Origin of the sequence: Rhizobium sp. RM (genome assembly GCF_013390595.1) — a bacterium.
Lineage (GTDB): Bacteria > Pseudomonadota > Alphaproteobacteria > Rhizobiales > Rhizobiaceae > Agrobacterium.
Genome location: NZ_JACAWV010000008.1, coordinates 169772 through 282292 on the forward strand (window position 1 = coordinate 169772; position 112521 = coordinate 282292).

General features: G+C 57.1%; 116 protein-coding genes and 2 pseudogenes (2 of these 118 only partly in view). 60 read left to right on the forward strand and 58 right to left on the reverse strand.

The annotated features are described in order from the left end of the window. Positions 1-405 carry the beginning of a DMT family transporter gene (locus HWX89_RS09685; protein WP_138794279.1) on the reverse strand. Its footprint begins 471 nt before the window's first position, so only the first 405 of its 876 coding nucleotides appear in the window; the start codon lies at positions 403-405; its stop codon lies beyond the left edge, outside the window. A 106-nt stretch (positions 406-511) separates the two neighbouring features. Here HWX89_RS09685 and HWX89_RS09690 point away from each other — a divergent pair, with 106 nt between their 5' ends. Then, positions 512-1915, forward strand: a complete 1404-nt coding sequence (locus tag HWX89_RS09690) for an aminotransferase-like domain-containing protein (RefSeq protein ID WP_138794280.1) — start codon at positions 512-514, stop codon at positions 1913-1915. Between the two features lie 101 nt (positions 1916-2016). Beyond that, a complete protein-coding gene (locus tag HWX89_RS09695; protein ID WP_138794281.1) occupies positions 2017-2334 on the forward strand; it encodes a hypothetical protein in 318 nt (105 codons plus the stop codon). A 53-nt stretch (positions 2335-2387) separates the two neighbouring features. Here the strand turns inward: HWX89_RS09695 and HWX89_RS09700 are convergent, their stop codons facing one another. Further along, entirely contained in the window at positions 2388-2846 is a 459-nt protein-coding gene (locus tag HWX89_RS09700; protein WP_138794282.1) for an Rrf2 family transcriptional regulator, read from the reverse strand. Between the two features lie 159 nt (positions 2847-3005). Between HWX89_RS09700 and HWX89_RS09705 the strand changes: the two genes are divergently transcribed. Next, positions 3006-3896 (forward strand): NAD(P)/FAD-dependent oxidoreductase, encoded by an 891-nt coding sequence (locus HWX89_RS09705; RefSeq protein ID WP_138794283.1) that lies wholly within the window; start codon positions 3006-3008, stop codon positions 3894-3896. A 7-nt stretch (positions 3897-3903) separates the two neighbouring features. Here HWX89_RS09705 and HWX89_RS09710 read toward each other — a convergent pair whose 3' ends face one another. Beyond that, positions 3904-4782, reverse strand: a complete 879-nt coding sequence (locus tag HWX89_RS09710) for an AraC family transcriptional regulator (protein ID WP_138794284.1) — start codon at positions 4780-4782, stop codon at positions 3904-3906. On the opposite strand from HWX89_RS09710, the gene HWX89_RS09715 reads away from it, so the two are divergent. Beyond that, the gene (locus HWX89_RS09715; protein WP_138794285.1) at positions 4781-5188 is read left to right on the forward strand and encodes a DUF2000 family protein; all 408 of its coding nucleotides are present in this window, start codon (positions 4781-4783) and stop codon (positions 5186-5188) included. The genes HWX89_RS09710 and HWX89_RS09715 overlap by 2 nt on opposite strands. A gap of 74 nt (positions 5189-5262) precedes the next feature. On the opposite strand, the gene lepA is transcribed toward HWX89_RS09715, so the two are convergent. The 3 genes from lepA to HWX89_RS09730 all read right to left on the reverse strand — a co-directional run bounded on the left by lepA (position 5263) and on the right by HWX89_RS09730 (position 8625). Further along, a complete protein-coding gene (lepA, locus tag HWX89_RS09720; protein WP_138794286.1) occupies positions 5263-7089 on the reverse strand; it encodes a translation elongation factor 4 in 1827 nt (608 codons plus the stop codon). A 73-nt stretch (positions 7090-7162) separates the two neighbouring features. Further along, the gene (locus HWX89_RS09725; RefSeq protein ID WP_138794287.1) at positions 7163-8032 is read right to left on the reverse strand and encodes a carbon-nitrogen hydrolase family protein; all 870 of its coding nucleotides are present in this window, start codon (positions 8030-8032) and stop codon (positions 7163-7165) included. Next, on the reverse strand, positions 8029-8625 hold the full coding sequence (locus HWX89_RS09730) for a GNAT family N-acetyltransferase (RefSeq protein ID WP_178340690.1): 597 nt from the start codon (positions 8623-8625) through the stop codon (positions 8029-8031). The genes HWX89_RS09725 and HWX89_RS09730 overlap by 4 nt, the downstream gene beginning before the upstream one ends. A 73-nt stretch (positions 8626-8698) precedes the next feature. On the opposite strand from HWX89_RS09730, the gene HWX89_RS09735 reads away from it, so the two are divergent. Genes HWX89_RS09735 through HWX89_RS09745 form a run of 3 tightly spaced genes read left to right on the forward strand, consistent with a single transcriptional unit; the run spans position 8699 to position 10302 of the window. Continuing rightward, positions 8699-9100: a ketosteroid isomerase-related protein gene (locus HWX89_RS09735; RefSeq protein WP_138794289.1), complete on the forward strand. Its 402-nt coding sequence runs from the start codon at positions 8699-8701 to the stop codon at positions 9098-9100. A gap of 58 nt (positions 9101-9158) precedes the next feature. Then, positions 9159-9737: a helix-turn-helix domain-containing protein gene (locus tag HWX89_RS09740; protein ID WP_178340691.1), complete on the forward strand. Its 579-nt coding sequence runs from the start codon at positions 9159-9161 to the stop codon at positions 9735-9737. A gap of 16 nt (positions 9738-9753) precedes the next feature. Continuing rightward, complete coding sequence (locus HWX89_RS09745; RefSeq protein WP_138794291.1) at positions 9754-10302, forward strand: GNAT family N-acetyltransferase; 549 nt, start codon at positions 9754-9756, stop codon at positions 10300-10302. Here HWX89_RS09745 and HWX89_RS09750 read toward each other — a convergent pair. Beyond that, a complete protein-coding gene (locus HWX89_RS09750) occupies positions 10274-11350 on the reverse strand; it encodes an alpha/beta hydrolase family protein (RefSeq protein WP_138794292.1) in 1077 nt (358 codons plus the stop codon). The two genes, HWX89_RS09745 and HWX89_RS09750, sit on opposite strands and share 29 nt — an antisense overlap. Positions 11351-11487: 137 nt before the next feature. On the opposite strand from HWX89_RS09750, the pseudogene HWX89_RS09755 reads away from it, so the two are divergent. Continuing rightward, a pseudogene (locus HWX89_RS09755) lies at positions 11488-12622 on the forward strand (helix-turn-helix domain-containing protein). Here the strand turns inward: HWX89_RS09755 and HWX89_RS09760 are convergent. Next, positions 12586-13689 (reverse strand): TRAP transporter substrate-binding protein, encoded by a 1104-nt coding sequence (locus tag HWX89_RS09760; protein ID WP_138794293.1) that lies wholly within the window; start codon positions 13687-13689, stop codon positions 12586-12588. The pseudogene HWX89_RS09755 and the gene HWX89_RS09760 sit on opposite strands and share 37 nt — an antisense overlap. A 173-nt stretch (positions 13690-13862) precedes the next feature. After that, complete coding sequence (locus tag HWX89_RS09765) at positions 13863-14336, reverse strand: group III truncated hemoglobin (RefSeq protein ID WP_138794294.1); 474 nt, start codon at positions 14334-14336, stop codon at positions 13863-13865. A 140-nt stretch (positions 14337-14476) separates the two neighbouring features. Between HWX89_RS09765 and mbfA the strand changes: the two genes are divergently transcribed. After that, positions 14477-15460 carry an iron exporter MbfA gene (gene mbfA / locus HWX89_RS09770; protein WP_138794295.1) on the forward strand — a complete coding sequence of 328 codons (984 nt, stop codon included), beginning with the start codon at positions 14477-14479 and terminating at the stop codon, positions 15458-15460. A gap of 71 nt (positions 15461-15531) precedes the next feature. On the opposite strand, the gene HWX89_RS09775 is transcribed toward mbfA, so the two are convergent. Both HWX89_RS09775 and HWX89_RS09780 read right to left on the reverse strand, forming a co-directional pair. Further along, positions 15532-16146, reverse strand: coding sequence for a transglutaminase-like cysteine peptidase (locus HWX89_RS09775; RefSeq protein ID WP_138794296.1), 615 nt, complete (start codon positions 16144-16146; stop codon positions 15532-15534). 121 nt (positions 16147-16267) lie between these two features. Continuing rightward, positions 16268-17053 (reverse strand): alpha/beta hydrolase, encoded by a 786-nt coding sequence (locus tag HWX89_RS09780; protein WP_138794297.1) that lies wholly within the window; start codon positions 17051-17053, stop codon positions 16268-16270. Positions 17054-17241: 188 nt separating this feature from the next. On the opposite strand from HWX89_RS09780, the gene infC reads away from it, so the two are divergent. From infC to pheT, 6 genes are all read left to right on the forward strand, one after another. Continuing rightward, the gene (infC, locus tag HWX89_RS09785; protein ID WP_138794298.1) at positions 17242-17778 is read left to right on the forward strand and encodes a translation initiation factor IF-3; all 537 of its coding nucleotides are present in this window, start codon (positions 17242-17244) and stop codon (positions 17776-17778) included. Positions 17779-17940: 162 nt separating this feature from the next. Beyond that, positions 17941-18144: a 50S ribosomal protein L35 gene (rpmI, locus tag HWX89_RS09790; protein ID WP_003493355.1), complete on the forward strand. Its 204-nt coding sequence runs from the start codon at positions 17941-17943 to the stop codon at positions 18142-18144. Positions 18145-18184: 40 nt separating this feature from the next. Next, entirely contained in the window at positions 18185-18589 is a 405-nt protein-coding gene (gene rplT, locus HWX89_RS09795; RefSeq protein ID WP_138794299.1) for a 50S ribosomal protein L20, read from the forward strand. A gap of 90 nt (positions 18590-18679) precedes the next feature. Further along, complete coding sequence (locus tag HWX89_RS09800; RefSeq protein ID WP_138794300.1) at positions 18680-19558, forward strand: phosphotransferase; 879 nt, start codon at positions 18680-18682, stop codon at positions 19556-19558. Beyond that, a complete protein-coding gene (gene pheS / locus HWX89_RS09805; RefSeq protein ID WP_138794301.1) occupies positions 19551-20633 on the forward strand; it encodes a phenylalanine--tRNA ligase subunit alpha in 1083 nt (360 codons plus the stop codon). Before HWX89_RS09800 ends, pheS begins: the two co-directional genes overlap by 8 nt. Positions 20634-20658: 25 nt before the next feature. Beyond that, positions 20659-23082 carry a phenylalanine--tRNA ligase subunit beta gene (pheT, locus tag HWX89_RS09810; protein ID WP_138794302.1) on the forward strand — a complete coding sequence of 808 codons (2424 nt, stop codon included), beginning with the start codon at positions 20659-20661 and terminating at the stop codon, positions 23080-23082. Between the two features lie 82 nt (positions 23083-23164). On the opposite strand, the gene HWX89_RS09815 is transcribed toward pheT, so the two are convergent. After that, positions 23165-24166, reverse strand: coding sequence for an aldo/keto reductase (locus HWX89_RS09815; protein WP_138794303.1), 1002 nt, complete (start codon positions 24164-24166; stop codon positions 23165-23167). A 118-nt stretch (positions 24167-24284) separates the two neighbouring features. Between HWX89_RS09815 and HWX89_RS09820 the strand changes: the two genes are divergently transcribed. Continuing rightward, a complete protein-coding gene (locus HWX89_RS09820) occupies positions 24285-25175 on the forward strand; it encodes a LysR family transcriptional regulator (protein ID WP_138794304.1) in 891 nt (296 codons plus the stop codon). Position 25176: 1 nt separating this feature from the next. Here HWX89_RS09820 and HWX89_RS09825 read toward each other — a convergent pair whose 3' ends face one another. The 4 genes from HWX89_RS09825 to HWX89_RS09840 form a co-directional block, all read right to left on the reverse strand. After that, complete coding sequence (locus HWX89_RS09825; protein WP_138794305.1) at positions 25177-25620, reverse strand: GNAT family N-acetyltransferase; 444 nt, start codon at positions 25618-25620, stop codon at positions 25177-25179. Position 25621: 1 nt separating this feature from the next. Continuing rightward, a complete protein-coding gene (locus tag HWX89_RS09830; protein ID WP_138794306.1) occupies positions 25622-26572 on the reverse strand; it encodes an aldo/keto reductase in 951 nt (316 codons plus the stop codon). Positions 26573-26685: 113 nt separating this feature from the next. Continuing rightward, on the reverse strand, positions 26686-27669 hold the full coding sequence (locus HWX89_RS09835) for a GlxA family transcriptional regulator (RefSeq protein ID WP_138794928.1): 984 nt from the start codon (positions 27667-27669) through the stop codon (positions 26686-26688). After that, complete coding sequence (locus HWX89_RS09840) at positions 27669-28229, reverse strand: cysteine hydrolase family protein (protein ID WP_138794307.1); 561 nt, start codon at positions 28227-28229, stop codon at positions 27669-27671. Before HWX89_RS09840 ends, HWX89_RS09835 begins: the two co-directional genes overlap by 1 nt. Before the next feature lie 182 nt (positions 28230-28411). Between HWX89_RS09840 and HWX89_RS09845 the strand changes: the two genes are divergently transcribed. Next, positions 28412-29395, forward strand: a complete 984-nt coding sequence (locus HWX89_RS09845; RefSeq protein WP_138794308.1) for a Gfo/Idh/MocA family protein — start codon at positions 28412-28414, stop codon at positions 29393-29395. Here the strand turns inward: HWX89_RS09845 and HWX89_RS09850 are convergent. Next, the gene (locus tag HWX89_RS09850) at positions 29392-29763 is read right to left on the reverse strand and encodes a GtrA domain-containing protein (RefSeq protein WP_138794309.1); all 372 of its coding nucleotides are present in this window, start codon (positions 29761-29763) and stop codon (positions 29392-29394) included. The genes HWX89_RS09845 and HWX89_RS09850 overlap by 4 nt on opposite strands. A 22-nt stretch (positions 29764-29785) precedes the next feature. After that, complete coding sequence (locus HWX89_RS09855) at positions 29786-30028, reverse strand: hypothetical protein (protein ID WP_138794310.1); 243 nt, start codon at positions 30026-30028, stop codon at positions 29786-29788. A gap of 185 nt (positions 30029-30213) precedes the next feature. On the opposite strand from HWX89_RS09855, the gene xseA reads away from it, so the two are divergent. Continuing rightward, on the forward strand, positions 30214-31812 hold the full coding sequence (gene xseA / locus HWX89_RS09860; RefSeq protein ID WP_138794311.1) for an exodeoxyribonuclease VII large subunit: 1599 nt from the start codon (positions 30214-30216) through the stop codon (positions 31810-31812). Here the strand turns inward: xseA and HWX89_RS09865 are convergent, their stop codons facing one another. From HWX89_RS09865 to HWX89_RS09875, 3 genes are all read right to left on the reverse strand, one after another. Continuing rightward, entirely contained in the window at positions 31813-33015 is a 1203-nt protein-coding gene (locus HWX89_RS09865) for a mandelate racemase/muconate lactonizing enzyme family protein (protein WP_138794312.1), read from the reverse strand. Positions 33016-33032: 17 nt separating this feature from the next. After that, positions 33033-33740 carry a FadR/GntR family transcriptional regulator gene (locus HWX89_RS09870; RefSeq protein ID WP_138794313.1) on the reverse strand — a complete coding sequence of 236 codons (708 nt, stop codon included), beginning with the start codon at positions 33738-33740 and terminating at the stop codon, positions 33033-33035. A gap of 117 nt (positions 33741-33857) precedes the next feature. Continuing rightward, entirely contained in the window at positions 33858-34355 is a 498-nt protein-coding gene (locus HWX89_RS09875) for a MarR family winged helix-turn-helix transcriptional regulator (protein WP_138794314.1), read from the reverse strand. An 81-nt stretch (positions 34356-34436) separates the two neighbouring features. On the opposite strand from HWX89_RS09875, the gene HWX89_RS09880 reads away from it, so the two are divergent. Continuing rightward, positions 34437-35339: an EamA family transporter gene (locus HWX89_RS09880; protein ID WP_138794315.1), complete on the forward strand. Its 903-nt coding sequence runs from the start codon at positions 34437-34439 to the stop codon at positions 35337-35339. On the opposite strand, the gene HWX89_RS09885 is transcribed toward HWX89_RS09880, so the two are convergent. From HWX89_RS09885 to HWX89_RS09895, 3 genes are all read right to left on the reverse strand, one after another. Continuing rightward, positions 35314-36552 carry an aminopeptidase gene (locus HWX89_RS09885; RefSeq protein WP_138794316.1) on the reverse strand — a complete coding sequence of 413 codons (1239 nt, stop codon included), beginning with the start codon at positions 36550-36552 and terminating at the stop codon, positions 35314-35316. The genes HWX89_RS09880 and HWX89_RS09885 overlap by 26 nt on opposite strands. Before the next feature lie 95 nt (positions 36553-36647). Beyond that, the gene (ybaK, locus tag HWX89_RS09890; RefSeq protein WP_138794317.1) at positions 36648-37124 is read right to left on the reverse strand and encodes a Cys-tRNA(Pro) deacylase; all 477 of its coding nucleotides are present in this window, start codon (positions 37122-37124) and stop codon (positions 36648-36650) included. A gap of 11 nt (positions 37125-37135) precedes the next feature. Further along, positions 37136-37483 carry an ArsC family reductase gene (locus HWX89_RS09895; RefSeq protein WP_138794318.1) on the reverse strand — a complete coding sequence of 116 codons (348 nt, stop codon included), beginning with the start codon at positions 37481-37483 and terminating at the stop codon, positions 37136-37138. Between the two features lie 198 nt (positions 37484-37681). Here HWX89_RS09895 and HWX89_RS09900 point away from each other — a divergent pair, with 198 nt between their 5' ends. Next, positions 37682-37849, forward strand: coding sequence for a hypothetical protein (locus tag HWX89_RS09900; protein WP_178340692.1), 168 nt, complete (start codon positions 37682-37684; stop codon positions 37847-37849). Between the two features lie 136 nt (positions 37850-37985). Here the strand turns inward: HWX89_RS09900 and HWX89_RS09905 are convergent, their stop codons facing one another. The 14 genes from HWX89_RS09905 to HWX89_RS09970 all read right to left on the reverse strand — a co-directional run bounded on the left by HWX89_RS09905 (position 37986) and on the right by HWX89_RS09970 (position 52278). Further along, complete coding sequence (locus HWX89_RS09905; protein ID WP_178340693.1) at positions 37986-38687, reverse strand: 2'-5' RNA ligase family protein; 702 nt, start codon at positions 38685-38687, stop codon at positions 37986-37988. 104 nt (positions 38688-38791) lie between these two features. After that, positions 38792-40369, reverse strand: coding sequence for a glutamine-hydrolyzing GMP synthase (gene guaA, locus HWX89_RS09910; protein WP_138794320.1), 1578 nt, complete (start codon positions 40367-40369; stop codon positions 38792-38794). Between the two features lie 83 nt (positions 40370-40452). Then, a complete protein-coding gene (locus HWX89_RS09915) occupies positions 40453-41091 on the reverse strand; it encodes a 5'-methylthioadenosine/S-adenosylhomocysteine nucleosidase (RefSeq protein WP_138794321.1) in 639 nt (212 codons plus the stop codon). Then, positions 41088-41537 carry a PaaI family thioesterase gene (locus tag HWX89_RS09920; protein WP_138794322.1) on the reverse strand — a complete coding sequence of 150 codons (450 nt, stop codon included), beginning with the start codon at positions 41535-41537 and terminating at the stop codon, positions 41088-41090. Before HWX89_RS09920 ends, HWX89_RS09915 begins: the two co-directional genes overlap by 4 nt. A 78-nt stretch (positions 41538-41615) precedes the next feature. Beyond that, positions 41616-42068: a TspO/MBR family protein gene (locus tag HWX89_RS09925; protein ID WP_138794323.1), complete on the reverse strand. Its 453-nt coding sequence runs from the start codon at positions 42066-42068 to the stop codon at positions 41616-41618. A 51-nt stretch (positions 42069-42119) separates the two neighbouring features. Further along, positions 42120-43214: a DUF1513 domain-containing protein gene (locus HWX89_RS09930; RefSeq protein WP_138794324.1), complete on the reverse strand. Its 1095-nt coding sequence runs from the start codon at positions 43212-43214 to the stop codon at positions 42120-42122. Beyond that, positions 43214-44335: an imelysin family protein gene (locus HWX89_RS09935; RefSeq protein ID WP_138794325.1), complete on the reverse strand. Its 1122-nt coding sequence runs from the start codon at positions 44333-44335 to the stop codon at positions 43214-43216. The genes HWX89_RS09930 and HWX89_RS09935 overlap by 1 nt, the downstream gene beginning before the upstream one ends. Beyond that, positions 44335-45858, reverse strand: coding sequence for a di-heme oxidoreductase family protein (locus tag HWX89_RS09940; RefSeq protein ID WP_138794929.1), 1524 nt, complete (start codon positions 45856-45858; stop codon positions 44335-44337). Before HWX89_RS09940 ends, HWX89_RS09935 begins: the two co-directional genes overlap by 1 nt. 43 nt (positions 45859-45901) lie before the next feature. Beyond that, positions 45902-47179, reverse strand: coding sequence for an imelysin family protein (locus HWX89_RS09945; protein ID WP_138794326.1), 1278 nt, complete (start codon positions 47177-47179; stop codon positions 45902-45904). Positions 47180-47334: 155 nt separating this feature from the next. After that, complete coding sequence (locus HWX89_RS09950; RefSeq protein WP_138794327.1) at positions 47335-48624, reverse strand: RsmB/NOP family class I SAM-dependent RNA methyltransferase; 1290 nt, start codon at positions 48622-48624, stop codon at positions 47335-47337. 60 nt (positions 48625-48684) lie between these two features. Beyond that, complete coding sequence (locus HWX89_RS09955; RefSeq protein ID WP_138794328.1) at positions 48685-49053, reverse strand: septal ring lytic transglycosylase RlpA family protein; 369 nt, start codon at positions 49051-49053, stop codon at positions 48685-48687. A 425-nt stretch (positions 49054-49478) separates the two neighbouring features. Next, entirely contained in the window at positions 49479-50351 is an 873-nt protein-coding gene (locus HWX89_RS09960) for an SDR family oxidoreductase (protein WP_138794329.1), read from the reverse strand. A gap of 3 nt (positions 50352-50354) precedes the next feature. Continuing rightward, positions 50355-51506, reverse strand: a complete 1152-nt coding sequence (gene queG / locus HWX89_RS09965; protein ID WP_502707597.1) for a tRNA epoxyqueuosine(34) reductase QueG — start codon at positions 51504-51506, stop codon at positions 50355-50357. 79 nt (positions 51507-51585) lie between these two features. Then, a complete protein-coding gene (locus HWX89_RS09970; protein ID WP_138794331.1) occupies positions 51586-52278 on the reverse strand; it encodes a glutathione S-transferase family protein in 693 nt (230 codons plus the stop codon). Between the two features lie 157 nt (positions 52279-52435). On the opposite strand from HWX89_RS09970, the gene HWX89_RS09975 reads away from it, so the two are divergent. Then, a complete protein-coding gene (locus tag HWX89_RS09975) occupies positions 52436-53242 on the forward strand; it encodes an undecaprenyl-diphosphate phosphatase (protein WP_138794332.1) in 807 nt (268 codons plus the stop codon). A gap of 528 nt (positions 53243-53770) precedes the next feature. On the opposite strand, the gene HWX89_RS09980 is transcribed toward HWX89_RS09975, so the two are convergent. From HWX89_RS09980 to dnaN, 6 genes are all read right to left on the reverse strand, one after another. After that, the gene (locus tag HWX89_RS09980; RefSeq protein WP_138794334.1) at positions 53771-54751 is read right to left on the reverse strand and encodes a complex I NDUFA9 subunit family protein; all 981 of its coding nucleotides are present in this window, start codon (positions 54749-54751) and stop codon (positions 53771-53773) included. A 122-nt stretch (positions 54752-54873) separates the two neighbouring features. Then, the gene (locus HWX89_RS09985) at positions 54874-55161 is read right to left on the reverse strand and encodes a DUF1330 domain-containing protein (RefSeq protein WP_138794335.1); all 288 of its coding nucleotides are present in this window, start codon (positions 55159-55161) and stop codon (positions 54874-54876) included. A 23-nt stretch (positions 55162-55184) separates the two neighbouring features. After that, entirely contained in the window at positions 55185-55892 is a 708-nt protein-coding gene (gene pyrF, locus HWX89_RS09990; protein WP_138794336.1) for an orotidine-5'-phosphate decarboxylase, read from the reverse strand. 4 nt (positions 55893-55896) lie between these two features. Continuing rightward, positions 55897-56478 carry a histidine phosphatase family protein gene (locus tag HWX89_RS09995; RefSeq protein WP_138794337.1) on the reverse strand — a complete coding sequence of 194 codons (582 nt, stop codon included), beginning with the start codon at positions 56476-56478 and terminating at the stop codon, positions 55897-55899. 15 nt (positions 56479-56493) lie between these two features. Beyond that, positions 56494-57087 carry a phospholipid N-methyltransferase PmtA gene (gene pmtA, locus HWX89_RS10000; protein WP_138794338.1) on the reverse strand — a complete coding sequence of 198 codons (594 nt, stop codon included), beginning with the start codon at positions 57085-57087 and terminating at the stop codon, positions 56494-56496. Positions 57088-57278: 191 nt separating this feature from the next. Further along, entirely contained in the window at positions 57279-58397 is a 1119-nt protein-coding gene (gene dnaN / locus HWX89_RS10005; protein WP_138794339.1) for a DNA polymerase III subunit beta, read from the reverse strand. Positions 58398-58708: 311 nt separating this feature from the next. Here dnaN and rsmI point away from each other — a divergent pair, with 311 nt between their 5' ends. The 10 genes from rsmI (at position 58709) to HWX89_RS10055 (ending at position 68391) form a co-directional block, all read left to right on the forward strand. Continuing rightward, a complete protein-coding gene (gene rsmI, locus HWX89_RS10010) occupies positions 58709-59581 on the forward strand; it encodes a 16S rRNA (cytidine(1402)-2'-O)-methyltransferase (RefSeq protein ID WP_353505677.1) in 873 nt (290 codons plus the stop codon). Beyond that, positions 59571-59939: a YraN family protein gene (locus tag HWX89_RS10015; protein WP_138794341.1), complete on the forward strand. Its 369-nt coding sequence runs from the start codon at positions 59571-59573 to the stop codon at positions 59937-59939. The genes rsmI and HWX89_RS10015 overlap by 11 nt, the downstream gene beginning before the upstream one ends. Before the next feature lie 11 nt (positions 59940-59950). Next, on the forward strand, positions 59951-60511 hold the full coding sequence (locus HWX89_RS10020; RefSeq protein WP_138794342.1) for a sugar O-acetyltransferase: 561 nt from the start codon (positions 59951-59953) through the stop codon (positions 60509-60511). 144 nt (positions 60512-60655) lie between these two features. Further along, positions 60656-61954: an extracellular solute-binding protein gene (locus HWX89_RS10025; protein ID WP_138794343.1), complete on the forward strand. Its 1299-nt coding sequence runs from the start codon at positions 60656-60658 to the stop codon at positions 61952-61954. A 77-nt stretch (positions 61955-62031) separates the two neighbouring features. Next, positions 62032-63003, forward strand: coding sequence for an ABC transporter permease subunit (locus HWX89_RS10030; protein WP_178340694.1), 972 nt, complete (start codon positions 62032-62034; stop codon positions 63001-63003). Between the two features lie 18 nt (positions 63004-63021). Then, a complete protein-coding gene (gene ugpE, locus HWX89_RS10035) occupies positions 63022-63864 on the forward strand; it encodes a sn-glycerol-3-phosphate ABC transporter permease UgpE (protein ID WP_138794344.1) in 843 nt (280 codons plus the stop codon). Positions 63865-63875: 11 nt separating this feature from the next. Next, positions 63876-64976, forward strand: coding sequence for a sn-glycerol-3-phosphate import ATP-binding protein UgpC (locus HWX89_RS10040; RefSeq protein ID WP_138794345.1), 1101 nt, complete (start codon positions 63876-63878; stop codon positions 64974-64976). 108 nt (positions 64977-65084) lie between these two features. Further along, positions 65085-65597, forward strand: coding sequence for a cupin domain-containing protein (locus tag HWX89_RS10045; protein ID WP_138794346.1), 513 nt, complete (start codon positions 65085-65087; stop codon positions 65595-65597). A 111-nt stretch (positions 65598-65708) separates the two neighbouring features. Continuing rightward, the gene (gene gshB, locus HWX89_RS10050; RefSeq protein WP_138794347.1) at positions 65709-66668 is read left to right on the forward strand and encodes a glutathione synthase; all 960 of its coding nucleotides are present in this window, start codon (positions 65709-65711) and stop codon (positions 66666-66668) included. A 190-nt stretch (positions 66669-66858) separates the two neighbouring features. Beyond that, on the forward strand, positions 66859-68391 hold the full coding sequence (locus tag HWX89_RS10055) for a YifB family Mg chelatase-like AAA ATPase (protein ID WP_138794348.1): 1533 nt from the start codon (positions 66859-66861) through the stop codon (positions 68389-68391). A 123-nt stretch (positions 68392-68514) separates the two neighbouring features. On the opposite strand, the gene cysK is transcribed toward HWX89_RS10055, so the two are convergent. The 3 genes from cysK to dut form a co-directional block, all read right to left on the reverse strand. Further along, positions 68515-69483, reverse strand: coding sequence for a cysteine synthase A (gene cysK, locus HWX89_RS10060; RefSeq protein WP_138794349.1), 969 nt, complete (start codon positions 69481-69483; stop codon positions 68515-68517). Positions 69484-69627: 144 nt separating this feature from the next. Further along, positions 69628-70245 (reverse strand): LysE family translocator, encoded by a 618-nt coding sequence (locus HWX89_RS10065; protein ID WP_138794350.1) that lies wholly within the window; start codon positions 70243-70245, stop codon positions 69628-69630. Positions 70246-70325: 80 nt separating this feature from the next. Beyond that, entirely contained in the window at positions 70326-70796 is a 471-nt protein-coding gene (gene dut, locus HWX89_RS10070; RefSeq protein ID WP_138794351.1) for a dUTP diphosphatase, read from the reverse strand. Positions 70797-70886: 90 nt separating this feature from the next. Here dut and HWX89_RS10075 point away from each other — a divergent pair, with 90 nt between their 5' ends. The 3 genes from HWX89_RS10075 (at position 70887) to HWX89_RS10085 (ending at position 74189) form a co-directional block, all read left to right on the forward strand. Further along, positions 70887-72470, forward strand: coding sequence for a peptide chain release factor 3 (locus HWX89_RS10075; RefSeq protein ID WP_138794352.1), 1584 nt, complete (start codon positions 70887-70889; stop codon positions 72468-72470). A 157-nt stretch (positions 72471-72627) separates the two neighbouring features. After that, a complete protein-coding gene (coaBC, locus tag HWX89_RS10080; RefSeq protein WP_138794353.1) occupies positions 72628-73833 on the forward strand; it encodes a bifunctional phosphopantothenoylcysteine decarboxylase/phosphopantothenate--cysteine ligase CoaBC in 1206 nt (401 codons plus the stop codon). Then, entirely contained in the window at positions 73830-74189 is a 360-nt protein-coding gene (locus HWX89_RS10085; protein WP_138794354.1) for an MmcQ/YjbR family DNA-binding protein, read from the forward strand. The genes coaBC and HWX89_RS10085 overlap by 4 nt, the downstream gene beginning before the upstream one ends. Here HWX89_RS10085 and ubiB read toward each other — a convergent pair. Beyond that, the gene (ubiB, locus tag HWX89_RS10090) at positions 74182-75756 is read right to left on the reverse strand and encodes a 2-polyprenylphenol 6-hydroxylase (RefSeq protein WP_138794355.1); all 1575 of its coding nucleotides are present in this window, start codon (positions 75754-75756) and stop codon (positions 74182-74184) included. The two genes, HWX89_RS10085 and ubiB, sit on opposite strands and share 8 nt — an antisense overlap. Before the next feature lie 37 nt (positions 75757-75793). Beyond that, positions 75794-76570 (reverse strand): bifunctional demethylmenaquinone methyltransferase/2-methoxy-6-polyprenyl-1,4-benzoquinol methylase UbiE, encoded by a 777-nt coding sequence (gene ubiE, locus HWX89_RS10095; RefSeq protein WP_138794356.1) that lies wholly within the window; start codon positions 76568-76570, stop codon positions 75794-75796. 144 nt (positions 76571-76714) lie between these two features. Between ubiE and mutM the strand changes: the two genes are divergently transcribed. From mutM to dnaA, 4 genes are all read left to right on the forward strand, one after another. Further along, positions 76715-77611 carry a bifunctional DNA-formamidopyrimidine glycosylase/DNA-(apurinic or apyrimidinic site) lyase gene (mutM, locus tag HWX89_RS10100; RefSeq protein ID WP_138794357.1) on the forward strand — a complete coding sequence of 299 codons (897 nt, stop codon included), beginning with the start codon at positions 76715-76717 and terminating at the stop codon, positions 77609-77611. Between the two features lie 34 nt (positions 77612-77645). Further along, entirely contained in the window at positions 77646-78419 is a 774-nt protein-coding gene (locus HWX89_RS10105; RefSeq protein WP_138794358.1) for an enoyl-CoA hydratase, read from the forward strand. A 227-nt stretch (positions 78420-78646) separates the two neighbouring features. After that, positions 78647-78913 (forward strand): 30S ribosomal protein S20, encoded by a 267-nt coding sequence (gene rpsT / locus HWX89_RS10110; protein ID WP_138794359.1) that lies wholly within the window; start codon positions 78647-78649, stop codon positions 78911-78913. Between the two features lie 868 nt (positions 78914-79781). Continuing rightward, the gene (gene dnaA, locus HWX89_RS10115) at positions 79782-81245 is read left to right on the forward strand and encodes a chromosomal replication initiator protein DnaA (protein ID WP_262523990.1); all 1464 of its coding nucleotides are present in this window, start codon (positions 79782-79784) and stop codon (positions 81243-81245) included. 55 nt (positions 81246-81300) lie between these two features. On the opposite strand, the gene hemW is transcribed toward dnaA, so the two are convergent. Genes hemW through rph form a run of 3 tightly spaced genes read right to left on the reverse strand, consistent with a single transcriptional unit; the run spans position 81301 to position 83883 of the window. Further along, positions 81301-82500, reverse strand: coding sequence for a radical SAM family heme chaperone HemW (hemW, locus tag HWX89_RS10120; protein WP_138794361.1), 1200 nt, complete (start codon positions 82498-82500; stop codon positions 81301-81303). Positions 82501-82505: 5 nt separating this feature from the next. Continuing rightward, a complete protein-coding gene (gene rdgB / locus HWX89_RS10125) occupies positions 82506-83150 on the reverse strand; it encodes an RdgB/HAM1 family non-canonical purine NTP pyrophosphatase (RefSeq protein ID WP_138794362.1) in 645 nt (214 codons plus the stop codon). 16 nt (positions 83151-83166) lie between these two features. Further along, positions 83167-83883: a ribonuclease PH gene (gene rph / locus HWX89_RS10130; protein WP_138794363.1), complete on the reverse strand. Its 717-nt coding sequence runs from the start codon at positions 83881-83883 to the stop codon at positions 83167-83169. A gap of 274 nt (positions 83884-84157) precedes the next feature. On the opposite strand from rph, the gene hrcA reads away from it, so the two are divergent. Next, positions 84158-85249 (forward strand): heat-inducible transcriptional repressor HrcA, encoded by a 1092-nt coding sequence (gene hrcA / locus HWX89_RS10135; RefSeq protein WP_138794364.1) that lies wholly within the window; start codon positions 84158-84160, stop codon positions 85247-85249. 120 nt (positions 85250-85369) lie between these two features. Continuing rightward, the gene (grpE, locus tag HWX89_RS10140) at positions 85370-86020 is read left to right on the forward strand and encodes a nucleotide exchange factor GrpE (protein WP_138794365.1); all 651 of its coding nucleotides are present in this window, start codon (positions 85370-85372) and stop codon (positions 86018-86020) included. A 103-nt stretch (positions 86021-86123) separates the two neighbouring features. Here grpE and ptsN read toward each other — a convergent pair whose 3' ends face one another. From ptsN to lptC, 6 genes are all read right to left on the reverse strand, one after another. Beyond that, positions 86124-86585, reverse strand: a complete 462-nt coding sequence (gene ptsN, locus HWX89_RS10145; protein WP_138794366.1) for a PTS IIA-like nitrogen regulatory protein PtsN — start codon at positions 86583-86585, stop codon at positions 86124-86126. 82 nt (positions 86586-86667) lie between these two features. Further along, positions 86668-87246 carry a ribosome hibernation-promoting factor, HPF/YfiA family gene (gene hpf, locus HWX89_RS10150; RefSeq protein ID WP_138794931.1) on the reverse strand — a complete coding sequence of 193 codons (579 nt, stop codon included), beginning with the start codon at positions 87244-87246 and terminating at the stop codon, positions 86668-86670. 233 nt (positions 87247-87479) lie between these two features. Beyond that, on the reverse strand, positions 87480-89033 hold the full coding sequence (gene rpoN, locus HWX89_RS10155; RefSeq protein ID WP_138794367.1) for an RNA polymerase factor sigma-54: 1554 nt from the start codon (positions 89031-89033) through the stop codon (positions 87480-87482). A gap of 153 nt (positions 89034-89186) precedes the next feature. Then, positions 89187-89972 (reverse strand): LPS export ABC transporter ATP-binding protein, encoded by a 786-nt coding sequence (gene lptB / locus HWX89_RS10160; protein WP_178340741.1) that lies wholly within the window; start codon positions 89970-89972, stop codon positions 89187-89189. Between the two features lie 33 nt (positions 89973-90005). Beyond that, complete coding sequence (locus tag HWX89_RS10165) at positions 90006-90560, reverse strand: LptA/OstA family protein (protein ID WP_138794369.1); 555 nt, start codon at positions 90558-90560, stop codon at positions 90006-90008. A gap of 13 nt (positions 90561-90573) precedes the next feature. Next, positions 90574-91239 (reverse strand): LPS export ABC transporter periplasmic protein LptC, encoded by a 666-nt coding sequence (gene lptC / locus HWX89_RS10170; protein ID WP_138794370.1) that lies wholly within the window; start codon positions 91237-91239, stop codon positions 90574-90576. A gap of 249 nt (positions 91240-91488) precedes the next feature. Between lptC and sppA the strand changes: the two genes are divergently transcribed. The 20 genes and pseudogenes from sppA to miaB all read left to right on the forward strand — a co-directional run. Beyond that, on the forward strand, positions 91489-92442 hold the full coding sequence (gene sppA, locus HWX89_RS10175; RefSeq protein ID WP_138794371.1) for a signal peptide peptidase SppA: 954 nt from the start codon (positions 91489-91491) through the stop codon (positions 92440-92442). 11 nt (positions 92443-92453) lie between these two features. Next, a pseudogene (locus HWX89_RS10180) lies at positions 92454-92771 on the forward strand (integration host factor subunit beta); the annotation flags it as partial. Positions 92772-92827: 56 nt separating this feature from the next. Further along, a complete protein-coding gene (locus HWX89_RS10185; RefSeq protein ID WP_138794372.1) occupies positions 92828-93160 on the forward strand; it encodes a LapA family protein in 333 nt (110 codons plus the stop codon). Positions 93161-93253: 93 nt separating this feature from the next. After that, complete coding sequence (locus HWX89_RS10190) at positions 93254-94387, forward strand: RsmD family RNA methyltransferase (protein ID WP_138794373.1); 1134 nt, start codon at positions 93254-93256, stop codon at positions 94385-94387. Next, positions 94384-95244 (forward strand): TrmH family RNA methyltransferase, encoded by an 861-nt coding sequence (locus HWX89_RS10195; protein ID WP_138794374.1) that lies wholly within the window; start codon positions 94384-94386, stop codon positions 95242-95244. The genes HWX89_RS10190 and HWX89_RS10195 overlap by 4 nt, the downstream gene beginning before the upstream one ends. Then, positions 95244-95732, forward strand: coding sequence for a signal peptidase II (gene lspA / locus HWX89_RS10200; RefSeq protein WP_138794375.1), 489 nt, complete (start codon positions 95244-95246; stop codon positions 95730-95732). Before HWX89_RS10195 ends, lspA begins: the two co-directional genes overlap by 1 nt. 55 nt (positions 95733-95787) lie before the next feature. Next, positions 95788-98052: a hybrid sensor histidine kinase/response regulator gene (locus HWX89_RS10205; protein WP_138794376.1), complete on the forward strand. Its 2265-nt coding sequence runs from the start codon at positions 95788-95790 to the stop codon at positions 98050-98052. Between the two features lie 128 nt (positions 98053-98180). After that, positions 98181-99065, forward strand: coding sequence for a l-ornithine N(alpha)-acyltransferase (gene olsB / locus HWX89_RS10210; RefSeq protein WP_138794377.1), 885 nt, complete (start codon positions 98181-98183; stop codon positions 99063-99065). Between the two features lie 180 nt (positions 99066-99245). Further along, the gene (gene mutS / locus HWX89_RS10215) at positions 99246-101897 is read left to right on the forward strand and encodes a DNA mismatch repair protein MutS (RefSeq protein WP_138794932.1); all 2652 of its coding nucleotides are present in this window, start codon (positions 99246-99248) and stop codon (positions 101895-101897) included. Positions 101898-101990: 93 nt separating this feature from the next. After that, a complete protein-coding gene (locus tag HWX89_RS10220; protein ID WP_138794378.1) occupies positions 101991-104819 on the forward strand; it encodes a [protein-PII] uridylyltransferase in 2829 nt (942 codons plus the stop codon). A 4-nt stretch (positions 104820-104823) separates the two neighbouring features. Continuing rightward, entirely contained in the window at positions 104824-106413 is a 1590-nt protein-coding gene (murJ, locus tag HWX89_RS10225) for a murein biosynthesis integral membrane protein MurJ (RefSeq protein WP_138794379.1), read from the forward strand. Beyond that, positions 106413-106817, forward strand: a complete 405-nt coding sequence (locus HWX89_RS10230; RefSeq protein WP_138794380.1) for a VOC family protein — start codon at positions 106413-106415, stop codon at positions 106815-106817. Before murJ ends, HWX89_RS10230 begins: the two co-directional genes overlap by 1 nt. Positions 106818-106921: 104 nt before the next feature. Then, entirely contained in the window at positions 106922-107986 is a 1065-nt protein-coding gene (gene trpS / locus HWX89_RS10235) for a tryptophan--tRNA ligase (RefSeq protein ID WP_138794381.1), read from the forward strand. A gap of 115 nt (positions 107987-108101) precedes the next feature. Further along, complete coding sequence (locus tag HWX89_RS10240; RefSeq protein ID WP_138794382.1) at positions 108102-108593, forward strand: universal stress protein; 492 nt, start codon at positions 108102-108104, stop codon at positions 108591-108593. Between the two features lie 177 nt (positions 108594-108770). Beyond that, a complete protein-coding gene (locus HWX89_RS10245; RefSeq protein WP_138794383.1) occupies positions 108771-109334 on the forward strand; it encodes a NifU family protein in 564 nt (187 codons plus the stop codon). Between the two features lie 15 nt (positions 109335-109349). After that, positions 109350-110018 (forward strand): tRNA (adenosine(37)-N6)-threonylcarbamoyltransferase complex dimerization subunit type 1 TsaB, encoded by a 669-nt coding sequence (gene tsaB / locus HWX89_RS10250; RefSeq protein ID WP_138794384.1) that lies wholly within the window; start codon positions 109350-109352, stop codon positions 110016-110018. A 39-nt stretch (positions 110019-110057) separates the two neighbouring features. Then, positions 110058-110552, forward strand: coding sequence for a GNAT family N-acetyltransferase (locus tag HWX89_RS10255; protein ID WP_138794385.1), 495 nt, complete (start codon positions 110058-110060; stop codon positions 110550-110552). 69 nt (positions 110553-110621) lie between these two features. Next, on the forward strand, positions 110622-111050 hold the full coding sequence (locus HWX89_RS10260) for a Fur family transcriptional regulator (protein WP_138794386.1): 429 nt from the start codon (positions 110622-110624) through the stop codon (positions 111048-111050). Between the two features lie 30 nt (positions 111051-111080). Further along, on the forward strand, positions 111081-111875 hold the full coding sequence (olsA, locus tag HWX89_RS10265; RefSeq protein WP_138794387.1) for a lyso-ornithine lipid O-acyltransferase: 795 nt from the start codon (positions 111081-111083) through the stop codon (positions 111873-111875). A 135-nt stretch (positions 111876-112010) separates the two neighbouring features. After that, positions 112011-112521, forward strand: partial view of a tRNA (N6-isopentenyl adenosine(37)-C2)-methylthiotransferase MiaB gene (gene miaB / locus HWX89_RS10270; RefSeq protein WP_138794388.1) — the 5' portion only. 893 nt of this gene lie beyond the right edge of the window; only the first 511 of its 1404 coding nucleotides appear in the window; its start codon is at positions 112011-112013; the stop codon falls past the right edge of the window.

The following is a 112521-nucleotide window of genomic DNA, read 5'->3' on the forward strand; positions in this document are numbered from 1 at the left end:
TGCCACCAGCGCGCTCCCCACGCAGGAAAACAGCCAGAATGCCGGGCGCGGGCGTTCGCCGCCGCGCAGAACCGCAAAGATAGCCGTTGCCAGCGGTAGAAGTCCGACGAATACGATGGAATGCGCCGCCGTGACGTGACGCAATGCAAGAGCCGTAAGCAGCGGAAATCCAACCACGACGCCAAGGGACACGACTGCAAGCGAGAGCATATTGCTGCGCGACGGGCGCTTTTCCCGAAACAATAAAAGAAGCATGAGCGCCAGAATGCCGGCAATGCTGGCGCGGACGACCGTCAGAAACACCGGATCGAAATCCATGATGGCCAATCGGGTCGCCGGCAGTGAGCCGCTGAAAATAACCACACCGATAAAACCGCTTAGCCAACCGCTCGTTACTCTGTTCATCTGTCGTCTCCTGTCCGTCGTTTTTCCTTGCTCTGGAATGAGCGGAAGATACAGTGACGGTCGTATACAGTTTGATGAAACTGTTATGGTTATTGGGGCAATACAGATGGAACAGAATGCAGGCAAAGCGGCTAATTCAGGTACGCTGATCGATGCGGTCATGGCCAATATCCGGCAGCGCATTGCGGCGAGAAATCTTGTACCCGGCGCCAAACTGCCGTCCGTCAGGGCTCTGGCAAAATCCATGCAGGTTTCAACCTCCACCGTTATCGAGGCATATGATCGTCTGGTTGCCGATGGCACCCTTCGCTCGCGACCTGGCTCCGGATTTTATGTGGCAGGTGCGCTCGCACCCCTTTCTCTTGCCGCGATTGAGCCGCGTCCGGACAGGGCCGTCGACCCTCTTTGGGTCTCCAGGCAGGCGCTTGATGATACTCCCGGTTTTGCCAAGCCCGGTTGCGGCTGGCTGCCACCGTCCTGGTTACCGCAGGCCGCGTTGAGGCGAGCCGCCAGGGGAATTGCGCGCGCCGATGCCGCAATGTTGACGGACTATGCCAGCCCTATGGGGCTGGCGCCCTTGCGCCAGCTTCTGTCGCGCAGGCTTGAAAATCATGGCGTTCAGGCCGGTGCGCACCATATCATTCTGACGGAGTCCGGAACACAGGCGATCGATCTTCTCTGCCGCTTTTTGCTTCAGCCCGGTGATACGGTCATTGTTGATGACCCTTGCTATTTCAATTTTCATGCTTTGCTGAAAGCGCACCGTGTTAAAACCGTTTCGGTCCCCTACACCCCTTCGGGACCGGATCTCGTGTTGTTCGAACAGGCCCTGCTGGAACATCAGCCACGCCTCTACATAACCAATTCTGCAGTTCATAATCCAACCGGCGCCTCGCTTTCACCGGTTACGGCGCACCGGGTTCTCCTGTTGGCAGAGAGAGCCGGGTTGACGATTATCGAAGACGATATTTTCGCGGATTTTGAAACACAGCCGTCACCTCGCCTTGCTGCGTTTGATGGGCTGAACCGTGTTGTCCAGATCGGCAGTTTCTCGAAAACACTGTCTGCCTCGGTTCGATGCGGGTTTATCGCCGCTCCAGAAGTATGGGTGGAGCCATTGATCGATCTCAAGATCGCCACGTCGTTTGGCGGCGGGCATTTTTCCGAGGCGCTGGTTCTCTCGCTTTTGAAGGATGGTAGTTATCGCAAGCATGTGGAAGCGCTTCGGCAACGTCTCGCCGTAACGATGGCCGAAGTGACAACCAGTCTCAAAGCATTGGGCTGCACGCCCTGGATCGAACCAAATGCGGGAATGTTCTTGTGGTGTCGGCTGCCGGACGGCATCGATGCTGCAGAGCTGGCAAAACGGGCTTTGACTCAACAGGTGGTGCTGGCACCCGGCAATGTCTTCAGCTCGTCTGAAAACGCTGCCGGTTTTATGCGTTTCAACGTGGCGCAGATGTCCGATCCGAAGACCATGCCGGTGCTTCAGCAGGCATTACAGGGTTAACGGACTGCCGATTTTTCTACCTCTTGCGAGTGCAGGGAAACGAAATGGAACAAAATCTTGTGAACGCCGTTTCCTTCTCAGAGTGAAGAGGAGGAAATGCCATGACTTTTGATCCCGGCAACCCACGTCCGGAGCGTGATCTTCGCCCGGAAGTGAATATTACCAATGAACCACGCGCCCGTTCGTCTTGGACGCCGTGGTTGGCTGTTATCGTTGTTGTGCTTGTGGGTATTTTCGCCTGGTCGCAGATGAGCGGCCCGACGACTGACCCATCGACCACATCTTCGACAACACCGCCAGCCGTCAGCGATCAGGCACCTGCGCCGGCTCCGATGACCCCGACAACGCCTGCCACGCCGCCGGCAAACAATGCTGCGCCGACGACGCCAGGCACGGGTGGCACACAGACCCAGCCTTAACAGGCGGGACGTCATGAGAGCAGCCGCTCGCCCTATGGGCGGGCGGTTGTTTTTTATAACGTATCCATGGCTGCAGGATTGTGTGACAGCATCGCCCAATGGCTGATCGATTGTTTTGCCAGTTCAGCAAGCGTAATGCGTTCGAAACGCGTCAAGAGGATTGATTGGGCTTCGCTCATGGCGTCTGATAGCGCCTCATTGACAGCCTGCTCGATAACGCAGTTGGGATTGTCGCCAGCAAGGCCAATTGAAAAAAGCTCCGGTTTTCCAAGTGCGCGGTAGATATCGAGCAACGTGATTTCGGCCAGCGGGCGGGCGAGAACCCAACCTCCACCGTGGCCTTTTTCAGATGTGACGTAACCCTCATCGCGCAATCCCGCCATCGTTCTGCGTATGACGACAGGGTTGGTCTGCAACATTGTGGCAATCGCCTCCGATGTCGCAGGTCGCTCATGTTTCTCCATATGGATCAGAATATGCAGCACCCGTGAAAGGCGCGTGTCGTGTCTCATGGTCGCATCCGTTGTTTTGTTGGACCCTACCAACCGATTGGTGACGTAACAATATAAGTTGCATGATTGTTGACACGGAATTTCAAGTAACAATATAAGTTACGAAAGCGGGACTTGTCTTCCTGCTCGTTGAAGATCAACAAACAACAGGTGTTACCCATGAAATTCGATGCCATCATCATTGGCGGCAGCTATGCCGGGTTGTCGGCCGCCTTGCAGCTTGGCCGCGCCCGACGAAACATTCTCGTGGTGGATGCGGGCGAAAGGCGAAATCGCTTTGCTAGCCACTCGCACGGATTTCTCGGGCAGGATGGCAAGACGCCAGGAGAGATCATTGCCGAAGCAAGGCGTCAGATCGAGACATACCCGACAATACAATGGGCAAGCGGTCGGGTGACGGATGCAGACGGTTCGTTCGATGACTTCAGGGTGGAGATTGATGGCGAACGCCGCGAGACTGCATCCCGTCTCATCCTCTCAATGGGTGTTACGGATGAGCTGCCAGAAATTCCGGGCTTGAAGGAACGTTGGGGCCAGACAATTTTTCATTGCCCTTACTGCCATGGTTATGAACTCGACAGGGGTCGGATCGGTGTGATTGCGGCGTCTTCGCTTGCCATGCACCACGCGTTGATGTTGCCGGACTGGGGGGAGACGACGCTGTTTACCAATGGTGTTTTCACGCCCGACATGGACCAGCGGGCTCATCTTGCCAGCAGGGGAACCGCGCTGGACGAAACCAGGATTGCCGAAATTGCAGGTGCTGCGGATATCCTGCTTGCAGACGGCCGGCGCATCGTCATGGACGGGCTTTTCACACAGCCGATCATGCGTATTAGCGCGCGTTGGATCGCCAAACTCGGTTGTGCCCTTGAGGATGGACCCATGGGCGCATCGATTGCAACGGATGCCATGAAGCAGACCACAGCGCCGGGCATCTTTGCCTGCGGAGACATTGCCCGCGCGGCGAGTTCTGTTGCGCTTTCCGTTGGCGATGGCGCAATGGCCGGTGCATCCACCCACCGTTCCCTGATGTTCCCGAATGTGTGACGACGGTTCAGTGTGAGGTAAGGCTCAGCCAGCGACCCGGCGTGATGCCAAAAGCGCTTTTGAAGTGACGGGTGAAATGGGCCTGGTCTGCGAAACCGCATGAAAATGCCGTTTCCGCCAGGCCAGCCCCCGTCGCCATGATCGTTTTGCTCTTCTCCAGTCGCCGCATGATGAGATAGCGGTGCGGGCTTGTCGAAAACAGCGCCCGGAACTGGCGCGACAGCGTGAAGCGATCCAGACCGCTGATTGTCTCAAGGTCTTCGGAACTGACGATACGATGGCTGTTTTCGAAGAGATAATCGCGGCAGCGCAACATCGCTGCATGATCAACCCGTTTGCTTCTTTTGACCTTTGCGTCAGCGTGTTTCCAGAGGTGGTCTGCGAGGCGAGACTGCCAATCGCTAAGCTGCAGGTCAGTCGGTTCGAGATCGAGATTGCCCAGTGCGTCGACAAGGCAGTGACGGAAATCCTCATCCTCGATGACCGGGCTTCTTGCAAAGGGAAGGGCGCGATAGTCGTCACAAGCCGCGATCATCCATTCCGGCGGCAGATACAGCATCCGGTAGTGCAGACCTTCCTCTGTGCCGGCAGCGCCATCATGAATCTCGTCCGGATGCAGGACAATGATGTTGCCGGGTGCACTGAAGCGCGACGCCCCACGATAGGAAAAGGTTTGAATACCGGAAATCGTCACACCCAGCGCGTAGGTGTCGTGACGATGCGGAGAGTATGCGTTGCCATGGAACCGGGCATCGATGCGCTCGATCCCTTCGCTGGTCGGCGCACGAACAATGCCCTCGAAACTGCACGAACGTTCAAGATCGGCATCGTCTTGCGGTTCTAGGATCGGTTCTCTTTGATAACCGCAACCGGATTGAATTCGCATGTTTGACACCAAGATCGCCATTGTCCTTCGAGATGACCTTGCCGCGTGGCAAAAACTGAATGTTACCGCATTTCTGATGTCTGGAATTGTCGCCCAGACGCCCGAGGTCATCGGTGAACCATATCGCGATGGCGCGGGCAACGTCTATAATCCCTTGTCCGTACAGCCTGTCGTGGTCACCGCAGCGGATCAGGAAACGCTGCGAAAAATCCACGGCCGTTCGCTTGAGCGTGAGGTCACGACCTCGCTCTATATCGAGGAAATGTTTTCCACCGGCCACGACGCAGCCAATCGGCAAGTATTTTCGGAGTTCTCTCCGGATACCGCCAAGGTGGTTGGCTTAGCGGTACGTGCGGATAAAAAGATCGTCGACAAGATTACGAAGGGTGCAAAGTTGCACGCGTGAGACCGAACCCAGCGGAAACGATAAGGGGAGGCTACAAGCCTCCCCGAATGACGTTCCGATGAGAGCTTCCGCTCTTATTCGTCGTTCATCTTCAGTGCGGCGATAAAGGCTTCCTGCGGAATTTCGACCTTGCCGAACTGGCGCATGCGCTTCTTGCCTTCCTTCTGCTTGTCCAGAAGTTTGCGCTTGCGGGTGGCGTCGCCGCCGTAGCACTTGGCCGTCACGTCCTTGCGCAGCGCGCGAACGGTTTCACGCGCAATTACCTTACCGCCGATGGCGGCCTGGATCGGGATCTGGAACATGTGCGGCGGGATCAGCTCTTTCAGCTTCTCGCACATGCCGCGTCCGCGACGGTCGGCAGCCGAGCGGTGAACGAGCATGGAAAGGGCATCGACCGGATCGCCGTTGACGAGGATCGACATCTTGACGAGATCGCCCGGACGGTAATCCATGATGTTGTAATCGAAGGAGGCATAACCCTTCGAGATGGATTTCAGGCGGTCGTAGAAGTCGAACACCACTTCGTTGAGCGGCAGTTCATAGGTCAGCATCGCACGGGTGCCGACATAGGTCAGCTCCGTCTGAATGCCACGACGGTCCTGACACAGCTTCAGAATGCCACCGAGATAGTCATCTGGTGTCAGGATGGTCGCCTTGATCCACGGCTCGCGGATTTCATCGATCTTCACTACATCCGGCATATCCGCCGGGTTGTGAAGTTCCTTCTCGCTGCCGTCCGTCAGGCTCATCTGGTAGACGACCGACGGTGCTGTTGCGACGAGATCGAGGTTGAACTCGCGCTCGAGACGTTCCTGAATGATTTCCAGATGCAGAAGCCCCAGGAAACCGCAGCGGAAACCGAAGCCGAGGGCTGCCGAGCTTTCCATTTCGAACGAGAACGACGCATCGTTGAGACGCAGCTTGCCCACGGCCGAACGCAGATCTTCGAAATCCGCAGCGTCAACCGGGAACAGGCCGCAGAAAACAACCGGCTGTGCGGGCTTGAAGCCTGGCAGAGCCTTTTCCGTCGGGCGACGGTCGTCGGTGATGGTGTCACCAACGCGCGTATCGGCGACCTCCTTGATCGATGCGGTGATGAAGCCAATCTCGCCAGGGCCGAGTGAATCGACATTCACCATCTTCGGTGTCAGCACGCCAACGCGCTCGACGCTGTATTTTGCGCCCGTACCCATCATGCGAATCTGCTGGCCCTTGGCCAGTACGCCGTCGATGACGCGCACCAGAACCATAACGCCGAGATAGGTGTCGTACCAGCTATCTACCAGCAGCGCCTTGAGCGGGCCTTTTTCGCCTTCCGCGCTTTTCGGCGCAGGCAATTTCTGGACGATGGCTTCCAGGACATCGGGAATGCCAAGACCGGTCTTGGCGGAGATGAGCACCGCATCGGAGGCGTCGATGCCGATGACTTCCTCGATCTGCTCCTTGATGCGGTCCGGTTCGGCCGCAGGCAGGTCGATCTTGTTGAGGACTGTCACCAGCTCATGATTGTTGTCGATGGCCTGATATACGTTGGCCAGGGTCTGCGCTTCCACACCCTGGCTGGCGTCGACGACGAGCAGCGAACCTTCACAGGCCGACAGCGAGCGCGAGACTTCATAGGCGAAGTCGACGTGACCGGGGGTGTCAATGAGGTTCAGCACATAGGTTTCGCCGTCGTTCGCCTTGTAGTGCAGGCGCACGGTCTGGGCCTTGATGGTAATGCCGCGCTCGCGCTCGATATCCATCGAGTCGAGAACCTGTTCCGACATATCACGTTCGGCAAGGCCGCCCGTCGACTGGATCAACCGGTCGGCCAGCGTCGATTTGCCGTGATCGATGTGGGCAACGATCGAGAAGTTGCGGATATGGTCCAGGGGCGTGCGGGTCGAATTTGTGCTCATGTTCCGCGCTATAGCAGGGGCTTGTGATGCCGCAAAGCGGGAATTTGGTTAAAAGCCTTTTAAAATGGGCTTTTCATCCCTGGAATTGCTCTGGCCAGTCGCGGCGGGTGGCGACCTGCCCCTCGGTTCGGAGTTTTGCCACTGTGGCAAGGTCGATATCGACCACGAGCAATGAACTTTCCATCACCGTATCGCTCTCGCTTTCCGCCACGATGCCTGACGGCGGCATACCGTAATCCGAGGGCACATAAAGCGCCGCACGACCGCGATTTTCATCGACGGCCGGCGACCAGGGTGCTTCTCCTGCTGTAGGGGAGGAGAGTACGGCATACTGGTTTTCCAGCGCCCGCGCTTGAGCGCCAATACGCACCCGGTAAGCCCCCGCCAGCGTATCGGTGCAACTCGGCGCCAGCACAAGTTCCACACCGAGTTCGGCCAGCTTGCGGCCTAGCATCGGGAACTCGTTGTCGTAGCAGATCAGGATGCCAAGCTTACCGAGCGCCGTGTCAAAAGCCTTGAGCCCATCGGTACCAGCATGGATGTTCCATTGCTCGCGCTCGAAGCGCGTCATGATCTGCTTGTCCTGATATCCGATCAGGCCATCTGGTCCGAACAGCCAGGCGCGGTTGCGGAATTTTCCATCGTTGTCCTTGATCGGAGCGCTGCCCGGTTGAAAGAGAATCTGATGTTGCCGGGCCAGTTCCTCGCAAAGCTCGACCCATGAAGGGATCAGCGGCTGTATCTCCTCGATGGAGCGGTGCAGATCCGAGCGTGCCTCAGGCGGCAACTGTCCGGTCAGCGTCATCGCGGAATATTCCGGCAGAAGCAGAAGTTCAGCTCCCTTGTCCTTGGCCTCCCGCACAATTGCCGAAAGATGCGCGGCATAGGCGTCCCATGTCTCAATCAGTTCAATGGCATACTGGCTGGCGGCAAGTCTGGTCATGGAGCAATTCTCTTCATCCAGAAGGACAGCGGTTTTGAACTTTTGCTCGTCTCGTCCAGGTCCTGCCAGGTAAATGTGGTGTGCAGTTCGGGGTGATGGCGATAACCGCGCTTTTCCCAGAAAGCGTTGAGCGGCACATAATCTGCAGGCCGGCGTGGATGGTTGTCCGGGCGCTCGACAGCACAGAACGTGCACCATTCGATACCACCAAGCCGTTTTGCGTGGCCTTCCCGCTCTTCGAAGAAACGCACGCCGGCACCCTGGCCACGATACGTGTCCAGAAGCACGCTTTCGCCAAAATAGAAAATGCGCTCGGGATCGTATCCGGCGGCAATGAAGGGAGCCTTGACCTCTTCGGTTTCGACAGCCATGGGCATGCCTGTGGACATGCCCACCACCTTGTCGCCGTCCAGTGCCAGCACGAAAACGGCACCGTCGGCCTGCGCGTAGGTCGCCAGATATTCGCGTTCGTGTTCCAGCGTCCCGTCGTAAAGATAGGGGAAGGCGCGGAACACTGTAATGCGCAGATGCGCAAGGTCATCAAAATAGGGAACGGCATCAATGCCGGAAAGAGACTTGATTTCGACGGTCATGGGCATTTTCACTTTCGTTTCCGGTGGTTATACCGTCATGGAAAACCTGCGCAAGCATTGAACGGAGAAGATGATGACCGCTAGTGAGACCATTCGCGCCTACTACGATGCCTTCAACCGTCAGGACATGGAGGCGTTTCTGGCGCTGCTCACTGACGATGTCGTGCATGATATCAATCAGGGTGAGCGACAGGCGGGCAAGGCAGCCTTTGCCTCCTTCATGGATCACATGAACCGTTGCTACAAGGAAACCCTCACAGACATGGTCATCATGGCTGCAGAGGACGGCAAGCGCGCGTCGGCCGAATTCGTTGTGAACGGCGAATACCTTGTAACGGATGAAGGCTTGCCGGAAGCCAACGGCCAAAAATACGTCCTGCCAGCCGGAGCCTTCTTCGAACTGAAGGATGGAAAAGTGGCCCGTGTCACCAACTACTACAACCTGAATGACTGGATTGCTCAGGTCGGGGCCTGAGCCATTTTCTATTATGATGGATGTTGACTCCATTATGTGAGAGTGCAATTCTCACATAATGGAAAACGAAGACGACATCCTTGAACGGTCTATCGGTGAGCGCATCAAATTGCTGCGCTCGCGGAACAGCCTGACGCTGGACCAGCTTGCTTCTGCATCCGGCGTCAGCCGCGCGATGATTTCGCGTATAGAACGCGGTGAGGCGAGCCCGACCGCCTCACTCCTTGCCCGCATCTGTTCGGCGCTTGGACTGTCCCTTTCCGGCTTTTTCGCTGAAGACGAAGACGTGGTGTCCCCTCTGGTGCGACGGTGTGAACAGCCGCTCTGGAAAGACCCTGAAACGGGGTATGTCCGCCGCGCGATTTCGCCGCCGCGCGTCGGCTCGGACGTCGACATTGTCGAGGTCGAGTTTCCGGCCGGTGCGCGTGTCAGCTTTCCGCCGCACGCGGCAAGCCGCGGCATGACGCAATATGTCTGGGTGTTCGAGGGCACGTTGGAGATGACGACGGGCGGAGAGACCCACCGCCTGGAGCCCGGTGACTGCCTTTTCATGCCTGTTGGCGAGGGACACATATTTCATAATTCATCCAGCATCGCCGCACGTTATGCAGTGGTGCTGGATCGCAAATCCCGCTGATTTTTTGGGAGTTTTTATGGTCAGCATTCGTGTTTTGAACGCGCGGGAAACGATCGCCGCGTTGCCCGATCTGTGTGAAGTTCTTTCGGACTGTGTGAATGGCGGGGCATCCGTCGGCTTCATGCTGCCATTTGCACCGGTGGATGCGGAACCCTTCTGGCGTTCTGTGGCGGATGCCGTCGCCAATGGCGACACGATTCATGTGGTGGCGGAAGTCGAAGGCAAGGTGGTTGGAACGGTCCAGATCGGGCTCGCATCGAAGCCGAACCAGCCCCATCGCGGCGATCTGATGAAATTGCTCGTACATCGCTCTGCGCGTGGGCTTGGCCTGTCGCGCCAGCTCATGGAGGCCGTGGAAAAAGAGGCAGCCGATCTTGGTCGCAGCCTTCTTGTTCTCGATACCGCCACCGGCAGCGATGCCGAAGCGATTTATCCTCGCTTCGGCTGGGAGCGCGTTGGGGTTATTCCCGATTACGCGCTGTTTCCAGACGGCAGCTACTGCGGCACAACCCTTTTTTACAAGCGGATCGGTTCAATCACTGACCCGGCTTCAGTGTCCGGTTGAATGCTGCCACGATCATTGTTTCCAGCTCTGCGTGAAGATCCTTGCGATCACGCGAGCCGGCCGGTTCGCAGATAGGGTCGCGTTCACCGACAGATTTCAGGAACGCTGCCGCGCCCGGCTTGCACACGGGCAGGAAGCTGAAATGATCGGCCTCGTCGACCTGTTCATAGACGGAGCCGGGCACCCTGGCTGCGAGCTCATCGGCAAGCACGGCAGGTGGAATCTTCCCCTTGCTGCCGAGATTGATGAAGGTCAGCGGAATGTCGATCTTTTCAAGGCTTTCCGGTTGGAACGCCAGTGCCAGACCAGGATCGACAAGCACGGCCGAACGAATGCGAGGGTCGCGGTTCTGCTGTTCGAAACGGGTTTTATCGATGCTGCCGAGATCGAGCTTAGGGACATCGATCTGCTCTTCATTCTTGTAGCCACGCCCGCCCGCAAACCATTGGCAATCCATGGAGGTGGCAAAGGTGTCGCAATAGTTGATGTAGGATTGGAGATCGGCGCGCGCGCCGGCGATTTCCATTGCTGCGCTGCCGCCGAGCGAAAAGCCGAGGACGCCGACCTTGTCGGCATCGATGGTACCGGTCCAATCCTTGCTGGATGTCAGTGCTGTTACGAGTGTCGAAAGATCATCAGTCCGTTCCCAGATTCTTGGGGTTTCGGCCGGGGTGGAATCGCCGCTGGTGGTGCCGGGATGGTTCGTGCCCGCCACGATGAAGCCTTCGCTTGCAAGTCTGGCTGCAATCCATGCCATGCCCTCCGCACGCGAGCCGGAGCCGTGAGAGATCAATACCAGAGGGAACTGTCCTATTTTGATTTCGGCACCTTCCAGAACCGATGCGCCTTCAAAAATGCGATTGTCGCCGGACATCGTCTGCGTGCCGTTCTTGCCTGTCGTTGGGTACCAGACGGTGACTGCCAGATCCGTTGCCCGCGCTTTCGACGGCACGGATATGGTTTTCAGCCCAACCGCATCGGCGGCAAAAGCCGGACCGCAAAAAAGAGAACCGGCGAAAACGGCCGCAAGAATGTTTTTCGGTGTCATGAGAGCCTCTCTGTTTGACAAAGTAATGCTCCCGTTTTCTCTTTTGCGCGGATAAATGCGTCCTCGATCGTGTTCAAGGTCGTCCTCAAACGCGATCTGGTTCAAGAAGGATGTTATGGTCGTTTGCGGATGTTGCTGTGCTTTTCATTCCTTTACCCTTCGTTGTTGCGCTCCTTCTTGTCCTGATTTTCATTTCCTTCCTGCGAAGCAGGAGCGAACTGAAAGCCAACAGGGCGTTCCTCGCCTTGATTGCGTTTTGTGCTCTGCAGTCAGTTCTGGTCGGATTGCGTTGGGGATACGGCGTTGAGCAGGTTCGTTACATTCTGCCGGTTCTGGCGGCCTGCCTGCCACCTTTGACCTATTCTGCTTTTCACGGGCTGATCGGTCTGAGCGGCACCAGTCGGAACATCCTGTGGGGCGGCCTCCTGTTGTCGCCTTTGGTCGTGATCGCGCTGCTTTTCGTTTTTCCTGTCATGATCGACTTCGCGCTGATTGTGATCTTTGTTGGTTACGCGGTGGCCTTGCTGCTTCTGGCGCGACAGGGTCCGGATGGATTGGATGAGGCACAGTTTGCAAGTGCCACTTCGGCGCATAGGGCTCTGGTGATTGCGGCCGTCGCCCTGTGCCTGTCCGCGACCTTCGATCTTCTGGTCTTCCTTGATTTCGAATGGACGCGTGGGGAAAATGCGGCCGCGCTGGTCAGCAATGCCAATCTTCTCGGTTTGTTGCTGATCGGTCTGATGGCCCTTGTCGCAGGACAAAGCAAAGCGCCTCAGCTTGCCTCTGAGCCGACGCTCGAAGCGCCGATCCATTCCACTCCATCAGAAGAGGACAGGGAGGTTCTCGAGAAGCTCGACAATCTCATGCAGGGGCAAAAATTTTATCGCGATGAAAATCTCAACCTGTCGCGACTGTCCCGCCGGTTGGGCCTGTCTGCCAGACAGATTTCCGGCGCCATCAACCGTTCCCTTGGCATCAACGTATCGCAATATGTCAATCAGCTTCGTATCCGGGAAGCCTGCCGTCAGCTCGAAGAAACCGATCAATCGGTCACGGCGATCATGTTGTCTTCGGGGTTTCAGACGAAATCCAACTTCAACCGCGAATTTCGCCGGATAACCGGCATGAGCCCGGTTGCCTGGCGCGAGCGCGAACTGTGGAAACTCGTATCGCCCAACAAAAACGGTCATCCGGAGCCAGCCGGATGACCGTTTGATCAGGCAGAAGATGCGTGATTACAGCGTGCCGTTGCGCTGCTGGATCATCATGTAGGTGTCGTAAGTGTATTCAGCGATCTGCGCCCAGAGGTAAGCGTCCTTCTTGAAAGCCTGCTGGCTTTCATAGATTTTCTTGAAGCTTTCGTTCTTGGCAGAGATTTCGGCGTAGGTTTCCTGTGCAGCCTTGTGGCAAACGTCGAGGATTTCCTGGCTGAACGGACGCAGGATGGCGCCCTGCGCGACCAGTTCCTTCAATGCCTTCGGGTTGTGCGCGTCATAGCGCTCCAGCATGGAAGCGCTGCCCGCTGCGCAGGCGTCCTTGAGGATACGCTTGTAGTTTTCCGGCAGTTCGTTGAACTTCTGCAGGTTCACGAAGGCGTGGACAGCCGGGCCACCTTCCCACCATGCCGGGTAGTAGTAATACTTCGCCACCTTGTAGAAGCCGAGCTTCTGATCGTCATAGGGGCCGACGAATTCGGTGGCATCGATCGTGCCTTTTTCGAGCGCCGCATAAACGTCACCGCCGGCGATCTGCTGCGGGGTGACACCGACCTTCTGCATGACCTGGCCGGTCAGGCCGGCGATACGCATCTTCAGGCCCTTGAGGTCGTCGATAGTATTGATTTCCTTGCGGAACCAGCCACCCATCTGCGCTCCGGTGTTGCCGAGCAGAATGGAGTAGATGTTGTGCTGAGCGAGGAACTCGTTGAGCAGTTCGTTGCCACCTGCCTGGTTGAACCAGGCGTTGGTCTGGCGCGCGTTCAGACCGAAAGGAACGGACGTTCCGAGAGCAAAGGTCGGGTCCTTGCCGACGTAATAGTAGGCGCAGGTGTGCGCCATTTCGACGGTTCCGGCCGTTACGGCATCGGCTGCCTGAAGCGCGGGTACGATTTCACCGCCGGCAAAGTGCTGAATGACGAAGTTGCCACCGGAAGCTTCCTTGACGTGGTCAGCGACGGTCTGGCCAGCGCCGAAAAGAATGTCGAGCCCCTTGGTGAAAGAGGACGTCATGCGCCAGGTGATCTTGGGGTTTTCCTGCGCAATAGCCGGAGCGGCGAGAGCAGTTGCGGTGACACCAGCGCCAACTGCGCCTGCCTTGCGGATAAATGATCTGCGATCCATGTCGATAAGCCTTGTACGTCTGTCAATTACAGGCGAACCGCACGGTACGCCTCCCAAGGGCTACTAATCATTTATCCTTGATGCCATCAAGAGGATATTTCTGAAAATTGCGCCCGGCTTGCTTCACGCGTGAAGATTGTTGCGACGATACTATCGCCAGGCGTCTATTATCGTCAGGAACGTGCTTTTTTCAGGGCGGGATCGTCCAGCGCCGGATTATAAAACAGCGAAAGCGTGAGACTTCTGGCAATCCGTTGAGCGGTTTCCATAAACCACGCATGGGCCTCGCGACTGGGGGCGATATCGGTCAGAGTTGCGGAGAACAGATCGAGCCATTGCGGGAATAGCTCTGCCGTCATGTTTTCCACGCCAACATGGGCCTGAACCGGCTTGCCGCCATAACCGCCGTTCTTGAAGGCAACCGCGGACCAGAAGCGTTTCATCTTTCCCATGTGCTCCGGCCAGCGTCCGTCGAGGCGGGTGTTGAAAACCGGACCGAGTGTAGGATGCTGCAAAACGCGCGCGTAAAAGGTTTCCACCAGAAGGTCGATAAACTGGGCATCGACGCCGATTTTAGCCATGGCCTCTTCTGCCCGGTGCTGGATCTCCGCATTGTGTGCCGCTTTCGCGTCGAACCGTTCCTGCATCGCTTTCTCCTTTCAGTGGAATTTAGGGTGGATTTGAGCCATTCACAATGCGACCTTTCGCCATATTAGAATTATTCTAAAAATTCTTGATCTGGTGTATAGAGAGTTGTATTTAGAATTATTCTAAAAAGGCCATTCTCATGTTTCGCAGTCTGTTTTCACTTTCCAAACGCCCGTTCTCATCATTGAGCGAACAGGAAATCCTGGCGCTTGCGATATCCTCCGAGGAGGACGATTCCCGAATTTATCGGTCGTATGCCGACCATCTGCGCGGACAATATCCGCAGTCGGCCAAAGTGTTCGACGATATGGCCGATGTCGAACAGCGGCATCGCAATGTTCTGATCGATATGCACCGTGAGCGGTTTGGAGAAACGATCCCGCTGATCCGGCGTGAGCATGTCCGGGGTTTTTACGAAAGAGCACCGGATTGGCTGGTGAAGAACCTGTCTCTTGAGAAGGTCCGTGCTCAGGCCGAATTGATGGAGGCGCAGGCAATCCGCTTTTACGACGAGGCTTTGAAGCGCACGACTGATGCTGGAACGCGCAAGTTGCTCGGCGATCTGGCGGAAGCGGAGCGTGGTCATGAAGACATAGCGCGTATGCTCGAAGACCGGCATCTTGGCGATGATGAGCGTTCGGAAGAAGAACAGACCGCCAAACGTCAGTTCCTGCTGACCTATGTTCAGCCTGGCCTGGCCGGATTGATGGATGGTTCCGTCTCCACGCTCGCTCCGATCTTTGCGGCAGCCTTTGCGACGCAGGATACCTGGCAGACGTTTCTGATCGGCCTGTCAGCCTCTGTGGGTGCCGGCATTTCCATGGGCTTCACAGAAGCTGCGCATGATGATGGCAAGCTGTCGGGCCGTGGTTCTCCGTTCAAGCGCGGACTGGCATCCGGCATCATGACGGCGGTCGGTGGCCTCGGCCATGCCTTGCCTTACCTCATTCCGCATTTCTGGACGGCGACAGCCATCGCGGCCATCGTCGTTTTCGTTGAATTGTGGGCGATTGCCTTCATCCAGAACCGTTTCATGGAAACGCCGTTCCTGCGTGCCGTCTTCCAGGTCGTGCTGGGCGGCTCGCTTGTGCTGGCCGCAGGCATCATCATCGGCAACGGTTGATTGGCAAACCGTACAGCAACAAACAAAAAAGCCCGCAATGCTGCGGGCTTTTTCATCAGTGGTTGTGGTGATCAGCGCAGCGCGCCGACCAGAACGTCGCGACCGTCCTCGATGGAGATCCAGCGGCCCGTGTTGAACGACGCCTGACGCTTCAGATAGGTATAGTTGGTATCCGTCCAGAGCTTCACATCATCCGAAAGGTTGTCGAGAATGAAGTCTCCATCCGTCGTGCGAAGGGTAAGAACGGCGTGACCTTCTCCGTCCGGCTTGCGGACGACGGTGATCAACAGGTCCGAAACGGCAAACCCTTTTTCGATCAGCTTTTTGCGTTTCAAAAGCACGAAATCTTCGCAATCGCCTGCTGTGGTGGGGTATTCCCAGACTTCGTCCTTGCCGTAGATTTCCTGGTCGGTCATGGCCACGATTGTGGCGTTAACGGAGGTGTTGATTTCACGAACAACGCCCCAGCCATATTCCGTCACGCGCGGCGGCGGTGTGACCTTGCTGCGAATATTGCATTCGTCGGCGTATTTCTGACAGAATTCGTAATGGCCGATTGGCTGGGAAGTAATGCCACCCGTCACCATGGAAGGGCTTCCCTTGTTCTCCGCAGATGCGGAGGCAGCAGTCATAAACCCGGCGGCAACTGCAAACAGCAGCGCACGCGCCAGTCGTGCGTTCATCATGAAACCCGTCCCTAAATTCTTAACGAAAAGTTAAGAGGCTTCAGGGGCGGGAGTCAATCATTAGCAATCATTCAACAACGGGACTCGTGAATTATGGTTAAGATCGTTGCTGAAATGCCTATCATACAAGGCTTTTGACGGCGGCCAGCATCCTGTCGATATCCTGTGGACGTGACAGTCTATGGTCGCCATCGCGGATCAATGTCAGGACAACGTCGTCAGCCGGCAGGTGTTCAAGCAATTTCAGGGCATGCTGATAGGGGACGTCGGGGTCCTGCATGCCTTGCAGAATGTGCACCGCGCAGCCCGTGGTGATGATACCCTTGAGCACCCGATTGTCTCGACCGTCTTCAATCAGTGCGCGAGTGAAGATATTCGGCTCGGGGCTATATTCGGAATGTTCCTCGAAATAGCCCTTCTCCTCAAGCGAGGCCTTTTCCGCATCCGAAAGGCCGGGTTCGATCAACTCGGCGGTGAAATCGGGCGCAGGTGCAATCAGAACCATGCCTGCAACAGTGGGAGAGCCGCCAGCTTTGCGCAGTTCCTCGACCATGCGAAGTGCAATCCAGCCGCCCATCGACGAACCGATCACCACAACACGCTCGGGTGCGACATGACGAACGACGTCGAGCGCTTCTCCAAGCCAGCGGGAAATTGTGCCCTTATTGAAGTCGCCGCCGGATGCACCGTGGCCGGAATAATCCAGGCGAAGGCAGGCAATGCCGTTTTCTGCCGCAAAGCGATCCAGTTCGACCGCCTTGGTTCCCGACATGTCGGAACGATAGCCGCCGAGCCAGACAAGTGTCGGTGCTTGCGGGTTCGATGTCGCGGGACTATAGATAAACGCGATATCACGAGCATCGTCGCCGGTACCAATAGTGACGAATTCGGCAGTGTGTTCGGCCATGGAAATGTAATTCTCCTGATTTTGGTGCAACAACGGCGGCAGATTTGCAAAAACCGTGACAACAGGTGATCTTTTCGGGCAGATATGCTATTGACTTCGCCGCGGCAATAACGACATTTCCGCCGCTTGCAACTGAACAAGCTGTTTTTTGCTGACGTGATCCAGAAACAGATCAGGAGAATACGACCATTCGCAGACCTTTCAAAGCCGATGCCCCCGTCAAGGAGGGCCCGCGCTCCAACCGGGAAATTCGGGTTCCCAGAGTTCAGCTTATTGATGAAGAGGGCCAGAACCTCGGCGCGATGCCGACGGATCAGGCATTGAAACTGGCGGAGGAGGCCGGTCTCGATCTCGTTGAGATTTCGCCGAACGCTGAACCGCCGGTGTGCAAGATCCTCGATCTCGGTAAACTGAAGTACGCGACCCAGAAAAAGGCCGCTGAAGCGCGCAAGAAACAGAAGATCGTTGAGGTCAAGGAAATCAAGATGCGCCCCAACATCGACACCCATGACTATGAGGTGAAGATGAAGGCGATGAGTCGTTTCTTTGAAGACGGCGACAAGGTGAAGGTAACGCTGAAGTTCCGTGGCCGCGAAATGGCTCACCAGGAACTCGGCATGAAGCTTCTCCTGCAGGTCAAGGAAGATACCCAGGTCATCGCCAAGGTGGAAGCCGAGCCGAAGCTGGAAGGCCGTCAGATGATGATGGTGCTTGCGCCGAAGTAATACGGCATCCTTGCGGGGAAGTTTTTATTCCCCGTTGCGCTTTTCCATAACTGCGGTTATAAGCGCGCGTTCCGAACGGTCCGGCAGGGCATGCCGAGGCCGTTCTTAATGCTTGAAACCTGGCCTCGTCTGCCTGGTTCATACAAAAAATGGAGTAGCAAAATGCCCAAGATGAAGACGAAGTCCGCTGCCAAGAAGCGGTTCAAGATCACTGCAACCGGCAAGGTTGTTGCAGCTGCTGCCGGCAAGCGCCACGGCATGATCAAGCGTACCAACAAGTTCATTCGCGACGCGCGTGGAACCATGGTTCTCGCCGAAGCTGACGGCAAAAAGGTCGTCAAGAACTACCTGCCGAACGGTCTCTAAGACTTTTCCGCATTTTTGGACACTTTAAGGAGATCATGACATGGCACGCGTAAAACGTGGCGTAACTTCCCGCGCCAAGCACACCAAGACACTCAAGGCAGCCAAGGGCTTCTACGGCCGCCGCAAGAACACCATCCGCGCAGCAAAGGCTGCTGTGGATCGTTCCAAGCAGTACGCTTATCGCGACCGTAAGGTCAACAAGCGCAACTTCCGCGCTCTGTGGATCCAGCGTATCAACGCTGCTGTTCGCGAATTCGGCCTGACCTACGGCCGCTTCATCGACGGTCTGAACAAGGCTGGCATCGAAGTTGACCGCAAGGTTCTGTCCGACATGGCTATCCATGAGCCGGCAGCATTCGGCGCGCTCGTTGAAGCAGCGAAGAAGGCTCTTGAGTACCTCAAGGATGCTGGTACGACCAACGAGTTTGAATCCGCTGTAAAGTAATTACGGCGCGGACAATCTGTTGTTCATTTGAAACCCGCGCCGGTACACCGGCGCGGGTTTTCTATTTTTGGGTTGGGCGGGGCAGAAGACATGTTGGGTGCCGCAAGCGAGACGGAAAAGGCCGAAGGTTTTCATGTTCATCTGGGGGACGCAGATATTGCGGCCCTGATGCAGGCCCTCTTGCAGAGCAAGGGGCGTATTCAAAAGCTGCAACTGCCCAGCCTCACGGTCTGGATCAAGCGCCACGGCACGGAAAAACTGTCCGCGTGGATCAAGCTTCAGAGCTTTCTTGCCAAGCTGCTGCCTTACACCTTCATGCGTCCGTCGCCCCCTCTGGATGGTGCGGGTTTGATGCGCCGCGAGATCGAAACGATGCAGGTGTTCAGGGCCAAGGGTTTTCCGGTCCCCCCGATCATTTATTCCTCCAAGACCGCCGTTGTGCTTGGTGACGTAGGCCAGACGCTGGCTGAACGGATGGATGGACTGAAGGGCAGGGCTCCGCAGGACCATGACGCGTTGCTGGTCAAATCCGCCACGGCACTCGGGGAACTGCATGCCGCCGACCTCTGCCACGGTCGACCCCATGTTCGAGACTTCTTCCTTGAAAACGACCGTGTCGGTTTCATGGATTTCGAAGAGCGTCCACAGGATGTCATGCCGCTTCAGACGGCGCAGGCGCGTGATGTCTGGCTGCTCTTTTTGCAGGTCGCTACACGCGCCTGCAATTCTTCGGCAACCTGTGATGCGGCCTTTGCCGGCTGGTACAGAAACGCGCCCGCCGCCACCGTTGAGGAATTACGCCGTCTGGTCGACATTCTCGGGCGATTTTTACCCCTTGCCCGGTTGATTGGGCGCGTACGGATGGGTAGTGATCTGCGACGCTTTATCATGGCGACCGACTATCTGATGAATGCTGTGAAACCCGAAGCCGCCGGGAAAGCTCTCGGCGAGGCAGGAAAAAATGACTGAACTTGATACCTTGAAATCGCAATTGATGTCGGAGATCGCCGTTGCTGCAGATGAGGCGGCTATCGAGGCCGTGCGCGTATCCGCACTGGGCAAGAAGGGCTCGGTTTCGGAGCTTCTCAAGACGCTTGGCTCGATGACCCCGGAAGAGCGCCAGACACGCGGCGCTGCCATCAACCAGCTCAAGAACGAAATCACCGACCTGATCGGCGAACGCAAGAGCGCCCTGAAGGATGCCGCCATTGCCGCGCGTCTCGAGGCTGAAACGGTCGATGTCAGTCTTCCTGTTCGCCAGTCGCCTGCAGAACGCGGTCGCATTCATCCGATCAGCCAGATCGTCGATGAAATCACCGCCATTTTCGCCGATATGGGTTTCTCCATTGCCGAAGGCCCGGATATCGAGACGGACTATTACAACTTCACGGCACTGAACTTCCCTGAGGGACATCCGGCCCGCGAAATGCACGACACCTTCTTCTTCCAGCCGGATGGAAAGGGTGAGCGCAAGGTGCTGCGCACACACACCTCGCCGGTTCAGGTGCGCACCATGGAAAGCCAGAAGCCGCCGATCCGCATCGTCATTCCAGGCAAGACCTATCGCCAGGATTCGGACGCGACCCACTCGCCGATGTTCCATCAGGTTGAGGGCCTCGTGATCGACAAGAAGGCGCATGTCGGCAACCTTCGCTGGATTCTCGAAGAGTTCTGCAAGACCTTCTTTGAGGTGGACAGCGTCGTCATGCGTTTCCGCCCGTCCTTCTTCCCCTTCACGGAACCGTCCTTCGAAGTTGATATCCAGTGTGATCGCTCCGGTCCTATCGTCAAGTTCGGTGAAGGCAACGACTGGATGGAAATCCTTGGCTGCGGCATGGTGCATCCAAATGTTCTGCGCGCCGGTGGTTTGGACCCGGACGAGTACCAGGGTTTTGCCTGGGGCATGGGTCTCGACCGCATCGCCATGCTGAAATACGGCATGCCGGACCTGCGCGATTTCTTCAACGCCGATGTTCGCTGGATGAACCACTACGGCTTCCGCCCGCTCGATATGCCGACGCTGTTCGGCGGTCTGAGCGTTTAATCGGTCAAGTCGAGGAGCAAGATACATGAAATTCACACTCTCCTGGCTGAAAGAGCATCTTGAAACCGATGCCTCTCTGGAACAGCTCTGCGAGCGCCTGACCGCCATCGGTCTTGAGGTCGAGGATGTCGACGACAAGGCGGCTTACAAGCCGTTCGTGATCGCCAAGGTTCTGACGGCTGAAAAACATCCTGAAGCCGACCGTCTCAAGGTTCTTTCCGTTGATGCGGGTGACGGCAAGCCGGTGCAGATCGTCTGCGGTGCGCCAAACGCGCGCGCCGGTCTCGTCGGTGCGTTGGCACGTCCGGGCACCTATGTTCCGGGCATCGATGTCACGTTGTCGGTTGGCAAGATCCGTGGTGTCGAAAGCCACGGCATGATGTGCTCGGAAAAAGAGCTCAACATTTCCGAGGATCACAACGGCATCATCGACCTGCCGGAAGATGCGCCTGTCGGCACGTCATTCGCGTCTTATGCCGGTCTCGACGATCCGGTCATCGAGATCAACCTGACGCCGAACCGCCCGGACTGCACCTCGATCTTCGGTATTGCCCGCGATCTGGCGGCATCTGGACTCGGTACACTCAAGACCACGTCCGCGCCGTCGTTCAAGGTCGAAGGCAACACGCCGGTCGACGTGAAGCTGGAACTGGACGATGCGGCGCTCTGCCCAGGCTTTTCGCTGCGTATCGTGCGTGGCGTCAAGAATGGCCCGAGCCCGAAGTGGATGCAGGCACGCCTTTCCGCCATTGGTCTCCGTCCGATCAATGCTCTGGTGGACATCACCAACTATATGACCTTCGATCAGGGCCGTCCGATGCACGTCTTCGACGCCGCCAAGGTCAAGGGCGACCTCGTCGTGCGCCGTGCGAAAGAGGGTGAAACCATCCTCGCGCTCGACCAGCGTGAATACAAGCTCGGCCCTGCCAATGTGGTCATCGCTGACGATAACGGTCTGGAATCCATCGGTGGCGTCATGGGTGGTGAACACTCCGGCTGCGATGAGAACACCGTTGACGTACTGATCGAATCCGCGCTTTGGGACCCGATCAACATTGCCAAAACAGGCCGCTCGCTCGGTATCATCACCGATGCACGTTACCGTTTCGAGCGTGGCGTTGATCCGGAATATATGGTCCCGGGTCTGGAGCGCACGACGCAACTGGTGCTGGAACTTTGCGGTGGCGTTGCCGGCGAAGCCAAGGTTGTCGGTTACAAGGGCTACCAGCCCAAGGTGGTTGACTTCCCGCTTTCCGAAGTCAAGCGCTTGACCGGTCTGGAAGTTTCGACCGAAGAAAGCCAGACCATTCTCAAAGGCCTCGGCTTTGCCGTCGAAGGTTCTGGCGAGCGCGTCAAGGTTTCGGTTCCGTCATGGCGTCCGGACGTGGACGGCAAGGCTGACCTCGTTGAAGAGGTCATGCGCATTCATGGCGTGGACAACATCAAGCCCGAGCCGCTGGAAAGCTTCGGGGCCGTCAATGGCCGTATCCTGACCACGCTGCAGATCCGCACCCGCACTGCGCGGCGCGCACTGGCAAGCCGTGGCATGCTGGAGGCCGTGACCTGGTCCTTCATTCCTGAGGCACAGGCAAAGCTGTTCGGTGGCGGTTTGCCCGCATTGAAGCTCGCCAACCCGATTGCCGCCGATATGTCCGACATGCGGCCTTCGCTGCTGCCAGGCCTGTTGACGGCTGCTCAGCGCAATGCCGACAAGGGTTATGGTGATGTGGCGATCTTTGAGGTCTCCGGCACCTATGAGGGCGATACGCCCGAAACTCAGCGTCGTGTAGCTGGCGGCGTTCGCCGCGGCACGGCATCGCTGGCTGGTGCGGGCCGTATGTGGTCCAACGCTGCCAAAGGTGGCGGCAAGCCGGTCGACGTCTATGATGCCAAGGCTGATGCTTTGGCCGTGATTGAAGCCTGCGGCCTGCCAATGGCCAATGTCCAGATCGAAGCCGGTGCACCGGGTTGGTATCATCCGGGCCGTTCAGGCACGATCAAGATGGGCCCGAAGGTCATTCTCGGTTACTTCGGTGAATTCCACCCGAAGACGCTTGGCGAACTGGATGTTTCAGGCGTTTATGCCGGTTTCGAAATTTATCTCGATGCGATGGCCGAGCCGAAGAAGAAGCCGACGCGTACCAAGCCTGCGCTTGATCTTTCGCCTTTCCAGGCGGTGAAGCGCGATTTCGCTTTCGTGGTCGACAAGTCGGTTGAGGCTGGTGCCATCATCAAGGCGGCAACCAGCGCAGACCGCAAGCTGGTGACCGGCGTGAATGTCTTCGACGTTTTCGAGGGCGCATCCCTTGGTGAAAACAAGAAGTCGATCGCCATCGAGGTTCAGATCCAGCCGGTCGACAAGACCTTGACGGATGAGGATTTCGAAGCCTTGACCGCAAAGATCGTCGGCAACGTCGAGAAGACGACGGGCGGCGTGTTGCGCGCCTGAGCCGAAGTCAATCAATGAAAGAAAGCCGCGGACGCAATGTCCGCGGCTTTTTTATTGGAGCCAAGTGACTTGGCCCGATGATTTATCGGCTTGTCATCTTGGAAAGTTGTTCCGGATATCGTCCACCGGCCACCTTGGATGGCGCGAGAAGCTCACCGAGTTTGCGGCTTTCGTCCTTCGTCAGCGTGACGTCTGCGGCAGCGACGTTGGTTTCCAGATTGGCGATCTTCGTGGTGCCGGGGATCGGCACGATGAAATCGCCCTGCGCCATGACCCAGGCGAGTGCCAGTTGACCGGCCGTCACACCTTTTTCGGCAGCCATTTCTTCCAGCAGCGAAACGAGCGCCAGATTTGCATCGAAATTCTCCGCCTGGAAGCGCGGCAGGGAGCGACGGAAATCGTTATCCGACAGCCCGTCGAGTTTCTTCAGTGCGCCTGTCAGGACGCCCCGACCCAAAGGGCTGAATGGCACAAAACCGATGCCCAGTTCGCGGCAGGTATCCAGCACGCCGTTTTCCTCCACATCGCGGGTCCACAACGAGTATTCGCTCTGGATCGCGGCGATCGGGTGAACTGAGTGTGCTTTGCGAAGCGTTTCGGCGCTTGCTTCCGAAAGGCCGAGATGTTTGACCTTCCCCTCACGAACGAGTTCTGCCATGGCGCCCACCGTATCCTCGATCGGGACGTTCGGATCGACGCGATGCTGGTAGAACAGGTCGATGACATCAACGCCAAGGCGCTTGAGCGATGCTTCCGCAACAGCGCGCACGTTCTCAGGGCGACTGTCGGTACCCACCATCATCTGCCCTGCAGGTTTGGTGGCATCGATCCTGAAGCCGAACTTGGTGGCGATGACAACCTGATCGCGGTAGGGCTTCAAGCCCTTGCCGACAAGGATCTCGTTGTTATAGGGGCCGTAAACTTCGGCGGTGTCGAAAAAGGTAACCCCGAGTTCGATCGCACGGTGCAGCGTGGCAATGGCGCTGCTCTCATCGCCAGCCGGGCTGTAGGCATGGGTCATGCCCATGCAGCCGAGGCCAAGTGCCGAAACCGAGAGGTTGTTTCCAAGAGTTCTTTTTTTCATCTGTTCGTCCTTCCACAAAGGAGCCGCCCTGTCGTGAGGGCGTGACGTCAAATTAGCGTCCCGCAGCGCTAAAAATAATCGATGCAAATCCGGGCAGGTTGTTCTAAATAATAGAACAATGAACCGCATTCAGCTATCGCAACTGGCCGTATTGGCTGCCGTCGCCGAAGGTCGCAGCTTCCGCAAGGCCGCTGCTGAACTTGGCATCGCACCATCCGCTGTCAGCCATGCAGTCTCGACGCTGGAAGAAAGCCTAGGTTTACGCCTTCTGCACCGCACCACACGCAGCGTTTCGCCCACAGAGGAGGGGAGGCGTTTGCTGGAGACGCTGGCCCCCGCCTTGGCCGATATCGATGCGGTCATCGATACGCTTGCCGAGCATGGCGGCCGCCCCGCTGGGCCGTTACGCGTCACACTACCACGCCTTGCGGCGGAAGATCTGCTGATGCCGCGCATCAGCGAATTTCTCGGTCTTTATCCTGACATCGCGCTGGAAATCTCCACCGACGACCGGTTTGAAGACATCGTTGCCAAAGGGTTTGATGCGGGCCTGCGGCTGGGTGAAAATCTGGAGGCGGATATGATTGCCGTGCGCGCCAGCGGTCCGTGGCGCGGTGCGATTGTCGCGTCACCCGGCTATTTCGACAATCATTCCGTGCCACTTCATCCCCGTGATTTGATGCAGCACCGCTGTATCCGCCGCCGCTTTTCCAGTGGTCGGATCTATCGCTGGGAATTGGAAAAGGACGGGCGGTCGTTGGTTGTGGATGTGCAAGGACCACTGATCCTGTCAGATCAGAGCCTCATCCGCCGCGCCGCCATTGACGGGGCAGGCCTTGCCTTCGTTTTTGAACAGCGCATCGAAGAGGATATCAAGGCGGGCAGACTTGTCCGTGTGTTGGGCGACTGGTGTGCACCCTTTGATGGCTTCTACATTTATTACCCCTCGCGCCGGCAGATGCGTCCGGCGCTGAGGGCTTTTGTGGATTTTTTCCGCTACAAGGCCTAGATCAAAACTTGACGCGATAGCGGATGTGCCCGTCGCTCTTAACGTAGCTGTCGTAAAGCTTGCGGGCTTGGGCGTTGTCTTCATTGGTGTGCCAATAGAGTCGAGACCAGCCTTTTTCCTTGCAGATGGCAATCAGATCGTCCATCAGCGCGCGCCCGATACCCTTTCCGCGGATCGTTTCGTCAATAAACAGATCCTCCAGATAACAGTCCGGCGTCTTGACCCAGGTCGAGTCGTGGAAATGATGAATGGCAAAACCGACGGGTTTATCATCCAGCACCGCAAGGCGCATGGAAACCCGCGAGGCGGGATCGATGATCCGCTCCCAGGTATGAGTCGTCACATCCTCGGCGAGATTGACCCTGTAGAAGGCCAGATAATCAGCCCACAGCCGCAGCCAGTCTGCATGATCCTGACTGCGGGCATCACGAATTGTCAGTGCCATTTCACGCACCAGCCTTGTCGAGCAACGCCATCATCTCGTCGGTGAGGTCGAGATTGACGGCACGCTTGAAGCTTTCAAGCTGGGAAAGGCTGGTCGCACTGGCAATCGGCGCCGTCACAGCCGGTTTGCGCAGCAGCCACGCCAGGGCGATGTCTGCAAGCTTTGCACCTGTTTCCACGGCAATGGTGTCCATGGCGCCGAGAACCGCAAGGCCGCGAGCATTGACGTATTCACCGACGCGATAACTGCGCGCAACACCTTCCGTATCGGCCTTGTTGCGATATTTGCCGGTGAGGAAGCCCGCCGCAAGGCTGTAATAGTTGATGACGCCGATGTCTTCCCTGACGCAGAGATCGGCCAGCGGGCCTTCGAAGGCGGCACGGTTGTAGAGGTTGTACTCTGGCTGAAGAACATCGTAACGCGGCAGATCGGTTTTGGCTGCGACGTCGAGCGACTGCTGAAGCTGCGCGGCATCGTAGTTTGAGCAACCGATGGAGCGGATCTTGCCTTGTTCTTTCAGCTTGGCGAAGGCACCGAGCGTCTCCTCCAGCGGCACGTCCGCGTCTGGTTTATGGGCGAGATAGAGATCGATGTAATCGGTCTGAAGGCGGCGTAGTGAATCGTCCACGGCCTGCGCGATCCACGCGGCGCTGAGGCCGGTCTTGCGTTCGTTGTTGTCGAAGCCGACCTTGGTGACGATCACTGCGTCTTCACGCTTCACAGAACTCTGTTTCAACCATTTGCCGATGATCGCCTCGGACTCACCGCCCTGATGGCCTGGAACCCATGCAGAGTACACGTCTGCCGTGTCGATGGCGTTGAAACCGGCGTCGAAAAAAGCATCGAGAAGCTGGAAGGATGTTTTTTCATCCGCCGTCCAACCGAAGACATTGCCACCAAATACGATCGGGGCGACGGAAAGACCTGTGCGGCCAAGTGCGCGTTTTTCCACGGAGAAACTCCCTATTGCTTTGAAAATCGGGGCGAAGTTAGCAACTGCAGTCAGGGATAACCATTCAATTCGGCTGATGGTTTCCATCACGGTGCGAATGATGGGGAACGAACCTAACCGTTCAGGTGGCGAAAATGGCTGGGTGAATGGGTATTGTGCTGCTGCCAGACCCGCCTGAAATGCCGCGCCGAGGAAAACCCTGCTTTCTCGGCAATGGCTTCCATGCCGAGACGCGTATGACTGAGAATTTCGCGGGCAAGATTGATCCGCATGAGGTTGACGTAATCGATCACGCCCATGCCGGCGTGGTCGCGAAACAGACGGGATAGATGGCGTTCGCTGAGTGCGGCGACATCGGCCAGTTCCTCGAGCGTCCAGTTGTTTGCAGGCTCCGCCATGACCCTGTCCTGAACCCTGTGAATGGCGGGATGGATATGGTTGCGGCCGGTAAGCCACGGGGAAATTTGTGGATCATTACCGCTGCGTCTCAGGTAAATCACCATGGTCTTGGCAATGCGCGTAGCCACAGAGGGTGATGTCATCTGCGAAACGATATGCAGCAGAAGATCGATGCCGGTTGAAATGCCGGCACTGGAGAAGCGTTTTCCACTCTGGACGAACAAGCGGTTTTCAACGACCTGAGACAGCGGCGCAATCCGGCGCAGTTCCTCAATACAGTCTGCGTGGGTCGTGCAGCTAAGACCATCGAACAACCCTGCTTCGCCAGCAAGAAGAGCGCCTGAGCAGATCGAAATGACTGTCGTGTCCGCCCGCGTTGTACGGCGTAGCCAGTTCGAAAGAGTTCGCCTTTCCCGTTCGGCATCGGGTTCTCCGTCGAACCGTGATCGGGCGCCAGAGATCAGCACAAAGGCATTGTCGGGAAGACTTTCCGGCAAAGCCTCCAGCCCGCAAATGCCAAGGCCGATGGATGAGGACTGCACCGAATGGGCGGCGATGTAGTGGCAATCGAAACGGATATCGCTCTGTGCCTCATTGGCGTAGCGAATGACTTCCAGCGGTCCGGCAATATCCAGCAAAAGAGCGTGCGGCGGCACAACGGTGTAGAACGGAATGATATGCGTGCCGCCGTGATCCATCATGCAGCCTTGCGTGTGGTTTCGAGTGCTCCCTCGACGGTGGTAATACGGGCGAAACGTCCGGCCAGAACCAGTTCGGTACGGGTGCGGATATCCTCTGCGCTGAACGTTGCGCCGGATGAATGTGTCATCGGGAAAGTCAATGTGGCTTCCGTCACATAATCGACGCTGTAGCCAAGGTCGGAAGCGTGCCGGGTCGTGGTTTCGCAGCATTGTTCGGTACGGATGCCGGAGACGATGAGCTTGTTGATGCCGTTCTTCGTCAACCAGATATCGAGGCCAGTCCCGGCAAATGCCGAATGGCGATTCTTGTGAAAGGTGACCGAAGGGGTAAGGCGCAGGCCCTCGAAGGTGCGGACATAACCGCTCTCTTGCGAAAACGCCTTGTCGCCGTCGACGTGAAATATCTGCACGACAGGAATACCCGCAGCCTGTGCGCCGTCGATCAACGCCTGCTGTTTGCCGAGGAAGGCTGAAATTTCGCTGTCATCGAAATAGGGCGCGTGCCGAAAGGACTCTTGTACATCGATCACGAGCAGTGCCGTATTCAGAAGGGACATTTTGTGGTCTCCATGGTTTCTATCCATAGCAGAATGTTCCATTGAAAACACGTGCGAAAGCATTGGGGGCGCCGAAGAAGGGACAAATTCGGACATTTTGCGAGGGTGTTTGTTTTGTGCCGCCTTGTCAGCATGGCGGGGGGTGATAAGGTCGGCTGCAGAGCTTTCCACAGGAGGTACCAATGCTGCGTTTCGGAATAATCTCGACGGCGAAGATCGCTCAGGATCACGTTATTCCGGCAATACAGGACGCGCGAGATTGCGTTGTGACGGCCATCGCCAGCCGCGATCTCGGCAAAGCCCGCAGCGTTGCCGATCGCTTTTCGGCGCCACATGCTTTCGGTTCCTATGAAGAGATGCTCGCATCAGATGTTATCGACGCCGTCTATATCCCGTTACCGACATCTCAGCATGTCGAATGGACAATCAAGGCCGCAGAGGCCGGCAAACATGTTTTGTGCGAAAAGCCAATCGCTCTTAACGCGCGGGAAATCGACAGCCTGATCGCTGCGCGCGATCGCAACGGCGTGGTTATCTCCGAAGCCTTTATGGTGACCTACGCGCCGGTTTGGCAGAAGGTGAAGGATTTGTTGGCGGAAGGCGCGATTGGCACGCTGAAACACGTGCAGGGAGCATTCAGCTACTTCAACCGAGACCCGGGCAACATGCGCAATATTCCGGAACTTGGCGGTGGCGCCTTGCCTGATATCGGCGTCTACCCGACAATTGTCACCCGGTTTGCAACGGGCGCCGAACCGCAGCGGGTGCAGGCGAGCGTCGAGCGGGACAAGGAATTTGGTACGGATATCTATTCCAGCGTTCGCGCAGATTTCGGTGATTTCGAGCTCAGCTTCTACCTCGCGACGCAACTCGCTGCCCGTCAGGTCATGGTGTTTCACGGCACGGATGGCTACATTGAGGTCAAGTCTCCCTTTAACGCCAACCGCTGGGGCGCCGAGGAGATCGAATTGACAAATCAGGCGCACAGCCAGTCACAAATCTTCCGTTTTCAGGATAGCCGTCAATACAAACTCGAAGCCGAGGCATTCGCCCGTGCAGTGAGGGGCGAGGGTGAGGTTGTCAGCCTGGAAAGCTCAAAGAAAAATCAGCTCTTCATTGATGCCATCTACCGTGCCGGCGAAAAGGACGGCTGGGAGCGGGTTTAATCTGCACCGGCCGTGTGTCTTTTGCACACACGCGAATAACCGATCAGGGCGAGTGCTAAGCCGGACATCGCGGAAAACGCCAGCGTTATGAGCGGCTGCAGCAGCGGATTTCGTGCCTGGAGAAGCACAAAGAGGCCGATGCCCATAAGTCGGGACAACAGTGTGAGCGTGTTTTTCAGAAAGCGGCTGACCGTCGCTGACGGCTTGTTCGATCGATTGAGGAGCATGGTGGTGACCATGCCGGTGATGGCGCCGGGCAGGCGCGCGATCATCGGATCGAAAGTCGAGCCAAGAAACAGCAGTGCAGTGATGAGAAGATCGACGCTCAGGCCACTGCATTCAGCCAGCGCGAAACGCGATGGTCTCACGGACGCGCGCTCTTCGGTGCCATTACAGCGTTGGCTCGGAAATACGCGGACGCTGCAGGACCAGAAGACTGATGATAACGCTGATGACACCGAAGTTGTAGCCAGCCAGAGCCGTCAGAAGCGACATCACCGGTACAGCGGCAGCCGAGGTCGCCATCGCAACCAGATAGGTGCCGACAAGCATCAGGCAGATGAAAACGATGCTGAATACGGAGCGCAACGCGACGGCGGTTACGCCCAGGATTGTGGCGGTAAGAAAGATCATTGGGCCACCTCCTCTTTGGTTGTCGGGCTCGATGAGAGACGTAGCCCTCATTCCCTAAAGAACCCTTGTTTTCTCCTCCATCCTCCATTTTGGAACGCTCTGGTTGAGAATATGGTTTCATCGCTGTTAAAATGCAGGGGGAATCGCGGCATTTCCGAATCGGTCGGCTTTGGTTACAAACGGGCATGAGTGATTTCTTCGGCAGCGCCCCCTTGAGCAATCTCACCGAGTTCTCGGTTTCGGAACTTTCGGGTTCCATCAAGCGTACGGTGGAAACGGCTTTCGACCAGGTTCGGGTGCGCGGCGAGATTTCGGGTTATCGCGGCCCGCATTCTTCCGGCCATGCCTATTTTTCATTGAAAGACGACCGATCCCGCATTGACGCGGTGATCTGGAAGGGCACTTTTTCGCGGCTGAAGTTCCGTCCCGAAGAGGGCATGGAGGTGATTGCCACCGGCAAGGTCACAACCTTCCCCGGATCTTCGAAATACCAGATTGTCATTGAGAGCCTCGAGCCGGCGGGTGCGGGCGCGCTGATGGCGTTGCTGGAAGAGCGCCGCCGCCGTCTTGCTGCAGAAGGGCTGTTCGACGCTACACGCAAGCGCCCCCTTCCTTTCATGCCGCATGTGATTGGGGTTGTCACCTCGCCGACCGGCGCCGTCATCCGCGATATTCTTCACCGTATTTCAGATCGCTTTCCGGTTCACGTCATTGTCTGGCCAGTCAAGGTGCAGGGTGAAGGGTCTGGTGAAGAGGTGGCGAACGCCATTCGCGGTTTCAACGCATTGGAGCGTGGTGGTGACATTCCGCGTCCAGATGTGCTGATCGTTGCACGCGGCGGCGGCAGCCTTGAGGACCTCTGGAGCTTCAATGATGAAATCGTTGTCAGGGCAGCGGCGGAGAGCGAGATTCCGCTGATTTCGGCTGTCGGCCACGAAACCGATACGACCCTGATCGATTACGCAGCCGATGTGCGCGCACCAACGCCAACGGGCGCTGCCGAAATGGCTGTGCCGGTCCGTGCGGAACTGGATGCGCAGCTTTCCGGTCTCGCCGCCCGTCTGTCAGGCTCCGTGTCGAGGCAGATGGAAAATCGGCGTCAGGGTGTGCGTGCTTTGGTGCGTGCATTGCCATCACTCGATCAGTTGCTTGCCTTGCCTCGTCGTCGTTTCGATGAGGCAGCGAGCGGCCTTGGACGAGGTCTGGAAATGACCACGCTCAACAAGCGTCGTGCCTTCGAACGACCGGCTTCCGGTCTCAGGCCAGAAATTTTACTCAACGGTCTCAAGCAGCACCGCCAGCGCATTTCCGAGCGCATGCAGCGTGCTGAAGGTCTGGTGGAGCGCCGTCTGCTGCAGGGGCAAGCTCGCGTGTCTGCCTCGGATTCCTCCCTGCGATCGCTGCCCGCCCGCCTGCTTGGGCAACTGGAACGCCAGAAGGAGCGCATCGTAACGGCAACCCGTCGCGCTGACACGGCTGTGCTGCATCGCATGGCGCAGAACCGCTCGGGTCTAGCGGCGCATGACCGCATCCTGCAGTCGCTTTCTTACAAGAACGTGTTGAAGCGTGGTTATGCCGTCATTCGCGACGAAGAAAATCGGCCGCTGACTCGTGCCGAAGCGATAGCATCCGGTGCCGTGGTCTCGATGGAGTTTGCCGATGGCCGTATCGCGGCAATCACGACCGGAGAGGTCACCCCATCTGCGGAAGGAGCGGTTGCTCCAAAAAAGAAGCCGGTGAAACCGGCTTCTCCAGGATCAGGTAATCAGGGCAGCCTGTTCTGATCAGATCGAGTTTGCGTCCGAGAAGCGGCGGCTGACAGTGAATGATTTTTCGATGTCGGGATGCAGTTCCATACCAAGACCCGCGCCCGGCGGTACGGTGATCATGCCATTCTTCACTTCCGGCAATGCGGTGACGAGATCGCGATACCAGGTCTTGTAGAAGGCGCGTACGCTTTCCTGCACAAGCGCGTTCGGCGCATTGAGCGAGAGGTGGGTAGAGGCGCACAATACTACCGGTCCGGTGCAGTCGTGCGGAGCAACCGGCAGATGCCAGGCTTCCGCCATCGAGGCGATCTTGCGGGCTTCCGAAAGTCCACCGCACCAGCTGATATCCAGCATGACGACGCCAGCGGCGCCGGTTTCCAGGAGGTCGCGGAACGCCCAGCGTGAGCCGAGTGTCTCGGAGGCGGAGATCGGCGCCGGTGAAACGGCCGCATATCGCGTCAGACTGGACAGGCTGTCCATCTTGATCGGATCTTCGTGCCAGAAGGTCTGATAAGGTTCCAGTGCCTTGGCGATCTGCATGGCCGGCAGAAGCTGCCACATGGAGTGGAACTCCACCATGATATCCATCTTGTCGCCGACAGCCTTGCGGATTTTTTCGAAAGGCTCGAGCGCGCTTTTCAGGTCCGGCATCGAGATGTACTGGCCGCGGGTCTTTTCCGCGGCTGCATCGAACGGCCAGATCTTCATGGCAGTGATGCCATCTTCGAGCAGTGAATGGGCAAGTTCGTCAGCGCGGTGCAGGAAGCCGTTCAGATCATCATAGTCCTTGCCGCCGGACAGGCCGTAATTGGCCGTCTGTTGACCGGTCGCCTTCTTGATGTACTCCGTGCCAGCGCAGGTGTTGTAGGTACGGATTTCCTTGCGGCTGAAACCGCCGAGAAGCTGTGCGATAGGCTGATTGGTGGCTTTGCCGAAAATGTCCCAAAGCGCGATGTCGAAGGCGGAATTACCACGCACTTCCGCACCGGAAGAACGGAAACCGAGATAACCGACGAGATCCTGTGCCAGAAGATCGATCTGCAGCGGATCGCGGCCGATAACGCGTGGCGCGATGTATTCATGCACATAGGTTTCCACGGTCTCTGCGCCGTAGAAGGTTTCACCGAGGCCGGTGATACCTTCATCCGTATGAACCAGAACCCAGAGCAAGTTGGCCCGTTCCGCCACGCGGACGGTCTCTAGTTTGGTGATTTTCATGTGTCTCTCCCGGAGTGTTATGCGATGCCTGCCGCCAGAAGGGCGTGCACGCTTTCGTCGAAGTGCCGTGCCATCAGCGTCGCGGCTGTCTGAGGGTCGCCTGCGGCAATAGCCTGACCGATAGCGATGTGAAGCTCACCCGCCGCGCGACGCTGGTCATCCGATGTCCGGCTTTTCCAGCCGATCGGCCAGGTCTGACGCGTGACATTCTGGAAGGCGCCTAGGATCAATTCAAAGACAGGGTTCTTGGAGGCGCGCGCAATTGCAAGGTGAAAGGCAAGGTCATGTTCCATCACCCTGTCATTGTGGCCGAAGTCACTCTTCATCGCATTGGCGTGGCCGAGAATGATCAACGCTTCTTCATCGGTTCTTCGCAGCGCCGCGAGCGTGACGGTTCTGACTTCGATTGTCCGACGGACGTCATAGATCTGCTGGATGTTGATCTGCTCGGTATGAATACCGTGTTCGAACATCAGTGACATGGCGCCGTGATCGAGCGTTGCAACCGTCGCCCTTTTACCAGGGCTGACGTCGATCAGCCGCATGGCCGACAACGAACGAAATGCCTCACGAACAACCGTGCGCGAAACGCCTAGCTGCTGCGACAGCGAAAGCTCACTTGGCAACTTTGCGCCAGGCGCAAGCTCATTTTCGCGAATATGGCGTGTGATTGCGCCAATGGCGCTGCTGACCAAGCCTGTGTCGTGCGGAACTGCGTTATACATTTTTCCTCCAACCTGTACGACAGGTTTATGGAAAATTGCGTATCGGATTTCTCGTGCAAACACAAGCCACCAATACGGCAATTCGTGTAATGACCAGAAACCTTAGCTATGGAGCCGTTATTCGAACTCGCGCAGGAAACGTTTCAACAGCGTATCAAGGGCTGCCTGCTCCTTTTCATCGAGCGGGGCGAGCAGTCTGTGCTGGTTGTCGACATGGGCATTCACGGCGTCCTCAACGACGGAAAAGCCTTTGTCGGTAAGCGATATCAGCACGCTGCGGCGGTCTTGCGGGTTGTGAACGCGTTCCACAAGGCCAGCCTTTTCGAGCTGGTCGATACGATTGGTCATGGTGCCAGAGCTGACCATAGTCATCGCCAGCAGATCGCCGGGTGACAATTGGTAAGGCGCGCCCGCGCGGCGCAAGGTCGCAAGCACATCGAAGGCGGAAGAGGACAGTCCGTGTTTCAACAGCACGGCCTCCACTTCGCGGCCGAGGTGAATGCTGAGGCGGCGTAGCCGTCCGAGAACACCCATAGGTCCAACGTCGAGGTCGGGTCTTTCCTTGCGCCATTGCGCCAGAATCTGGTCGACGTGATCGGCTGTGTCTTTGCTCATCCAACAGGCATATCAACTGATATCTTGACGTCAAGATAAAAGCAGCGATAATGAATTTATCTTGAGGTAGAGATTCTTGAAATGAAGATTAATTCCACATCCACCGCCGATATCCTGCTGACGGCTCTCGCCCCGGCTGTCTGGGGCAGCACCTACTTCGTCACGACGGAGTTTCTGCCGCAGGGATATCCCCTACATGTCGCCATGTTGCGAGCGCTTCCCGCTGGCCTGCTCTTACTGTTGCTGGTGAGAACTTTGCCTCACGGAAAATGGTGGGCACGCAGCCTTCTGCTTGGCGCGCTGAATTTCTCATTTTTCTGGGCAATGTTGTTCGTTTCGGCCTATCGACTGCCGGGTGGTGTGGCAGCCACTGTCGGCGCGGTGCAGCCACTGATCGTCATTGTGCTGTCGCGGGTCTTTCTCGATACAGCGGTCCGAAAGCTCGCAGTCGTGGCTGGCTTGATCGGCATGGCTGGTGTGGGTCTTCTTGTGCTGACGCCGGGCGCTGCGTTGGACGGTATCGGTATTCTCGCCGGACTGGCTGGCGCTGCGTCCATGGCATTCGGAACCGTGTTGACGCGCAAGTGGAAGCCACCGGTCTCCAGCCTCACCTTCACGGCATGGCAGTTGACCGCAGGCGGCATTTTGCTTGTTCCGGTGGCATTGTTGGTCGAGCCCGCTTTACCGTCGCTGACTGTCGCCAACATCTCTGGCATGGCCTATCTTGGCCTTGTTGGTGCCGCGCTGACATATCTTCTGTGGTTTCGCGGGCTTTCCCGCATCGAGCCTTCCGCCGCTGCCTCTCTCGGTTTTTTAAGCCCGGTGGTTGCGACGCTGCTCGGATGGTTGGCGCTTGGTCAGAGCCTTGCGCCAACGCAAATTGTCGGTTTCGTCATGGTGCTGGTCAGCGTCTGGCTCAGTCAGAAAAGCCAGATGCCGCCCAAAATCGTAGCGGTGGTTACGCCCACTCGCCCTTACGCATGACAGCCACTTTCGATCCGTCAGGCTTGATGCCGTCGATGTCGACCTTGTTGGAGCCGATCATCCAGTCGATGTGGATGAGACTGGAGTTGCCACCCTGTGCCGTGATCTGCTCGGGTGTGAGTGATGCGCCATCAAGGAAGCACTTCGAATAGCATTGACCGAGTGCAATATGGCAGGAGGCGTTTTCGTCAAACAGCGTGTTATAGAAGAGAATACCGCTGGCGGAGATCGGCGAAGAATGCGGAACGAGCGCCACCTCACCGAGCCGTCGTGCGCCTTCATCGGTATCGAGAACCTTGTTCAGCACCGCTTCGCCCTTGGAAGCCTTGGCTTCGACAATGCGTCCACCTTCGAACTTCACCTGAATGTCATCAATCAGCGTACCCTGATGTGACAGGGGCTTGGTGCTGGAAACATATCCATCGACACGCAACGCGTGCGGCGTGGTGAAGACTTCCTCGGTCGGAATGTTCGGGTTGCAGGTTACGCCGTTTTTCGCAGTGGAGGCGCCACCGTGCCATTCATGTCCATCTGCAAGACCGATCGTTACATCGGTGCCGGGGCCGGTGAAATGCAGCGAGGCGAACCGTTCTCCGTTGAGCCATTTTGAACGCTTTGCGAGATTGGCGTTGTGTTCGGCCCAGGCGGCAACCGGATCGGCAAGATCGACACGCGACGCGGCGAAGATGGCGTCGGCCAGTTTCTTCACGGCCTCATCTTCCGGCAGGTCAGGGAAGACCTGTTTTGCCCAGGATGGGTTCGGATAGGAGATGATGTTCCAGTTGATGTCGAAGTTGGAAATCTTCTCGAGCGCCGGTTTATAGGCGGTGGAGTTGGCCTTGTTGGCACGTGCGACCTTGGCCGGATCTTCGTTGGCCAGCAGCATCGGGTTGTCACCGGCAATCGCCAGACGCGCAGCGCCATTGGCGTAAGCTTTGGCCATGCCCTCGTAAAGCCAGCTTGAGGCCCTGTCGAAATTCGCGTCGCTTGCATGGCGATAGCGTGCAAGTGTGGTTTCCTCGTCGGAATAGAAGGTGGTGACGAGACCGCTGCCAGCCATATAGGCGTGTTTCGTCAAAAGGCGCACCAGCGGCAGTGCCGCCATTGGCGCGGTAATCACCAGATCCTGATCTTTTTGCAATTGCAGGCCAACCTTGATGGCGACTTCTGCGAGTTTTTCGAGTTTGACGGGATCGATGGGGGAAACGGTCATGATCAGCCTTCGTATATTTGCATGAAGAGTGCCGAACCATAGCCCATCCGTCGTGAAAGCCAAATGCTTTCAAGGCGTGTGGCCCGACAGGATCGTCAATCGCTGACGAGCGGCGCGGCTTTGGCTTTGAGTGCCTTCATTGCGTCCTGAGGCGAGAGCCTGATCTGCAGGCCGCGTTGCCCACCATTCATGTAGACATAGCCGTGGCCCATGGCCTGCGCTTCGATGGCGGTCGGCACGAGTTTCTTCTGGCCGAAAGGACTGATGCCTCCCACATGATATCCCGTTGCGCGTTCGGCATCAGCGGGTTTCATCATGTTGGCGGACTTGCCGCCGAAGGCTGCGGCCAGCTTCTTCATGCTGACCTCGCGGTCGGAAGGCACGACAACGCAGACCGGCTTGCCATCGACCTCGGCCATCAGGGTCTTCAGGACGAGGTGAGGTGGCTCGCCGATAGCCTCGGCAGCCTGAAGACCGATACGATCGGCATTCGGGTCATATTCATAAGTGACCGTGGTGAATGAGACACCGACTTTCACGAGCATCTGGGTGGCGCGTGTGCTCTTGGACATGATGCAGCCACTCAGCCGAACAGGGCTGCATAGGTCTCCGGCTTGAAGCCGACGGTGATCTTGCCCTTCGCCTCAAGCACCGGACGCTTGATCATCGATGGTTGTGCGAGCATCAGCGAGATCGCCTTCTCGCGCGTCAGGTCGGCCTTGTCGGCATCATCAAGCTTCTTGAACGTCGTGCCAGCCCGATTGAGAACTGTTTCCCATCCTGCTGCATCACACCAGCTTTCAAGGTGCACCTTGTCGATACCCGACGCCTTGTAGTCGTGGAAGGCGTACTCGGTGCCGTTCGCTTCAAGCCATGTCCGGGCTTTCTTCATCGTGTCGCAATTCTTGATGCCAAAGATGGTGACGGTCATGGAATGCCTGCCTGTTTGAGTTCCGTGTCCGAGTGGCATAACAAACTGGACGCGCAATGCAATGCTGCTCGTTTTTGCAGCTTCAGCAGGCACATTATCTTTGAGGATGCATATTTATGCATAGCTCTGCTGCTTGATCCTGCATTGTAAGCAGCTGCGTTTATACCCATTATCTGGGCATCAAAGATGGAGAGAAAAATGCGTTCAGTTGCAAAGACATCGCGTAAGTTTTTTGGTGAAACCTTCGCCGTATTCGGCGCAGCAATGGCTGTCTCGGCTGCCGTTCGCGCTCATCGCAAGCCTGCTGGCGCAGACTTGGAAACCCTCGGTATCGATTCCAAGGCTTTCGACAAGGTTCAGCTCTAATACCCGCAACGGCGGGGTTAGACTACCTCGCCCTGGATTGTGCGCCTTTAACATAGGCGCACTCTGTGAGAGCTGTTAAAAGAGCACGTTGATTGCTCCGTGCCAAAATCCCTCCGGGCGGCTCGTAGTCAGTTTTTCATACATCCGACGCCGAGTGGCTCTGTATGTCAGAGTCTTGAAAGATGAGTTGTCGTGTAGGTCGTTCGTAATCGTTCGCTTTCGCGGATAGCGACCATCGTTCCAACTCGTCGTGTCGCGTCAGCCCGTTGTGGCTATAAACCAGCACAAAATCGTCCGCTGTCCAATGATAGGGTTGCTCAATCGACATCGTGTCGATCTTCCCGCATCCGTAAATCGTCGTGATGTGCGGAACGATCGGCTGGAATGGCACAAATGGCAGGTTGCGTCGCCGTAGCTGCCGCTCAAGAAGTCTCGCAAGGCCTTCAATTTCGGGGATGTCTTGACTGCTTTTCAGGACATGGCTGCTGCGGTTGCCGAAGACAGCACATCTGTCCAGGGTCACGGGAAAGGGCCGACCGCTGATCCCGTCCATCGCCTTGCGGATTTTGCTGATCAGACTTTCGGGAATTGTCCCAAAACATCCGACGCAAAAGAGCGTGATGTGCAGCAGGTCGGCAGGGTAAGCTTTCCGGCGTGTACGGCCCTCTGCATGGCGGCAGGCGTCCGCAAAAATCTGTTCGCTCAACGGCTGCGGCGGCTTTAACAAAAACAACAGCTTGCTCAGGAAGCGCACATTAAATCGCGCTTGCGGGGCTGACTGCGTCCAGTTGAAACAAAGCTGGTCGGAAACCGTTTCATCGCTCGATAGGTAAACCATGACGATGCTCCGTGGCTTCATGCCAAGGTCGTCATAATATCATCTAGCGACAGAAATTTAAAGAACAAAAAGAGAACAAAGGCGGAGTAAACTCCGCCTTCTGCTTATTCCCACTCGATGGTGCCTGGCGGCTTCGAGGTGACGTCGTAGACGACGCGGTTGATGCCCTTCACTTCGTTGATGATGCGGGTTGCCGCGCGACCAAGGAAGTTCATGTCGTAAGGGTAGAAATCTGCCGTCATCCCGTCCACCGACGTGACAGCGCGCAGGGCGCAGACGAAATCATAGGTACGGTAGTCGCCCATGACACCCACGGTCTGTACCGGCAGCAGCACGGCGAAAGCCTGCCAGATGGTGTCGTAGAGACCGGCCTTGCGGATTTCATCGAGGTAGATGGCATCTGCCTTGCGCAGGATGTCGAGCTTTTCGCGCGTCACGACGCCGGGGCAGCGGATCGCCAGACCCGGACCAGGGAAGGGATGGCGACCGATGAAGCTGTCCGGCAGGCCGAGTTCTCGGCCAAGTGCACGAACCTCATCCTTGAACAGCTCGCGAAGCGGCTCCACCAGCTTCATGTTCATGCGTTCCGGCAAGCCGCCGACATTGTGGTGGCTCTTGATCGTCACCGATGGACCGCCGGAGAAGGAAACGCTTTCGATAACGTCAGGGTAAAGCGTGCCCTGTGCCAGGAAGCTCGGAGCCCCCTTGCCGTCAGCAGCGATCTTTGCAGCTTCCGCCTCAAAGACTTCGATGAACAGGCGGCCGATGGTCTTGCGCTTTACTTCTGGGTCGGAAACGCCCGCCAGTTCCGTGAGGAAGAGGTCGGAGGCGTCTACGTGCACCAGCGGAATGTTATAGTGATCGCGGAACATGCCAACGACCTGTTCGCTTTCGGCCATACGCATCAAGCCGTGGTCGACATAGATGCAGGTCAACTGGTCACCGATCGCCTCATGGATGAGGACGGCTGCAACCGAGGAATCCACGCCGCCGGAGAGGCCGCAGATCACACGCTCAGTGCCAACCTGTTCACGGATCTTGCGGATCATTTCGGCGCGATAGGCGGACATGGTCCAATCGGACTTCAGGCCGACGATCTTGTGCACGAAGTTGGAAAGAAGCTTTGCCCCGTCAGGCGTATGCACCACTTCCGGATGGAACATGGTGGTGTAATAGCGACGCTCTTCGTTGACGGCGATAGCAAAAGGCGCATTTTCGGAGGTCGCGGCGACTTCGAAGCCTTCCGGAAGCTGCGTAACGCGGTCGCCATGGCTCATCCATACCGGATAGCTGCCACCCACGTCCCAGAAACCTTCGAACAGCGGGCTTGCCTTCTTGATGTCGATGTCGGCGCGACCGAATTCTGCGGCGTGACCACCTTCTACGACACCGCCAAGCTGGGTGCAGAGTGTCTGCTGGCCGTAGCAAATGCCGAGGATCGGAATGCCGGCATCAAATACCGCCTGCGGTGCGCGGGGGCTGCCTTCAGCCGTTACCGATGCCGGGCCGCCGGAGAAGATCACGCCTTTCGGCTGCAACTTCTCAAAAGCTTCCGCTGCGTTCTGGAACGGGTGAATTTCACAATAGACGCCGGCTTCACGTACACGGCGCGCAATAAGCTGCGTCACCTGGCTGCCGAAATCGATGATGAGAATGCTGTCGGGATGGGCTATCTGGGTCATGGCGAGCCTTTAAAGAAAACCGGGGCTTTAGGCAACCCGTCAGTTGCCCTGAAAAGCCAGAAAATATGCGGTTGCGCAAGGCGTCAGAGCGCGATCGCACCGTCTTTGATCGCGAGGCTGAGCTTGTCGATGCCCTCCGCCAGTTTTTCATCGATGATATGCAGATACTCTGTCCAGTCGTCGATGTGGTTCACATCTGCCTTGCCATCGGAAATGCCACGCAGGCCGATCAACGGAACCCCGAAGCGCTGACAGGCGCGTAGCACAGCATAGGTTTCCATCTCCACCATGTCCGCATCGATGAGATCGTAGGCTGCGCCTGAAACGACGTTCCCACCGGTCGAGAGCCGTGCCTCGGGTATGCCGGGTATGAGCAGGGGAAGGGCAACCTCCGCCGGCAGATCGAGAAAAGGCGTTCTTCCTTTTTCAAAACCGAAAGCGGATGCGTCCATGTCGCGCCACGAAACCGAAGCAACCTGATAGACTGATGTTTGCTCAAGCGTCCTCGATCCGGCCGACCCGAGGGATACAACGAGGTCCGGCAGATGGTCGGCGGCATCAAGTCCAGTCAGAACGGCTGTAACAGAAATCGCAGCCTCGACAGGCCCCACACCGATCATCAGCGGCGACATGCGGGCCTGCAGGTGCGGGCCATATTCGGCAGGTGCAGCCATGACGAAAAGAATGGATTTGCCTGCGACATGCTGAAGCGCGTAGCTCATCCGGTGATATCCTCGCGGCCCTTCATGACCATCATGGTTCCGGTCATCGAGGCGATCAATTTGGCCGGGCCATCGGAAATTGCATAGGCGCGTCCATCCGCGACAATGAGATTGCTTCCCGGTTTGATGATTTCGCCGCGAAACAGAAAGCGCTCGCCACGTCCAGGCGACATCAGGTTGACCTTGAACTCGATGGTCAGCAATGAGGCTTCAGGTTCAATGATCGTATAGGCGGCGTAGGTGCAGGCCGTATCGAGGCCGGCAGCAATCACGCCCGCGTGCAATATACCGTGCTGCTGCGTCAGTTTTTCGTGAAAGGGAAGTTCGATTTCCACCAGGCGATGCTCGATACGAGCAATCGATGCATCGATGGCTTGCACAACGCCCTGCCGTGCAAAGCTTTTTTCTATCCTCTGACGAAAATCGCCCGGATCGGTGATCTCCATGCCCCGCCTGTCCGCTCTATCCTGTCCTTAGAAAGACATGGCGCGTGGTGACGGACAAGGCAAGGGGAGTTCCCGGATTTAGTTTAACAGGGTGATGCTCAAATTCAGCAAGGTCGCGAAAGAAACCCAAACGGCATAGGGGACGAAAAGCCACATTGAAATGCGGTCACGGCTGTAGTTGAGGACGATGAAGGCGATGATGCAGATCAGCATCGGCACGATAATGACAAGCGCTTCAATCGGGCTCTGCATGCCAAAGAAGATCGGCGACCAGAGAAAGTTCAGCGCCATTTGCGTGAACCAAAGCCGCATGCGGGTGCCCGTCGGTCGCAAGATCCACATTCGTGCACCGGCAATGCCAATCAGAACGTAAAGTGTTGTCCAGACAGGTCCGAAAATCCAGTTGGGTGGATTGAAGGGCGGTTTTTGCAGCGACTGATACCAATCGCCGGGGATGTTGTTGATGCCGATCAGCGCACCGATGGCCACGACGACAACAACGAAAACAATATAGATGGACAGGTTCTTCATGACGCCTACAATGTCCTGAGTGATCTTTTGTTCCCGTTGTTTTTCAGCATTTTAGCGGGACATACGTACGATATGCTGGTCCCATGCAACATTGCTGCGGGTTGTTTCGAAAAGCCCGTCATAAGACGATACGGCAACGCTCTTTGCTGAAGGTGCCACGCCTGCAGCGTCCCGAACTGTCGTTTCGGAAATGACCTGACCGGTTTTTGCATCGAGTTCTACAGCCGAATTGCCATTGGGAGAGGTCAGCCCGACAATGCCGGCTTTCCTGTTGACGGCAATCGCACCGACATAGTTCGCCAGACGCAACGTCGTCTCTTCGGGGAGATCCATGAAGGTGACGTCTTCGCCTTTCGAAAAATACCCGACCAGAGGTGGCAGGTCGTTGCGCGGTCCCTCATATTGGCAGGCAAACCAGATGCGCCCGTCGCCACCCAGATCGACATGGCGGGTGGAAAGCTGTTGCAGCTTTTGCGGCATGGTGTGTTTTTGAACGAGGTGTCCGGTGGCAGCATCCAGCAACACCAGCGATGGTTCCATACGATCGACATTGAGCTTGGTGCGGCCAAAGTCGGGATGGGTTTCGATGCCGCCGTTCGCGATGACGATCATCGTACCATCGTCGCTCACCGTCATGTCGTGGGTGCCGATACCGTGTGCGTCATATTCGCCAATACGACGGAAGCTGTCACGAGCGTCGTAAAGCCCGATGACGCCGCGATTGCCATCGAAGTCGTTTTCGCTGGCATAGAGGATCGTACCGTCAGGCGAGAATTGTCCATGGCCGTAGAAATGACGGTTCTCCGGGGTGTGCACCACAGTGGGTTCTCGGCCACCGACCGGATCAAGAGCCATGAAGAAAGTGCCCGGCCGCCGGGCAAAAGCCACCACGGTGCCCGATACCCGGCTGACCGCCATTCCATGCGCTCGTGCCGGTAACGTGACCCGGTCGATGATCTGTCCTGCTTCGCTGACGGTTGCAATACCATAGCCACCATCGGCACCACGAAAGGCCGAGGCGAAGACTGCATCGGTTCGCTCCAGGGCGAAAAGCGAACGGGGAGCAAGGGTTGCCAGAAACGGCAGACCCGCTGCTTTCATGAAGCTTCGCCGGTCGATCAGCGTGCGAACACCGCCTGGCATCATCAGTCCCCGTCTGCAAAGGAGAAGCCGGAACTCAGACCGATTGCACCACCATACTGGTCGTTGAGGCGATAGATCAGATCCTTGCCGTTCAACAGCAGGTAATCCACCTTGGCGCGCTGCTCCTTGTTGTCGAGTGCCTTCTCAACATCGGGCTCAATGCCGCCGGCAACGCGGATCATCGACTTGGCGAGGAAATCGATGGAACTGACGATAGAACGTTGGTCTGGCGGCAGGAGATCGGTCATGTTCGCCGTATGAAGCAGACCCTGAACGGCGGCGATATTGGTGGAGATGCTTTTCCAGGTCAGGCCTGAACGGCGGTAAATTGCCGTCCGTGGGAAGTCCGCCTTGTCCGGCCCCTTATAAAAAGTTTCAATTCGCTGGTCTCGAATGGCCTCGGAACCGTGCACGAGAATGCCGAGCAGGGCGACCAAAGCCTCTCGTTCGTCACGGAACACGGGATTATCAGGTCCGGGTTGCGTCCAGTGTTGAGCGGCGCCATCGGGCGCCTTCCAAAGGCCGGTGAGTTCCTTGGCGACATTGGCGATGTTGCCGGCAATCGCTGTCCCGTAGCGGCAACGAAAATCGCCCGCTTTCCCATGGAGTTCGTCGGCATCGGTACCGTAAAGTACGAATTCCAGTGCTCCCAGTCCCTGTGCTGCAACGCTTTTACCCTTCAGGCCATTTGCGGTCGTAACGCTTTCGTCCTTGCTGGCGAGGTAGCCTTGCACCTGTTTCAGCCCAAGTCCCTTTTTATCTGGATAGTAGAGCACCCGCTCAAAACGGTTTTGCTCGATGACCGGACCAACACGCACGATCTCGATGGTGGACCATTTCTGCACCGTATCCACAAAAGCGTCTTTTGCTGCTGCCTCAGTCTCAGGCGAAGGTGCCGCGCAGAAAGCCATCATTTTGCTTTGCAACGTTTCGGCCGAGGCCTGGAAGCGCTCATAACCGGGGCGGATGAAGCCGTTCACGGCCTTTTCCAGCACGCCTCGAACCTGGGCGGGGTTGAGCGGCGGCGGTGGCATCAATTCCACGTCCTGCGCCTTGGCGGGCAGGGCGATCAGCACCATCAACAGGGAAAGAAGGCCGGGCAGTTTTCGCATTTTGGTGTTCATTAAAGGGACTCCAGAAAGGCCAGCAAAGCCTGCCGGTCGGATTTTGGCAAGGTGGCAAAGGCATTGCGGGCTTTTTCGGCCTCGCCGCCGTGCCATAAGATCGCTTCCATCAGGCTGCGCGCGCGCCCGTCGTGGAGGTAAAAGCCGTTTCCGTTGACAGCCTGCGTCAGGCCGATACCCCAAAGTGGCTGGGTTCGCCACTCCCTGCCGCTTGCGTCGCCGACCTGCTGACCATCGGCGAGGCCCTCGCCCATGTCATGCAACAGAAAGTCGGAGTAGGGCCAGATGAGCTGGAAGGAATGAAGATCATTCCTGGCATCCCGCCGGGTGACGAATTTCGGCCTGTGACAGGCAGTGCAGCCGGCTGCGTAAAACATTTCCTTTCCACGCAATACGGTCGGTTCGCCAACATTGCGGCGCTGCGGCACGGCAAGATTTTCGGTATAAAAAGTCACAAGATCAAGCACCGGATCGGGGGCTTCTGAAGAGCCGAGCCGTGGCTGCACGCCGGTCGGCATGGCGAGACAGTCTGTCTGTGCCTCGGTGCAATCGCCATAGGCGTTCTCGGCATCCGGCGTGGAGATGCCGATGTCGTGTGAAAAAGCACTCGAACTCTGGTCGCGGACACTGGCATTTTGCGCCTTCCAGCCGAAACGACCAAGTTTGACCTCGCCGCTTCGGTGATCCCGTACCCACGCTGCCTTGCCAGAAATGCCGTCGCCGTTGGCGTCGTTCGGATCGGCAAGGGCGATGATATCCGCCTCAGAAATTGCTTCGATCAGTCCGAGACCAAGCGTCGGCATGGCAATACGCGCCGACAGTGTCGTGTCTTCTCCGAGAGGACCATATTGAGGCTCTGCTACGCTATAGAGAGGCTTGCGCAGCGTAACGGTCTCGCCGTCGCCGAGAAGGACGGGCTGCTCCGTATAGCTGACGACCAGCTTGCCTTCGGCTTTCAGACCTGGAATGGCAAGGTTTTGTAGCTGTGCGCCATAGATCGCATCGGGAAAATTCAGGATCTCGTGGCTGGCGATGGCCTGTCGTTCTGCCTCATTGCGGGCCGGACGTGCCAGCCGCAGGAACATCGATACGGCATCCTCACCAGCAAGCGGGGGGCGACCTCTGCCGTCCTTGACGTGACACGTCTGGCAGGAGCGTGCATTGAAAAGCGGTCCCAGGCCATCAGACGCTTGTGTCGACGAGGGGGAGGAGACCCAGAGCTTCTGGAAGAGCGCGTTCCCGAGCCTGAAATCCTGTACCTTCTCGGAGGACATGTTGGCGGAAGGGTGAGAAAAGGCACCGGTTCCGGGTTTGGACTTACTCGTCGCAGCCCCGGCTGGCATGGCTTCGAAGGCTTCGGGTTTTGAAAAATCTGCGGCTGGCTCTGTGACAGCCAGAACGCGCTGCCGATCTTTTTCCGTTAAATCGTCGCGCAGAGGCGAGGCAAGCGTCACCGATGCCGCAAGGCATGCGACCCCGGCAAAAATAAGTGGCTTGCGGATCGGCGGCAGCACAAAAAACATCAGAAGGCAAAAGGGGCCGTGGAAGACCACGACCCCTCATATCTTACTTGAAGACGGTATTCGGATTGTCGAGGCTGTCGGAGCCTTCGAGTTCGATCTTGCCGAGATCAAGTGCGGCGATCACCCGCTCGATGGTTTTCGTCTGGTCGAGAAGGCCGTCGATGGCGGCCTGGACAACAGCGTTGCCCTCCTTGTTGCCTTCGCCGATCATCTGATCGTAGGCTTCAACGGTCTGGGCGCGCTTTTCCATGGCATGCATGGCGTCGAGTGTCTTGTTGAGCTTCGACGTCATTTCGTCGTTCAGCGCCTTGTCCTTCGCGCCAACCAGTTCGGAAAGCGAGGCGCCGGTCATCTTGGTACCATCAGCGCGGGTGTATTCGCCCGTATAGGCCGACGCGATCCCGACAGCATCGTAAAGATGCGAGTTGTATGTGTTGTCGGAGAAGCAATCGTGCTCTTCTTCCGGATCGTGTAGCAGAAGGCCGAGTTTCATGCGCTCGCCCGCGAGTTCACCGTAAGACAGCGACCCCATACCCGTCAGAATGGCAGTCAGGCCAGCCTTGGGATCAGCTTCGATCGTCTTGGTGGCCTCACCCTCAGGCGCCCACGCGTCCACCATGTCCTGCAGATCCTTGACCAGCAGCGTAGAGGCGGATTTCAGGTATTCGGCACGGCGATCGCAATTGCCATTGGTGCATTTGGCCTTGTCGTAATCGGTATAGGGGCGGTTGCCCGCACCCGGTCCGGTGCCATTCAGATCCTGGCCCCACAGCAGGAATTCGATGGCGTGGTAACCGGTCGTCACGTTGGCTTCCACATCGCCCGCTTCGCTCAGGCTTTCAATCAGTTCCGGCGTGATCTTGGTCGCGTCAACCTCTTCGCCGCCGATCTTGATCGTCTTGTTGGCGATGATGTTTGCGACGTAAAGTTCGTTTTCATCGCTTTCGGTGCCGTAGGAGCCGTCGACGTAGTCGATGAGACCTTCATCCAGCGGCCAGGCGTTGACCTTGCCTTCCCATTCGTCAACGATCGGGTTGCCGAAGCGATAAACCTCGGATTGCTGGTAAGGCACGCGTGCCTTGATCCATGCCGTACGTGCCGCCTTCAGAGTTTCATCGCTCGGGCTGGCGATCAGGGCATCGATTGCCTTGTCCAATGCCTTGGCCGTGATGAGTGAATCTTCGTATTTCGCGTGCGCGACATCGGCGTAATGTTTCACGACGGCGGCGGCATCGGTTGCCGCTCGTGCTGGAAGCGCAGTGAACGCTGCGGATGCTGCCAGAAGCGCAGCGGATGCGCCAAGTATGGTTTTGCGGATCATGATCCCTCTCCTTCAGCAGACGTGACATTGCATCACGCTACGGGAAGCGAGTTCTGAACCAATCACAAACTTGTGTCAAACATTCTAGTTTAGAACCTTTGGAAACAATCTTCTGCAAGTTTTGCCCAGTAAAATCTGTGCGTGCAAAGACCGTTTTATTGTTTGCGTTTCATCACGCTAAAGAAAAACCCGTCAGTATCTGTGGTTGCAGGCGTCAACGTCACGGTCTCGTTGTCGGCGGAATGTGGCTTTCTCGCCTGAGCACCGAAAACACTGGTCCAGCGCGCAACAGCAGAGCCCATGGAAAATTCCGGGTTCTCATCGCAGAAGCGGCGGACCTGCCGCTCGTTTTCTTCTGGCAGGACCGAACAGGTAACATAAAGCAACTCGCCACCGGGCCGTACGAACACCTTTGCCTGATCCAGAGCTTCCGCCTGCTGGCCGACGCGTTCTTCGAGATTGCGCTGCGTCAACCGCCATTTCGTGTCGGGCCGTCTGCGCCAAGTTCCGGTGCCGGTGCAGGGCGCATCGACCAGAACACGATCGAACTTTTCAGTGAACGGAGCAAGGCCGGATGCACGGTCGTGCACCTGCACATTGCGCGTGCCGGCGCGCTTCAGACGTTCGATGATCGGTGCCAGACGTTTGCGGTCGGCATCGAAGGCATGCACCTGTCCCTTGTTGTTCATGCTGGCGGCCATGGCCAGCGTCTTGCCGCCACCGCCTGCACAATAATCAAGAACCTGCTCGCCTTCTTGAGCGCCAGCCAGATCGGCCACGATCTGAGAGCCTTCGTCCTGAACCTCGAACCAGCCTTTTTGAAAGGAAAGTTCCGCAGTGACATTTGGCAGTCGGGAAGGGCCCTCGCCTGCAGCGATGCGTACACCCTGGCGGGCGATCCGTGTTGCTTCGGCGCCGCTTTCCTCCAGCGCCTTCAAAACCTTCTCGCGTGTTGCCTTCAAGGTGTTGGCGCGCAGGTCGAGCGTCGGGCGTTCGTTGAGCGCCTTTGCTTCCTCCAGCCATCTTTCCCCGAAAGCGGCCTCGAAAGAAACCTGCACCCATTCAGGAATGTCACCCTGAATATGCAACGGGGCATCGGTAAGTGCGCGCGTGGTGAAAGCCTTGACGGCGTCGTCGGACAGGGCGGCGGGTGCGAACTTGTCGCCATCGAATTCCGCTGCAAGCTGTTCGAGTGATTTGCCCCATTGTCGCAGCATGACCGCATAACCGAGCGCATTGGCGCTGTCGTCTTCCATCAGCCATGCGTGGGAGAGTTTCATGCGCAGGGCATCGTAGACGATGTTGCCAATGGCGGCCCTGTCACCTGACCCGGCAAAACGATGCGCGAGGCCCCAATCCTTCAGGGCATCGGCCACGGGGCGTCTACGTCCCTCGATATCCGCCAATACCTCGATGGCTCCGGCCAAACGTCCGCCTAAACGCATTGTCTACCTCTTTTTGCTGGTTGCCCGGTTGGTAGACGCGAATGGCGGCGAGGGCAAGGCTCATTTGGCGGAAACGATCTCGTAGCAAACTTTGGCCGTACCGGAGCTAATCATGCCGATATGATTGGCGGCTGCCTTGGACAGGTCGAGAACACGACCCTTGATGAACGGTCCGCGATCATTGATGCGGACGACAACGGCTTTACCGTTACGGGCATTGGTGACCTTGACCTTGGTGCCGAACCGCAGCGAACGATGTGCCGCGGTAAGATGAGCAGCGTTCATACGCTCGCCCGAAGCAGTCTTGGAGCTCAACGCATACCACGATGCGCCCCCGCAACCGTTTGCCGCAGACGCCTGAAGAGGCGCGATGATGGAACAGACGGCAATAGTTGCAGCGGTGAAAGTTATACGGCGGATGTTCAACAAACTGTGCTTCCCTGATACTCGGCCCCGCGCCGATTGAATTTGCCCTTGCTTGAAAGCCATTGAGCGGCTTGAACGCGTTTGAATGCGTGATTGTAGGGCGAGGGAAAAATGGCGAAAAAAAGCTGAATTCCAATCACGAACTGTTACAACATGTAACATTCGTGATTGCATTTGGAGAACCCATGCGGATGAAGTTTTGCGCAAAACTGGAAAAAGTAACGCGGAATCAAAGCCAAAGCGGAATAGCGTTGCTGCTCTCGAATTTGTGAATCGAGTTCACGAAATGTGAGTGAAATATTTTTCTAATAGCTACGATTTTAGCGAATCGCGTCTAGTTAATAAAATCATAATAGGCAGAAATGCGACGAAATCTATCCTGAAAAATGGCTTTGGAAGGATTTTTCATCGCTTTCAAGGTCGCGATTTCAGCCCCGCCAAACGCCGTCTTGCCAGAGTTGCTCGAGCGACATCCGGTAGTTGGGAAACTCGAAATCGAAGCCAAGCGCACTAAGTTTTCCATTCGAAACGCGCTTGTTCTCACCGTAGAAGGAACGCGCCATCGGCGTCAGTTCAGCGGTCTCGAAGGCTTGTTCGGGCGGTGGCTCTTTCCCCATCAGGGAGGCGGCATAGGTCACCACATCCTGCGGCGGCGACGGCTCGTCATCGGTGATGTTGAAGATGCCATCCTCGTTACGTCGTAACAAAAAAGCACCGGCAGATCCGATGTCCTCGACACGGATACGGTTGAACACCTGGCCGGTTTTTACCAGCCGCCGGGCAATACCCTTTTCGAAATTGACGAAAGCGTTGCGGCTGGGCCCATAGATGCCGGACAATCGCAGCACGGCAAGAGGTACGTTGGCTTTGAGAGCTGCGGTCGACCAGGCATTTTCTGCGGCCAGTCTCTCCACCGACCGGCTTGAAACAGGTCGGCATGGGCTGTCCTCATCGACCCAGGCGCCGTCGTGGTCGCCGTAGACGCCGACAGTTGAAAGATACGCAACCCATCTCAGTTCCGGGAAAAACCGCCTTAGATCCCCCTCGGTCAGCCGCAACAACGGATCGTCGTCGTTCTTTGGCGCGATTGACTGAAAAAGATGGGTGGTCGTGCGCATCGCCTTCAGCAGTTCATCACCGAGCGTTTCACCGTCGAAAAGATGTGGCCACATTCCAGCCGTCGAAAGGCTCGCGAATTTCTCGGGACTGCGCGTTGTACCGTAGATGCGTTCTGAGTCCGGCTCCAGAGAGGCTGCAATCGCTTTGCCTGAATATCCTGCACCGAAAATCATGACTTGCATGGTTCACGCCTCTGCCTGCTGCCATTCATTCATTACGTCCGGATCTGTCTCCGACGCGCGTGTTGCAGCGTAAGCATGGAATTCGGCCCTGTCCATAAGCTGCGACAGTGCCCAGATTGCCATGCCGCGAACGTCCGGTGACGGGTCTTCCGCAAGCTGTCTGCATTGAGGCATAAATTGCCTGTCGCCGGAGTTTCCGGCAGCAATCAGGACATTGCGCACGAAGCGGTTCCGCCCGATGCGTTTGACGGGCGATCCACTGAAAAAGCTTCGGAAGGTCGGATCGTCCAGCGTCAGGAGAAACGCGATGGAGGGTTCTTTCAGGTCGTCGCGCGCCTGAAGTTTCATTTCCGAGGCGCTGGCTGCGAACTTGTTCCAGGGACAGGCCGCAAGACAGTCGTCGCACCCGTAGATGCGGTTGCCGATCATCGGACGAAATTCGTGCGGGATCGGACCTTTGTGTTCGATCGTGAGGTAGGAGATGCACCGCCGCGCGTCGAGTTGATAGGGGGCGGGAAACGCGTTGGTCGGGCAGGCGTCCAGACAGGCCCGGCATGAACCGCAATGGTCCTTTTCCGGTTCATCCGGACAGAGTTCTGCGGTGGTGAACATGCTACCCAGAAAGAGCCAGGAGCCATGTGTACGGCTGACGAGGTTGGTATGCTTTCCTTGCCAGCCAAGACCGGCTGCCGCCGCCAACGGTTTTTCCATCACGGGCGCTGTGTCCACGAAGACTTTGACGTCTTCACCGGCGCGCGCGGCAAAGCGGGTGGCAATTTCCTTTAGCCGCCCTTTGATCACATCATGGTAATCGCGGTTGCGGGCATAAACCGAAATGGCGGCTTTATCGGTTTTTTGCAAAATGGGGCGTGGATCTTCATCGGGACCATAGTTCAGTCCGAACATCACGATGGAGCGGACATCGCCCCACAACGTCTTCGGTGTCGCGCGACGTGCCTCTGTTTCCTCCATCCACGCCATGGTGCCGTGGTAGCCGCTTTCGAGAAATGCGCGCAGCCGGTCTGGAGCAAGCGGTATGCTGTCCGGGGTGGTTATGCGGCACAAATCGAAGCCAAGCGAAAGCGCTTCCTGACGGACGAAGTCCGTCAGCTTGCGTGCGCGTAACCGCTGCTTCTCGCTCGCAACGTCGATGATCGTGTCTCCTGCTGGCCGTAGTGCCCTGATTATAGATAGTGGCTAACCGGCAGCAATCGAGCCTGAAAAGGATTGTCTCTCAGAAATCCAGGTCGGCGTAGTGAGAGGACGGAGCAAGCCGGGGAATGCGTTCGCTCAGGAACTGACGGAAAGAAGGACGGGATTTTACCCGCTGATACCATTCTTTCGCGATCGGTGCTTCGAGCCAGTTGATCTCACCTAGATAGTCGAGAACCGACACCGCCGATGCGGCTGCAAGGTCCGCGTAGCTCAGCCGATCACCAGCAAGCCAGGTCCGGGAGCCGGCCAGCCATTCCAGATATTTGATATGCTGGCGGATATTGTTGCGGGCGGTGCGCAGCAGTTTGGAATCCGGAGGACCACCGCCTTGAGCGGCCGTCATCTGCAGCTTGTAGACGCGCTCGCGCACCAATGGCCTGGTTACGTCGTTTTCCATCTTCTGCAAAAACCACTCTGTCAGGCGACGGATTTCGGCGCGCTGGAACGGGTCTTCCGCCAGAAGACGCCTGTCGCGCTTCAACACGCCATGCGTTTCGTCAAGAAACTCGGCCAGCACATAGGGGCCGCTGAGCGAACGCATGTTGTCGTCAACATAGACGGGCAGGGTGCCGGCAGGATTGAGCGCCAGGAACTCCCGACGTCTCTCCCAAGGTTGCTCCTCCACGAGATCGGTCTGGAAACCGTATTCCGCAAGGATCAGCCGAACAAACCGGGATGCGGTCGACATCGGAGAATGATAGAGAGTTGGCATTGGTACTCGAATTTGTGATTGGGGTTCATGTCCGGCGTTCGCCGAAGACATTTTCAGTTTCGCTTCATCAAGACGCTATAAAAGCGCGGGCACTTTAAAACAAGTTTAACGCAATTTCTTTCAATCCTCATCTCTTCCTGAAAATCAAGGAGATCTCATGGGCGACCAATCGATCATCAGTGCGCTTCTACTGGGGATAATCGAAGGTCTGACGGAGTTCATTCCCGTTTCCTCAACGGCGCATGTCCTGCTCGCCGGTCACTTTCTCGGCTTCAAGTCACCCGGCAATACCTTTGCAGTGCTGATCCAGCTCGGTGCGATCCTCGCCATTCTTCTGGTGTATTTTCAAAAGCTTGTGTCGATCGCTCTATCGTTGCCGACAAGTCAGAAGGCGCGTCGGTTCGTGTTGGCCGTGCTGCTCGCTTTCCTGCCTGCAGCCGTTATCGGCGCCATCGCGCATGATTTCATCAAGTCGGTGCTGTTTGAAACTCCGATGCTTATCTGCATTGTGCTGATCCTCGGCGGGATCATCCTTCTTGCTGTCGATCGCATGCCCATCAAACCGAAATATACAGATGTCATGGACTATCCGCCCTCGCTTGCCTTCAAGATTGGACTTTTCCAGTGCCTTGCAATGATTCCGGGAACGTCGCGTTCCGGCGCCACCATTGTCGGCTCGCTGTTGATGGGAACAGATAAACGTTCGGCCGCAGAGTTTTCGTTCTTCCTGGCCATGCCGACGATGCTCGGCGCCTTTGTGCTCGATCTTTACAAGAACAGGGACGCACTGACGTTTGATGACGGCGCGTTGATTGCCGTCGGTTTTATCGCGGCCTTCGTATCGGGCCTGTTTGTCGTGCGTTCGCTGCTGGATTTTGTCTCGCGCCGCGGTTTCGCACCCTTTGCCTGGTGGCGGATTGCCATCGGCACGCTCGGGCTTATTGCGTTGCTGGTGTTCGGCTGAACATCAACCCTACCATCCGTCCATCAAAAAAGCGCCCCGGAATATCCGGCGGCGCTTTTTTTAAATCGTCATGAATTCGATCAGTTGGTTTTGATCGACGCCGTTGCGCAAGGGTCAACGCCGTATGCCGGTGAACAACCGCTCTTACCTGCTGCAACCGTACCCGGCGCCATGAAAGAACCCGCCAGAACCACCAAAGCCGCACACGCAAAAAAGAGTGCGATAGATCTGCCCATTTTATTGTTGCCTTTCAGACATTTGTTCGCGCGGAGCACACCGCGTTCAGTGAAGTTGAGGGTTCGGGAATATGCTTTGATTGTGGCCAATATCAATAAACCAGGTTGCTGAATACCGGGTTAATGCGAAGTATTTTCCACAGTTGCGCTTGTGCCACGCTTGCCTTGCCGCAGGCGGCTTTCATCGCTTTTTTTGCATTCGGTAGGCGGTTTTTTGAACACGACAATTCATCCCTTCCAATTGGAGGGTCAAACGCGCCAGAGAGGGAATGGTTGCGCCTGAAGCGATGCTTCAGGCGGCTTTGCCGGCATTGGAGAACTGGCCGTGCTGCCGGTACTGAACCATGTAGGATGGCAGAACCGAAGCGACGCGAACGGGCGTAATGCCGATGCCTTCCAGCGTCAGGCCATTCTTGTCGGCGTCTGCGGAGACCACATTGTCCTTTTTCAGCATCGTGACTTGGTCTGCGGTCAAGGGCGGTGCGATGAGCGGGATAAGCGAGGCGACCTTGCCGATCAGCGAGGCAACGCCAAAGGGCAGGTTCACGAACGGACGCTCACGATACGTCGCCGAAAGAACGGCCTCAAGACAGTCGCGGAATGTCATGACGTCCTGGCCACCGAGTTCGTAGGTCGCGCCGGGCTTCAGCTTGCCGTCGACACTGCGGGCGACAGCTTCCGCGACGTCTTCGACGTAGACAGGCTGGAATTTCGTTTTGCCACCGCCGATCAGCGGCAGGAATGGCAACGAACGGGCCATCTTGGCAAATTTGTTGAAGAAGTCGTCTTCAGGTCCGAACACGATCGATGGACGCAGGATCACGGCACTGGGCAGGACGGACAGGATAGCAGCCTCAGCGCGGCCCTTGGTGCGACCATAACCCGTCGTGGAGCTGGCATCTGCACCGATGGCAGAGATATGCGTCAAGGTTGCTCCGGCGTCGCGTGCGGCTTCGGCAATCGTCTTGGCACCGAATTCCTGTACGGCGTCAAAGGTGTTGCGGCCACTCTCGGCCAGAATGCCAACGCAGTTGACGACGTGATCAGCGTCCGCAATCGCTTTGACAACCGAGTCACGGTAACGCAGGTTTGCCTGTGCGAAAGAAATCTGACCGACATTGCCGAGTGGCTGCAGGAAGCCCGCGAGATCCGGTCTGCGGACCGCGACACGGATGCGGTAGCCACGCTTCGCCAGCATTCGCACGACATGCCGCCCGACGAAACCCGAACCGCCAAAAACGGTGACGAGAGGTGGAAGGTTGGCCAAGGTCATGGGGAAGGCTCCTCAGAGGCTGTAGATAAAGCGTTTTTTGTCTCTTAGCTCAAAGCTGCGCGCTCGTGAAGACATGTTGTCGCAGGCAATTGTGCTGTTTTGGGCAAGTGGTTTGATTGTCGTCAAATACCTTCGACAACGACAAATTCGGCGTCGGCAATTTCCTGACGGATTTTGGCAGCCGCCTGGTATTCCGGCGAATTGTAGCAATCGACCGCGTGTTGCACGGAAGGAAACTCGATAACGACGTTGCGTGCGCGAGATTTGCCTTCCAGTTCCGTCGAAAAGCCACCACGAGCAAGGAAATTCGCTCCGAAGCGCTCGAATGCCGGCTTTGCCGTCGATACATAATCCTTGTACCGCTCAGCGTCGCGGACATCCACGCGCGCGATCCAGTATCCCTTGGCCATGTTTGTCTCCTCCCTCTTATGATTTAGTTGTTTGCCGGAAAGCTTGCGCGCAGCATTTCGTCCAGAATGGCGCGGGCCGCTGCCTTCGGATCGTCCGCTTTGACGATCGGGCGGCCAACGACGAGATGGCTGGAGCCCGCCTTGATGGCATCATAAGGGGTCACCACGCGCTTCTGATCGCCTGCGTCAGCCCCGACGGGACGGATACCGGGTGTAACTACTGCAAGATCAGGGCCGAGAATTTCACGGACAGCGCCGGATTCTTCGGCCGAACAGACGATGCCGCCCATTCCGGCTTCGCGCGCCTGCTGGGCACGGCGAAGGACGAGCGAACGAGCATCCGATGCATAACCGGCGTCTGTGAGGTCCGCATCATCCATCGAGGTCAGAACCGTGACGCCAAGCAGGCACAGGCCGGAGCCTTCCGCAGCCTTGACGGCGGCGCGCATCGCTTTCGGGTAAGCGTGCAGGGTCAGCATCGACATGCCCATCTTGGCAATGTTTTCCACACCCGATGCGACGGTGTTGTCGATGTCGAGAAGCTTCATGTCGAGAAAAATCTTCTTGCCGCTCTGAGCGAGATCGCGCGCAAATTCCAGTCCGCCGGCAAACACGAGCTGATAACCGATCTTGTAGAAGAGGACTTCGTCGCCGATCTTCGAAACGATGTTTTCGGCCTCTTTTACAGTCGGAACGTCGAGCCCGACGATCAAGCGTTCGCGTGCGGTCATTATCTTATCCCTGCCATGTTTCCATTGCCGTCCAGTCGCATGTGATGCGCCTGTCCGCAAGGGAAAAACCGAAAAGATTGCCCCCGCCAGCCGGCTGATCGTGGCTGCGCCGGATCGGCTGCTGTGCGAGGTGGCATTTCAGCAGCGTTCCCACACCGCCGTGGCCGACAAAGGCAATCGGCATCGCCGGTGGATGATCTGCAAGAATGGCGTCGACAGCGGCAACGATGCGGTTTTGCGCATCCACCGCACGCTCCCATCCGTGGAAACTTTCGGTCGGATGCGCGAAAAACCAGTCTGCGGCCTTTTCGAACGCCGGCGGCGGCAGGAAGCCAGTGGCCGAACGATCGTTCTCGTGCATGCCCGCAACTGTCCGGACAGGTGCGCCGCTCGCCTCTGCGAGGATGCGGGCCGTTTCGATCGCCTTGGTCTCCTCGCTTGAAACGATACAACCCAGTCGTCGCGCCCAGGGCAGGCGGCTGGCCTTGAGGGCGCGTTCTGCGCCGAGATCGGACAGTCCCCATTCGGGAACGGGGACGTCGGGATCAATCTTGACCTGAGGGTGAGTGATGTAGAGCGCAAACATGCGCCCGACGATATGTCAGGCGCGCGTGTAGGTCCACAATTGCGCAGGCGGAATATTGCGGACGATAAAATCGAAATGGCGGATGTGGTAAAGGTGGGGTTGCGCCACGATGGGGGAAACCGGACCATAGGAAATCTGTACGACCGGGCGACCGTGGGGAATACGGTTCAGGAGTTCGTCGAGAAGCTTGATGCGCGCCGCCATCGGAAAGTTCAGCATCGGCACGGCTGAGATCACGCAGTCGAACATCTGGCTTTTGTCTGCGCCGAGCGTTGTGTTGAGGTCGAAGGCGTCGCCGTTGACGAAGTTCACACCAGGATAGCTCTTCAGAAGCTGCAGATAGAAGTCGCTGGAATATTCAATTGCAGTGAGGTTTTCAGGCTTGATGCCGCGCGCCAGAATGGCTTTGGTGATGACGCCCGTGCCAGGCCCGAGTTCGAGAACCGGCAAACCTGAATGCGGGTTGATGACACTCGCCATTTTCTTTGCGGTGATCGAGGAGGTTGGAACAATAGCGCCGACCTTCTTTGGCTGGTTGACCATCCCCTTGAAAAACCGGATCTCTTCCTCAAATTTTCTTTCGAAGCGCTGTTTCAGGTTTAGAGCCATAGTCCCCTCAGATTTGGTCATTGTCAAAAAACGGTCACAGCAATGTTGACCCCATTTGCCGCAAAAACAAGGCAAAATGTCGTAATTGGGAAAATTCGATCACGCTGATGTGTAGTCGCGAATCGAAACAAAAAAGCGCCGGAGACGTGGTCTTCGGCGCTTGCGATCGATTTTGAGGATAATTGGTCGTTTTAGACGCGCATCGGCATCAAAACATAGAGCGCATCGTCACCGGCAGTGTCGCGAACGAGCGTCGGTGAGCCCGCATCCGCCAGAAGGAAGATCGCGTCTTCACCGGAGAGCTGTGACGTGATGTCGAGCAGATATTTGGCGTTGAAGCCGATTTCCATCGAATCATGCTCATATCCGACAGCGACTTCTTCCGTTGCGCTGCCCGAATCAGGGTTGTTCACCGTCAGCGTCAACTGACCGTCCGTCAGTGCCAGTTTTACAGCGCGGCCGCGTTCGGACGAGATGGTCGATACACGGTCAACAGCCTGAGCGAAGGTCTGGCAATCGACGCGCATTTCCTTGTCGTTGTTCGTCGGGATGACGCGCTGATAGTCAGGGAATGTTCCGTCGATCAGCTTCGACGTCATGACGATCGAGCCGATGGTAAGGCGGATCTTGGCGTCGGAGACTTCAACCGTGACTTCGATTTCCGGATTGTCGACCAGCTTCTGCAATTCGCCAACGGTCTTGCGCGGAATGATGATGCCGGGCATGCCTTCCGAACCGGAGGGAGCATCCACGTCGGCACGCGCCAGACGGTGGCCGTCCGTCGCCACGGCGCGCAGCTTCAGGTCGCCTTTGCTTTCGATGGTGTGGAAGAAAATGCCATTCAGATAATAGCGCGTTTCCTCGGTGGAAATCGCAAACTGGGTGCGATCGATCAGCATCTTCAGATCGGTCGCTTTCAGCTTGAAGGTGTGGCTGAAGGTGCCGGCAGTCAGATCGGGGAAGTCGCCTTCCGGCAGGCATTGCAGCGAGAATTTCGAGCGACCGGAAGCGACAGTCATGGTCGAACCATCCGGATTGGTGGCCAGAAGCACTTCGGAACCATCCGGCAGTTTGCGGACGATTTCGTAAAGCAGATGTGCCGGAACGGTCGTCGCGCCAGCCTGCTCTACCATCGCAGGGGTTGCTTCAGTGATTTCCAGATCGAGGTCCGTCGCCTTCATGTCGAGATTGGCGCCGGAAGCGCGCAAAAGCACGTTGGAGAGGATCGGAATCGTATTGCGACGCTCGACGACCCGGTGGACGTGGTTCAGCGATTTCAGAAGGTTGGACCGCTCAAGAGTAATACGCATGGACGCTACCGCTTTCAACCGTTGCGACCCGGCCGCCGCCGGATCGGCAAAAAGAGTCATGTCCGGCCGGGAAGCCGGATGATGTGGACGGGCAAAATGGCAGAGTTATTGTCGAAAATGCAAGAGGCGAGTGAGCCCGCAACGTTTCATTTTGGTGCTATACAGCTCGATCCACAGGTTAGGGTGGCTCTTGGGCCTTGTTCGCCGGTTTTCTATTCCCCATAAAGGGTTGAAAATACCAAGGATTGGAATGGCGTGTGACTGAAGACGTATCCCACAGCGGTAGCAACAATGCTGCGAAGAGTTTCAGGATAGGGACGGCAACTGTTCCGGCACGACCAATTGAACCCGCGCTTTATCTGGTTGCCACGCCGATCGGAAATCTTGGCGATATTACCTTGCGTGCGTTGGAAACCCTGGCGTCGGCCGATGTTCTGGCCTGCGAGGATACCCGCGTTACCCGCGTTTTGCTGGAGCGTTACGGCATTCGTACGCGTCCCATCGCCTATCACGAGCACAATGCGCAGGAAGCCGGGCCAAAGCTGATTGCAGCGCTTGAAGCTGGAAAATCGGTGGCGCTCGTTTCCGATGCAGGAACGCCGCTGGTATCCGACCCCGGATATCGTCTTGGTCAACTGGCCCTTGAAGCAGGGCATCGCGTCGTTCCAATTCCGGGTGCATCGGCACCGCTGGCCGCCCTCGTCGGGTCGGGCATGCCAAGTGATGCCTTTCTGTTTGCGGGTTTTCTGCCCGTCAAGGATCGTGGCAAGCGGGACCGTTTTTCGGAACTGGCAAAGATCCCTGCGACGCTGATCTTCTTTGAATCGCCGCATCGCATCGCCGCAACGGTGAAGGTTGCCTCGGAGGTGCTGGGTCGGGATCGCCGCGCGGTCGTGTGTCGCGAACTGACCAAAACCTTCGAAGAATTCCGGCGCGGCACATTGGGTGAGCTGGCCGACTATTATGATGATGGTCGCGCTGTGAAGGGCGAAATCGTGCTGCTTATCGAGCCTCCTTCCTACGACGAAATTCCAGATATCGAGGATGTCGAAAAGCTGCTCAAGGATCTGGTTTCCACCATGCCCGCCGCCAAGGCAGCCGGCGACGCGGCAAAGCTTACGGGCCTTCCGCGCAAGGAGCTTTACCAGCGGCTTCTTGATATGAAGGATGCTGATGGCAAGTGAGCCGCTTGAGAGGAAAAGACGGCGCGCTGAACGGCGTGGCCACACCGCCGAATACTGGGCGGCTCTTTATCTCATGCTCAAGGGTTACCGCATTCTCGCCATTCGTTACCGAACGCGTCTCGGAGAAATCGATCTCGTTGCGCGCAAGAAAAATGTCGTTGCCATCATTGAGGTCAAGGCGAGGCGCTCGGTCAGTGGCGCCGTCGACGCGGTCGGTTGGCATTCACAGCAGCGCATTCGTGCCGCTGCCGATATCTGGCTGTCCCGTCGCAAGGATTTCAGCGAGCTTTCCGTGCGGTTCGATATCGTTGCCGTCATGCCGCGTCGCCTGCCGAGACACTTTGTCGATGCGTTTTAAGAGGAAACACCATGTCCGGTGAACGGGAAAAAATGGCTGCTGGCGAATGGTATTCTTGTCTGGACGATGAGCTCGACGCTTTGCGGAAAATGGCTCGCCGCGCTGTTCATCAGCACAATACGATGCCACCGGATGAGCGCGCCTCAATGGCGCCGTTGCTGCACTCGCTTTTTTCTTCAGCTTCCACAAGTGCGTTCATCGAAGCGCCTTTTCATTGCAGCTATGGTTTCAATATTACCCTTGGCGACAACGTCTATCTGAACGCCGGCTGCGCCATTCTCGATTCTGCACCCGTACAGATTGGCGACGGTTCCATGCTTGGGCCGGGCGTGCAGATCTATTGTGCCGAACACCACAAGGATACGGTTTTGCGATCGAAAGGCATCGAGATCGCCAAGCCGGTGACCATTGGCAAGGATGTCTGGATCGGCGGCGGCGCCATCATCTTAGCCGGCGTTACCATTGGTGATGGTGCCATCGTAGGTGCCGGTTCCGTGGTCACCAGGAACGTCGCGCCAGCTACAACCGTAGTTGGTAATCCAGCGCGTGCGGTTCAGCACAAAATTGCCTGAGCAGCCGCATTTCGTGCTTTTGCCGAACGAACGCATCACGTCATGGTGGTGTGTAACAAATCTGCAATAAAACTGTAAAAGTCCCGTCACGGAACAAGCCTATTCGCATCCTCACCCAACCACGGGCGGTAGAGGATCGAAAAGATGATCAAGAAATTTTCCATGGCTGTGATGGCCGTCAGTGTATCCGCAACGTCTTCCATGGCTGCTACCAACATTACCTGGTGGCACGGCATGGGCGGTCGTAACGGCGAAGTCATCAACGAAGTTTCGCAGAAATTCAATGAAGCCCAGAAAGAGTGCGCGCTGACGCCGGTTTCCAAGGGCTCTTACGAAGAAGCGCTGGCAAGCGGCATCGCTGCTTTCCGTTCTGGCGAACAGCCGAACATCCTTCAGGTCTTTGATGCTGGCGCTGCCACCATCATCAACGCCAAGGGCGCCGTCATTCCGGCGGAAGACCTGATCAACAAGGCTGGTTACAAGTTTGAACGTGACGCCTTCATCAACGGCGTTCGTTATTTCTACGCTGCTGCTGATGGCAAGTTCGTCGGGATGCCGTTTAACTCGTCCGCGCCGATCATGTACATCAACCAGGAAGCCTTCAAGAAGGCCGGCGTTTCGGTTCCGAAGACCTGGGAAGAGTTTGAAACCATCGCGCCGAAGCTGAAGGAAGCCGGCTACACCGCGCTTACCGCTTCGCAGCTCACATGGCAGTTCACTGAAAACTTCTTCTCGCGCCAGAACCTGCAGTTCGCCACGAACAACAACGGTTACGACAGCGTTGCCGGCACCGAGATGAAGCTGACCGACCCGAACCTCGTCATGATGTTCGAAAAGCTGAAGACCTGGAAGGATGAAGGTTACTTCGGTTATTACGGCGCAGGCTGGAACGACAACCAGAAGCCGTTTGAAGAAGGCAAGGTTGCCATGTGGATCGGTTCGTCCGGTTCGTTCGGTGGTCTGAAGAAGACCGCAACCATGCCGTTCTCGGCTGATTTCCTGCCTTACTGGAGCTCGATCAAGGGTGCCGGCACCAACACCTTCATCGGTGGTGCAGCTCTGTTCGCAATGTCTGGCAAGTCTGATGCGGAAAACAAGTGCGTTGCCGACTTCTTCCAGTTCCTGACCTCTCCTGAGATCCAGAAGTTCTACCACCAGGCAACCGGTTACGTCGCCATCACCGAAGCCGCCTACGAGCTGGCCAAGAAGGAAGGCTACTATGAGAAGGAGCCTGTTGCCGAAGTTGGTATCAAGCAGCTGATGCTGCCCGGCGGCGAATGGTCCAAGGGTTACCGCCTTGGCTTCTACCCGCAGATCCGCTCGATCATGGAGCGCGAATACAACCGCATTTTCGCTGGTGAAACCACTGTGAAACAGGGCTTCGAAACCATCGAGAAGGAAGGCAACGAACTTCTCGCGCGCTTCGCAAAGACCGCTGGCTGATAAGCCCTTACGGACTGTGAAACCAACAGGGGCCTCCTTCACACGAAGGGGGTCCCATTCTCGATAGGGGACCGCGCGTGGCCTATACTCCTTCACAACCTCGTTTGAGCCGGTTTATCCCCGGTTTGTCAGCGGGCGCCAAGAAAGCACCGGTCGAGCAGGCTGGCGCCAAGCGTGTCCAGTTCTCGTCGTCCTACGTTCCTTATCTTTTCCTGGCGCCGCAACTCGCGGTGATCTTCATCTTCTTCTACTGGCCGTCCGTTCAGGCGGTGCAGTCTTCGTTCTACATCGAAGACCCCTTTGGTTTCGGCTCGACCTTCGTTGGCATGAGCAACTATTGGGACGTGATGTTCAGCCCTGAATATCTTGGTATCGCCAAGTTCACGGTTGTCTTCACCGTGCTCGTTACCTTCTTTTCGCTTGCGCTGGGGCTGCTGCTCGCGGTCAAGGCCGATGCAGTCATCCGCGGCAGCTCGACCTACAAGACCTTGCTGATCTCTGTTTATGCGATCGCTCCACCGGTCGCCGGCCTGATCGGCATGATGTTCTTCGACCAGCATATCGGTCCCTTTGTGAAACTGGCGTCCTGGTTCGGTTGGGACATGCGCGTCGGTCTGAATTATTACGACACCGCTTTCGCCATGATCGTCGTCGCTGTCTGGAAGCAGATACCCTACAATTTCATATTCTTCCTGTCTGGCCTTCAGGGCGTTCCGGTTTCCGTGCGCGAAGCAGCCACGATCGACTGCCGATCCGGTCTTCGTCGTTTCTGGACGGTCACCCTGCCGCTCCTTGCGCCGACAGCCTTCTTCCTGCTGATCATCAACATCACCTACGCGCTTTTCGACACCTTTGGCGTGATCGACGTGATGGTGAAGGACAAGCCGGCCAACAACCCGATCACGCTTGTCTACAAGGTCTTCATGGACGGCTTCCGCGGCAACGACATCGGCAGTTCATCTGCCCAGTCGGTCATTCTGATGCTGGTCGTTTTCGTGCTCACCATCATCCAGTTCCGCTTCCTCGAGAAGCGCATCCACTACACGTGATCGCGGGGACATAGACCAATGCACAAGACAAAACCCCTCGACCACCTGATCCTCATTCTTGGCGCGCTCTTTCTGATCGTTCCGGTGATTGTCGCGTTCATGACATCGACCCATGAGGCCGCAGAAATTCACCGAAACGGCCTGATGATCGTTCCCGGAGACAACATGGTCGGCACCTATGAAAAGGTGCTGACCCAGAAGGGCGGCTTCACCGGCCAGATCACCGGTCTCAGCATGGTGATGAATTCGCTGATCCTCGGCATCGGTTTTGCTGTCGGCAAGATCGTTCTGTCCATGACCGCCGCTTACGCCATCGTCTATTTCCGCTTCCGGTTTGCAACGCTTGCCTTCTGGATCATCTTCACGACGCTGCTGCTGCCGCTCGAAGTGCGCATCATGCCGTCCTACGAGGTAATGAGCAAACTCGGACTTCTGAACTCTTACACCGGCCTCATCGTACCGCTTCTGGCATCGGCGACCGGCACGTTCTACTTCCGTCAGTTCTTCAAATCGGTTCCGGAAGAGCTTCTCGAGGCTGCCCGCATCGACGGCGCCGGCCCGGTGAAGTTCTTCATCGATGTGCTTGTACCCCTGTCGCGGACGATGATGGCGGCAATCTTCATCATCATGTTCGTTTACGGATGGAACCAGTATCTCTGGCCCATGCTGATGACGACGGATGAGAGCTTCTTCACCCTGATGCGTGGCATCAAGTCGATCCTGCAGGTCTGGGTCGGTTCGCAAATCCCCGATTATAACGAAGCTTTCGCGCTCGCCGTTCTGGCCATGCTGCCGCCGGTGCTGATCGTCGTCATCTTCCAGCGCTGGTTCATCAAGGGCCTCACCGAAAGCGACAAGTAAAGGAATCAGAAATGGCTTCCATTGAAATCAGTCAGGTCTGCAAGGACTACGCAGGCGGCGTGCGTGCCGTCCATCATGTCGACATCGACATTGCCGACGGTGAGTTCATCGTGCTTGTCGGCCCGTCCGGTTGCGGGAAATCCACGCTGCTGCGCATGGTCGCCGGCCTTGAGGACATTTCCGAAGGCACGGTGAGGATTGGCGATCGCGCGGTTAACACTGTCGACCCGGCCGATCGCGACATCGCCATGGTCTTTCAGAACTATGCGCTCTATCCGCACATGTCCGTACGCGAAAATCTCGAATACGGCCTGAAAAACCGCAAGACACCCAAGGCGGAAATCGATGCTCGCGTTGCCGAGGCTGCCCGCATGCTGCAGCTTGAACCTTATCTTGAGCGCAAACCGCGCGCTCTGTCGGGTGGCCAGCGTCAGCGCGTCGCCATGGGTCGCGCCATCGTACGCAAGCCCGCAGCGTTCCTGTTCGATGAGCCGCTTTCCAACCTTGATGCCAAGCTGCGCGTTTCCATGCGCGGTGAGATCAAGCGCCTGCAGAAGCGTCTCGGCACCACGTCAATTTATGTAACCCACGATCAGCTTGAGGCCATGACGCTTGCGGACCGCCTGGTCGTTCTGAATGCTGGCCGCATCGAGCAGATCGGCTCACCGCTCGAGGTTTATCACACGCCTGCGTCGACGTTTGTCGCGAGTTTCATCGGTTCGCCTGCCATGAACCTGTTGAAGGGGGAACTGCATGGCGATTGCCTGGCAATCGGTCCGTCACTGCTTTCGCTCAATGGCTTTTCGCCTGCCTCGGGTCCGGTGACAGTCGGCATTCGCGCCGAGGACTTCCGCTTGGCTGCAGACGGCGAACAGGGCTTTTCCCTGCGGGTCGACTACATTGAGGAACTGGGCTCCCAGCGTCTCGTCCACGGCACGATTGGGGACCAGACACTGACGGTCGTTTTCCCGCCGGATATCGACGTTCCCGCCACGCTGCCGCTGTCGATTGCACCAGAGAAGCTGCATTTCTTCTCGTCCGAAACCGGTAAACGTCTGAACCGCATGAGCGAGCAGGCGCCGTCCTCGCACGCCCAATTGCAGATGGCCTGATAACAAGTAAAAATCGGCGCAATCATTAAAATTGCGCCGATTGCTCAAACCGGTTCGTTACGGTCCCGCTGATAGAACACCTCCAATATTTTACGGGGGTTTTCTGATATGTCCTTCAAAATGATGTTTGCCGCTGCCGCAACGATGGCGATCCGCACGGTACCACTGCTGCCAGCCTATTTGCGGCAGGGAAAAGATGACGCAGTCGTCAGTGCATCCTGCACGGATTTGCGGCTGCAGTCTGCGCCCATTAATCCGGAATGGATCATCGCCGGTAATCCGCAGGCGCGCGCAGCCGACCACTCCAGAAGCGGTGACCGCGCCTCCAGCACGGCCATGTGGGATTGCACGGCGGGTGAGTTCCGTTGGTTCTTCGGTTGGGACGAAACCGTCTACATCCTTGAAGGTGAGGTACATGTAACGGCTGAAGACGGCACGGTCAGCATTCTGCGTGTTGGCGACGTCGCATACTTCCGCGCCGGAACATGGGCCACATGGCGGGTCGACAATTATGTCCGCAAGGTTGCCTTCATGCGCCGCCCGTTCCCCACCGCACTGGCGTTCGCATACCGCGTCAAGAACAAGCTTTTCTCCCGTCGTTCTTATTCTCTGGCGGCATGACCAGCGCCCGTGTGAAAGTTCAATAAAACTCACAGAACGACCGTCGTGCAGCAGTTGCCTTTGAAGGCCTGCTGCCCTACATCTTTCGGGCTTTCTAAGAGGGACTTTTGCATGGCGAAGATCAAGAACGTCGCGATCCAGATGGATCATGTGTCCGGCATCAACATTGCCGGTGACTCCACTTTCGCGATGAGCCTTGAGGCCCAGGCGCGTGGATACCGCCTGTTCCATTATACGCCGGATCGTCTCTCCATGCGCGACGGCAAGATTTACGCCACGGTCGAGCAGATGGAACTGCGGGATATCAACGGCGATCATTTTTCGCTTTCCGAACCGGAGCGTGTTGATCTGTCGACGATGGATGTCATCCATCTGCGACAGGACCCTCCCTTCGACATGGCATACATCACCTCGACGCATCTTCTGGAGCGTATTCACCCGAAGACGCTGGTGGTGAACGATCCTGCCTGGGTGCGCAATTCGCCCGAAAAGATCTTCGTGACCGAATTTGCCGATCTTATGCCTGCAACGCTGATTACCAAGGATGGTGCAGAGATTGCCCGCTTCCGCCAGGAGATGGGCGATATCATTCTCAAGCCGCTTTATGGCAATGGCGGTGCAGGCGTCTTCCATTCGGCGCGTGATGATCGCAATTTCTCGTCGCTTCTGGAAATGTTCGGTCAGATGTTCCGCGAGCCCTATATCGCCCAGCAATATCTGCCGGACGTAAGAAAGGGCGACAAGCGTATCCTGCTGGTAGATGGTGAGCCGGTGGGGGCTATCAACCGCGTGCCTGCGGAAAATGATGCCCGCTCCAACATGCATGCCGGTGGCCGTCCCGAGCCGACCGAGCTGACGACGCGTGAAAAAGAAATTTGCGCGCGGATTGGTCCGGCACTTCGCGAGCGCGGTTTCCTTTTTGTCGGTATCGATGTCATTGGCGACTACATGACCGAAATCAACGTGACCTCGCCAACCGGTATCCGGGAAGTCAGAAAGTTCGGCGGGGCAGACGTCGCAAGCCTCCTCTGGGACGCGATCGAGAAAAAGCGCGAAGCGCAGGATCTCTGAACAGGCCGTCGTTCGGCGTGCTGATGCAACCTGTGTCACGCAAAACTCCGCATCCGGCCTGAACGTCGGCTGCGGTATTTGTTCTCTTAATGTTCTTGTTTTATTGTGTGCGCTGTGGCAGGCTGCCCGCGGTTGGCTGCTGGACGGGGCATAAGGCCTCGTTGATGTAGCTGGTTTGCGGGGGCGGACCATGGTTGCAAGAGTTGGTACGGTTGCTTTTCAGGGTATCGAGGGCGTGCCTGTTGAAGTGCAGGTGATGGTGGCGCCGGGCAGGGTTGGCATCAATATCGTCGGTCTGCCAGATAAGGCCGTTGCCGAAAGCCGGGAGCGGGTACAGGCGGCGTTGCATGCCTCCGGACTTGCGCTCCCTGCCAAGAAAGTCACGATAAACCTCGCACCTGCCGATCTGCCCAAGGAGGGGTCGCATTTCGATCTCCCCATCGCCCTTGGCCTGATGGCGGCACTGGGAGCAATTCCTTCGGACGCGCTGAATGGCTATCTGGTGTTGGGCGAACTGAACCTCGACGGCACCATCGGTGCGGTTGCCGGTGCTTTGCCCGCAGCTATCGCTGCCAATGTTCAAGGCAAGGGGCTCATATGTCCGGCCGAAAGCGGTCCGGAAGCGGCCTGGGCCGGGGCAGATATCGACATTCTGGCGCCGCGCAGCCTGATAGCGCTTGCCAATCATTTTCGCGGTACGCAGCATCTCTCCAGACCGCGGCCGGCCATCCGCAGCAACCCGGCCAATCTCCCTGATCTTGCCGATATCAAAGGGCAGGAAAGCGCCAAACGTGCGCTGGAGGTGGCTGCCGCAGGTGGGCACAATCTCCTGATGGTCGGGCCTCCTGGATCAGGAAAATCCATGCTGGCCGCACGTCTTCCCTCCATCCTGCCGCCGCTCGAGGCGGCCGAGCTTCTTGAAGTGTCGATGGTGCATTCGATTGCCGGGCAACTGTCGGGCGGGAAACTATCGGATCGCCGGCCGTTCCGCACCCCGCATCATTCCGCCACCATGGCTGCACTTGTCGGCGGTGGACTGAAGGCGAAACCGGGGGAGGCGTCGCTTGCTCATCATGGCATACTCTTCCTCGACGAATTCCCGGAGTTTACGCCGCAGGCGCTGGATGCATTACGCCAGCCACTCGAGACAGGCGAGTGCATTATTGCCCGTGCCAATCACCGCGTCAGCTATCCTGCAAATATCCAGCTCGTGGCGGCGATGAACCCGTGCAAATGCGGTATGGCGGGAGAGCCGGGCTTTACCTGTGCCAGAGGGCCTCGTTGCGTCGCAGATTATCAGGCGCGGATATCAGGCCCTTTGATGGATCGTATCGACATTCGCATCGATGTACCGGCCGTTTCGGCTGCCGACCTCATCCGCCCGGCGGCGTCTGAATCGAGCGCCGATGTCGCAGCCCGCGTTGCCCGTGCACGCACGGCACAACAGGAACGCTACGCATTGGCAGGTGCAGCCGGAATTCGCACCAATGCACGCTGCTCGACTGCGTTGATCGAAAAATTCGCAGAGCCCGATGCTCCCGGTTTGCAATTGTTACGCGATGCGGCAGAGCGGCTGAAATTTTCTGCGCGTGGTTATCACCGCATTCTCAAAGTTGCCCGCACACTCGCCGATCTCGATGGCAAGGCCACAGTTGGCCGCATCCATGTCGCGGAAGCTGTGTCCTATCGTATTGCTGGTCAGAGACTGACTGCGGCAGCCTGATAACACGGGCTGCTTGTCTCTGGTAATTGCCTGACAACAGTACCGCACCCGTCAGCCGTCTTCTGAAGGAATACGACGCCCCGTCTCGCGCTTGCGGAACGGGGCGTTACATCTCGATGATAGTTAGAGACCAAGCCCCTCGAACAGGGCCGTCGAAAGATACCGTTCCGCGAAGGATGGAATGATGACGACAATGTTCTTGCCGGCATTTTCCTCGCGCGAGCCAACCTTGATGGCGGCTGCGAGTGCTGCGCCAGAAGAAATGCCAACCGGAACGCCTTCGAGGCTCGCCACGAGACGGGCCGTTGCAAACGCTTCGTCATTGGTCACGGTAACGATCTCGTCGTAGACCTTGGTGTCGAGAATGGCTGGCGCGAATCCGGCGCCAATTCCCTGAATTTTGTGTGGGCCAGGGTTACCGCCTGAAAGCACCGGGCTGTCAGCCGGTTCAACCGCGATAACCTTTACATCGGGCTTGCGGGATTTCAGAACCTGACCGGTGCCGGTAATCGTGCCGCCGGTGCCGATACCCGAGACCAGAACATCCACCTCGCCATTGGTGTCGTTCCAGATTTCTTCTGCCGTGGTCTTGCGGTGAATTTCCGGGTTGGCCGGATTCTCAAACTGTTGCGGAATGATCGCGTCAGGCAGCGTTTCGGCAAGCTCCTGCGCCTTGGCAATCGCGCCCTTCATGCCCTTCGGGCCTTCGGTTAGGACCAGTTCCGCGCCAAGCAGAGCCAGCATCTTGCGGCGCTCGACCGACATGGTTTCCGGCATGGTGAGAATAAGCTTGTAGCCCTTCGCAGCAGCGGCAAAAGCGAGTGCGATACCGGTATTGCCCGACGTTGGCTCGACCAGTGTGGTCTTGCCGGGCGTGATCTTGCCCTGCGCCTCAAGCGCCTCGATCATGGCGACGCCGATACGATCCTTGACGGATGCGATAGGGTTGAAAAATTCGAGCTTCGCCAACAGGTTGGCCTTAACACCCTTTTCCTTTGCCAGCTTGTCTAGCCGCACGATCGGCGTGTCGCCAATGGTCTCGGTGATGGAGGAATAGACGCGTCCGCGCCCTGGTTTTCTGGTTTCCGACATGAGTGTCCTCCTGTGCTTTTGACCGGCATAAATTTCGCGCAGGATAGGGCGAATGAAAGGAGGAAGCCAGAGAATGGATGTGCGTATGTGTCGATTTTCGGAGCGAAAAATACTTCAGGAAGCGAATTTTTCGGAAGAAAAACCTCAGGCAGACCTGATCGCGATCATCGCGGCTGTTCCGGCCAGAATGCCCGCAGCGGCGCGGTTGAGGATGGTCAGAGCGCTGGGCCGCTTGAGGAGCGCGCGAGCTTTCGAGGCCAACAGAATATACGGCAACAGAACCGCCATCAGCACAAGAAAGGTTACGCCCAGAAGCGTGACGTATTCGGCTGCGCCAATCATACGGATATCGATCAATGTTGGCACGAGTGCCACATAGAACAGCATCGTCTTGGGGTTTCCGAGCGTGATGAAAAGCCCGGAGAGAAAGGACATGCCAATGCTCGTGCTTTTCCTGGCTTGCAGGTCCTGCGGCAGAAGTCCCGCCGTCCATAGCTTCCAGGCGATGTAGAGCAGGTAGGCTGCACCTGCAAACTTCAGCACCATGAAAGCTTCCTGAAAGGTCTGTGCGACAAAGGCAAGGCCAAGGATAACGGCCGTGAGGTAGACCATATCGCCAAGCACCAGGCCGAGCCCCATGAAGAAGGTTTCCCGAAAACCGGAGCCCAGAGCTCGCGCCACGATGGCCGTCATGCCGGGGCCAGGAATGGCGGCGGCAATGAAGAGTGCGGTCGCATAAGCGAGAATGGTGGTCACAGTCATGAAGGTGTCCTCGGTTACTGTGCGAGCGTTAACCGAAACCTCAGGCATTCACAACGTGGCCACCACGGCATCTTGTGTGATCAGACGCCGGTCGAACCAAAACCGCCGCCACCGCGCTCGGTCGAGGATGTCTCTGTGACCTCTCTCACAACGACCTGAGTTACCGGTGCAATCACCATCTGGGCAATGCGCATGCCGCGTTCGATAACAAAATCGGCGTCGCCGAGATTGGCGAGGATGACCTTCACCTCACCGCGATAATCGCTGTCCACCGTGCCAGGCGAATTCAGACAGGTAATGCCGTTCTTGATGGCAAGCCCGGAGCGCGGACGGATTTGCGCCTCATATCCAAAGGGGACCTCAAAGATGAAGCCGGTTGGCACAAGTGCACGGCTACCTGGCTTCAACACCAGGGGCGTGTCGGCGGCTACAGCGGCACGAAGGTCCATGCCGGCTGCTCCGGCCGTTTCGTAGGAGGGCAGTTCGAGGCCCGTTCCATTGTCGAGGCGGATGAGTTTTAGAGCAGGGCGATTGTCATTTTGCTGGGTCATGCGGCATTAGTTTTCGCTCATGAGGCCAAGGTCAATTGCAAAATGGGGCCTGAAACGCTAGATAGCCCGCAATTCCACAGGATTTATGAAATGGCCGAAACACTTGCCGAGGCGGTCTCCCGCCGCCGCACCTTTGCTATTATCGCGCACCCGGACGCCGGTAAGACGACGCTGACCGAAAAGCTGCTGCTGTTCGGCGGAGCAATTCAGCTTGCTGGTGAAGTGAAAGCGAAGAAGGATCGCATTCAGACCCGTTCTGACTGGATGAAGATCGAGCGAGAGCGCGGCATCTCCGTCGTTACCTCGGTCATGACCTTCGAATACAACGACAGGGTCTTCAACATCCTGGATACGCCTGGTCACGAAGACTTCGCGGATGATACCTATCGCACGCTGACGGCGGTGGATGCGGCCATCATGGTGATCGATGCCGCGAAAGGCATCGAGCCGAGAACGCTGAAGTTGTTCGAAGTCTGCCGCATGCGCGACATCCCGATCATAACCTTCATCAACAAGATGGACCGCGAGAGCCGCGATCCCTTCGAGATTCTCGATGAGGTTGAAGAGAAGCTGGCGCTGGACACGGCTCCGGTGACCTGGCCGGTCGGTCGCGCCAAGACATTCTGTGGAGCCTATAACCTTGCCCAGAACACCTTCCGTGGCGTCGACACGCAGGTGGATGGTTTGCCGGTCAACGGTCCGCAGGCTGTCGCAGATAGGCTTCCGGAAAACGAACGCCATGCCTTTATCGAAGAGACGGAACTGGCGCTTGAAGCCTGCCGCCCCTTCGATCGTCAGGCGTTTCTGGAAGGCCACATGACGCCGGTCTTCTTCGGATCGGCCTTGCGTAACTTCGGCGTGCGCGATCTCATCAATGCACTGGGTGAATTCGCTCCGCCGCCACGCGATCAGATTGCTGATATCAGAACGGTTCATGCCGCCGAAGAAAAGATGACGGCGTTCGTCTTCAAGATCCAGGCGAACATGGACCCGAACCACCGTGACCGCATCGCCTTCGCCCGCATCTGCTCCGGCAAGCTGGAGCGTGGCATGAAGGCGCGGCTTGCCCGTACCGGCAAGCAGTTGGGTCTGACTGCGCCGCAGTTCTTCTTTGCCTCGCAGCGCCAGCTGGCCGACACCGCTTATGCAGGCGATGTGGTCGGTATTCCGAACCACGGCACGTTGCGTATCGGTGATACACTGACGGAAGGCGAAAGCCTGGTGTTCCAGGGTGTCCCGAATTTCTCGCCGGAAATTCTGCGTCGCGTACGACTTGAAGATGCCATGAAGGCCAAGAAGCTGAAGGAAGCACTGCAGCAGATGGCGGAAGAGGGCGTCGTTCAGCTCTTCTCGCCGGAAGATGGTTCTCCGGCGATCGTCGGTGTTGTCGGCGCGCTGCAGCTCGACGTGTTGAAGGAGCGGCTGATGGGCGAATACGGCCTGCCGGTTTCCTTCGAAATGTCCCGCTTCTCCGTTTGCCGCTGGGTTTCCTCCGACCAGCCTGCGGAATTCGAGAAGTTCTTGAACGTCAAGCGTGGGGATATCGCCCGCGATCTGGATGGCGATCCGGTGTTTCTGGCACAGGACGCTTTCTCGCTGCGGTATGAAGCGGAACGCTACCCCGCGATCAAGATGGTCGCCATCAAGGAATATCACGTCGCCAAGGCGGCGTGATTCAACAGAATTGCGCCTTAAGTGCCAAGGACTTGCAGCAGCGGGATTATACCTGCTGTTGCAAATTCGCGGTGTTGGGCCTCTTTACTGAAAACTGCTTCACAGTTGTGGGTATGCGCTATAGTTTCCCCGTCAAACGGGAAACTGGTCCGGCATCATGGCACTTTCAGGCAAACACATCCTTCTCATCATTTCCGGCGGTATCGCGGCCTATAAGAGCCTCGACCTTATCCGTCGTCTGAAAGAGCGTGGTGCGAAAGTCACCCCGATCATGACGAAGGGCGCGCAGGAATTCGTCACCCCGCTTGCCGTGGGTGTGCTGTCTGCAACCCATGTGTTTACCGAGCTTTTCTCAAGGCAGGATGAGCAGGACGTCGGTCACATCCGATTGGCGCGCGAGTGCGATCTCGTTCTGGTCGCCCCAGCTACCGCTGATATCATGGCCAAAATGGCGCATGGGCTCGCGGATGATCTCGCCTCGGCGGTCCTGCTTGCGACGGATCGCACGGTTCTGGTCGCGCCTGCCATGAACCCGAAAATGTGGTCTGCCAAGGCAACACAGCGCAACATCAAGGTGTTGAAGGGCGATGGCATCCACTTTATCGGACCGATGGCAGGTGAAATGGCCGAAAAAGGAGAAGCGGGCCTTGGCCGCATGGCTGAGCCCTTGCAGATCGTTGAGGCAGTTGAAACGTGTCTTGGCGGCAGCCCAGGGCCACTCAGCGGCAAGACCGCGATCGTGACATCAGGTCCGACACACGAGCCGATCGATCCGGTGCGCTATATCGCCAATCGTTCTTCGGGAAAACAGGGACATGCGATTGCTGCGGCACTGGCCGAGCTTGGCGCAGAGGTGACGCTGATTTCCGGTCCTGTTTCGATTGCTGATCCGGTGGGCGTGACGACCGTTCGCGTCGAACGCGCCGAAGAAATGCGTGACGCTGTCGTTTCCCGTCTTCCCGTTGATATCGCCGTCATGGTTGCTGCCGTCGCTGACTGGCGTGTGGCAAGTGCAACCGATCAGAAGATCAAGAAACAGCCGGGCGATCAGCCCCCCGCTCTCCAGCTCACGGAAAATCCGGATATTCTGAAAACGGTGGGTCACCACGAAAGCCGCCCGAAGATCGTCGTCGGTTTTGCAGCCGAAACACAGAATGTCGAAACGAACGGTCGGGCCAAGCTGGAGCGGAAGGGTGCTGATTTCATCGTCGCCAACGATGTCTCGGCTGAGACCGGCATCATGGGCGGCGACCGCAACAGCGTGAAAATCATCTCGAAAGCGGGCGTCGATGCTTGGCCGGATCTTGATAAAGCCGATGTCGCGAAGCGCCTTGCTGCGCTGATTGCGGAGAAACTCGCATGAGCCTGTTCAAGTGCAAGACCTTCGATACCACCTTGAAGGTGTGGCCGGGTGTCAGTTTTGTCGATCAGTGGGATTCGCACGTTGCCAAGGTGGGCGAGAAGGTCTTTGCGGTGCTGGGCGAGCGGGACAACTGGCGGCTTGTGGTGAAGTGCTCTGAGGAGAGCTTTGAAATTCTCACCTCATTGGAAGGCATCGGCCAGGCACCCTATTTTGCCAAGCGTAAGTGGATTTCGATCTCCGATCACGCGCCACTCGAACCGGAAGAGCTGGAACATTATGTCCGCAGGTCCTATGAACTGGTTGCCTCGGGCCTGAGCAAAAAGCTCCGGACGGAGCTGGGTATCGTTTTTAGCTGACCTGGACGGCGATGTAGACAAGCGTCGCAGCAATCACCCAAAGCGCGATCCGGCCCCACTTGGTGTGGCGGGCTTCCGCCTTGCCGATAGCCTCTGCCGTCTGCGCATCGAAACGCAGGCCGTTTTCGCTCATTGCCATCAGATCGGCATGGAATTTTTCGGTTTTGGCGGCAATTTCCGGTGCCGCCTCGGCGAGTTTGACGGCGGCTTTCAGGCCGTCCTTCAGATCGGTGACGATACGCTTGGGACCGAGATTGTCGCGAATCCAGCTTGCAACAACCGGGTCCGCCGCCTTCCACATGTTGAAGCGCGGGTTGAGAATGCGCGAAACGCCTTCCACCACCACCATGGTCTTCTGCAGCATGACCAGTTCGGGCCGTGTTTCCATGTCGAACAGCTCAGTGACTTCGAACAACAGCGTCAGCAGCTTGCCCATGGAAATGGTTTCTGCGGGCTGACCATGGATCGGCTCGCCAATGGCGCGGATAGCCTGTGCGAAGCTGGCAATATCGTGATGGCCCGGCACATAACCGGCCTCGAAGTGGACTTCCGCCACACGCATGTAGTCGCGGGTAATGAAGCCGTAGAGAATTTCGGCCAGGAAACGGCGTTCCTTTTTCCCCAGACGTCCGGCGATACCCATGTCCACGGCAACGATCATGCCCTGCGGGTCGACGAAAAGATTGCCGGGGTGCATGTCGGCGTGGAAGAAACCATCGCGCAGCGTGTGCCGCAGAAAAGACTGGATCAGCGTGTCGGCGAGCGCGTTGAGGTCGTGGCCGGCGGCTTTGAGCCCCTCGATATCGGACATCTTCACGCCGTCGATCCATTCCATCGTTACGACGTCGCGGCCGGTGCGTTCCCAATCGACTTCCGGGACACGGAAGCCTGGATCGTCTTTTGTATTCTCGGCGAGTTCGGAAAGGGCCGCAGCCTCAAGCCGGAGGTCCATCTCGATCTTGGTCGTCTGCTCCAGCGTGCGCGTCACCTCAACTGGGCGAAGGCGCCGGGCGGATTTGACGAAGCGCTGCTGCAGATCGGCGATCAGGTACATGGCTTCCAGATCGTTCTGGAAGCGCTGGCGGACGCCGGGGCGGATGACCTTCACTGCGACCTTGCGTGGTCCTTTGGGTGTATCGATGGTGGCGGGATGCACTTGCGCTATGGAAGCGGCCGCAATCGGATCGCCGAAGTCACGGTAAAGCTCGGAGACCGGACGTCCCAGGGAGCCTTCGATATTGGCCTTTGCCGCCGCCACGGGGAAAAACGCCATCCGGTCCTGCAGGCTCGCCAGATCATCGGCAAACTGCGCCCCGACCACATCCGGCCGGGTCGCCAGAAACTGTCCCATCTTGACGTAGGACGGCCCCAACCGTTCCACAGCCGTCGCCAGTCGATCGCTGCGAACGGCACGTTTTGCCTTGCTGCGCGCAAACGGCTTCAGCAGTGCTTTGACGAGATGCGCTGACGGCGGCATGTCATCGGCAGGCAAGGCCAGCACCACGCCTTCGCGCACGAGAACCCAGCCGACTCTTGCGAGACGGAAATATGCGCCAAGAGTGCTCATGCGGATGCTTTCTTCCTGCCCTTACCAGCCATGTCGATCAGAGCTTCCAGCCGGAATGCAGGGCGGCAATGCCGCCGGTATAATTGGTATAGTTGACGCGAGAGAAGCCGGCAGTACGGATCATCGTCGCAAAATCATCCTGATTGGGAAACTTGCGGATCGATTCCACCAGATACTGGTAGGGCTCGGCATCGCCGGTAATCATCTTGCCGAACTGCGGAATGGCGTTGAACGACCAGGCATCGTAAACGCGGTCGAGAAGCGGCATTTCGACTTCGGAGAATTCCAGCACCAGAAGGCGTCCACCACGTTTCAGCACGCGATGTGCTTCCTTGAGCGCCACGTCGATGCGCGGTACGTTGCGGATGCCGAAAGCGACCGTATAGGCGTCGAAGCTGTTTGCCTCGAAGGGCAACTCTTCGGCATTGGCCTCGACGAAGGTCAGGTTGTCGGAAAGCTTTCTCTTGGCGGCACGTTCTTCGCCAACTGCCAGCATTGAACCGTTGATATCGAGCACGGTGGCGTGAGCGAGACGATTGGATGCCTCGACGATACGAAACGCGATGTCGCCTGTGCCGCCGGCCACATCCAGAATCTTGTAGGATGCCTCTTTGCGGGGTGCCAGTGCGGCGACCATCGCGTCCTTCCACAACCGGTGCATGCCCGCCGACATCACGTCGTTCATGATGTCATAGCGCTTGGCAACCTTATGGAAAACCTCGTTGACCAGTCCCTGCTTCTTGCCTTCGTCCACCTTGTGGAAGCCATAGGAAGTTTCCATACCGCCATCGGCGGTCGTGCGGGCGTCGGTCATCGTCGGTCTCCGTATTTATTGCGTTGCGGACCATAGCGGAAACGCCATGGCAGCGCTATCTGTTGCGGGCATCAATTGACCGCGACATTTCGCACGCACTCTATAGACCACTTGGTCCTAACGATAAACACCCGGATAAGCCAGATGCCAGAATTGCCTGAAGTCGAAACCGTCAGACGTGGCCTCACGCCCGCCATGGAAGGATCAACGATCCGAAAGGTGTATCTCGGTCGTCCGGACCTGCGGTTTCCTTTTCCGGGAGACTTTGTTTCGTTGATCGAAGGAAAGCGGATCGTCTCGCTTGGTCGAAGGGCGAAATATCTGCTGATCGAGCTTGAGGACGGGCTGACCGTCATTTGCCACCTCGGCATGTCGGGCTCGTTTCGCGTGGAAGTGGACGACCCGGAAAGCGCACAGACGCCGGGGGAGTTCCACCATGCTCGCTCCAAGGATGGAAAGCACGATCACGTCATCTTTTATCTGGAGGGCAATCAGGGTCGCGTTTGCGTCATCTATAATGACCCGCGCCGGTTTGGTTTCATGCATCTGGTCGAGCGCAACAAAATAGATCTTTATCCCGCTTTCGCCGGGCTCGGACCCGAACCGACAGGCAATGCCTTGAGCGCGGATTATCTGGCCTCGAGATTTGCCGGCAAAAGCCAGCCATTAAAGACGACCTTGCTGGATCAGAAGGTCATAGCGGGCCTCGGCAACATTTATGTCTGCGAGGCTCTCTGGCGCGCGCATCTCTCACCGCTTCGTGCATCGGGAACGCTGGTGACGGCGACAGGAAAACCCAAAGCCCAGCTTGTTGCGCTAACCGAAAAGATCCGCGATGTGATTGCCGATGCGATTGCGGCCGGGGGCTCTTCGCTACGGGATCATATTCAGACCGACGGTACACTTGGATATTTCCAGCATTCCTTCTCCGTCTACGATCAGGAGGGCGAGCCTTGCCGCACACCCGGTTGCAAGGGTACCGTTGAACGGGTCGTACAGGCAGGACGTTCGACGTTTTATTGTGCCGCCTGCCAGAAGTAGCTCGGCAACACGTATATGGAGAAGGGAGGCCGCTGTGGACTATGAAACGATATTGGTGGAGAAACGCGACGAGGTTGGCGTCATAACGCTCAACCGACCGAAGGCGCTGAATGCGCTCAACTCGGCTCTGCTGAAGGAACTGCGGCATATACTTGCCTCTTTCTCCGCAGATGATTCCATTGGCGCCATCGTGATAACCGGTTCCGAAAAGGCATTTGCTGCCGGCGCTGATATCAAGGAAATGCAGTCTCTCGATTTCGTGGATGTTTATGTCGGCGATTTTCTTGGTGGTTGGGATGAGGTTGCGGCAACCCGCAAGCCGGTCATTGCCGCAGTTTCGGGCTTTGCTCTCGGCGGCGGATGCGAACTGGCAATGATGTGCGATTTCATTATTGCCTCGGATACGGCGACGTTCGGCCAGCCTGAGATTACCCTAGGTGTCATTCCGGGCATGGGCGGCTCTCAGAGGCTCACCAGAGCTGTCGGCAAGGCAAAGGCGATGGATATGGTGCTGACGGGTCGCATGATGGATGCCGCAGAGGCTGAGCGCGCCGGACTGGTATCGCGCATCGTGCCGGCAGCTAGCATCGTCGAGGACGCAATAGAGGCGGCAACGCGTATTGCTTCCCTGTCGCGTGCTTCCGTTGTCATGGCCAAGGAGAGCGTCAATCGCTCGTTCGAAGTGTCGCTTTCGGAGGGACTGAGATTTGAACGCCGCCTGTTTCAGTCGCTGTTTGCAACAGATGACCAGAAGGAGGGAATGGCTGCTTTCATCGAAAAGCGCAAACCCGCATTCAGGAACCGTTAGAGTCTCTGTAATGGAATAAGGAAACGCGCTAAGGATTCGGAATAACGGCGTTTTCAGTGAAATTGCGCGTTGACGGGCGTCCGCTTTAACGGTATATGCCCGCCCACGGTTACGGAAAGCCATCCGGCTTGTCCGAAATTACTCCCGCATTCTTGGGTTACGTGAGGTCGTAGAACGACCCGATCCTGTGGTTGCGGAATTTGGTTCGAATTCGAAGAGAGGCATACATGGCCAATACAACTTCGGCGAAAAAGGCGACCCGCAAGATCGCTCGCCGTACCGCAGTCAACAAGGCTCGCCGTTCGCGCGTTCGCGGCTTCATCCGCAAGGTTGAAGAAGCCATCGCATCGGGCGACCTGGCAGTAGCCACCGAAGCTCTGAAGGCTGCTCAGCCGGAAATCCAGCGCGCTGCTACCAAGGGCGTTCTGCACGGCAACACTGCTTCCCGCAAGGTGTCTCGCCTGGCGCAGCGTGTTAAGGCACTTTCGGCCTAATCCGGCTAATCACAATTCGCTATTAAAAAAGCCTGGCCTTTGGCCGGGCTTTTTGTGATTCTAACCGTACGTTAATCTTTCCTGATGTAGCGTGACAATAGCATGTCAAGGAGGCGACACAAAAAGCGATTATAAATCAAATACTTGCTGGAGGTCGCCTTGAAACATCGAGGCTTTCTTTACGGAAGTCGGGGCAAGTTTCGAGTCAAGATAATTTTTATTTTTTTGCCAAAATCGTCTCGCGGAAAACGAGAAATTTGAATCTCATTGATTCATAAGAGATTCTGCTTCGGGCCGTTCCCGTGATGCAAAACGGCTTTCCTGAGTCAATGGCTGTTGTTCGTTTTTGCAGAAAAAACGCCATTGATCTCTGCCATCGATCCTGCCTAAATGCATTTCAACAAGGGGCGCGGATCTCAGTCCACAGATTATCTCGATGATCATATCGGCGATATTCACCCTTGTTGCGGGCGGATCTTTCGGGGTTCGTTTTTTCAGTTCATGGAGCTATTTGCGCCGTTCCGGTCTCGGAGCGAACGGGTAGTCTTTGTCTGAAGAAATACATGTTCAGGTTGCAACGAAAGGAGTGTTGTTAGCGTATCGCAGGCCTCTCCATGATGAAGAGGGAAATGGGATAACCGGCTCGCGAACGAGTAGCGCTTTGGACAATTCTTGCGAGGGGAATGTCGAAAGCAAGAATAACACGAGGGGGATCCCTGACGGTGAATTTGATCGTCAGGCTATGATTGGCAATTTGAAAGGCGGCAATATGCAATTGAATTTGGCGATGGGTGCGGTGACGGACGGGGACCGTGCACCAAAGGCATCCGATGCAGCTTGCTCTGACGCGGCAGGGGACAAATCGACAATGAAGCACGATGCGCTGTTTGAACGTTTTAGCGCGCGGCTCAAGGCACAGGTCGGTCCCGAAGTTTACGCCAGCTGGTTTGCAAGACTTAAACTCCATTCTGTTTCCAAAAGCGTTGTTCGCTTTACTGTTCCAACGACCTTTTTGAAGTCGTGGATCAACAACCGTTACATGGATCTCATCACCAGCCTAGTGCAGAGCGAGGATGCGGATGTTCTGAAGGTCGAGATCCTCGTCCGTTCGGCAACCCGTCCGGTTCGTCCTGCGCAGGCGGAAGAGCGCATGCAGCCCGTACAGGAAGTCGGTGCGATCCAGCGGAACAAGCCATCCATTCCGCAGCAGCCGGCTATAACGCCGTCGCTTCAGTCTGCCACGGCGCAGCCTACAGTGCGGCAGGGTAGCTCTGGTCCATTGTTCGGCTCTCCGCTTGATACACGTTTCACCTTCGATACCTTCGTTGAGGGCTCGTCGAACCGTGTTGCTTTGGCGGCGGCCAAAACCATTGCGGAAGCTGGTGCTGGCGCTGTGCGCTTCAACCCGCTGTTCATTCATGCAGGCGTTGGCCTCGGCAAGACGCACCTGTTGCAGGCTATCGCCAATGCAGCCATCGACAGCCCGCGCAATCCGCGCGTCGTCTATCTGACGGCTGAGTACTTCATGTGGCGTTTTGCAACGGCGATCCGTGACAATGATGCACTGACGCTCAAGGACACCTTGCGCAATATCGACCTGCTCGTCATCGATGACATGCAGTTCCTTCAGGGCAAGATGATCCAGCATGAGTTCTGCCATTTGCTGAACATGCTGCTGGACAGCGCCAAGCAGGTCGTTGTCGCTGCCGATCGCGCCCCCTGGGAGCTGGAATCGCTTGATCCACGCGTCCGTTCGCGTCTTCAGGGTGGCATGGCCATCGAAATCGAAGGCCCTGATTACGACATGCGTTATGAAATGCTGAACCGTCGCGTCGGCTCGGCCCGTCAGGATGATCCGTCCTTTGATATTTCGGAAGATATTCTGACGCATGTTGCCAAAAGCGTCACGGCAAGCGGACGCGAGCTTGAGGGTGCCTTCAACCAGTTGATGTTCCGCCGCTCGTTCGAACCGAACCTGTCTGTGGATCGCGTTGATGAACTGCTGTCGCATCTCGTCGGTACGGGCGAAGCCAAGCGTGTCCGCATCGAAGACATTCAGCGTATCGTTGCCAAGCATTATAACGTGTCGCGTCAGGAACTTGTGTCCAACCGTCGTACACGCGTTATCGTCAAGCCGCGTCAGGTTGCCATGTATCTGTCGAAGATGCTGACACCTCGCTCCTTCCCGGAGATCGGCCGTCGTTTCGGTGGACGTGACCACACGACCGTTCTGCATGCGGTTCGCAAGATCGAGGAACTGATTTCGGGCGACACCAAGCTCGGTCACGAGGTCGAACTGCTGAAACGTTTGATCAACGAGAACAACGCATAAAAAAAGCGGCCTTCGGGCCGCTTTTTTATTTGTCTGTCAGAGGCTTGAAGTTCAGTCAGCAGGCCAGATCAGCGACGACGGCGTCCAGAATGAGCATGCCGGCAGGCGTGCAGCGCAAGCGAGAATTGCCGAGGCGTTCGACAAAACCGTGTTGCAGCAGGAAGTCTTCCTTTTCCGGATCGAGTTCACGACCTGAAAGTTCGCTCCACCTGGCAAGATCAACGCCTTCCCGAAGCCGAAGACCCATCAGCAACAGTTCGTCCGACTGTTCGTCAACGCCCAGAAGCTCCTGATCAACCATGCCGTGCCCGTCGCGTTCCACGGCTTCGAGCCAGGTTTCCGGATGTCGCTGGGTCGCCGTCGCAAGCTTGGACGAGCCCTTTGTCAAACGCCCATGGGCGCCAGGTCCGATGCCGGCATAATCTCCATACCGCCAGTAAGTGAGATTGTGTCGGCTTTCCGCGCCGGGACGCGCGTGGTTCGACACTTCATAGGCGGGCATGCCGTAACGCTCGGTGATTTCTTGCGTTGCCTCATAAAGAATAGCCGAATGTTCACCGTCCGGCACAATGAGTTTGCCTGCTTTGTGCAGACCGTAGAAGGGGGTGCCTTCCTCGATCGTCAACTGGTAGAGCGACAGATGATCCACGGCGTAGGAGACCGCTTCTTTCAGTTCCGCGTCCCATTCCTCCACTGTCTGTTTGGGGCGGGCATAGATCAGATCGAAAGACATGCGTGGAAAGATCTCGCGTGCCAGCCGGATCGCTTTCAAGGCATCGGCAACATCATGCAATCTGCCCAAAAATTTCAGGTCACGATCATTGAGGGCCTGCACGCCGAGTGACACCCGGTTGACACCCGCCGCCCGATAGCCGCGAAAACGCTCAGCCTCGACGCTGGACGGGTTGGCCTCCATGGTAATCTCGATGCCATCTGGTACATGCCAGAAGCGCGAGACGCCATCGAGGACAGCGCCAACCGTCCGTGGGTCCATCAGCGATGGTGTGCCGCCGCCCATGAAGATGCTGGTGACGACGCGAGGACCACTAATGGCCCGCATGCGCTCCATTTCTTTCAGGAAAGCTGCAGTAAATCGCTCCTGATCCACGGGTTTGTGGCGGACATGACTGTTGAAATCACAATAGGGACACTTGGCCGCACAGAACGGCCAGTGCAGATATATACCAAACCCCGGATCACCCGTATCCGGCAGAAGCGATGTGCCGGGGGCAGAAATCTGATGCTCCCCGTTCATCGGGTTCAAGCCTCCAGGCACGTTTCTACGAATTTCTTGAATGCACGCGCACGGTGCGAAAGGGCAAAATCATCGCCCGGTTTCCAGCCGTGTTTTTCCTCGGCGGTCATTTCGCCGAATGTCGCCTCATAGCCTTGCGGCTGGAAAATCGGGTCGTAACCGAACCCGCTCGTTCCGCGTGGCGGCCAGGCAACAGAGCCTTCAACCTCTCCACGGAAATACTCCAGATGACCATCCGGCCAGGCAAGGCAAAGCACACTGACGAAACGGCAGCCTCGCTCGGCAGGAGTTGCAGCCTTGCGCTCGGCAAGTGCATCCTCGACCTTCTGCATGGCCATCTGGAAATCGCGCGTGCCGTCAGCGGTTTCCGCCCAGTTGGCCGTATAGACGCCAGGTGCACCATCAAGAGCATCGATCACCAGACCGGAATCGTCGGAGAGGGCCGGCAGACCAGACGCTTTCGCTGAGGCAAGCGCCTTGATGGCAGCATTTTCCTCAAACGTCGTGCCGGTCTCGTCCGGCTCGGCGAAATTGAGTTCCGCCGCCGATTTTGCCGAAAAGCCGAACGGTCCGATGAGGTCGGCGATTTCGGCAATCTTGCCCTTGTTGTGGCTGGCGACGACGATCGTGCGGGTATCGAGCTTGCGCATGGCGTATCCTATCGGCTCAGGCAATTGCCTGCTTCTGCAGGGCAACCAGTTCAGCGCATCCTGTCTTGGCAAGACCAAGCAGCGTCAGGAACTCTTCTTCGGAAAAAGGCGTGCCTTCCGCCGTACCCTGGATTTCGACGATGCCGCCTGCACCGGTGATGACGAAATTGGCATCGGTTTCGGCAGAGGAGTCTTCCAGATAGTCGAGATCGATGACGGGCTGGTTGGCAAAGATGCCGCAGGAAATCGCAGCAACATGGTCCTTGAGCACCTTGTCGACCTTGATCATGTTGCGAGTTTCCATCCACTTCAGGCAATCGTGCAGGGCAATCCATGCGCCGGTGATCGAGGCTGTGCGCGTCCCGCCATCTGCCTGGATCACGTCGCAATCGATGCTGATCTGGCGCTCGCCAAGTGCCTGCAGGTCAACGACAGCGCGGAGCGAGCGACCGATGAGGCGCTGGATTTCCTGGGTGCGGCCACCCTGCTTGCCAGATGCAGCTTCTCGCTTCATGCGCTCGTGCGTGGAGCGTGGCAGCATGCCGTATTCTGCTGTGACCCAACCTTTGCCGCTGTTGCGCAGCCACGGCGGCGTCTTTTCTTCAAGGCTCGCCGTGACAAGCACATGCGTGTCACCGAATTTGACAAGACAGGAACCTTCCGCATGTTTCGAGAAATTACGCTCGAAGGAAACCTTGCGCATCTGGTCGGTTTTTCTGCCTGAAGGCCGCATCTCGTCACTCTCCTTGTTCGTTTCAGCCTTCTAGAGCGTTTCCCGGTGAAATGGAAACAGTTCTGTGGGTTCTGAGGGGATTATATGTATGCGAATGGCCTGCATCGTTGCGATTGCATTCGGACAGGGTCCTTCATACCGATGGATCGCCCACATCAATGCCTTCGGCGAGGCGATCAAGAAGCGCCTTGTGTTACGCCAATTTCCGTTTTGCCGTGGCCGCACGACGCATTATATTGATGCAGAATAATGACGATGAAAAAGAACGGGCAAAATGGGTTTTTCGGCGCCGCTTTCAAGAGATCAGGCATCGTTGCTGGACGAACGCTCGCGGGAGATCTTCCGGCGAATTGTCGAAGGATATCTGGAGACAGGTGAGCCCTTGGGCTCGCGCAGTTTGTCCCGATTGTTGCCGATGTCGCTTTCGCCTGCCTCAGTTCGCAATGTCATGAGCGACCTGGAAGAACTGGGCCTGATCTATTCGCCGCATATCAGTGCCGGGCGCCTGCCGACACAGACGGGTCTGCGGTTTTTCGTTGACGCCTTCATGCAGGTCGGCGATCTGCCGGAAGATCAGCGTGCCAGTATCGACCGTCAGATCGGCCCCATGTCGGGCCAGGAGCAGCCGCTCGACGGATTGCTGACCGAAGCAAGCCGCATGCTCTCAGGCATGTCGCGTGGGGCCGGCTTGGTGTTAACCGCCAAAAACGACGTCATATTGAAGCATGTCGAGTTCATCCGGCTTGAGCCGACGAAAGCGCTTGCCGTGCTCGTCGGTGATCACAACCAGGTCGAAAACCGGATCATCGAGTTACCGGCGGGAATTTCATCCTCGCAGCTCACGGAAGCCGCAAACTTCATCAACGCCCATCTTGGCGGGCAGACATTGCAGGAACTGAGGAGCCAGTTTCAGATCCACAAGGCGGAGCTCCAGACAGAGCTCGGCCAGCTCGCGCAGGATCTGGTCGAACGGGGACTGGCGATATGGGCTGGTGACAATGAGGATGGCAAGCTTGGCCGTCTCATTGTTCGTGGCCGCTCCAACCTGCTGGAGGGCCTTGCGGGCGAAGAGGATATCGATCGTGTCCGCATGCTGTTCGATGATCTCGAGCGCAAGGAAAACCTCATCGAGATTCTCAATCTGGCCGAGAGCGGTTCGGGTGTGCGTATTTTCATTGGCTCGGAAAACAAGCTCTTTTCGCTTTCCGGCTCGTCGCTGATTGTCGCGCCTTATCGCGACGAGGAAAACCGGGTCGTTGGCGCGGTTGGCGTTATCGGCCCGACGCGGCTCAATTACGCTCGCATCGTTCCCATGGTGGACTACACGGCACAGATTATGGCCCGCCTTTCCAGGAAAACACGATAGGAATTGGTCTAATGACCAGACAATTGCGGCAGGCTTTTTGCCGCAAGCCTTGATTTTTGCCGACCAAAGCTCGATATCGGGCGCAACCAACAAAGTTAATCTTCCAATCTGGAGAACGTCATGACCGACGATACAAAAAAGCCCGGACCTGACGCGGACGTCGCCGAAGAAGTAATCGACAGTGCGCTGGCGGGTGAAGAAGCTCTCGAAGACATCACCGCAAAGGCAGCAGAACCCGATCCGATCGAGGTTTTGAAGGCCGAAAATAGTGATCTGCGTGATAAATTCCTGCGTCTTGCCGCAGAAATGGACAATCTTCGCCGTCGCACAGAACGCGAAGTCAAGGATGCGAAGCTTTATTCCGTGGCAGGTTTTGCGCGCGATATGCTGGCTGTATCAGACAATCTGCGCCGTGCGCTGGAAGCTATTCCCGACCATCTCAAGACCGATGCCGAAGCCGGTATCAGCGGCCTGATCGAAGGCGTTGATATGACTGAACGCTCGATGTTGTCTGCGCTTGAGCGCCACGGCGTCAAGAGGATCGATGCTGAGGGTGAGAAGTTCGATCCGAATTTCCATCAGGCAATGTTCGAAATCCCGAACACGACTGTTCCCAACAACACGGTGCTTCAGGTCGTTCAGGCGGGCTATACCATCGGTGATCGTGTATTGCGCCCCGCCATGGTTGGCGTTGCAAAAGGTGGCCCGAAGCTGGAAGCTGTTGTGACGGCTGAGCCGGGCACAGGCTCGCTCAATGAAAAAGATGCCTGAGATAACAAGTCTCGGGAAAAACAAAAAAAACGCGCCTCGGGGCGCGTTTTTTTTGTGTGAATGTCTTCCCGAACGTTAGCCGCTCTCACAAAGGCTCGCGCCGTCATGCGGCGGTTGCCTGCTCCTGATTGAGAAATGCATAGATCGCGGTGTCGGAATCTGTCGCACGCAGCTTGGCCACAAGTTCCGGGTCACGCAGCGCACGCGCAATGCGCGACAGCGCCTTCAGATGGTCGGCGCCTGCTCCTTCGGGGGCAAGAAGAAGAAACACCAGATCGACAGGCTGATCATCCAGCGCTTCGAAATCGACAGGCGTCTCAAGGCGCGCAAAGACGCCGGTGATCGCGTTGATGCTGCTGAGTTTGCCATGCGGAATAGCGATGCCATGCCCCACACCGGTCGAGCCGAGCCGCTCGCGCTGGAGGATGACGTCAAAAACTTCCCGTTCCGACATTCCAGTAATTCTGGCCGCTTTCGCTGCCAGTTCCTGGAGCAGTTGTTTTTTGGAATTCACCTTGAGGGCGGGAATAATCGCATCTTGTTGCAGCAAATCTGCCAACGCCATTCTATTTTTCCTTCATGCCATCGAGACGGTAGGGAGGCAAATTCGCTGTTGCGGGGATGCCTCCCACGTCTTGTCAGACTGTTCAGCTCTTGATCGTCGCTGCGTCGATCCAGCCTATATTGCCGTCGTTCCGCCGGTAGACGATGTTGAGATATTCCTTACCGGGGCTGCGAAACACCAGAACCGGCTCGTCCGTCATGTCGAGGGCCATAACGGCGCTGGCGACGGACATGGTCTTAATCTGTTTCGAGCTCTCGGCTACGATGGTGGGTGCGTAATCTTCCGGAACTTCGTCGTCCGCGTCCGAGATTGCATCCATCACGGTATAAGCAATTTCCTGTGTGCCTCCGTTGGAAGCAGAACCGTTGTGGTGGTCCTTCAGCTTCCGCTTGTAGCGACGCAGGCGTTTTTCAATCCGTTCCGCAGCAGCATCGAAGCTTGCCTGAGGATCATTGGCCTGACCTGCTGCGTGCAAAACAACACCCGTATCGAGGTGAATTTTGCAATCTGCAGCAAAACGCGGCCCGGATTTTTCAACGGTCACTTGTCCTGAATACCCCCCATCGAAGTATTTGGTAACCGCCAGACCTATGTTGTCCTCGATCCGCTGACGGAAAGATTCGCCGATCTCCATATGTTTACCAGATACACGCACACTCATGGAATTTTTCCTTTTTGTAGTGATTTGCGAGTACCAGCTTACGTCAAGCTGCGCGCGCATCCAAGCGTTTCGAAGACCTCTTTGGGCCTCCATTCCAAATTTACGCCTCTGGACGGTGGAGATGAATCCGTTACAAACAACCTTGCTACCGTGTGCGGCGGGCTTCTAGCCGTTGCATCGGTAAGAGTCAATGGGATGCCAGAAAACCCTAGAAAACGTGATCTCTGGGGGCCTCAATAGGTCGATAATTTTGCCATCGCCTTTTTCTCGCGACGTCTTTGAACGGAGGAGGGGATGTTCATCGCTTCACGGTATTTTGCAACCGTGCGGCGTGCGAGGTCGATGCCGCTGCTTTTCAGATTATCGACAATATCATCGTCGGATAGAACGGCATCCGCCGCCTCCTGAGCGATCATCGTCTTGATACGATGGCGGACCGCTTCTGCGGAATGGCTGTCGCCACCCTCGACGGAGCTGATCGACACGCTGAAGAAATATTTCAGCTCGAAAACCCCGCGTGGTGTCAGCATGTACTTCTTGGACGTGACGCGGCTGACGGTGGATTCGTGCATCTTGATCGCATCGGCAACGGTCTTGAGGTTCAACGGCCGCAGATGGCCAACCCCATTGACCAGGAACGCATCCTGCTGGCGCACGATTTCCGTGGCGACTTTCATGATTGTCTTGGCGCGTTGATCGAGGCTTCGCGTCAGCCAGTGCGCGGTCTGCATGCACTCCGACAGGAAATCCTGATCCTCGCCTTCGCGTGTCTTGTGTTTCGAGATTTCGGCAAAATAGGTCTGGTTGATCAGCACCCTTGGCAGGGTATCGGGATTGATCTCCACCAGCCAACCACCTTCGGACGACGGGCGCACGATGATGTCGGGCACGATCGTTTCGGAAACAGTCGACTCGAAACCGGCACCTGGCCGCGGGTTGAGCGTTCTGATCTCCGAGAGCATATCGAGGAGGTCTTCTTCATCCACGCCGCAAAGTTTTTTTAACGTCGCAAAGTCGCGTTTTGCCAGGAGTTCCAGGTTGTCGATGAAAGCCCGCATGGCCGGATCGAGCCGGTCTTTCTGGGCAAGCTGTATGGCCAGGCATTCGCTGAGTGAGCGCGCAAAAACACCAGGTGGGTCAAATCCCTGAAGTGCTTTCAGGACGTTTTCCGCTGCAGCCGTCGTCGTTCCCAGCCGCTCCGCTGTCTCCTGCACCGCATCGACGGCAATATAACCGGTCTCGTCGAGTTGGCCGATCAGTGCGTCCGCAATCAGGCGATCTTCGGCAGAGGTAATGGCGAAGGGTACTTGCTGGTTCAGATGGTCATGCAGGCTTGGTTTGGCAGCGACAAAATCGTCAAGATCGTAGCTTTCGCCAGCTTCCTGGCCCGGCATTGAGCGCCACTGGCTCAGAAGCTCCGGCGCATCGGCCTTTCGCGGTTCCGCGTCGTCAGGGAAGACGTTCTCGAAGCTGGTATCGAGCTGTTCACCGAGATTGGCGGCGCGATCCCCGTACCAGTCGTCCGAATCGGATGTGACTGAAGGCGTTGGCGCGCTGGAAAGATCGTCATCTCCATCGTTGAAGTTTGCTGCATTTTCAGGCGCAGTCGTGCCTAAATCGCTATCGTTTGCTGCAATTTCCAGCAGCGGGTTTCGCTCGACCTCTTGCGCGATAAACTGCGTCAGCTCGAAATGCGTCATTTGAAGCAGCTGGATCGACTGCATCAATTGAGGTGTCATTACGAGGGACTGGTTTTGACGCAGCAAAAGGCTGGCAGACAATGCCATGGCGGACGCGAAACTCCCCTTACAGCTTCTTCACAGCCTCATTTTCCAGAAAATTCACGGAGACAATGAAACTTGGCCCAAAAATTGCTTTTTTATCTCATTTGGTCAAGCGTCAGAGTGGGGGCGAGGTGAAGAATCTTTCGCGTCCAGCCGTCAAAGGCTAAAATTATTGCCGAGATAGAGGCGGCGTACATCGGGATTATTGACGATGTCATCCGCACGGCCATGAGTCAGCACTTCGCCCGCATGAATAATGTAGGCACGGTCGATCAGGCCAAGCGTTTCTCTCACGTTATGGTCTGTAATCAGAACGCCGATCCCACGGGCAGTCAAGTGCCTGACAAGATTCTGAATATCGCTGACGGAGATTGGATCAACGCCGGCGAAAGGCTCATCGAGCAGCATGAAGGTTGGGTCGGTCGCAAGCGCGCGGGCAATTTCAAGACGACGGCGCTCACCGCCCGAAAGGGCAACGGCCGGAGACTTGCGCAACTGCGCGATGTGAAACTCTTCCAGCAACTCATCGAGCTTGTGGTTGCGTTTCTTGGCGTCCGGTTCATGCACCTCAAGAACGGCCTTGATGTTGTCTTCGACCGTCAGTCCGCGGAAAATCGACGCTTCCTGCGGCAGGTACCCTACACCGAGGCGGGAACGACGATACATCGGCATGGAGGTAACGTCGTTGCCGTTAATGGCGATCTTGCCCGTATCAACAGGTACGAGACCGGTAATCATATAAAAGCAGGTCGTCTTGCCGGCGCCGTTCGGGCCCAGCAAGCCCACGGCTTCGCCGCGGCGTACAACCAGCGAAACACCATTGACGACGCGTCGCGTATTATAGGTTTTCGTGAGGCCGTGCGCGATCAGCGTGCCTTCGTAGCGTGCCTTGTCAGCACCAGACGCCGCTTCATCGGAGCGGCCCGGCGTGCCGCCGAACATATTTGAGAACGATGGTATCTTCACGAGGAAAGACTACTGTTTCTTTTGCGACTTGGGGTCGAGCATGATTCGAACCGGGCCACCACAGCTTTCAAGCTTGGCCTGTCCCGTGTTCATCAGCACCGTCAGCTTGCAGCCGGTGAAGACATTGGTGCCTTCAGACAGAACGACCTGTTTGCCGGTCAGGATGAATGTCTGTGCCGCCATGTCGAACTCGCCGTGATCGGCGGTTGCTTTCTGGGTTCCGGATGTCAGGAAGACGTTGTTGTCGACGAAGATCTTTTCGATATTCGCGTCACCGCTCGTCAGCGACGAACCTTCACCCTTGTAGTTCACGGTCATCTTGCCGGACTGAAGGGTGGTCGTTCCCTGAACCACTTTCACATTGCCGGTGAAATAGGCCTTGCGCTCCTGATCCCGGATCTCGAGCTGGTCGCTTTCGATGGCGATCGGCTGGTCACCGGAAAGTTTGACGCCCTGCATGTTGCTGGTCGTGTTCTGCGCCAGCGCGGTGGAGGCGAAACAGACAGCGGCGATCGCAAGATAGGCCGACTTGCCGAGAAAAACGGGACGGGAAATGTGCATCATCTGGACCGGGCTCTCACTTGCCTTCATTCTTGATATTGGATGCAGCGATACGTGCGCGTACCTGCCCCGAAAAAGTGATTGTTTTGCCATTATCGGCGATATGAATCGATTGCGCAACAATGGAGCCGTCCTTTGTCTTAATGGAAACGGGCTCTTCGCTGCTCATTTTTCCGGCCTTCAGATCGACATCCGCAGACTGGAACTTTGCTTGTATGCCATTGCTGAGATTGATGTCAAAAGGTGCAGTCATCTTCAGCGAGTTTGTCGAACGGTCGAAAATGCCTTCCTGTGCGATAACCTGTGCAATGCTGTCATTGACCGGCACTGCGGCAAGAACCTTTTCAAGCGTCATGAGATTGGGGTTTGCGATGTCCTGAAGCGCGCGATCGGCATTCATGGAGTAGTCGATGCCCTGCTCGTTGCGGCCTGCAACAGCAGGTTTCTCCATCACGATCTTGCCGTCTTCAATGCGAGCGCTTTCGAGCGAAACTTCGTCCGGGACCCAGGTTCTGACAAGCGAGACGCCAATGAATGCGAGCGAAACCACAATCGCGCTGACCGGTAGAATGATCTTCAGACGCTTGACCAGCACGGAATGTTTGAGCGCACGTTCGTAGGCCGCGGCCTGACCGTTCGGCAATGAAAATGCGGGCGCTGGTTCGCGAAGTCTTTCAAGCATGTGAGTGGGTCCGGTCACTTCGTGCGCGCCATTCATGGTCCGCAGAGGAAGTTTTTTGTTCATCCTGATGTGTTTGGCACGTGTGCCTTGCCCTGCCAATATGGTTTTTGTCTGGAAAGGTGCAAGAGATGCGCTAATTTTATGATTATTCGGTTTACGCATTGCTTCCTTGCAGCTTCACGCTAGAACCACCACATTGCGCGTTGCATGCGGCATCGCTTGCTCAGGACCGCCGAGGCAGAGGTTTTCATGGATCAGATGGCGATAGCGGATCGCAGGCAGTTGCGCCGAAAGCTTACATTCTGGCGGGTTGCTGCCGTTTTGCTGTTGATTGCAGGCCTCTTTGGACTTTACCGGGTTTTCTGGACAGCGCCGCAACAAAGCGAGCGCCCGCATATCGCCCGTGTCGAAATTTCCGGACTTATCCAGGACAATACCGAGCTTCTTGAGCGCCTCGCCAAAATCGAGAAAAGTGACAATGTGAAGGGGCTGATCGTTTCGATCTCGTCTCCGGGCGGCACGACCTATGGCGGTGAACGCATCTTCAAGGCACTTCGTGCTGTGGCTGAAAAGAAGCCGGTGGTTTCCGATATCCGCACTCTGGCTGCTTCGGCAGGATACATGATTGCCGCGGCTGGCGACACGATCGTTGCGGGCGAAACCTCGATCACCGGCTCGATCGGCGTGATCTTTCAGTATCCGCAGCTCGGGCCGTTGATGGAAAAGCTCGGCGTCTCACTGCAGGAAATCAAGTCATCTCCGCTGAAAGCCGAACCGTCGCCGTTCCATGACGCGCCCGAAGAGGCGAAGACCATGATAAGGGCCATGGTGACGGACAGCTACGACTGGTTTGTCAACCTTGTGGCGGATCGTCGCAAGCTTCCGAAAGAGACCGTTCTGGCACTGGCGGATGGATCGATCTACACGGGCAGGCAGGCGCTGGCCAACAAGCTGGTGGATGCTCTGGGTGGTGAAAAGGAAATCCGCGACTATTTCCAGACACGCGATGTGGCAAAGGATTTGCCGATCGTCGAATGGCGCGCGCCGTCATCGAAATCGCCACTTTCGCTCTTCAGCATTGCCGGGATCGCAAGAATACTCGGATATGAGGATTTTCTACCGCTTGCAGGGGCTGGTCAGATCGGCGCGGACAAGTTGTTTCTTGACGGTCTCGTTTCGGTTTGGCAGGTTGAGCAAAATTAAAAACCCAATTTTTTCAGGGGGCAACCGTGATAAAGTCTGAACTGGTGCAGATCGTTGCTGCGCGTAACCCGCACCTTTATCACCGCGACGTCGAAAATATCGTCAACGCGGTGCTGGATGAAATCACGGATGCGCTGGCTGCAGGAAATCGTGTCGAGCTTCGCGGTTTCGGCGCATTTTCCGTGAAGAACCGACCTTCTCGCTCAGGCCGGAACCCACGTACGGGTGAATCGGTTTTTGTCGAAGAAAAGTGGGTGCCGTTTTTCAAGACCGGAAAGGAATTGCGTGAGCGCCTCAACCCCGGCATGGGTGATGAAGAGGACGATTGATCCTCTCGGCCTTCAAGGTCGGACCCAGGCCCGCCCGCCAAGATGGAGTATTGCGGATGTCGAAAAAACTCATCAACCTCATCATCCTGGTGCCGCTGGCAATTGTGCTGATTATTCTGTGCGTCGCCAATAGACAGTCGGCTACGCTTGCGCTCAATCCGTTCAGACCTGAAGACAGCGTTCTTTCTTTTACTGCGCCGTTTTTCGTGTTCCTGTTCCTCGCGGTCATTTTCGGCGTTTTGCTGGGCTCGGCGGCGACCTGGTTTTCCCAAGGGAAACATCGTAAGCGCGCCCGTGCCGAAGCAAGAGAGGCGGTGCGTTGGCATGATGAGGCAAACCGCCAGAAGGCCGCCGCAGCCGCGCAGGTTTCGCAACTCCCGGCAAAGTGATATCGCAGACATTCGTGCGGTCTCTATGCGAGCGCCGCATGGAGTGGTATTTGCTGCCTGATAACGAGTTGGGCAGAAGCGGAAAGATTTCCATTGAAGAAAAAAGACAGCCGGCCGGGCAGCAAGGTTCGTGCCGGGAGCGAAAAAAAACAGGCTTATTCTGCAAAGTCGCCAAGACGCCCGGAAACCGCGCCGAAAAAGCGTGAGCCCGACGCCGTAAGGAGCGCGCCAAAAGCTGCTGCCAAAGAAAAAGTTGCTGCGCCCCTTCCCGTAGAGCAGGTCCCGACCCGCGCGCTGAAGACCCGGATCGGCGATCTGCCGACGGAACAGGTTCCGATCATTCTGGAATCGAGCGGTGCAGGCGATTTCCATCTGATTGACAGCGGTAACGGGCTGAAGCTCGAACAATATGGCGATTACCGGATCGTTCGCCCGGAAGCGCAGGCCCTCTGGCGGCCGACGCTGCCAGAGCGCGTCTGGCAGAATGTCGACGCGGTGTTCACCGGCGATACCGATGAAGACGGGATGGGCCGCTGGCGTTTTCCCAAGGCAGCACTTGGTGAAACCTGGCCATTGTCGCTTCTCGGTGTTGATTTCCTTGGCCGTTTCACGGCGTTTCGTCATGTCGGTGTCTTCCCGGAGCAGATCGTGCACTGGGAATGGCTGAAAAACACGATCGAGACCGCTGATCGGCCGCTGAAGGTGCTCAATCTGTTTGGATACACTGGCGTTGCATCGCTGGTCGCGGCGGCTGCAGGTGCGGAAGTCACCCATGTCGATGCCTCCAAGAAAGCAATTGGCTGGGCAAAGGAAAATCAGGCCCTGGCGCGACTGGAAGAGGCGCCGATCCGCTGGATCTGTGAAGATGCCATGAAGTTCATTCTGCGCGAGGAACGACGCGGCAATACCTACGACATTATTCTGACCGACCCGCCGAAGTTCGGCCGTGGCACGCATGGCGAGGTCTGGGAGCTTTTCGACCACTTGCCGCTGATGCTGGACGTGTGTCGGGACATTCTGTCGCCAAAGGCAGTCGGGCTTGTGCTGACCGCTTACTCCATTCGGGCCAGCTTCTATTCCATGCATGAATTGATGCGCGAAACGATGCGCGGTGCCGGTGGCGTGGTGGCCTCAGGCGAGCTTGTCATTCGCGAGGCCGGTCTTGATGGCAAGACGCATGGCCGGGCTCTTTCCACTTCACTTTTCAGCCGCTGGGTGCCGAAATGACAAACGATATGCGCGAAAGCGGCGCGCGCCGCGTTGGGCAGGTCAAGGAAGTAACCAGCCTTGCCAACCCGATCGTCAAGGACATCAAGGCTCTTACCCAGAAGAAGGGGCGTGAAGAGACCGGCACCTTCATGGCGGAGGGGCTGAAACTGGTCATTGACGCCGTCGAACTGGGCTGGACGATCAAAACGCTGGTTTATGCCAAGGCTGCCAAGGGCAAGCCGCTGGTGGAGCAGGTTGCGGCAAAGACCGTGGCTTCCGGTGGCCTCGTGCTGGAAGTCAGCGAAAAGGTTATCTCGTCCATCACCCGACGCGACAATCCGCAGATGGTTGTTGGTATTTTCGAGCAGAAATGGAAGCCTCTCAGGGACATTCGCCCGCTTAAGGGTGAAACCTACATTGCGCTCGACCGGGTGCGCGATCCTGGTAATCTTGGCACCATCATTCGTACCGCAGATGCCGCAGGTGCATCCGGCGTCATTCTGGTTGGCGATTGCACCGATCCGTTTTCACTGGAGACGGTCCGAGCCACCATGGGGTCTGTTTTTGCAATCCCGGTCGCACGAGCCAGCGTCGAGGAATTTCTGGCCTGGAAAAAAACGGCTGACGTCAGTGTCGTTGCGACCCATCTTGCCGGTTCGGTCGACTATCGGACCATCGATTACGCAAAAAAGCCGGTCGTGCTGTTGATGGGCAACGAACAATCCGGGCTGCCGCCGGAACTCGCCAGCAAGGCGGATCAGCTTGCGCGTATTCCCCAGCAGGGGCGCGCCGATAGCCTGAATTTGGCCATAGCGAGTGCTGTCATGCTTTTTGAGGCACGTCGCCATCTCCTAGAGCTTGCGCCGGTGAAATGATGCAGAATACAGCCGTCTTTTCGAAAACCGTTCCCGCTGTCGCATTGATCGTCGCCGCGCTGGTACTCGATCAAGTCGTCAAGCTGCTGGTAGAAGCCTATCTGCCATTGCAGGAGATGGTGCCGGTGATGCCATTTCTGGCACTATACCGCACCTACAATCTCGGTGTTGCCTTCTCGATGCTGGCGGATATGGAGGGCTGGTTCATCGTTGGCATGCGCCTCGTCATCGTCTGTTTCGTCATCTGGATGTGGCGCAAGACGGAGCCGAACCGAACCTTCGCACATCTTGGTTTTGCTCTGATCATCGCGGGCGCGGCAGGAAACATTTTCGACCGTTTTCTGTATGGGCACGTGATCGATTATATCTTGTTCCACACGCAAACCTGGTCTTTTGCCGTTTTCAATCTTGCTGACAGTTTCATAACGATCGGTGCGGGCTGCGTTATTCTGGACGAGTTTTTGCACGCGAGAGCGGCCAAAAAGTAAAATTTTAGAGTTTCGTCGAAAGATATCAAAACCGTTGCTGTGCTAGCGGTTTTGTATGAGCGAACTTGCGAAACGCCGGGAAAAGATTGCGGACGATTTTGATGCTGCGGTTGCTTCAAAAAAGCAATCGCCGGTGGCTGAAGACGTTTCACCGCATTTGGGTCGCCAGAAGCACTCTTCGCAGCTCGCCCGCCTATCCGATTTTCCGACATCTGTCGTCTTCCTGGCGGCTGTCGCGCTGGCATTGTTGTTCGCGCTGGCCCTACCGTTTGCTGCGACAGTTCTGATCGCTCTTTTAGCGGCAGTTGCTGCGGTCGCATTTTTTGTAAATCATCGTTTCTTCGCTTCGAAGGCATTGGATGCAATATCCATACATGAAGAGGAGGGCATCTCCGCACGACGTATGGAGAACCGCTCCATCGTTGCAGACATTCATGAGGTGATGGGCGATATTGTCGTGATCCGCGACATGGATCGCCGCATTGTTGAGGCCAATGCGATTTTCCGCGACATGACCGGCTGCGTTGCTCCAGAAGGGCGGACATGTGAAGAAATCGGCATTGCATTTCGGCCTGGGGACCGGGCGCATGCCTACGACGTTGAAATCGCGACGCCTTTCGGGCAGCGTATTTTCGTATGGCAGGATGCCGTCACGCGGGATATTGGCAGCAGCCGACTTCTAATCAGCAGCATTGCACGAGATGTGACCGAGGAAAGGTTCGCAGTCGCGACACGCGAAGATGCGCGCGCCCGAGCGGAAAAGGCCGATGCCGACAAGGCGAGGCTGCTTGCCACTGTCAGCCACGAAATCCGTCTTCCCTTGTCGGGCATTCTGGGCATGAATCACCTTCTTTCGCAGACGAGGCTGAACCAGGAGCAGCGCAACTACCTTGATGGCATGAGACAGTCGGGCCAGTCCCTTGTTCAGCTTGTCGAAGATTTGCTTGATTATTCGACGATGGAGGCGGGCCGCTTCACGCTCAATCCACGAGCTGAAAATCTGCGGCAGTTGATCGAGAGTGTCGTGGAAATGCTGGCGCATCGCGCCCATGAAAAAGGCATAGAGATAGCGTCTTCGATCTCCGTCGATGTGCCGGATTATCTCGATTTCGATCCGGCGCGATTGCGCCAGATTCTGTTCAACCTGATTGGAAACGCGGTAAAATTCACGAAAGAGGGTGGCGTTGTCGTGCGCGCTGATTTCGCGGATGGGGATTTGCGCATCGCCGTTGAGGATAGCGGCCCTGGCATGACCAGAGCGGAGCAGGCACGTATTTTCCGCGAGTTCGAGCAGGCCGGACCTCTGACACAACGCAGCGCCGGAACAGGTCTCGGATTGGCGATTTCTGCTCGCATCATGCGTGAATTTGGCGGCAAACTGGCGGTGTCTAGCCGTAAGGGCAAGGGTAGCGTCTTTACCCTGTCATTTCGTCCGGGCTCGGTCGGGACAGGCAAACGAACCACTGATCGCAGGCGCTGCCTCGATCACACCAATGTCCTGCTTCTCGCGCCGTCTGGCGTCGCATCCGGCACGATGGCGAGTGCGATCTCGGCATTTGGTGGCAGGTGCACACATATTCACGGGCTCGACGATCTCACGGCATTGCTTGATAGCCCCGCTAACTCTCTCGTCGATATCACTGACGTCATCGTCGACCAGCGGATCGCGGATGATTTCAAGGAAGTCTTGCGAAACGCGGCCGTGCTCAACGAAAAAACGGTTCGGCGCACCTTGCTGGTCAGTCCCGAGGAGCGTCCGTCGCAAATGCATGGCGATTTCGACGCCTGGCTCATTCGGCCGCTGCGCGAAAAGTCGCTGATTGATGTGCTGTGTGGGCGCCTGCGCGGAATTGAGCGGCGCGATGCCATCAACGACAATCATCCCGATCTCGGCCTGTCGCCACGCATGACAAGTGGTTCATTCGGTATCGATGTCCTCGTCGCCGAAGACGATGCCGTCAATGCGCGCATCATTGAAGCAGTGCTTCGCAAAAGCGGCTTTTCGCCCCGACTTGTTTCGGATTTCGACGCCTTGAGGTTGGCGATCGCACCGGGAGCGGAAACCTTGCCGGATGTCGTCATCTCTGACCTTAACATGCCTGGTGGTGACGGTCTGGAAGTGTTGCCGGCGCTTTTCCAGTCCCGCAAGGGCGAAAGGCAAATTCCGGTGATCGTCCTTACCGGAGAGACAGACCGTAGCACCGCTGACCGGCTGCTGGAGGCAGGGGCTGGAGCGGTGCTGACAAAGCCGGTCGATCCGAAACGGCTGATCGAGGAAATCCGTCGCCTGCTCGAAGGAAAACGCCTGTTTCTGTCCTAGGTCGAATCGACGATTGCATCGTCGCCACGGTCGCGAACGGTAATTTATTACGGTGGCATATTGTCACTGTTCTGTCGTCAATTGGTGATTTATGACAATGAAATCCTTTGGCGGTGGAGCGATTCCCCATGGTTGCGGAAATCCTGAATCACGACGTTTGTGAAAACGATGGTGCCGTCAAACCCATCTCGGGTTTGAAGCCAAACAATGAGGGTGTTCTCGGCCGGATTGGCACGCTGGAGACGAGGCTTGCCCGAACCGACCGTGAAATCGATGCTGCCCAGTCCGTCCGTTTTCGTGTCTTCGTTGAAGAGATGAAAGCCCGGCTTCCCGCCGATGCCATGCGACGCAAACGCGATATCGATGCCTGGGATAGTGTGTGCGACCACCTGCTTGTTCTCGACAATGCAATCGAGGGCGACACAGAAGATCAGATTGTTGGTACGTATCGCCTGCTGCGGCAGGATACTGCGGTCGCAAACAATGGATTTTATTCGGCCAGCGAGTTTGATATCGCCGGCCTGATCGCGCGTCATCCGGGAAAGCGTTTCATGGAACTCGGTCGTTCCTGCGTCCTGCCGGAGTATCGTACCAAGCGCACGGTTGAACTGCTGTGGCAGGGAAACTGGGCCTATGCCGTCAAGCACCGTATGGACGCGATGATCGGCTGCGCTTCGTTCCCCGGTGTTCAGCCTGAAAGCCATGCGCTTGCTCTTTCCTTCCTGCATCACAATTGTATTGCGAAAGGTGAGTGGGCTGCAGAAGCTCTCCCTGAGCTTTATCGTGAAATGGATCTGATGCCGGCCGAGGCTGTCAACGCTCGCAAGGCGCTGAATTCCATGCCACCCCTCATCAAGGGGTACATGCGCCTCGGTGCGATGTTCGGTTCGGGTGCGGTTGTGGATCACGCCTTCAATACCACGGATGTGCTGGTCGTCCTGCCGGTGTCATCGATTGCCGGCCGGTACATCACCTATTATGGCGGCGGTGAAGCGCAGCGCTTTAACGGCTGAGTGGCGAAATCCTCAAGCTTCCTGTGGGCAGGCTGTTTGTGCGTGTTGTCCTTGCGTGATGGGGTCGCTAGTCTCTGCGCTCCTTTCCCGTAACACGAAACCGATACGATCAGGCCATTGACGGACGTTCATTCCACTGCCTCGCTGATTTCAGAGGAGAGCCGCGCTTCGGCCACTCCGATGATGGAGCAATTTATCGAGATCAAGTCGAACAATCCCGGTTCGCTGCTGTTTTACCGCATGGGCGATTTTTACGAATTGTTCTTTGAAGACGCGGTGGAAGCATCCCGTGCCCTCGGCATCACGCTGACGAAGCGCGGTCAGCATATGGGGCAGGACATCCCCATGTGCGGTGTGCCGGTTCATGCTGCGGATGATTACCTGCAAAAGCTGATCCTGCGCGGTTATCGCGTTGCCGTCTGCGAGCAGGTGGAAGACCCCGCTGAAGCCAAGAAACGTGGATCGAAATCCGTTGTCCGTCGTGACGTGGTGCGGCTGGTCACGCCCGGCACGCTGACCGAAGAAAAGTTGCTGTCACCAACGGAATCCAACTACCTCATGGCACTTGCCCGTATTCGTGGCAGTGCCGAAGCGCAGTTCGCCTTGGCGTGGATCGACATTTCCACTGGCGTATTCCGCCTGGCGGAAACAACGCTGACCCGGCTTCTGGCTGATATCTGGCGGATTGATCCGCGCGAACTCATTGTTGCCGATAGTCTGTTCCATGACGAGGAACTGAAGCCGGTATTCGACGTGCTCGGTCGGGTCGCGGTGCCGCAACCCGCCATTCTTTTCGATAGCGCCACCGCCGAAGGGCGTATTGCGCGCTATTTCAATGTTTCCACGCTCGACGGCTTTGGAACATTTTCGCGTGTGGAAATGGCCGCTGCCGCAGCCGCCGTTGCCTATGTCGAGAAAACCCAGATTGCCGAACGCCCGGCGCTTGGCAGCCCTGAACGCGAAAGTTCCGCCAGCACGCTTTTCATCGATCCGGCAACCCGCGCCAATCTGGAGCTGGTGAAAACCCTGTCCGGTGACCGCGATGGCTCGTTGCTGCACGCCATCAATCGAACGGTGACCGGCGGCGGTGCCCGTCTTCTGGCCGAACGTTTGATGTCGCCTCTGACTGATCCGGAGAGGATCAATACGCGCCTCGATGCGGTTGCCTATCTCATTGATGATGTGTCCTTGTGCGAAAAACTGCGGGATGCCCTGAAGCAGGTCGCGGACATGCCGCGTGCGCTGTCGCGTCTTGCGCTGGAGCGTGGTGGTCCCCGTGACCTCGGTGCAATCCGTCAAGGGCTTTCGGCCGCCGCCTACGTTGCGTCAATTCTCGACCAGGGGCTCCTGCCGGATGAGCTGGCGGCTGCGCTTGCCGATCTCAAGGCGCTGCCTAGCGATCTGGAGGCCATGCTTGCAGCGACACTCGCAGACGACATGCCTCTTCTCAAACGCGATGGCGGCTTCGTGCGGGAGGGCTCCAATCCCGATCTCGATGAGGTGCGTGCGCTGCGTGACCAGTCACGGCGTGTCGTTGCCGGATTGCAGCTAAAATACGCTGACGAAACCGGCATCAAGTCGCTGAAGATCAAGCACAACAATGTTCTGGGCTATTTCATCGAAGTCACGGCTGGCAACGCCGATGTCATGACCTCGACGGACGAGGCGAAAGCCCGTTTCATTCACCGCCAGACGATGGCGGGCGCCATGCGCTTTACGACGACGGAGCTTGCCGACCTCGAAAGCCGTATTGCCAACGCTGCTGCGCAGGCGCTGACAATGGAGCTGGATGCGTTCGAGCAGATGGTGAAAGCCGTCGTGCAGCAGGCCGAGCCGATCAAGGCGGGTGCTTTGGCGCTGGCGGTGATCGATGTTGCCGGGAGCCTGGCCCATCTTGCCGCCGAACAGGCCTATTGCCGGCCGATCGTCGACGCATCCATGACCTTTTCCATCAAGGGCGGGCGCCATCCCGTTGTCGAACAGGCGTTGCGGCGCCAGTCAGCTGGCCCGTTCATCGCCAATGACTGCGACCTCTCTGCCGTCAATGGTGGCAAGAACGGTGCGATCTGGTTGCTCACCGGCCCGAACATGGGCGGTAAATCGACGTTCCTGCGTCAGAACGCGCTGATTGCCATTCTGGCGCAGATCGGTGCCTTCGTCCCGGCGGAAGCCGCCCATATCGGTGTCGTGGACCGCTTGTTCTCCCGCGTTGGCGCTTCGGACGATCTGGCGCGCGGACGCTCGACCTTCATGGTTGAGATGGTGGAGACGGCCGCCATTCTCAATCAGGCGACGGATCGATCTCTCGTCATTCTGGATGAGATTGGCCGTGGTACGGCAACCTTCGATGGCTTGTCGATTGCCTGGGCAGCGGTGGAACATCTGCACGAAGCCAATCGCTGCCGCGGACTTTTTGCCACCCACTTCCATGAACTGACAGTCCTTTCCGAAAAACTCGGCCGCCTTTCCAATGCCACGATGCGGGTCAAGGAGTGGGAGGGTGATGTCATTTTCCTGCATGAGGTCGGGCCGGGCGCTGCCGATCGTTCTTACGGCATTCAGGTGGCCAAGCTTGCTGGACTGCCTGCCTCGGTTGTGGAGCGTGCCCGCGAGGTGTTGACGAAGCTGGAGGATGCCGATCGCAAGAACCCGGCAAGCCAACTCATTGACGATCTGCCCCTGTTTCAGGTTGCCGTCCGTCGCGACGATAGCCGCAAGAGTGGGCCATCCAAAATTGAGGACAGCCTGAAGGCGATGAACCCGGACGAAATGACGCCGCGAGAGGCACTGGACGCGCTCTATGCGCTGAAGAAAGAACTTGGCAAGGCTTGATGCGTAGATTGCCTGTCCATTGCCTTCGAAACTCGATATAGGACAGTGCCGACCGAAGGGTGGGCTGCCCGCAAGACATGGATACCGGCATAGATGGCCATCAGCGACCTCGATTTTTCTGCAATCCTCGATGTTCCGGCACTCAAGCAGGAATGCGACTTGGTCTTTAAGGGGGAAGGCAAGCGCATTTCTGACGTCCGGTCCGAATTGCTGCCGATCTTTCGCAAGGCCAGCACAGAAGGCCGTCAAAAGGCCCGGGATCTGTTGAATGCCGATGGCAGCGGTATCGATTGCGCGAGACGGATCTCCTGGCTCCAGGATCGTCTTATCGAAGTGCTCTACGATCTCACATGCCAATATGTCTATCCGCAGGACGCACCGCAGATTGCAGTGACTGCTGTCGGCGGTTACGGTCGCGGCACGTTGGCACCGGGATCGGACATCGACCTCCTGTTCCTGATGCCGGCTAAAAACACGCCCGACATGCACAAGGCGGTGGAGTTTGTTCTCTATCTTCTGTGGGATCTCGGCTTCAAGGTTGGTCATGCGACCCGCACCGTCGATGAAAGCATTCGTCTTTCCAAGTCCGACATGACGATCCGGACGGCGATCTTGGAAGTTCGCGCGATCTGCGGCAAGAAGGCTTTGACGGACGATCTTGAAAAACGTTTCGAGTCAGAAGTCGTGACGGGAACCGGACCGGAATTTATCGCCGCGAAACTTGCCGAGCGCGATCAGCGCCACCGCAAGGCAGGCGATACGCGGTATCTGGTCGAGCCCAATGTCAAGGAAGGCAAGGGCGGCCTGCGCGACCTGCATACCCTGTTCTGGATTGCCAAATATTATTACCACGTCCGTGATGCTGCCGATCTCGTCAAGCTCGGTGTTCTGTCGAAGCGTGAACTGAAGCTTTTCGACAAGGCCGACGACTTCCTCTGGGCTGTGCGTTGCCAGATGCATTTCATCACCGGCAAGGCGGAAGAGCGTCTGTCGTTCGACATCCAGCGAGAGATTGCCGATGCGCTGGGTTACCAGCCGCGTCCTGGCCTCTCGGCTGTCGAGCGTTTCATGAAGCACTATTTCCTTGTCGCCAAGGATGTGGGTGATCTGACGCGCATCGTCTGCGCTGCCCTGGAAGACAAGCAGGCGAAGGACGTTCCGGGCCTGACTGGTGTTCTAAGCCGCTTCGCACGCCGTCTGCGCAAGATTCCGGGTTCCGTCGAGTTTGTGGAAGATAGAGGGCGGATTGCGCTGGCCAAGCCCGAGGTCTTCAAGAACGATCCGGTGAACCTGATCCGGCTGTTTCATATCGCCGACATCAACAATCTCGAACTGCACCCCGATGCCTTGCGCGTCGTCACCCGATCGCTGTCACTGATCAACAACGATCTGCGTGAAAACGACGAGGCCAACAGGCTGTTTCTGTCGATCCTTACCTCACGTCGTGATCCGGCCCTGACGCTGCGGCGGATGAATGAAGCCGGAGTTCTCGGCAGATTCATTCCCGAATTCGGCAAGATCGTCGCGATGATGCAGTTCAACATGTATCATCACTATACCGTCGACGAGCATCTGATCCGCTCCGTCGGCATTCTCTCTGAAGTCGACAAGGGTGTTGCTGTTGATGCTCATCCGCTCGCCAATCAGCTCATGCCGAGCATTGAGGATCGCGAAGCGCTCTACGTTGCGGTCTTGCTCCACGACGTCGCAAAGGGGCGGCAGGAAGATCACTCGATCGCTGGCGCACGTGTTGCCCGCAAGCTTTGCCAACGCTTCCGGTTGACCGGAAAGCAGACGGAAACGGTGGTTTGGCTGATCGAACAACACCTGTTGATGTCCATGGTCGCACAAACCCGCGATCTGCACGACCGCAAGACCATCACCGATTTCGCTGACAAGGTTCAGTCGATGGAGCGGCTGAAAATGCTGCTCATCCTGACGGTCTGCGACATTCGCGCCGTTGGACCCGGCGTATGGAATGGCTGGAAAGGGCAGTTGCTCCGTTCGCTCTATTACGAGACGGAACTGCTGCTTTCAGGCGGTTTCTCGGAAGTCTCCCGCAAGGAGCGGGCCAAGATTGCACGTCAGGCTCTTGACGACGCGCTCGATGACTGGGGGCAGAAGGCTCGGCGGAAGTATACCAAGCTTCACTACGAACCTTATCTGCTGACAGTGGCGCTGGAGGATCAGGTCAGGCACACCCGCTTCATTCGAGAAGCCGACAAGCAGGAAAAAGCGCTGTCGACCATGGTCAGGACCCATTCGTTCCACGCCATTACCGAAATCACCGTCTTGGCACCGGACCATCCGCGTCTTCTGTCAATTATAACCGGCGCCTGTGCCGCTGCTGGCGCCAACATTGCCGACGCGCAGATCTTCACGACATCTGACGGCAGGGCCTTGGACACGATCCTCATCAACCGGGAGTTCCCGATCGACGAGGACGAGATGCGCCGTGGCAACAATGTCGGCAAGCTCATTGAGGAGGTGCTATCTGGCAAGCAGCGCCTGCCGGAAATGATCGCGACCAGAACCAAGAGCCGGCGCAAGAAAAGCGCCTTTACGATTCCGCCATCGGTCATCATCTCCAACGGCCTTTCCAACAAGTTCACCGTCATCGAGGTGGAATGCCTTGACCGTCCGGGTCTGCTCGCCGACATGACGGCGGTGCTGGCTGATCTTTCGCTTGATATCCACTCTGCCCGCATCACCACTTTCGGTGAAAAGGTCATCGACACCTTCTATGTCACAGACCTGTTCGGTCAGAAGGTGACCAACGACAATCGTCAGGCGAATATTTCCGTTCGGCTGAAAGCTGTCATGAGCGAGCAGGAAGACGAGTTGCGAGACCGTATGCCGAACGGCATCATCGCGCACCCCGACGTGGCCGCATTGCCGGCTGCAACGACGGCAAAGGCCTGATGTCATGAGCCTCATTGGCAAGTTCGCCACGGTGGGAATGGCAACGCTTGGCAGCCGTGTTTTCGGCTTCATGCGTGAAATGCTGATGGCAGCCGCTGTCGGCACGGGTCCGGTTGCGGATGCGTTCAATGCCGCGTTCCGCTTTCCCAACACCTTCAGGCGGCTGTTTGCCGAAGGGGCCTTCAATTCGGCATTCGTGCCGCTTTTCGCCAAGGAAATCGAGGCGAACGGGATGGAAGGCGCGAGGCGCTTTTCCGAAGAGGTTTTCGGTGTTCTGTTCACCGTACTTCTTGCGCTGACGATTCTGATGGAATTGTCGATGCCGTTCATTGTTCGGACGGTGATTGCTCCGGGCTTCGTCGATGATCCGGTAAAGTTCGAAAATACCATTCATCTCGCGACGATCATGTTCCCCTATCTCGCCTGCATGTCGCTGGCGGCAATGATGGGCGGCATGTTGAATTCGCTGCACCGATATTTTGCCGCTGCGATCGCTCCGGTTTTTCTGAATATCATTCTGATCGGCGTTCTGGCTCTGGCCTGGTGGAAGAACTACGACCCATTGCAGGTGGGGTATGCGTTGTCCTGGGGAGTCATGGCAGCCGGTCTCGTGCAGCTTGCCATAGTCTGGGGTGCGGTGCGCAATGCGGGTATGAAGATCGGGTTTCGCCGTCCCAGGATGACGAAGAACGTCCAGCGGCTGCTTGTCCTTGCTCTTCCGGCTGCGATCACCGGCGGCATCACGCAGATCAATCTGCTCATCAACACCAACATCGCCTCCGGTGGTGAAGGTGTAATTTCCTCTCTGGCCTATGCCGATCGCATCTATCAATTGCCACTTGGCGTCGTCGGCATTGCCGTTGCCACGGTGCTTTTGCCAGAGCTGGCGCGCGCTCTGCGGGGCGGGCATATGGTGGAAGCTGGCAGTCTGCAGAACCGCTCTGTCGAGTTCGTCCTGTTCCTGACGCTGCCGGCTGCAGCCGCACTTCTCGTCATGGCTGAGCCCATCGTGCGCTTTTTGTATGAACGTGGAAATTTTGCGCCATCGGCGACTGTAACGGTGTCGCAAATTCTCGGTATCTACGGCCTCGGTCTTCCGGCGTTCGTGCTGATAAAGGCTTTCATTCCGGGTTTCTTTGCCCGTGAGGATACGCGTACGCCGATGATCTTTGCGGCGATCTCCGTTGTTGTGAATGTCTCTATGGCGCTTACTCTGTTTCCGCGTCTGGGCGGACCAGGCATTGCGATCGCCGAAATTACGGCCGGCTGGATAAACGCTGCATTGCTGTTTGCAACCTTGATGTGGCGCGGCCATTGGCAGATCGATATTCCGCTGCTGACCCGCATTCCACGACTGCTGTTCTCGGCTGCCGTCATGGCTGTTCTCATTCACTACGCTCTGGCGTATCTGACCTTCGAACTGTCTTCTGCATCATCCATCCTGGTGCGGGCTGGAACCATCATGGCACTCGTGTTTGCTGCAATGCTGGTCTATTTCGGTCTGGCTTTCCTTTCCGGCGGAGCGGATATCGGCACGGTTAAAAGGGCGATCAAGAAACGCGGGAAAAAGACCACACAGACGGAGAGCAACTGATGTTCTTTGCCGAAAATCGCCGCGTCGCCATCGTCACCCTTCTGGTGGACGAGTACGATCGTGCCAAAGCGTTTTATTGTGGCGTTCTCGGCTTTGAGTGTCAGGCGGACCAACCGCTTGGTGATGGCAAGCGTTGGCTGGTGGTCAAGCCGAAGGGACAGGAAGGCTGCGGCCTTCTGTTGGCTGAAGCGGATGGCGAGGCGCAACGGCAGGTCATTGGTGGCCAGACGGGAGGGCGCGTCGGCTTCTTTCTTCATACCGATGATTTCGCCCGCGACCATGCGGCTTTGCTGGCGCGCGGTGTGCGCTTTCTGGAAGAGCCGCGCCACGAAGTCTATGGCTCTGTCGCCGTGTTTGAAGATCTCTATGGAAACCGCTGGGATCTTCTTGAACCGCGTGGTTGATATCCCCTGAAAGCCCTTGATTGCCAGTGCTTGCGGGTGCATAAGCCCGCCTTGCAATTCCAATCACGGGGCGGGGCCCTCCACAAGCCTTTTCGAGGACGACAATGAACGCATTCAAGCCGCTGGTTTTCTCGGGCGTCCAGCCGACCGGCAATCTGCATCTCGGCAATTATCTCGGTGCGATCCGCAAGTTCGTGGCATTGCAGGAGGATAACGACTGTATCTACTGCGTCGTGGACATGCACGCGATCACCGCGCAGCTCGTCCATTCCGACCTGAAGGCGCAGACGCGCTCCATCGCCGCAGCCTTCATCGCCTCCGGTATCGATCCGGTGAAGCATATCGTTTTCAATCAGTCCGCCGTCCCGCAGCATGCGGAACTGGCCTGGGTGTTCAACTGTGTAGCGCGCATCGGCTGGATGGAGCGCATGACCCAGTTCAAGGACAAGTCCGGCAAGAATGCCGAACAGGTCTCGCTGGGTCTGCTTGCCTATCCGAGCCTGATGGCCGCCGACATTCTCGTCTATCGCGCCACCCATGTGCCAGTTGGTGACGACCAGAAGCAGCATCTCGAGCTTGCCCGTGATATCGCCCAGAAGTTCAACATCGATTTCAGCGATCACATCCGCAAGGCCGGTCTCGGCGTCGACATCACTGTCGGCGATGAGCCTGTACACGCGTATTTCCCAATGGTGGAGCCGCTGATCGGTGGTCCGGCGCCGCGCGTGATGTCATTGAAGGACGGCACCAAGAAGATGTCTAAGTCGGACCCGTCCGACCTGTCTCGCATCAACCTGATGGACGATGTGGATGCCATCTCGAAAAAGATCAAAAAGGCAAAGACCGACCCGGATGCGCTGCCGAGCGAAGTTGAGGGCTTGAAGGGTCGTCCCGAGGCGGAAAACCTTGTCGGCATCTATGCCGCGCTCTCCGACAAGACCAAGGCGGACGTGTTGCAGGACTTCGGCGGCCAGCAGTTCTCGGCTTTCAAGCCTGCCTTGATCGAGCTCGCCGTGAACGTTCTGGCACCTGTCAACAACGAGATGCGCCGTCTGCTCGACGATCCGAGCCACATCGATGCCATCCTCAAGCAGGGTGGCGAACGTGCTGGCGCCATCGCCGAAAAGACGATGAACGAAGTGCGCGATATCATCGGCTTCCTGCGGTAACGAATTGCCGTCCGGCATTCGTTGCCGGGCGGTTTGCGCCCGCCGTGATTTGATATAATCTCCGCCCGAACCGTCGGGCGGCTTTTCGTTTCATGGCGGAAACAGGGAGTGCAGAATGGTTTCAAAACGGCTGTCGCGTCTGGAAGGGCATCGGCGCAAGTTTCTTGCAGTCATCGATGGGACACCGGAATGCGAAAGGGCCGTGCACTACGCCGGTCGTCGCGCCAAGAACTCCAACGGCGGGCTGGTCCTTTTGTACGTGATACCGGAAGGCGATTTCCAGCAATGGCTGGGTGTCGAGCAGATCATGCGTGCGGAAGCGCGCGAAGAAGCGGAAGCCACGCTCGCGAAAATCGCCCAGAAGGTTCGCGATACAATCGGGATCGAACCGGAATCGGTGATCCGCGAGGGCAGCGCAACCGAAAACATTCATGGCCTGGTCGAAGAAGATCGAGATATCGCTATCCTGGTTCTGGCGGCGGGATCGACAAAAGAAGGGCCGGGGCCGCTGGTGTCTTCGATCGCTGGACGTGGCGCGGCTTTCCCCGTGCCTGTCACCGTTCTTCCCGACACGTTGACGGACGAGGAAATCGACGCGCTTTGCTGAGAGGGACGTTTTCTGATGGGCGATAACATGCCCTCGGCTTGCGGACTTCGATCGGCTATTGGTGATTTCTTGAATGTAATTATCATGTCAGGGCTTGAAGTCAGACTTCGCCGGGCGTATTTTTTGGAAGAATTCTAAATTGCGGGGCGTGAACGGCGACCTCGAAGGAGATGCGAAATGTTCATTCAGACGGAAGCCACGCCAAATCCGGCAACGCTCAAGTTCCTTCCTGGCAAGGTCGTTTTGGAAAGCGGCACGGCTGAGTTCCTCAACCCTGCGCAGGCACAGGCATCACCCTTGGCTGAACGCCTGTTCGCTATTCCCGGTGTTACCGGCGTTTATTTCGGTTTCGACTTCATCACCGTCACGAAGGACGATGCTGAGTGGCAGCATCTGAAGCCTGCGATTCTCGGCTCCATCATGGAGCATTTCATGTCCGGTCGCCCGATCATGGGCTCTGCGGTTGCAGCTGAACTTTCCGACGAGGAGGATGAGTTCTTTGAAGCCGGCGATGAAACCATCGTCGCCACGATCAAGGAACTGCTGGAGACCCGCGTTCGTCCGGCCGTTGCGCAGGATGGTGGCGACATCACCTTCCGTGGCTTCCGCGATGGAACGGTTTTCCTGAACATGAAGGGGGCTTGCTCCGGTTGCCCGTCCTCTACCGCCACGTTGAAGCACGGCGTTCAGAACCTGCTGCGTCATTTCGTGCCGGAAGTGCGCGAAGTCGAAGCTGTCTGATTGTCTGGTTGAAGCATGATTGTTCTGGCGCTCGACACCTCTGGCGTTGATTGCTCTGCCTGCATTTATGACAGTGCGGCGGATCGCGTTCTCGGCGAAGTGACCGAAAACATCGGCAAGGGTCATGCGGAACTGCTGATGGGCATCATCGACGCTGCGTTGACGCAGGCGTCGATGACATTGCGCGATGTCGAGCGGATTGCCGTCACGATTGGTCCCGGCTCTTTTACCGGTATACGCGTCGGGGTGGCGGCAGCACGTGGATTTGCGCTGTCGCTTCACAAGGAAGCGGTGGGCGTGACCACGCTCGAAACTTTGGCCGTCGACCACCTGCTGAGGCATCCTGGCCAGCGCGTTGCCGTGGGCTTGGATGCGAAACGAAGCGAGGCCTATCTCCAGATTTTTGGCGCAGATGGCCTGCCGTCAAGCGATGCCGCGTTGTTGCCTCTGGAAGACGCGAAGGCGACGCTCACGGGCTTTGACGGCGTGGTGATCGGCTCTGCTGCACCGTTGTTTGCAGGCGAGGAAACGGGTTCCGGACCGGATCGCTTCCCGATCGCGACAGTTGCACGCGCTGCGGCACGCAAGCCGGAGGGGATGCCGAAACCCGCGCCTCTGTACTTGCGCGGTCCGGATGCCCGACCGCAAACGGGTTTTGCGCTGGAACGCCTCTCGGTTGCCTGATAGGTGGCGTCCGTAAGCGATGACTGATGATTCCCTGCAATGTTTGACGATTACCTGAGCTGGAAACCCTATTTCGAAATCGTGCCGATGCAGCACGAGGACTGCGCGGCGGTGGCGGATATGCACGCCCTGCGCTTTCCGCGCGCCTGGAATGACGGCGAGTTCTCAAGCCTCCTGACGCAGTCATCGGTTTTCGGTGCGGTGGCACGCCAGACCAACGCTTTTTTCAGCAAACCGCTCGGCGGTTTTGTTCTTGCCCGAGAAGTGGCGGGTGAGGCAGAAATCCTGACCATCGCCGTGGGTGAAAAATTTGCACGAGCCGGTCTTGGTTGGCGTCTGATGCAGTCCGCGACCCGCGAAGCAATGATGCGTGGCGCCGAGACGATGTTCCTTGAGGTGGACAACGCCAATACATCGGCTGTAGGGCTTTACAGGAAGCTAGGCTTCAAGACTGTCGCGGAACGCAAGGCTTATTATACCGCCCGGGATGGATCGAAGTCGACGGCGCTTGTCATGCGTCGAGACTTTCGCTAGTTCCGAATTCTGTAATATGTTCGGCGCATGCAGCGCCATTCCAACGGAAGAATCTGAAGGCCAGAAGACGTGATAGACCTTTCGAAAACGCTGGAAGAACTTTGTGCCGAGCGCGGCATGCGGATGACGGACCAGCGCCGAGTCATCGCCCGTGTCTTACAGGAATCCGACGACCATCCCGATGTGGAAGAACTCTATCGTCGGTCTTTCGCCGTTGATCCCCGCATTTCCATTTCCACGGTCTACAGAACCGTAAAGCTTTTCGAAGATGCCGGTATCATCGAACGGCATGACTTCCGTGACGGCCGTTCGCGCTATGAGACTGTGCCGGAGGAACATCACGATCATCTGATCGATCTGAAGCATGGCGTCGTGATCGAATTCCATTCTCCGGAAATCGAGGCACTCCAGGAAAAGATCGCGCGTGAGCATGGCTTCAAGCTCGTCGACCATCGGCTGGAACTTTACGGCGTTCCTCTGAAGCCCGACGAACGCTGAGACCCCGGTGGTAAAGCGGGCGGTGCAATCGTGATGTGGCTCCGGGCAACCTATATTGCGGTCGTTCTTCTGATCGTCACGCTCGTGTTGCTGCCACTTCAATTGCTCGGGCTTGCATTCGACTGGCGTCTTCGCCGGCGTGTCCCGCGTATCTGGCATCGCATCGCGTGTCGTGTTCTCGGTATCCGCGTCCACGTTCATGGAGAGATCGAACGCGCCAAACCGCTGATGCTTGCCGTCAATCACGCGTCCTGGAAAGACATTCTCGTTCTTGGCAGCATTGCCGATGTGGTGTTCATCGCCAAGACAGAGGTGCGCGACTGGCCGGTATTCGGCTGGCTGGCTCGTCTGCAGAAAAGCATCTTTGTTCAGCGTGAACAGAAACGCAGCACCGGTGACCAGGTTGGCGAGATCGCCAGCCGGATGGCGGATGGCGAGATTGTCGTTCTGTTCCCCGAAGGGACGACATCAGACGGAAACCGCCTGCTGACGATCAAGTCGTCGCTTTTCGGTGCGGCCTCCACCGCTGCGGAACAGGTGCCGGGCAAGCTGGTCTATGTGCAGCCGGTGTCGATTGCCTATACGCGGGTTCAGGGCATGGCGATGGGGCGTTATCATCGTATCATCGCCGCTTGGCCGGGAAGCATAACCTTGGTGCCGCACCTGCTCGGTGTCATCAAGGCGGGCTCCATCGATGTCGAGGTGACATTCGGAGACAGTGTCCCTTTCCACAATACTGATAATCGCAAGCGGCTCGCTGCCGATATCGCTGCGGCTATTCGCTCGATGCTGGCATTCAGCCTCAGAGGCGGATGGCGGAAATAGTGGCGCGATAAACCGATGCGTCTCCAGATGCGTGTGTCGCACTTTCACAAAACCGAGATCGATTTTCACGCCGATGCGTGGCGCCCCCGGTATTTTTCTGTTTAATCTGGCGTTGAAAAACACTAGATAGCCGCCATGACCCAGGAAACGCTAGGCCTAGACGCCGCCGAGATCACTGCCCGTGAGGGTTCGAACAGCCGTAAAGTCTTCATCAAGACCTACGGCTGTCAGATGAACGTTTATGATTCCGTCCGCATGAGCGATGCGTTGGCGAAGGACGGTTACGTCCAGACGGAAGACATGGGCGAGGCTGATCTGGTTCTGCTCAACACCTGTCATATCCGCGAGAAGGCGGCTGAAAAGGTCTACTCCGCGCTTGGCCGTCTGCGCGATATGAAAAAGTCGCGCGAAGAGCAGGGCCGCGAGTTCATGATTGGCGTTGCCGGATGCGTTGCTCAGGCCGAAGGCGAGGAAATCCTGCGTCGCGCGCCTGCTGTCGATGTCGTTATCGGCCCGCAGACCTATCACCGCCTGCCGGATGCCCTGAAACGTGTTCGCGAAGGTGAGCGTGTCATCGAGACCGAGTACGCGGTCGAAGACAAGTTCGAGCATCTTCCCGTCGCGGAAAAGGCAAAACTTCGTTCCC

What these genes read in the sequence shown, in the direction of transcription:
- HWX89_RS09690 (WP_138794280.1), top strand. Translation starts at nt 512, where the DNA reads ATGGAACAGAATGCAGGCAAAGCGGCTAATTCAGGTACGCTGATCGAT.
- HWX89_RS09695 (WP_138794281.1), top strand. Translation starts at nt 2,017, where the DNA reads ATGACTTTTGATCCCGGCAACCCACGTCCGGAGCGTGATCTTCGCCCG.
- HWX89_RS09700 (WP_138794282.1), bottom strand. Translation starts at nt 2,846, where the DNA reads ATGAGACACGACACGCGCCTTTCACGGGTGCTGCATATTCTGATCCAT.
- HWX89_RS09705 (WP_138794283.1), top strand. Translation starts at nt 3,006, where the DNA reads ATGAAATTCGATGCCATCATCATTGGCGGCAGCTATGCCGGGTTGTCG.
- HWX89_RS09715 (WP_138794285.1), top strand. Translation starts at nt 4,781, where the DNA reads ATGTTTGACACCAAGATCGCCATTGTCCTTCGAGATGACCTTGCCGCG.
- HWX89_RS09710 (WP_138794284.1), bottom strand. Translation starts at nt 4,782, where the DNA reads ATGCGAATTCAATCCGGTTGCGGTTATCAAAGAGAACCGATCCTAGAA.
- lepA (WP_138794286.1), bottom strand. Translation starts at nt 7,089, where the DNA reads ATGAGCACAAATTCGACCCGCACGCCCCTGGACCATATCCGCAACTTC.
- HWX89_RS09725 (WP_138794287.1), bottom strand. Translation starts at nt 8,032, where the DNA reads ATGACCAGACTTGCCGCCAGCCAGTATGCCATTGAACTGATTGAGACA.
- HWX89_RS09730 (WP_178340690.1), bottom strand. Translation starts at nt 8,625, where the DNA reads ATGACCGTCGAAATCAAGTCTCTTTCCGGCATTGATGCCGTTCCCTAT.
- HWX89_RS09735 (WP_138794289.1), top strand. Translation starts at nt 8,699, where the DNA reads ATGACCGCTAGTGAGACCATTCGCGCCTACTACGATGCCTTCAACCGT.
- HWX89_RS09740 (WP_178340691.1), top strand. Translation starts at nt 9,159, where the DNA reads ATGGAAAACGAAGACGACATCCTTGAACGGTCTATCGGTGAGCGCATC.
- HWX89_RS09745 (WP_138794291.1), top strand. Translation starts at nt 9,754, where the DNA reads ATGGTCAGCATTCGTGTTTTGAACGCGCGGGAAACGATCGCCGCGTTG.
- HWX89_RS09750 (WP_138794292.1), bottom strand. Translation starts at nt 11,350, where the DNA reads ATGACACCGAAAAACATTCTTGCGGCCGTTTTCGCCGGTTCTCTTTTT.
- HWX89_RS09760 (WP_138794293.1), bottom strand. Translation starts at nt 13,689, where the DNA reads ATGGATCGCAGATCATTTATCCGCAAGGCAGGCGCAGTTGGCGCTGGT.
- HWX89_RS09765 (WP_138794294.1), bottom strand. Translation starts at nt 14,336, where the DNA reads ATGCAGGAACGGTTCGACGCGAAAGCGGCACACAATGCGGAGATCCAG.
- mbfA (WP_138794295.1), top strand. Translation starts at nt 14,477, where the DNA reads ATGTTTCGCAGTCTGTTTTCACTTTCCAAACGCCCGTTCTCATCATTG.
- HWX89_RS09775 (WP_138794296.1), bottom strand. Translation starts at nt 16,146, where the DNA reads ATGATGAACGCACGACTGGCGCGTGCGCTGCTGTTTGCAGTTGCCGCC.
- HWX89_RS09780 (WP_138794297.1), bottom strand. Translation starts at nt 17,053, where the DNA reads ATGGCCGAACACACTGCCGAATTCGTCACTATTGGTACCGGCGACGAT.
- rpmI (WP_003493355.1), top strand. Translation starts at nt 17,941, where the DNA reads ATGCCCAAGATGAAGACGAAGTCCGCTGCCAAGAAGCGGTTCAAGATC.
- rplT (WP_138794299.1), top strand. Translation starts at nt 18,185, where the DNA reads ATGGCACGCGTAAAACGTGGCGTAACTTCCCGCGCCAAGCACACCAAG.
- HWX89_RS09800 (WP_138794300.1), top strand. Translation starts at nt 18,680, where the DNA reads ATGTTGGGTGCCGCAAGCGAGACGGAAAAGGCCGAAGGTTTTCATGTT.
- pheS (WP_138794301.1), top strand. Translation starts at nt 19,551, where the DNA reads ATGACTGAACTTGATACCTTGAAATCGCAATTGATGTCGGAGATCGCC.
- pheT (WP_138794302.1), top strand. Translation starts at nt 20,659, where the DNA reads ATGAAATTCACACTCTCCTGGCTGAAAGAGCATCTTGAAACCGATGCC.
- HWX89_RS09815 (WP_138794303.1), bottom strand. Translation starts at nt 24,166, where the DNA reads ATGAAAAAAAGAACTCTTGGAAACAACCTCTCGGTTTCGGCACTTGGC.
- HWX89_RS09820 (WP_138794304.1), top strand. Translation starts at nt 24,285, where the DNA reads ATGAACCGCATTCAGCTATCGCAACTGGCCGTATTGGCTGCCGTCGCC.
- HWX89_RS09825 (WP_138794305.1), bottom strand. Translation starts at nt 25,620, where the DNA reads ATGGCACTGACAATTCGTGATGCCCGCAGTCAGGATCATGCAGACTGG.
- HWX89_RS09835 (WP_138794928.1), bottom strand. Translation starts at nt 27,669, where the DNA reads ATGGATCACGGCGGCACGCATATCATTCCGTTCTACACCGTTGTGCCG.
- HWX89_RS09840 (WP_138794307.1), bottom strand. Translation starts at nt 28,229, where the DNA reads ATGTCCCTTCTGAATACGGCACTGCTCGTGATCGATGTACAAGAGTCC.
- HWX89_RS09845 (WP_138794308.1), top strand. Translation starts at nt 28,412, where the DNA reads ATGCTGCGTTTCGGAATAATCTCGACGGCGAAGATCGCTCAGGATCAC.
- HWX89_RS09855 (WP_138794310.1), bottom strand. Translation starts at nt 30,028, where the DNA reads ATGATCTTTCTTACCGCCACAATCCTGGGCGTAACCGCCGTCGCGTTG.
- xseA (WP_138794311.1), top strand. Translation starts at nt 30,214, where the DNA reads ATGAGTGATTTCTTCGGCAGCGCCCCCTTGAGCAATCTCACCGAGTTC.
- HWX89_RS09865 (WP_138794312.1), bottom strand. Translation starts at nt 33,015, where the DNA reads ATGAAAATCACCAAACTAGAGACCGTCCGCGTGGCGGAACGGGCCAAC.
- HWX89_RS09870 (WP_138794313.1), bottom strand. Translation starts at nt 33,740, where the DNA reads ATGTATAACGCAGTTCCGCACGACACAGGCTTGGTCAGCAGCGCCATT.
- HWX89_RS09875 (WP_138794314.1), bottom strand. Translation starts at nt 34,355, where the DNA reads ATGAGCAAAGACACAGCCGATCACGTCGACCAGATTCTGGCGCAATGG.
- HWX89_RS09880 (WP_138794315.1), top strand. Translation starts at nt 34,437, where the DNA reads ATGAAGATTAATTCCACATCCACCGCCGATATCCTGCTGACGGCTCTC.
- HWX89_RS09885 (WP_138794316.1), bottom strand. Translation starts at nt 36,552, where the DNA reads ATGACCGTTTCCCCCATCGATCCCGTCAAACTCGAAAAACTCGCAGAA.
- ybaK (WP_138794317.1), bottom strand. Translation starts at nt 37,124, where the DNA reads ATGTCCAAGAGCACACGCGCCACCCAGATGCTCGTGAAAGTCGGTGTC.
- HWX89_RS09895 (WP_138794318.1), bottom strand. Translation starts at nt 37,483, where the DNA reads ATGACCGTCACCATCTTTGGCATCAAGAATTGCGACACGATGAAGAAA.
- HWX89_RS09900 (WP_178340692.1), top strand. Translation starts at nt 37,682, where the DNA reads ATGCGTTCAGTTGCAAAGACATCGCGTAAGTTTTTTGGTGAAACCTTC.
- HWX89_RS09905 (WP_178340693.1), bottom strand. Translation starts at nt 38,687, where the DNA reads ATGGTTTACCTATCGAGCGATGAAACGGTTTCCGACCAGCTTTGTTTC.
- guaA (WP_138794320.1), bottom strand. Translation starts at nt 40,369, where the DNA reads ATGACCCAGATAGCCCATCCCGACAGCATTCTCATCATCGATTTCGGC.
- HWX89_RS09915 (WP_138794321.1), bottom strand. Translation starts at nt 41,091, where the DNA reads ATGAGCTACGCGCTTCAGCATGTCGCAGGCAAATCCATTCTTTTCGTC.
- HWX89_RS09920 (WP_138794322.1), bottom strand. Translation starts at nt 41,537, where the DNA reads ATGGAGATCACCGATCCGGGCGATTTTCGTCAGAGGATAGAAAAAAGC.
- HWX89_RS09925 (WP_138794323.1), bottom strand. Translation starts at nt 42,068, where the DNA reads ATGAAGAACCTGTCCATCTATATTGTTTTCGTTGTTGTCGTCGTGGCC.
- HWX89_RS09930 (WP_138794324.1), bottom strand. Translation starts at nt 43,214, where the DNA reads ATGATGCCAGGCGGTGTTCGCACGCTGATCGACCGGCGAAGCTTCATG.
- HWX89_RS09935 (WP_138794325.1), bottom strand. Translation starts at nt 44,335, where the DNA reads ATGAACACCAAAATGCGAAAACTGCCCGGCCTTCTTTCCCTGTTGATG.
- HWX89_RS09940 (WP_138794929.1), bottom strand. Translation starts at nt 45,858, where the DNA reads ATGTTTTTTGTGCTGCCGCCGATCCGCAAGCCACTTATTTTTGCCGGG.
- HWX89_RS09945 (WP_138794326.1), bottom strand. Translation starts at nt 47,179, where the DNA reads ATGATCCGCAAAACCATACTTGGCGCATCCGCTGCGCTTCTGGCAGCA.
- HWX89_RS09950 (WP_138794327.1), bottom strand. Translation starts at nt 48,624, where the DNA reads ATGCGTTTAGGCGGACGTTTGGCCGGAGCCATCGAGGTATTGGCGGAT.
- HWX89_RS09960 (WP_138794329.1), bottom strand. Translation starts at nt 50,351, where the DNA reads ATGCAAGTCATGATTTTCGGTGCAGGATATTCAGGCAAAGCGATTGCA.
- HWX89_RS09970 (WP_138794331.1), bottom strand. Translation starts at nt 52,278, where the DNA reads ATGCCAACTCTCTATCATTCTCCGATGTCGACCGCATCCCGGTTTGTT.
- HWX89_RS09975 (WP_138794332.1), top strand. Translation starts at nt 52,436, where the DNA reads ATGGGCGACCAATCGATCATCAGTGCGCTTCTACTGGGGATAATCGAA.
- HWX89_RS09980 (WP_138794334.1), bottom strand. Translation starts at nt 54,751, where the DNA reads ATGACCTTGGCCAACCTTCCACCTCTCGTCACCGTTTTTGGCGGTTCG.
- HWX89_RS09985 (WP_138794335.1), bottom strand. Translation starts at nt 55,161, where the DNA reads ATGGCCAAGGGATACTGGATCGCGCGCGTGGATGTCCGCGACGCTGAG.
- pyrF (WP_138794336.1), bottom strand. Translation starts at nt 55,892, where the DNA reads ATGACCGCACGCGAACGCTTGATCGTCGGGCTCGACGTTCCGACTGTA.
- HWX89_RS09995 (WP_138794337.1), bottom strand. Translation starts at nt 56,478, where the DNA reads ATGTTTGCGCTCTACATCACTCACCCTCAGGTCAAGATTGATCCCGAC.
- pmtA (WP_138794338.1), bottom strand. Translation starts at nt 57,087, where the DNA reads ATGGCTCTAAACCTGAAACAGCGCTTCGAAAGAAAATTTGAGGAAGAG.
- dnaN (WP_138794339.1), bottom strand. Translation starts at nt 58,397, where the DNA reads ATGCGTATTACTCTTGAGCGGTCCAACCTTCTGAAATCGCTGAACCAC.
- HWX89_RS10015 (WP_138794341.1), top strand. Translation starts at nt 59,571, where the DNA reads ATGGCAAGTGAGCCGCTTGAGAGGAAAAGACGGCGCGCTGAACGGCGT.
- HWX89_RS10020 (WP_138794342.1), top strand. Translation starts at nt 59,951, where the DNA reads ATGTCCGGTGAACGGGAAAAAATGGCTGCTGGCGAATGGTATTCTTGT.
- HWX89_RS10025 (WP_138794343.1), top strand. Translation starts at nt 60,656, where the DNA reads ATGATCAAGAAATTTTCCATGGCTGTGATGGCCGTCAGTGTATCCGCA.
- ugpE (WP_138794344.1), top strand. Translation starts at nt 63,022, where the DNA reads ATGCACAAGACAAAACCCCTCGACCACCTGATCCTCATTCTTGGCGCG.
- HWX89_RS10040 (WP_138794345.1), top strand. Translation starts at nt 63,876, where the DNA reads ATGGCTTCCATTGAAATCAGTCAGGTCTGCAAGGACTACGCAGGCGGC.
- HWX89_RS10045 (WP_138794346.1), top strand. Translation starts at nt 65,085, where the DNA reads ATGTCCTTCAAAATGATGTTTGCCGCTGCCGCAACGATGGCGATCCGC.
- gshB (WP_138794347.1), top strand. Translation starts at nt 65,709, where the DNA reads ATGGCGAAGATCAAGAACGTCGCGATCCAGATGGATCATGTGTCCGGC.
- HWX89_RS10055 (WP_138794348.1), top strand. Translation starts at nt 66,859, where the DNA reads ATGGTTGCAAGAGTTGGTACGGTTGCTTTTCAGGGTATCGAGGGCGTG.
- cysK (WP_138794349.1), bottom strand. Translation starts at nt 69,483, where the DNA reads ATGTCGGAAACCAGAAAACCAGGGCGCGGACGCGTCTATTCCTCCATC.
- HWX89_RS10065 (WP_138794350.1), bottom strand. Translation starts at nt 70,245, where the DNA reads ATGACTGTGACCACCATTCTCGCTTATGCGACCGCACTCTTCATTGCC.
- dut (WP_138794351.1), bottom strand. Translation starts at nt 70,796, where the DNA reads ATGACCCAGCAAAATGACAATCGCCCTGCTCTAAAACTCATCCGCCTC.
- HWX89_RS10075 (WP_138794352.1), top strand. Translation starts at nt 70,887, where the DNA reads ATGGCCGAAACACTTGCCGAGGCGGTCTCCCGCCGCCGCACCTTTGCT.
- coaBC (WP_138794353.1), top strand. Translation starts at nt 72,628, where the DNA reads ATGGCACTTTCAGGCAAACACATCCTTCTCATCATTTCCGGCGGTATC.
- HWX89_RS10085 (WP_138794354.1), top strand. Translation starts at nt 73,830, where the DNA reads ATGAGCCTGTTCAAGTGCAAGACCTTCGATACCACCTTGAAGGTGTGG.
- ubiB (WP_138794355.1), bottom strand. Translation starts at nt 75,756, where the DNA reads ATGAGCACTCTTGGCGCATATTTCCGTCTCGCAAGAGTCGGCTGGGTT.
- ubiE (WP_138794356.1), bottom strand. Translation starts at nt 76,570, where the DNA reads ATGACCGACGCCCGCACGACCGCCGATGGCGGTATGGAAACTTCCTAT.
- mutM (WP_138794357.1), top strand. Translation starts at nt 76,715, where the DNA reads ATGCCAGAATTGCCTGAAGTCGAAACCGTCAGACGTGGCCTCACGCCC.
- rpsT (WP_138794359.1), top strand. Translation starts at nt 78,647, where the DNA reads ATGGCCAATACAACTTCGGCGAAAAAGGCGACCCGCAAGATCGCTCGC.
- dnaA (WP_262523990.1), top strand. Translation starts at nt 79,782, where the DNA reads ATGAAGCACGATGCGCTGTTTGAACGTTTTAGCGCGCGGCTCAAGGCA.
- hemW (WP_138794361.1), bottom strand. Translation starts at nt 82,500, where the DNA reads ATGAACGGGGAGCATCAGATTTCTGCCCCCGGCACATCGCTTCTGCCG.
- rdgB (WP_138794362.1), bottom strand. Translation starts at nt 83,150, where the DNA reads ATGCGCAAGCTCGATACCCGCACGATCGTCGTCGCCAGCCACAACAAG.
- rph (WP_138794363.1), bottom strand. Translation starts at nt 83,883, where the DNA reads ATGCGGCCTTCAGGCAGAAAAACCGACCAGATGCGCAAGGTTTCCTTC.
- hrcA (WP_138794364.1), top strand. Translation starts at nt 84,158, where the DNA reads ATGGGTTTTTCGGCGCCGCTTTCAAGAGATCAGGCATCGTTGCTGGAC.
- grpE (WP_138794365.1), top strand. Translation starts at nt 85,370, where the DNA reads ATGACCGACGATACAAAAAAGCCCGGACCTGACGCGGACGTCGCCGAA.
- ptsN (WP_138794366.1), bottom strand. Translation starts at nt 86,585, where the DNA reads ATGGCGTTGGCAGATTTGCTGCAACAAGATGCGATTATTCCCGCCCTC.
- hpf (WP_138794931.1), bottom strand. Translation starts at nt 87,246, where the DNA reads ATGAGTGTGCGTGTATCTGGTAAACATATGGAGATCGGCGAATCTTTC.
- rpoN (WP_138794367.1), bottom strand. Translation starts at nt 89,033, where the DNA reads ATGGCATTGTCTGCCAGCCTTTTGCTGCGTCAAAACCAGTCCCTCGTA.
- lptB (WP_178340741.1), bottom strand. Translation starts at nt 89,972, where the DNA reads ATGTTCGGCGGCACGCCGGGCCGCTCCGATGAAGCGGCGTCTGGTGCT.
- HWX89_RS10165 (WP_138794369.1), bottom strand. Translation starts at nt 90,560, where the DNA reads ATGATGCACATTTCCCGTCCCGTTTTTCTCGGCAAGTCGGCCTATCTT.
- lptC (WP_138794370.1), bottom strand. Translation starts at nt 91,239, where the DNA reads ATGCTTGAAAGACTTCGCGAACCAGCGCCCGCATTTTCATTGCCGAAC.
- sppA (WP_138794371.1), top strand. Translation starts at nt 91,489, where the DNA reads ATGGATCAGATGGCGATAGCGGATCGCAGGCAGTTGCGCCGAAAGCTT.
- HWX89_RS10185 (WP_138794372.1), top strand. Translation starts at nt 92,828, where the DNA reads ATGTCGAAAAAACTCATCAACCTCATCATCCTGGTGCCGCTGGCAATT.
- HWX89_RS10195 (WP_138794374.1), top strand. Translation starts at nt 94,384, where the DNA reads ATGACAAACGATATGCGCGAAAGCGGCGCGCGCCGCGTTGGGCAGGTC.
- lspA (WP_138794375.1), top strand. Translation starts at nt 95,244, where the DNA reads ATGCAGAATACAGCCGTCTTTTCGAAAACCGTTCCCGCTGTCGCATTG.
- HWX89_RS10205 (WP_138794376.1), top strand. Translation starts at nt 95,788, where the DNA reads ATGAGCGAACTTGCGAAACGCCGGGAAAAGATTGCGGACGATTTTGAT.
- olsB (WP_138794377.1), top strand. Translation starts at nt 98,181, where the DNA reads ATGGTTGCGGAAATCCTGAATCACGACGTTTGTGAAAACGATGGTGCC.
- mutS (WP_138794932.1), top strand. Translation starts at nt 99,246, where the DNA reads ATGATGGAGCAATTTATCGAGATCAAGTCGAACAATCCCGGTTCGCTG.
- HWX89_RS10220 (WP_138794378.1), top strand. Translation starts at nt 101,991, where the DNA reads ATGGCCATCAGCGACCTCGATTTTTCTGCAATCCTCGATGTTCCGGCA.
- murJ (WP_138794379.1), top strand. Translation starts at nt 104,824, where the DNA reads ATGAGCCTCATTGGCAAGTTCGCCACGGTGGGAATGGCAACGCTTGGC.
- HWX89_RS10230 (WP_138794380.1), top strand. Translation starts at nt 106,413, where the DNA reads ATGTTCTTTGCCGAAAATCGCCGCGTCGCCATCGTCACCCTTCTGGTG.
- trpS (WP_138794381.1), top strand. Translation starts at nt 106,922, where the DNA reads ATGAACGCATTCAAGCCGCTGGTTTTCTCGGGCGTCCAGCCGACCGGC.
- HWX89_RS10240 (WP_138794382.1), top strand. Translation starts at nt 108,102, where the DNA reads ATGGTTTCAAAACGGCTGTCGCGTCTGGAAGGGCATCGGCGCAAGTTT.
- HWX89_RS10245 (WP_138794383.1), top strand. Translation starts at nt 108,771, where the DNA reads ATGTTCATTCAGACGGAAGCCACGCCAAATCCGGCAACGCTCAAGTTC.
- tsaB (WP_138794384.1), top strand. Translation starts at nt 109,350, where the DNA reads ATGATTGTTCTGGCGCTCGACACCTCTGGCGTTGATTGCTCTGCCTGC.
- HWX89_RS10255 (WP_138794385.1), top strand. Translation starts at nt 110,058, where the DNA reads ATGTTTGACGATTACCTGAGCTGGAAACCCTATTTCGAAATCGTGCCG.